This is a genomic window from Sphingobacterium haloxyli (assembly GCF_002980525.1).
Classification (GTDB): Bacteria; Bacteroidota; Bacteroidia; order Sphingobacteriales; family Sphingobacteriaceae; genus Sphingobacterium; species Sphingobacterium haloxyli.
On record NZ_PVBQ01000012.1, the window covers coordinates 1 to 115,343 of the forward strand.

Annotated in this window: 89 protein-coding genes, 2 tRNA genes and 1 rRNA gene (1 of these 92 running past the window's edge); 65 read left to right on the forward strand and 27 right to left on the reverse strand. The window is 41.8% G+C overall.

Annotation, left to right across the window (positions count from 1 at the left end; all coding sequences use genetic code 11):
• Both rrf and C5745_RS14340 read left to right on the forward strand, forming a co-directional pair.
• Nucleotides 1-107: ribosomal RNA gene (rrf, locus tag C5745_RS14335) — 5S ribosomal RNA — on the forward strand; the annotation flags it as partial.
• A gap of 89 nt (nucleotides 108-196) precedes the next feature.
• Complete coding sequence (locus tag C5745_RS14340) at nucleotides 197-1,156, forward strand: TIGR01212 family radical SAM protein (protein WP_105717703.1); 960 nt, start codon at nucleotides 197-199, stop codon at nucleotides 1,154-1,156.
• Between the two features lie 34 nt (nucleotides 1,157-1,190).
• Here the strand turns inward: C5745_RS14340 and C5745_RS14345 are convergent, their stop codons facing one another.
• Both C5745_RS14345 and C5745_RS14350 read right to left on the reverse strand, forming a co-directional pair.
• Complete coding sequence (locus tag C5745_RS14345) at nucleotides 1,191-1,658, reverse strand: pyrophosphohydrolase domain-containing protein (RefSeq protein ID WP_105717704.1); 468 nt, start codon at nucleotides 1,656-1,658, stop codon at nucleotides 1,191-1,193.
• Between the two features lie 47 nt (nucleotides 1,659-1,705).
• On the reverse strand, nucleotides 1,706-2,848 hold the full coding sequence (locus tag C5745_RS14350; RefSeq protein ID WP_105717705.1) for a pseudouridine synthase: 1,143 nt from the start codon (nucleotides 2,846-2,848) through the stop codon (nucleotides 1,706-1,708).
• A gap of 294 nt (nucleotides 2,849-3,142) precedes the next feature.
• Here C5745_RS14350 and C5745_RS14355 point away from each other — a divergent pair, with 294 nt between their 5' ends.
• The 7 genes from C5745_RS14355 to C5745_RS14385 all read left to right on the forward strand — a co-directional run bounded on the left by C5745_RS14355 (nucleotide 3,143) and on the right by C5745_RS14385 (nucleotide 9,849).
• On the forward strand, nucleotides 3,143-3,904 hold the full coding sequence (locus C5745_RS14355; protein WP_243403354.1) for a lytic transglycosylase domain-containing protein: 762 nt from the start codon (nucleotides 3,143-3,145) through the stop codon (nucleotides 3,902-3,904).
• A gap of 165 nt (nucleotides 3,905-4,069) precedes the next feature.
• Nucleotides 4,070-6,214 carry a cytochrome-c oxidase, cbb3-type subunit I gene (ccoN, locus tag C5745_RS14360; RefSeq protein ID WP_105717796.1) on the forward strand — a complete coding sequence of 715 codons (2,145 nt, stop codon included), beginning with the start codon at nucleotides 4,070-4,072 and terminating at the stop codon, nucleotides 6,212-6,214.
• Nucleotides 6,215-6,225: 11 nt separating this feature from the next.
• The gene (locus C5745_RS14365) at nucleotides 6,226-6,420 is read left to right on the forward strand and encodes a hypothetical protein (RefSeq protein ID WP_105717707.1); all 195 of its coding nucleotides are present in this window, start codon (nucleotides 6,226-6,228) and stop codon (nucleotides 6,418-6,420) included.
• A gap of 6 nt (nucleotides 6,421-6,426) precedes the next feature.
• Nucleotides 6,427-7,317: a cbb3-type cytochrome c oxidase N-terminal domain-containing protein gene (locus tag C5745_RS14370; RefSeq protein WP_243403355.1), complete on the forward strand. Its 891-nt coding sequence runs from the start codon at nucleotides 6,427-6,429 to the stop codon at nucleotides 7,315-7,317.
• 12 nt (nucleotides 7,318-7,329) lie between these two features.
• Nucleotides 7,330-8,730 (forward strand): cytochrome c oxidase accessory protein CcoG, encoded by a 1,401-nt coding sequence (gene ccoG, locus C5745_RS14375; RefSeq protein ID WP_105717709.1) that lies wholly within the window; start codon nucleotides 7,330-7,332, stop codon nucleotides 8,728-8,730.
• A gap of 2 nt (nucleotides 8,731-8,732) precedes the next feature.
• Nucleotides 8,733-9,155 carry a FixH family protein gene (locus tag C5745_RS14380; RefSeq protein WP_105717710.1) on the forward strand — a complete coding sequence of 141 codons (423 nt, stop codon included), beginning with the start codon at nucleotides 8,733-8,735 and terminating at the stop codon, nucleotides 9,153-9,155.
• A 1-nt stretch (nucleotide 9,156) separates the two neighbouring features.
• Nucleotides 9,157-9,849: a sulfite exporter TauE/SafE family protein gene (locus tag C5745_RS14385; protein ID WP_105717711.1), complete on the forward strand. Its 693-nt coding sequence runs from the start codon at nucleotides 9,157-9,159 to the stop codon at nucleotides 9,847-9,849.
• Between the two features lie 34 nt (nucleotides 9,850-9,883).
• On the opposite strand, the gene C5745_RS14390 is transcribed toward C5745_RS14385, so the two are convergent.
• From C5745_RS14390 to C5745_RS14400, 3 genes are read right to left on the reverse strand one after another with little or no spacing between them, the layout of a single operon-like run.
• Nucleotides 9,884-11,353: an efflux transporter outer membrane subunit gene (locus tag C5745_RS14390; protein ID WP_105717712.1), complete on the reverse strand. Its 1,470-nt coding sequence runs from the start codon at nucleotides 11,351-11,353 to the stop codon at nucleotides 9,884-9,886.
• 3 nt (nucleotides 11,354-11,356) lie between these two features.
• A complete protein-coding gene (locus tag C5745_RS14395; protein WP_105717713.1) occupies nucleotides 11,357-14,515 on the reverse strand; it encodes an efflux RND transporter permease subunit in 3,159 nt (1,052 codons plus the stop codon).
• 58 nt (nucleotides 14,516-14,573) lie between these two features.
• A complete protein-coding gene (locus tag C5745_RS14400) occupies nucleotides 14,574-15,728 on the reverse strand; it encodes an efflux RND transporter periplasmic adaptor subunit (protein WP_105717797.1) in 1,155 nt (384 codons plus the stop codon).
• 175 nt (nucleotides 15,729-15,903) lie between these two features.
• Between C5745_RS14400 and cls the strand changes: the two genes are divergently transcribed.
• Both cls and C5745_RS14410 read left to right on the forward strand, forming a co-directional pair.
• Nucleotides 15,904-17,382, forward strand: a complete 1,479-nt coding sequence (gene cls / locus C5745_RS14405) for a cardiolipin synthase (RefSeq protein WP_105717714.1) — start codon at nucleotides 15,904-15,906, stop codon at nucleotides 17,380-17,382.
• A 79-nt stretch (nucleotides 17,383-17,461) separates the two neighbouring features.
• A complete protein-coding gene (locus tag C5745_RS14410; RefSeq protein WP_105717715.1) occupies nucleotides 17,462-20,182 on the forward strand; it encodes a carboxypeptidase-like regulatory domain-containing protein in 2,721 nt (906 codons plus the stop codon).
• A gap of 56 nt (nucleotides 20,183-20,238) precedes the next feature.
• Here C5745_RS14410 and C5745_RS14415 read toward each other — a convergent pair whose 3' ends face one another.
• The gene (locus tag C5745_RS14415) at nucleotides 20,239-21,003 is read right to left on the reverse strand and encodes a DeoR/GlpR family DNA-binding transcription regulator (RefSeq protein WP_105717798.1); all 765 of its coding nucleotides are present in this window, start codon (nucleotides 21,001-21,003) and stop codon (nucleotides 20,239-20,241) included.
• Between the two features lie 215 nt (nucleotides 21,004-21,218).
• Between C5745_RS14415 and C5745_RS14420 the strand changes: the two genes are divergently transcribed.
• The 11 genes from C5745_RS14420 to C5745_RS14465 all read left to right on the forward strand — a co-directional run bounded on the left by C5745_RS14420 (nucleotide 21,219) and on the right by C5745_RS14465 (nucleotide 36,077).
• Nucleotides 21,219-22,469, forward strand: coding sequence for an MFS transporter (locus C5745_RS14420; RefSeq protein ID WP_105717716.1), 1,251 nt, complete (start codon nucleotides 21,219-21,221; stop codon nucleotides 22,467-22,469).
• 23 nt (nucleotides 22,470-22,492) lie between these two features.
• Nucleotides 22,493-23,506 carry a 2-hydroxyacid dehydrogenase gene (locus tag C5745_RS14425; protein ID WP_243403356.1) on the forward strand — a complete coding sequence of 338 codons (1,014 nt, stop codon included), beginning with the start codon at nucleotides 22,493-22,495 and terminating at the stop codon, nucleotides 23,504-23,506.
• 1 nt (nucleotide 23,507) lies between these two features.
• Complete coding sequence (locus C5745_RS14430) at nucleotides 23,508-24,956, forward strand: FGGY-family carbohydrate kinase (protein ID WP_105717717.1); 1,449 nt, start codon at nucleotides 23,508-23,510, stop codon at nucleotides 24,954-24,956.
• Nucleotides 24,956-26,389: an FGGY-family carbohydrate kinase gene (locus tag C5745_RS14435; protein ID WP_105717718.1), complete on the forward strand. Its 1,434-nt coding sequence runs from the start codon at nucleotides 24,956-24,958 to the stop codon at nucleotides 26,387-26,389. The genes C5745_RS14430 and C5745_RS14435 overlap by 1 nt, the downstream gene beginning before the upstream one ends.
• Nucleotides 26,390-26,986 carry a histidine phosphatase family protein gene (locus tag C5745_RS14440; protein ID WP_105717719.1) on the forward strand — a complete coding sequence of 199 codons (597 nt, stop codon included), beginning with the start codon at nucleotides 26,390-26,392 and terminating at the stop codon, nucleotides 26,984-26,986.
• Between the two features lie 33 nt (nucleotides 26,987-27,019).
• Entirely contained in the window at nucleotides 27,020-27,898 is an 879-nt protein-coding gene (locus C5745_RS14445; RefSeq protein WP_105717720.1) for a glycerophosphodiester phosphodiesterase family protein, read from the forward strand.
• 255 nt (nucleotides 27,899-28,153) lie between these two features.
• Nucleotides 28,154-30,652, forward strand: coding sequence for a SusC/RagA family TonB-linked outer membrane protein (locus tag C5745_RS14450; protein ID WP_207795812.1), 2,499 nt, complete (start codon nucleotides 28,154-28,156; stop codon nucleotides 30,650-30,652).
• A gap of 81 nt (nucleotides 30,653-30,733) precedes the next feature.
• Nucleotides 30,734-31,387, forward strand: a complete 654-nt coding sequence (locus C5745_RS20500) for a hypothetical protein (protein ID WP_207795813.1) — start codon at nucleotides 30,734-30,736, stop codon at nucleotides 31,385-31,387.
• Between the two features lie 10 nt (nucleotides 31,388-31,397).
• A complete protein-coding gene (locus C5745_RS14455) occupies nucleotides 31,398-33,212 on the forward strand; it encodes a RagB/SusD family nutrient uptake outer membrane protein (RefSeq protein WP_105717721.1) in 1,815 nt (604 codons plus the stop codon).
• Nucleotides 33,213-33,225: 13 nt separating this feature from the next.
• Nucleotides 33,226-34,497 (forward strand): BACON domain-containing protein, encoded by a 1,272-nt coding sequence (locus tag C5745_RS14460; RefSeq protein WP_105717722.1) that lies wholly within the window; start codon nucleotides 33,226-33,228, stop codon nucleotides 34,495-34,497.
• 2 nt (nucleotides 34,498-34,499) lie between these two features.
• Nucleotides 34,500-36,077, forward strand: a complete 1,578-nt coding sequence (locus tag C5745_RS14465) for a calcineurin-like phosphoesterase C-terminal domain-containing protein (RefSeq protein WP_105717723.1) — start codon at nucleotides 34,500-34,502, stop codon at nucleotides 36,075-36,077.
• A gap of 93 nt (nucleotides 36,078-36,170) precedes the next feature.
• Here C5745_RS14465 and C5745_RS14470 read toward each other — a convergent pair whose 3' ends face one another.
• A complete protein-coding gene (locus C5745_RS14470; protein ID WP_105717724.1) occupies nucleotides 36,171-37,133 on the reverse strand; it encodes a YihY/virulence factor BrkB family protein in 963 nt (320 codons plus the stop codon).
• 17 nt (nucleotides 37,134-37,150) lie between these two features.
• Nucleotides 37,151-38,905, reverse strand: a complete 1,755-nt coding sequence (locus C5745_RS14475) for an AMP-dependent synthetase/ligase (protein WP_105717725.1) — start codon at nucleotides 38,903-38,905, stop codon at nucleotides 37,151-37,153.
• A 175-nt stretch (nucleotides 38,906-39,080) separates the two neighbouring features.
• Here C5745_RS14475 and C5745_RS14480 point away from each other — a divergent pair, with 175 nt between their 5' ends.
• On the forward strand, nucleotides 39,081-39,608 hold the full coding sequence (locus tag C5745_RS14480; protein ID WP_105717726.1) for a hypothetical protein: 528 nt from the start codon (nucleotides 39,081-39,083) through the stop codon (nucleotides 39,606-39,608).
• A 53-nt stretch (nucleotides 39,609-39,661) separates the two neighbouring features.
• Here C5745_RS14480 and C5745_RS14485 read toward each other — a convergent pair whose 3' ends face one another.
• Nucleotides 39,662-41,281, reverse strand: coding sequence for a DUF6377 domain-containing protein (locus C5745_RS14485; protein ID WP_105717727.1), 1,620 nt, complete (start codon nucleotides 41,279-41,281; stop codon nucleotides 39,662-39,664).
• A 506-nt stretch (nucleotides 41,282-41,787) separates the two neighbouring features.
• On the opposite strand from C5745_RS14485, the gene C5745_RS14490 reads away from it, so the two are divergent.
• From C5745_RS14490 to C5745_RS14520, 7 genes are all read left to right on the forward strand, one after another.
• A complete protein-coding gene (locus C5745_RS14490) occupies nucleotides 41,788-43,206 on the forward strand; it encodes a glycoside hydrolase family 125 protein (RefSeq protein ID WP_105717728.1) in 1,419 nt (472 codons plus the stop codon).
• Nucleotides 43,207-43,233: 27 nt separating this feature from the next.
• A complete protein-coding gene (locus tag C5745_RS14495) occupies nucleotides 43,234-44,490 on the forward strand; it encodes a sugar MFS transporter (protein ID WP_105717729.1) in 1,257 nt (418 codons plus the stop codon).
• A gap of 40 nt (nucleotides 44,491-44,530) precedes the next feature.
• Nucleotides 44,531-47,650: a SusC/RagA family TonB-linked outer membrane protein gene (locus C5745_RS14500; protein ID WP_105717730.1), complete on the forward strand. Its 3,120-nt coding sequence runs from the start codon at nucleotides 44,531-44,533 to the stop codon at nucleotides 47,648-47,650.
• 10 nt (nucleotides 47,651-47,660) lie between these two features.
• The gene (locus C5745_RS14505) at nucleotides 47,661-49,316 is read left to right on the forward strand and encodes a RagB/SusD family nutrient uptake outer membrane protein (protein ID WP_207795814.1); all 1,656 of its coding nucleotides are present in this window, start codon (nucleotides 47,661-47,663) and stop codon (nucleotides 49,314-49,316) included.
• 40 nt (nucleotides 49,317-49,356) lie between these two features.
• On the forward strand, nucleotides 49,357-50,490 hold the full coding sequence (locus C5745_RS14510; RefSeq protein WP_105717732.1) for a SusE domain-containing protein: 1,134 nt from the start codon (nucleotides 49,357-49,359) through the stop codon (nucleotides 50,488-50,490).
• 130 nt (nucleotides 50,491-50,620) lie between these two features.
• A complete protein-coding gene (locus C5745_RS14515) occupies nucleotides 50,621-51,817 on the forward strand; it encodes a glycoside hydrolase family 76 protein (RefSeq protein ID WP_105717800.1) in 1,197 nt (398 codons plus the stop codon).
• A gap of 86 nt (nucleotides 51,818-51,903) precedes the next feature.
• On the forward strand, nucleotides 51,904-53,070 hold the full coding sequence (locus tag C5745_RS14520) for a glycoside hydrolase family 76 protein (RefSeq protein WP_207795815.1): 1,167 nt from the start codon (nucleotides 51,904-51,906) through the stop codon (nucleotides 53,068-53,070).
• Between the two features lie 30 nt (nucleotides 53,071-53,100).
• Here C5745_RS14520 and C5745_RS14525 read toward each other — a convergent pair whose 3' ends face one another.
• Entirely contained in the window at nucleotides 53,101-54,834 is a 1,734-nt protein-coding gene (locus C5745_RS14525) for a M61 family metallopeptidase (protein WP_105717733.1), read from the reverse strand.
• Nucleotides 54,835-54,945: 111 nt separating this feature from the next.
• On the opposite strand from C5745_RS14525, the gene C5745_RS14530 reads away from it, so the two are divergent.
• The gene (locus C5745_RS14530; RefSeq protein ID WP_105717734.1) at nucleotides 54,946-55,809 is read left to right on the forward strand and encodes an N-acetylglucosamine kinase; all 864 of its coding nucleotides are present in this window, start codon (nucleotides 54,946-54,948) and stop codon (nucleotides 55,807-55,809) included.
• A gap of 71 nt (nucleotides 55,810-55,880) precedes the next feature.
• Nucleotides 55,881-56,393 carry a glutathione peroxidase gene (locus C5745_RS14535; RefSeq protein ID WP_105717735.1) on the forward strand — a complete coding sequence of 171 codons (513 nt, stop codon included), beginning with the start codon at nucleotides 55,881-55,883 and terminating at the stop codon, nucleotides 56,391-56,393.
• 4 nt (nucleotides 56,394-56,397) lie between these two features.
• Here the strand turns inward: C5745_RS14535 and C5745_RS14540 are convergent, their stop codons facing one another.
• Nucleotides 56,398-56,982: a thymidine kinase gene (locus C5745_RS14540; RefSeq protein ID WP_105717736.1), complete on the reverse strand. Its 585-nt coding sequence runs from the start codon at nucleotides 56,980-56,982 to the stop codon at nucleotides 56,398-56,400.
• Nucleotides 56,983-57,103: 121 nt separating this feature from the next.
• Between C5745_RS14540 and C5745_RS14545 the strand changes: the two genes are divergently transcribed.
• Nucleotides 57,104-58,108 (forward strand): hypothetical protein, encoded by a 1,005-nt coding sequence (locus C5745_RS14545; RefSeq protein WP_105717737.1) that lies wholly within the window; start codon nucleotides 57,104-57,106, stop codon nucleotides 58,106-58,108.
• A gap of 27 nt (nucleotides 58,109-58,135) precedes the next feature.
• On the opposite strand, the gene C5745_RS14550 is transcribed toward C5745_RS14545, so the two are convergent.
• The gene (locus tag C5745_RS14550) at nucleotides 58,136-58,633 is read right to left on the reverse strand and encodes an ABC transporter substrate-binding protein (protein WP_105717738.1); all 498 of its coding nucleotides are present in this window, start codon (nucleotides 58,631-58,633) and stop codon (nucleotides 58,136-58,138) included.
• A gap of 169 nt (nucleotides 58,634-58,802) precedes the next feature.
• Between C5745_RS14550 and C5745_RS14555 the strand changes: the two genes are divergently transcribed.
• The 3 genes from C5745_RS14555 to C5745_RS20655 are packed head-to-tail and all read left to right on the forward strand — an operon-like array spanning nucleotide 58,803 to nucleotide 59,849.
• Nucleotides 58,803-59,126, forward strand: coding sequence for a YbaB/EbfC family nucleoid-associated protein (locus C5745_RS14555; protein WP_105717739.1), 324 nt, complete (start codon nucleotides 58,803-58,805; stop codon nucleotides 59,124-59,126).
• A 40-nt stretch (nucleotides 59,127-59,166) separates the two neighbouring features.
• Nucleotides 59,167-59,601, forward strand: a complete 435-nt coding sequence (locus tag C5745_RS20650; RefSeq protein WP_243403357.1) for an MBL fold metallo-hydrolase — start codon at nucleotides 59,167-59,169, stop codon at nucleotides 59,599-59,601.
• Nucleotides 59,602-59,609: 8 nt separating this feature from the next.
• Complete coding sequence (locus tag C5745_RS20655) at nucleotides 59,610-59,849, forward strand: MBL fold metallo-hydrolase (protein ID WP_243403358.1); 240 nt, start codon at nucleotides 59,610-59,612, stop codon at nucleotides 59,847-59,849.
• 39 nt (nucleotides 59,850-59,888) lie between these two features.
• On the opposite strand, the gene C5745_RS14565 is transcribed toward C5745_RS20655, so the two are convergent.
• Entirely contained in the window at nucleotides 59,889-60,749 is an 861-nt protein-coding gene (locus tag C5745_RS14565; RefSeq protein ID WP_105717740.1) for an N-acetylglucosamine kinase, read from the reverse strand.
• A gap of 589 nt (nucleotides 60,750-61,338) precedes the next feature.
• Here C5745_RS14565 and rho point away from each other — a divergent pair.
• Nucleotides 61,339-62,826, forward strand: coding sequence for a transcription termination factor Rho (rho, locus tag C5745_RS14570; RefSeq protein WP_105717741.1), 1,488 nt, complete (start codon nucleotides 61,339-61,341; stop codon nucleotides 62,824-62,826).
• 71 nt (nucleotides 62,827-62,897) lie between these two features.
• The gene (gene pssA / locus C5745_RS14575) at nucleotides 62,898-63,590 is read left to right on the forward strand and encodes a CDP-diacylglycerol--serine O-phosphatidyltransferase (protein ID WP_105717742.1); all 693 of its coding nucleotides are present in this window, start codon (nucleotides 62,898-62,900) and stop codon (nucleotides 63,588-63,590) included.
• A gap of 17 nt (nucleotides 63,591-63,607) precedes the next feature.
• Here the strand turns inward: pssA and C5745_RS14580 are convergent, their stop codons facing one another.
• Complete coding sequence (locus C5745_RS14580) at nucleotides 63,608-63,958, reverse strand: Hpt domain-containing protein (protein WP_105717743.1); 351 nt, start codon at nucleotides 63,956-63,958, stop codon at nucleotides 63,608-63,610.
• Complete coding sequence (gene folK / locus C5745_RS14585; protein ID WP_105717744.1) at nucleotides 63,939-64,451, reverse strand: 2-amino-4-hydroxy-6-hydroxymethyldihydropteridine diphosphokinase; 513 nt, start codon at nucleotides 64,449-64,451, stop codon at nucleotides 63,939-63,941. Before folK ends, C5745_RS14580 begins: the two co-directional genes overlap by 20 nt.
• An 84-nt stretch (nucleotides 64,452-64,535) precedes the next feature.
• Here folK and sppA point away from each other — a divergent pair, with 84 nt between their 5' ends.
• Together sppA and C5745_RS14595 are read left to right on the forward strand one after the other, a co-directional pair.
• Nucleotides 64,536-66,302, forward strand: coding sequence for a signal peptide peptidase SppA (gene sppA, locus C5745_RS14590; protein WP_105717745.1), 1,767 nt, complete (start codon nucleotides 64,536-64,538; stop codon nucleotides 66,300-66,302).
• A gap of 83 nt (nucleotides 66,303-66,385) precedes the next feature.
• Complete coding sequence (locus C5745_RS14595; RefSeq protein ID WP_105717746.1) at nucleotides 66,386-67,576, forward strand: phosphoglycerate kinase; 1,191 nt, start codon at nucleotides 66,386-66,388, stop codon at nucleotides 67,574-67,576.
• Nucleotides 67,577-67,772: 196 nt separating this feature from the next.
• Here C5745_RS14595 and C5745_RS14600 read toward each other — a convergent pair whose 3' ends face one another.
• Complete coding sequence (locus C5745_RS14600) at nucleotides 67,773-70,577, reverse strand: BamA/TamA family outer membrane protein (RefSeq protein WP_243403359.1); 2,805 nt, start codon at nucleotides 70,575-70,577, stop codon at nucleotides 67,773-67,775.
• Between the two features lie 628 nt (nucleotides 70,578-71,205).
• Between C5745_RS14600 and mgtE the strand changes: the two genes are divergently transcribed.
• The 4 genes from mgtE to C5745_RS14620 all read left to right on the forward strand — a co-directional run bounded on the left by mgtE (nucleotide 71,206) and on the right by C5745_RS14620 (nucleotide 74,090).
• Nucleotides 71,206-72,579: a magnesium transporter gene (mgtE, locus tag C5745_RS14605; protein ID WP_105717747.1), complete on the forward strand. Its 1,374-nt coding sequence runs from the start codon at nucleotides 71,206-71,208 to the stop codon at nucleotides 72,577-72,579.
• Nucleotides 72,580-72,744: 165 nt separating this feature from the next.
• Nucleotides 72,745-72,818 (forward strand) — tRNA-Asn (locus C5745_RS14610).
• A gap of 133 nt (nucleotides 72,819-72,951) precedes the next feature.
• A tRNA-Asn gene (locus C5745_RS14615) sits at nucleotides 72,952-73,025 on the forward strand.
• A 144-nt stretch (nucleotides 73,026-73,169) separates the two neighbouring features.
• Nucleotides 73,170-74,090 carry a PfkB family carbohydrate kinase gene (locus C5745_RS14620; RefSeq protein WP_105717803.1) on the forward strand — a complete coding sequence of 307 codons (921 nt, stop codon included), beginning with the start codon at nucleotides 73,170-73,172 and terminating at the stop codon, nucleotides 74,088-74,090.
• A gap of 46 nt (nucleotides 74,091-74,136) precedes the next feature.
• Here the strand turns inward: C5745_RS14620 and C5745_RS14625 are convergent, their stop codons facing one another.
• A complete protein-coding gene (locus C5745_RS14625; RefSeq protein WP_105717748.1) occupies nucleotides 74,137-74,649 on the reverse strand; it encodes an RNA polymerase sigma factor in 513 nt (170 codons plus the stop codon).
• A 273-nt stretch (nucleotides 74,650-74,922) separates the two neighbouring features.
• Nucleotides 74,923-75,939: a UDP-N-acetylmuramate dehydrogenase gene (gene murB / locus C5745_RS14630; RefSeq protein ID WP_105717749.1), complete on the reverse strand. Its 1,017-nt coding sequence runs from the start codon at nucleotides 75,937-75,939 to the stop codon at nucleotides 74,923-74,925.
• Between the two features lie 108 nt (nucleotides 75,940-76,047).
• On the opposite strand from murB, the gene C5745_RS14635 reads away from it, so the two are divergent.
• Nucleotides 76,048-76,662: a TetR/AcrR family transcriptional regulator gene (locus tag C5745_RS14635; protein ID WP_105717750.1), complete on the forward strand. Its 615-nt coding sequence runs from the start codon at nucleotides 76,048-76,050 to the stop codon at nucleotides 76,660-76,662.
• Here the strand turns inward: C5745_RS14635 and C5745_RS14640 are convergent.
• On the reverse strand, nucleotides 76,628-77,629 hold the full coding sequence (locus C5745_RS14640; protein ID WP_105717751.1) for a YpdA family putative bacillithiol disulfide reductase: 1,002 nt from the start codon (nucleotides 77,627-77,629) through the stop codon (nucleotides 76,628-76,630). The two genes, C5745_RS14635 and C5745_RS14640, sit on opposite strands and share 35 nt — an antisense overlap.
• Nucleotides 77,622-79,811: an FUSC family protein gene (locus C5745_RS14645; RefSeq protein WP_105717752.1), complete on the reverse strand. Its 2,190-nt coding sequence runs from the start codon at nucleotides 79,809-79,811 to the stop codon at nucleotides 77,622-77,624. Before C5745_RS14645 ends, C5745_RS14640 begins: the two co-directional genes overlap by 8 nt.
• A 314-nt stretch (nucleotides 79,812-80,125) precedes the next feature.
• Between C5745_RS14645 and C5745_RS14650 the strand changes: the two genes are divergently transcribed.
• The 3 genes from C5745_RS14650 to C5745_RS14660 all read left to right on the forward strand — a co-directional run bounded on the left by C5745_RS14650 (nucleotide 80,126) and on the right by C5745_RS14660 (nucleotide 84,522).
• A complete protein-coding gene (locus tag C5745_RS14650; RefSeq protein WP_105717753.1) occupies nucleotides 80,126-82,699 on the forward strand; it encodes a phosphoenolpyruvate carboxylase in 2,574 nt (857 codons plus the stop codon).
• Between the two features lie 95 nt (nucleotides 82,700-82,794).
• Nucleotides 82,795-83,421, forward strand: a complete 627-nt coding sequence (locus C5745_RS14655) for a hypothetical protein (protein WP_105717754.1) — start codon at nucleotides 82,795-82,797, stop codon at nucleotides 83,419-83,421.
• Nucleotides 83,422-83,844: 423 nt separating this feature from the next.
• Nucleotides 83,845-84,522 (forward strand): LytTR family DNA-binding domain-containing protein, encoded by a 678-nt coding sequence (locus C5745_RS14660; protein ID WP_105717755.1) that lies wholly within the window; start codon nucleotides 83,845-83,847, stop codon nucleotides 84,520-84,522.
• 155 nt (nucleotides 84,523-84,677) lie between these two features.
• Here the strand turns inward: C5745_RS14660 and pdeM are convergent, their stop codons facing one another.
• The 4 genes from pdeM to C5745_RS14680 are packed head-to-tail and all read right to left on the reverse strand — an operon-like array spanning nucleotide 84,678 to nucleotide 90,376.
• Nucleotides 84,678-85,328 (reverse strand): ligase-associated DNA damage response endonuclease PdeM, encoded by a 651-nt coding sequence (pdeM, locus tag C5745_RS14665; RefSeq protein ID WP_105717756.1) that lies wholly within the window; start codon nucleotides 85,326-85,328, stop codon nucleotides 84,678-84,680.
• Complete coding sequence (locus tag C5745_RS14670) at nucleotides 85,325-87,787, reverse strand: ligase-associated DNA damage response DEXH box helicase (RefSeq protein WP_243403360.1); 2,463 nt, start codon at nucleotides 87,785-87,787, stop codon at nucleotides 85,325-85,327. Before C5745_RS14670 ends, pdeM begins: the two co-directional genes overlap by 4 nt.
• A 1-nt stretch (nucleotide 87,788) precedes the next feature.
• On the reverse strand, nucleotides 87,789-89,369 hold the full coding sequence (locus tag C5745_RS14675; protein WP_105717757.1) for an ATP-dependent DNA ligase: 1,581 nt from the start codon (nucleotides 89,367-89,369) through the stop codon (nucleotides 87,789-87,791).
• Complete coding sequence (locus C5745_RS14680; protein ID WP_207795816.1) at nucleotides 89,366-90,376, reverse strand: ligase-associated DNA damage response exonuclease; 1,011 nt, start codon at nucleotides 90,374-90,376, stop codon at nucleotides 89,366-89,368. Before C5745_RS14680 ends, C5745_RS14675 begins: the two co-directional genes overlap by 4 nt.
• A 65-nt stretch (nucleotides 90,377-90,441) precedes the next feature.
• On the opposite strand from C5745_RS14680, the gene C5745_RS14685 reads away from it, so the two are divergent.
• Together C5745_RS14685 and C5745_RS14690 are read left to right on the forward strand one after the other, a co-directional pair.
• Complete coding sequence (locus tag C5745_RS14685; RefSeq protein ID WP_394342076.1) at nucleotides 90,442-91,698, forward strand: putative DNA modification/repair radical SAM protein; 1,257 nt, start codon at nucleotides 90,442-90,444, stop codon at nucleotides 91,696-91,698.
• 1 nt (nucleotide 91,699) lies between these two features.
• Nucleotides 91,700-92,461 carry a TIGR03915 family putative DNA repair protein gene (locus C5745_RS14690; RefSeq protein WP_105717760.1) on the forward strand — a complete coding sequence of 254 codons (762 nt, stop codon included), beginning with the start codon at nucleotides 91,700-91,702 and terminating at the stop codon, nucleotides 92,459-92,461.
• A gap of 23 nt (nucleotides 92,462-92,484) precedes the next feature.
• Here the strand turns inward: C5745_RS14690 and C5745_RS14695 are convergent, their stop codons facing one another.
• Together C5745_RS14695 and C5745_RS14700 are read right to left on the reverse strand one after the other, a co-directional pair.
• The gene (locus C5745_RS14695) at nucleotides 92,485-93,846 is read right to left on the reverse strand and encodes a glycoside hydrolase family 28 protein (RefSeq protein WP_243403361.1); all 1,362 of its coding nucleotides are present in this window, start codon (nucleotides 93,844-93,846) and stop codon (nucleotides 92,485-92,487) included.
• A gap of 76 nt (nucleotides 93,847-93,922) precedes the next feature.
• Nucleotides 93,923-94,132: a hypothetical protein gene (locus C5745_RS14700; RefSeq protein ID WP_105717761.1), complete on the reverse strand. Its 210-nt coding sequence runs from the start codon at nucleotides 94,130-94,132 to the stop codon at nucleotides 93,923-93,925.
• Between the two features lie 124 nt (nucleotides 94,133-94,256).
• On the opposite strand from C5745_RS14700, the gene C5745_RS14705 reads away from it, so the two are divergent.
• From C5745_RS14705 to rpmA, 5 genes are all read left to right on the forward strand, one after another.
• Nucleotides 94,257-95,234 carry a YihY/virulence factor BrkB family protein gene (locus C5745_RS14705; RefSeq protein ID WP_105717762.1) on the forward strand — a complete coding sequence of 326 codons (978 nt, stop codon included), beginning with the start codon at nucleotides 94,257-94,259 and terminating at the stop codon, nucleotides 95,232-95,234.
• Nucleotides 95,235-95,301: 67 nt separating this feature from the next.
• Entirely contained in the window at nucleotides 95,302-95,592 is a 291-nt protein-coding gene (locus C5745_RS14710; RefSeq protein ID WP_105717806.1) for a hypothetical protein, read from the forward strand.
• Between the two features lie 101 nt (nucleotides 95,593-95,693).
• Nucleotides 95,694-97,604, forward strand: a complete 1,911-nt coding sequence (locus tag C5745_RS14715) for an amidophosphoribosyltransferase (RefSeq protein WP_105717763.1) — start codon at nucleotides 95,694-95,696, stop codon at nucleotides 97,602-97,604.
• Between the two features lie 91 nt (nucleotides 97,605-97,695).
• Entirely contained in the window at nucleotides 97,696-98,007 is a 312-nt protein-coding gene (gene rplU / locus C5745_RS14720) for a 50S ribosomal protein L21 (RefSeq protein WP_105717764.1), read from the forward strand.
• A gap of 51 nt (nucleotides 98,008-98,058) precedes the next feature.
• Nucleotides 98,059-98,325 carry a 50S ribosomal protein L27 gene (gene rpmA, locus C5745_RS14725; RefSeq protein ID WP_105717765.1) on the forward strand — a complete coding sequence of 89 codons (267 nt, stop codon included), beginning with the start codon at nucleotides 98,059-98,061 and terminating at the stop codon, nucleotides 98,323-98,325.
• 157 nt (nucleotides 98,326-98,482) lie between these two features.
• On the opposite strand, the gene queA is transcribed toward rpmA, so the two are convergent.
• The gene (gene queA, locus C5745_RS14730) at nucleotides 98,483-99,532 is read right to left on the reverse strand and encodes a tRNA preQ1(34) S-adenosylmethionine ribosyltransferase-isomerase QueA (protein ID WP_105717766.1); all 1,050 of its coding nucleotides are present in this window, start codon (nucleotides 99,530-99,532) and stop codon (nucleotides 98,483-98,485) included.
• 211 nt (nucleotides 99,533-99,743) lie between these two features.
• Between queA and C5745_RS14735 the strand changes: the two genes are divergently transcribed.
• The 10 genes from C5745_RS14735 to C5745_RS14780 all read left to right on the forward strand — a co-directional run.
• The gene (locus C5745_RS14735) at nucleotides 99,744-100,991 is read left to right on the forward strand and encodes an ABC transporter permease (protein ID WP_105717767.1); all 1,248 of its coding nucleotides are present in this window, start codon (nucleotides 99,744-99,746) and stop codon (nucleotides 100,989-100,991) included.
• 127 nt (nucleotides 100,992-101,118) lie between these two features.
• Complete coding sequence (locus tag C5745_RS14740) at nucleotides 101,119-103,575, forward strand: glycoside hydrolase family 31 protein (RefSeq protein WP_105717768.1); 2,457 nt, start codon at nucleotides 101,119-101,121, stop codon at nucleotides 103,573-103,575.
• A gap of 18 nt (nucleotides 103,576-103,593) precedes the next feature.
• Entirely contained in the window at nucleotides 103,594-105,498 is a 1,905-nt protein-coding gene (gene glgB / locus C5745_RS14745; RefSeq protein ID WP_105717769.1) for a 1,4-alpha-glucan branching protein GlgB, read from the forward strand.
• Between the two features lies 1 nt (nucleotide 105,499).
• Entirely contained in the window at nucleotides 105,500-106,912 is a 1,413-nt protein-coding gene (locus tag C5745_RS14750; RefSeq protein WP_105717770.1) for a glycogen synthase, read from the forward strand.
• Nucleotides 106,913-106,922: 10 nt separating this feature from the next.
• On the forward strand, nucleotides 106,923-108,194 hold the full coding sequence (locus C5745_RS14755; RefSeq protein WP_105717771.1) for a glucose-1-phosphate adenylyltransferase: 1,272 nt from the start codon (nucleotides 106,923-106,925) through the stop codon (nucleotides 108,192-108,194).
• Nucleotides 108,195-108,372: 178 nt separating this feature from the next.
• Nucleotides 108,373-109,662 carry a chloride channel protein gene (locus C5745_RS14760; RefSeq protein ID WP_105717772.1) on the forward strand — a complete coding sequence of 430 codons (1,290 nt, stop codon included), beginning with the start codon at nucleotides 108,373-108,375 and terminating at the stop codon, nucleotides 109,660-109,662.
• Nucleotides 109,663-109,806: 144 nt separating this feature from the next.
• Nucleotides 109,807-110,391 carry an RNA polymerase sigma factor gene (locus C5745_RS14765; RefSeq protein ID WP_105717773.1) on the forward strand — a complete coding sequence of 195 codons (585 nt, stop codon included), beginning with the start codon at nucleotides 109,807-109,809 and terminating at the stop codon, nucleotides 110,389-110,391.
• Nucleotides 110,392-110,464: 73 nt separating this feature from the next.
• Nucleotides 110,465-111,622 carry a FecR family protein gene (locus C5745_RS14770; RefSeq protein WP_105717774.1) on the forward strand — a complete coding sequence of 386 codons (1,158 nt, stop codon included), beginning with the start codon at nucleotides 110,465-110,467 and terminating at the stop codon, nucleotides 111,620-111,622.
• Nucleotides 111,623-111,719: 97 nt separating this feature from the next.
• Nucleotides 111,720-115,289, forward strand: a complete 3,570-nt coding sequence (locus C5745_RS14775) for a SusC/RagA family TonB-linked outer membrane protein (protein ID WP_105717775.1) — start codon at nucleotides 111,720-111,722, stop codon at nucleotides 115,287-115,289.
• A 32-nt stretch (nucleotides 115,290-115,321) separates the two neighbouring features.
• Nucleotides 115,322-115,343, forward strand: the 5' end (the start) of a protein-coding gene (locus C5745_RS14780) for a RagB/SusD family nutrient uptake outer membrane protein (protein WP_105717776.1). 1,730 nt of this gene lie beyond the right edge of the window; the window shows 22 of its 1,752 coding nt (coding positions 1-22); its start codon is at nucleotides 115,322-115,324; its stop codon lies off the right edge, out of view.

The window sequence follows — 115,343 nt, forward strand, 5'->3', positions numbered from 1 at the left end:
TGCCTATATCGGCGGTGTCTACCTCTTCCCATTCCGAACAGAGCAGTCAAGCCCGCCAGAGCCGATGGTACTGCCGTAAAAGGTGGGAGAGTAGGTCGGTGCCGATTTTTATACAAAGCCCCTTCAGCAATCTGAAGGGGCTTTTTTGTTTCACATCACTCTTTACACTCAATACTTATTCTTACCTTTGCAAGAGATGGCTACTTTACTAGATAGCGGTGTAAAACCGTATAATCATTATGGCGCATACTTAAGAGACAAGTATGACGGGCAACGAGTATTTAAGGTTATTGTGGACGGAAATTTTACTTGCCCCAACCGAGATGGTAGTAAAGGCTACGGCGGCTGTACATATTGCAATGTGGACTCTTTCACACCAGATACTGCTCGTAAAATTCCCTCAATGCGAGAGCAGGTTGAAAACGGTATTGCAAGGGCGCGAAATTCGTACGGGGCGGAAAAGTTTATTATTTACTTTCAGCCGAATACTAACACTTATGCACCTACGCATCTGCTAAAGATGATGTATGACGAAGCTTTGAGCATAGACCCGGAAAATACACTGGGTCTGTCTGTTGGGACACGTCCAGATTGTTTGGATTCCGAAAAGATTGCACTACTGGAATCTTATACGGATCGTTTTGATGTTGATCTGGAAATGGGGATGGAGTCGATTTATAATGATACATTAGAGCAGATCAATAGAGGTTGCTCCCATGACGAATTTCTATCCACCATGGGGATGCTTCAGAACACAAAATTAGATTTATGTGTTCACACAATTTTTGGTTTCCCTTGGGAGACGGAAGAGATGATGCTTCGGTATGCGCATGAAATTAATAGGCATCCTCAAATAAAATTTGTCAAATTACACCATCTCCATATTGTAGAGGGCTCTATTATGGGGGTAAAATATAAACGAGAACCTTTTAAATTATTCTCTATTGAGGAGTATACAGACTTTTTAGCAAAATTTATTCCTTTGTTGCGTCCTGATATTATCATTCAACGAATTTTTGGCATTGCTGACAGAGAGTTGTTGATCGCACCTAACTGGGGGTACCCAAAGTCAAAAATACAAACTCATATTGATAAAGGTTTAGAAAGCCGAGGAGTAAAACAGGGGAGCCGGTATATCGAAACTTTCGAATTTTAAAAAGGGCTATAAATATTATAGCCCTGGTTGTTTTTTATTTTCCTAAAATACCTTTTAAATCTGCTGGAGAATAATTAACTGATTTCAGTGTCTTGTTGTCACCCTCTCTATATACGAGAAAGAGGCCGTCGACTTCTTTATAGTAGGAATCGACACCTTTTGAAAGATAGTGAGCTTGGGTTGCCTTTGCTTCTTCTTCTGATTTGCAAGCTTTACTCATATTCGAACGTTGTACTTCTTCAAAAAGTGCATTGAATTTGTCCTTTAAGCCAAATTCCAACACAGCGCCTGATAATACATATTGAATATCGCATAGTGCATCCGCGATTTCTACAATATCTTTATTTTCAATGGCTTCTTGTAGTTCCTTTAACTCTTCTGCGATTAAAGCAACCCGGAGGTTACACCGTGCTTCGGAGGGAATAGCTGGTGTATCCAAAATCGGATGTTGGAAAGTTTTGTGAAATTCTGCTACGGAAGTCAATGTTTTAGGATCTGTCATATTCTAAAGTCAAGTTTTAAATCCAAAATTATATATGTTCTTGAATTTTATTTAATGAAATGTTTTAATTGAATGAGTTCCTTCTCCTCTAGGTATCGCCATCTCCCACGTGGCAAATCTTTTTTTGTTAGATTGGCGTAAACTACTCGGTCCAATTTAACGACTTCATAACCCAACGATTCAAAAATACGTCTCACAACTCTATTTTTTCCTGAATGAATCTGGATGCCAATTTCGTTCCGGCTTCCGCCTTGTACGAAGCTTATATCGTCGGGCTTGATAAACCCGTCTTCTAATTCAAGGCCAAATTCTATTTTATTAAAATCACCCTGTGTTAGGTTCTTACTTAACTCAACATGATATATTTTACTAATGTTGTTTCTAGGGTGGGACAGCTTCTCTGCAAGTGAGCCGTCGTTTGTGAGTAATAAAAGGCCAGTGGTGTTTCTATCTAAGCGTCCTACCGGGTAGATTCGTTCTTTTGTCGCTTTTGCTACTAGTTGCATGACGGTTCTGCGTTCCTGCGGGTCGTCGGTGGTTGTGATAAAATCTTTAGGTTTGTTCAGGAGTACATAAACCATTTTCTCCCGTTTTAACCGCTCACCGTTATATCTTACTTCGTCTTTTGCAGGATCTACTTTAGTCCCTAATTCAGTGACTACTTCCCCGTTTACCGATACGACGCCTGATTCGATCAGTTCGTCCGCTTTACGACGAGAACATATACCTGCATTAGAGATATAACGATTTAAACGGATTAGTCCGTCGTCTTTCGGCTCCGTGACAGCGATTTTTTTTCTAGGGTATGAGGGTCTAAAGCTTTCTTTATTCTTGTACTTGTCTTTATTTTCGTCGTCAAATCGATTGAACGATTTTTTTCCAGTTTTTTCAAATTTCTTAGGACCAGCGTAGCCTCTTTCATCTTTTTGAAAAGGACGGTCTGTGTTCCGCTTGATCAGTTTATCAGACTTACTGAAAGAACGACCGGAATCATCCTTTTTGTTTTTCTTTTCAAACTTGCTAAAAGGATTCGATTTTTTGTTGTCTTCTTCTTCAAATTTAGTCTTTCTAAACTCATTTGTTGAAGATGACCGTTGTGAGCGACCATTTTTTGAGCGGAAGCTTTCGGAGTTACTTCTGCTTTTTTTGGAGTTGTCGTCGCGACTGTTCCGTTTGTTATTGAATGGCATATGTATAAAATTAAGCTACAAAGGTAAGGTTTTTTATTTAGTTCAGAGAAGAAAAATTACGGTTATAGAATCTGTACTGGTGATGCATAGGATGATTTTATGCATTCTGGAGGTTTAGCGCCAGTATGTCGGAGTTTGGAAGATCGGAAAATCCTTCGTATATTTGCAGGCTGAAATTGAACCAAGCTATTTTTGATCGTTTTTAAGTATTGATCTTAATTTCGTGGATAGGTAGCAGTAAGGGATTGAATGATAAAAAAAAGAGTACTGTGTTGTAGTGTAGTTTTGTCTGTAATGATTTTGTCAAAGCTGTATTCCACACCCAATTCAACATCCAAAAAGGATCCAATACGGAAGGTCTTATTGGAACAGGTTGAGAAAAAAAAGAAAGCGATAGCCTTATCGCCGGAGAAACAAAAAGAAGCGTACTACCGCTCTGTAAGGTTTGCGAACAAGCGAGTTCCTCTACATAGACCCGCAGTAGAGAGAAAATTTGAACGGTATCTGACAAATTTCTCTTTCCGCAAGCAACAAACGTACAGCTTGCATAAAAAAGCAGAACGACATTTACCCGAAATAGCAAAGATATTGGCCTCTTACGGGATTCCAGAAGATTTTAAATATGTCCCGCTTGTGGAAAGTGACATGAATCCTCAGATAACTTCTCATAAAGGGGCGGGTGGCTATTGGCAATTTATGCCGGCTACTGCACGTCTTTACGGCTTAAAAGTTAACGGCAGTGTCGATGAGCGCAAGGACTTAATTAAATCTACGCACGCTGCAGCTCGTTATCTAAAGAGTCTATATAAAGAATTTAATGATTGGACATTGGTAGCGGCGGCGTACAACGTTGGTGGTGGCAGCTTGAAGAGCTCAATACGCCGTCAAGGTACAAGCGATTACTACAATTTAAGGTTGAATAACGAAACTGGTTCCTATGTTTACAAATTGGTTTCTATGAAGCAGGTTATAGAAAATCCACACAAGCATGGGTACAAACGCTATGGAGAAACGGCTGATAAATATCAGCATATAAATGAGCAGAATTTGCTATAAGCTTTGTGCTATGAGTAATATGTAATAAGGACTTTCCACGGTGGAAAGTCCTTTTTTTTTGAGGCATTTATAAGTGATGAACATCATTTTTTTCTCAAAGATGTATCATTACAGTGTCATATGAAAACCGCTACTTTTATCGCCAAATCAACTATTAGAGAGAATATGCAGGTAGCGCAATTTAATTATGACAACAGGATTGTCCGCGACTTCGGTATAGCGACAATTATTTGGGGCTTAGTAGGGATGTCCATCGGTCTGCTCGTAGCCACCCAATTGATTTGGCCGGAGATGAACTTTTTAAACCAATACACGACATTCGGTCGGGTACGTCCGGTACACACGAACGCGGTTGTTTTTGCGTTTGTCGGCAACGCGATTTTTATGGGGGTCTATTATTCGATGCAACGTGTTCTTAAAGCACGGATGTTTAGCGACCTGTTGAGCAGGATTCATTTTTGGGGCTGGCAATTTACAATTGTGGCTTCGGCTATTACCTTGCTGTTGGGCTATACGTCCTCGCACGAATATGCGGAAATGGAATGGCCAATTGACATCGCTATTACGTTAATCTGGGTAGTGTTCGGAATAAATATGTTTGGCACAATCGTTCGCCGCCGTGAACGCCACATGTATGTAGCAGTGTGGTTTTATATAGCAACATTTGTGACGGTTGCTGTATTGCATATTGTGAATTCTATTCAACTTCCTGTCAGTTTTTGGAAAAGTTACTATGTGTATGCTGGGGTACAGGACGCTTTGGTTCAATGGTGGTATGGTCATAACGCAGTTGCTTTTTTTCTGACAACGCCCTATTTAGGCATGATGTATTATTTCTTGCCCAAGATGGCTAATCGCCCAGTTTACTCTTATAAGCTGAGTATTCTTCATTTTTGGTCGTTAATATTTATCTATATATGGGCAGGGCCTCACCACTTGCTATATACTTCATTGCCTTCATGGGTTCAATCGTTAGGGGTCGTGTTCTCCATCATGTTGATAGCTCCAAGCTGGGGCGGTATGATTAATGGACTGCTAACGTTGCGCGGCGCCTGGGATAAAGTGCGTACGGAGCCCATGTTGAAATTTATGGTTGTCGCATTGACAGCTTACGGTATGGCAACCTTTGAAGGTCCGTTGTTATCGTTGAAACAGGTTAATGCGATTGCGCACTTTACAGACTGGATTGTCGCCCATGTACACGTAGGTGCATTAGGTTGGAATGGCTTCTTGACGTTTGCTGTCCTGTATTTTATTATCCCGAAAATCTATAAAACATCACTGTATTCGAAGAAACTAGCGAATGTTCACTTTTGGATCGGTACATTGGGAATTTTGTTTTATGCTATACCTATGTATTGGGCTGCCGTTGTACAGGGCTTGATGTGGAAAGAGTTTACGCCGGAAGGTGTGTTGAAATATCCGAATTTTTTGGCTACCACTTTGGAGATCATTCCGATGCATATGATGCGTGCGTTAGGTGGTGCATTATACCTAACGGGCGTTATCATTATGACGTATAACTTAATTAAAACGATGAAGGCGGGACAATTGGTTGCCAACGAAGCTGCGGAAGCACCGGCTTTGGAACCTGTGGTGACAAGAGAACCTACTCAACACCGTCGTTTGGAACGTAAGCCTGTTTTATTCATGGTATTGGCGTTGGTTGCTATCCTTATTGGTGGTATTGTGGAAATGATTCCGACGTTTACGATTAGTAGTAATGTGCCTAAAATTGCTTCGGTTCAACCTTATACCGCACTTGAGCTTCAGGGGCGCGATTTATATATCCGGGAAGGCTGTGTCAACTGTCACTCGCAAACCGTAAGGCCTTTCCGTTCGGAAACTGCCCGTTATGGCGAGTACAGCAAGGCAGGAGAGTTCGTTTACGATATGCCGTTCCTATGGGGTTCCAAACGTACCGGCCCGGATTTACATCGTATTGGGGGGAAATATCCGAATAAATGGCATTTTGACCATTTGCTAGACCCCACGATTACTTCTCCGGGTAGTATTATGCCCGCTTATCCATGGCTAATAGAACAGAGATTGAACAATAATCTTTTGGATAAAAAGATGAATGCTATGCGTGTGTTAGGTGTACCTTATTCACAAGAGGAAATCCAAAATGCATTAACAGATTTGCAAAAGCAGGCAGATCAGATCACCGCAGATTTAGCGGCAAACCAGATGGAAGTTCGGTCTGATAGTGAGATTATTGCTATGATCGCTTATCTACAACGTTTAGGAAAAGATATTAAGGCTGAAGTACCGGAAACGGGTGATGAGATTGTATTATCAGATAATTAAAAGGAGGACTTATGTTTAAGCAAATAACAAATTTAAATGGAGATGAGATTTATCTAATCGCATCATTATGGGTCTTTCTATTATTTTTTGTACTCGTAGCCTGTATGCTATTTTGGATGACAAAAGATCATATCGACCACATGAAAGATATTCCTTTCGACGATGGAGAGTCGGAAAAGGGGAGTGACCAATCATTACAGAAGTAGAGATTTATGAATACACTATTATTAACAATTGAAACCATGACGGATGCATCCGATTGGAGCTTCGCGTCAGGAAATATTTACAACGATATACTTATTGTCGCCCTAATCATCGTCATGATAGCCCTCTTAGTGTCAGCATTGACAGTGGATAAGGCAATGAAATCTGTTATTAACTTGACGATGCCACATTTGGCAGCCGAGCAACGGGCGGAAAAGGCTAATAAGGTAGATTGGCAGGCTCTCTGGGCTAAGTTGTTGAGCTTGAGACCACTCGAAGAGGAGAAAGATTTGGAAATTGACCATGAGTATGATGGTATCAAGGAATTGGATAACCCTGTGCCGGCGTGGTTTAACGCTTTGTTCTATTCTACAATTACTTTTGGGATCGTTTATCTTCTTGTATATCATGTTTTCGGATGGGGACCTGATCAAGATCAAGAGTATCAACGAGAAATGGCATTGGCGGAAAAGGCGAAGCAAGAATTTTTAGCGCAATCAGCGAATCTAGTCGATGAAAGTACGATAGCGGTAGATACTACCGGTACTTTGGCAGCTTCGGGAAAGGGTATTTATGCGGCGAACTGCGCTGTTTGTCATGGAAACGCAGGTGAGGGAGGCATTGGTCCGAATCTGACGGATGATTACTGGCTACATGGAGCTGACATTAAAGATGTCTTCGCCGTCGTGAAATATGGCGTTCCAGAGAAAGGGATGGTGCCTTGGGAGCAAACACTGACGCCGGGACAAATAGCGGAAGTAAGTAATTATATTATCACATTGGCTGGCACGAACCCACCGAATCCAAAAGAACCGCAAGGAGAAAAGGTGTCATCGAAAACCAATGAAGTAACGTCTGAGATTTCTGCAGAGCAGGCGGCTGTGGAAAACGAGGCATAGTAAAAACCATTCATGGGAACACTAACAGATGAAAATAGCGACTTTACGAAAGTAAGGAAAGAAAAGCGCCAATGGATTTACGCGAAAAAACCTGCTGGTAAATTGTACAACTACCGACAATGGGTAGGCTATTCATTGCTACTGTTTCTTTTTGCCGCTCCATTTATTAAAGTTAATGGAAATCCGTTTTTAATCTTCAATATCATTGAACGGAAATTCTCGATTTTCGGCTCTGTATTCTACCCGCAAGATTTGCATATTTTCGTTTTCGGTATGCTGATTATGATGGTGGGCATCGTTCTTTTTACGGCGGTTTACGGTAGAGTCTGGTGTGGGTGGACGTGCCCACAGACTATTTTCATGGAATTGATATTCAGACGTATTGAGTATTTTATCGAAGGAGACTGGATACTACAACGGAAATTAAACGAGGGACCCGATTCAGATATTCGGGCTTGGAAAAAGATATTGAAACATGCGATTTTCTTTGCTATATCATTTTTCATATCGAATATCTTTTTAGCCTATATTATTGGTGTCGACGCGCTATATAAAATTATGGCGGACCCTGTGGATCAACATATCGTGGGCTTTGCGTCTATAATGGTATTTACCGTTGCTTTTTACGGCGTATTTGCTCATTTGCGTGAAATTGTCTGTACGACGTTGTGCCCTTATGGTAGGCTCCAAGGCGTATTGCTGGATGAGAAAAGTCTAACGGTGGCCTATGACGTGAATCGCGGCGAGCCGAGAGGAAAGTTAAAAAAACAGGTGACGGAACAGCAAGGTGATTGTGTCGATTGCAAGCTTTGTGTACACGTATGCCCGACAGGCATCGATATTCGTAATGGTACGCAATTGGAATGCGTGAATTGTACAGCTTGTATCGATGCGTGTGATGTTGTTATGGACAAAATTGGAAAACCCAAGCGTCTTATCGGCTTTTATTCGATGGACGATTTATCCGGGGAGGGAAAGGTAGTTGAGAAAAGCAACACGCGTGCTATAGCCTATTCTGCTATATTGGTTGTATTGACAATCTTGTTTGCCTTCCTGCTATTTAATCGTTCGAAGATAGATGCGCGTTTATTGCGTGCGACCGGAAGTTCCTATCAACTTCGGGAAGATGGACTGGTGAGCAACTTGTATACCCTAGAACTTCTGAACAAATCCGGAAGCGATATCCAGTTTAAGATTGAGTGTGCTGATGATAGAATCGGCGTGCAGATGGTCAATAATATTTATGACTTAAAAAAAGAAGGGAGTGCAACACTGAGCTTCTTTCTGTTGATAGACAAGAGCGACATAGGGCAATATAAACAGCATGTAAAGGTGAATATTGTTTCTAACGGGGAGATAGTGGAGACGCTAAAGACGACCTTTATAGCTCCTCCAACTAAAAAACAGAGATAAACATGAATTGGGGATTAAAGATTGTATTCGTATTAGGGACTTTCATCATATTTATTTTAGGTGTAGGAATATATATGGTGACCGAGAATACAGATACGCTGGAAGATGAAGACTACTATGAAAGGAGTTTGTTTTATGATGAGGTTTATCAACGTAAGCAGAATTTGCTAGCAGACAAAGCCCGTCCAACGGTGCGTGTTGAAAATGATACATTGCATCTTACCTTTAGTAAATCACCTAGTCGAGGTGTTCTTATCTTTAAACGACCATCCGATAGTAGGCTGGATACATCATTGCCATTCGTATCGAAAAACCCGTATTACAGATTGCCCGTGGACAGCTTTATCAAAGGAAGTTGGCGACTGGAAATTTCCTGGGAACAGGACGGAACGCCTTATACTTCTGATCATAATCTATACTTTTAATATGACTTATCACTATTTTGCGTTTTTTATGGGGCTTTTTAGTAGTGTTCATTGTGCCATTATGTGTGGTCCATTGTTGATCGCTATAAACGGCCGGACGAAGCTATCGTGGAACGTGGTTTTCAATCGGGTGCTTTATCAGTCTGGGCGGATACTGAGCTACGGTGTGATGGGGCTTTTTTTGGGGATACTGGGGAGTATGGCTGTTGTACAAGGATGGCAAAGAGGATGGAGTATAACCGTGGGAATTGTGCTGTTGGTAATCGGTATGTTTTACCTCTTTGGAAAAAATACCCAAGCGTTAACCCGTTTTCAAACAAAGGCTGTTCAGCCGTTTGCGAAGTATATGGGAAGATGGCTATGCAGACCTGGAGGTTCTCTTGTGGCGGGAATGTTAAATGGTATTTTGCCATGTGGCATAGTATATATAGCACTGGCGTCAGCTATGAATGCGGATTCTCTTAGGAACAGTTTTCTTTTTATGGTTCTTTTCGGCTTGGGAACATTGCCTTTGCTCTTTGTCTTCTCTTTTATAGGAAACTTTTCCAAACCCATTTTTAGACGTGGGTTTAATCGCGTATTGCCGTTTATTTATTTAGTTATGGGCATCTGGTTCCTGTTGAGAGGAGCGAACTTAGATATTCCTTACCTAAGTCCGCTATTGTATGTGGATGGCGCCGTCAATTGTATTTAATCAATATCGAGTTCCACGAGAGACGTCCCTTCGATCATTCCGCTGTCGTTTCCTGCCATCCGCCGCCAAGCGCTCTATATAAATCCACATAAGCTTCTAGCTGTCTCTGCCTGATGTCAACCAATGCAAGTTCACTGGAGAGGGCATTGCTTTGGGCGGTGATTACTTCGAGATAAGTTGCATAATCACTCATAAACAAAAGCGAAGCATTTCTAACGGCTAGTTCGGAATTTTCCACTCTTCTTCTTGCCAGTGCAATTTGCTCTTTCTGCTTTTCCACCGTAATGACGGCGTTGGATACTTCGTGCACAGCTTCCATGACCGTTTTTTGTAGTTCCAGTTCTGTCATTTCGCGTTCGATCTTTGCAACTTCCCAGGCGTTTTTTAATCGTCCGTTTCGAAAGACGGGTGCAGTTATTCCGCCAGCGATACCACCTAAGAGGGCTCCTGGAATGTTAAACCAGTTTTTTGGCAGCATCGCATTCACGCCAAATACGCCGCTGAGCGAAAGCTGAGGATAGCGCATAATCTGTTGTATATTCATTTCGGCGTTAGCAGCAACGAGTGCATATTCTGCCCGTTTAATGTCGGGCCGGTTCCTGACAATCTCCAGAGGGGCACCTAAGGTGATGCTGTTTTCAGTATTCATCAGGCTGTCTATTTTAAAACCGCGGCTTACGACATTTGGCATCTCGCCTATTAAGACATTTAGTGCGTTTTCTTGCAGCGCAATTTCTTTCTCCAACTCGGGAATCAGTGAAGCAGCGATCAGTCGCTGTGATTCTGTTTGTTGAATGGCTAATGCAGTTATCTCTCCAGCATCATATTGCAATCGGATCATGCGTAGCGTACTGTCGTTAAGTTGTAGGTTACGTTTGGCAACTTCAATTTGAGCGTCTAGCATGATAAGGTTAAAGTACCCTTTGGCAACGTCCGCAACCAGACGGGTTTGAATAGCATTTTTTGCCTCATAAGAATCCAAAAAATCTGATTTTAGAATGTCTTGCTGATGGGCGATTCTGCCCCATATATCGAGCTCCCAACTAAATTCTAATCCCGTTGCAAATTGCGATTGGTAGTTGAAAAAATTGTCCGGTGCTTCTTTATCGCCATACCATCTCGACGAGGGATTTCCGTAAAAATCCCTCGATCGATACTGTCTATTTACGGTAGCAATATTGCCATCAATGGAAGGAAGATATTCCAGTTTGTTCTGTTTTAGATTACGATTGGCGATTTCGATATTCTTCAACGCTGTTCGCATATCGTAGTTGTTTACGAGCGCTGTATCAATAAGGGCGATGAGTTGCGGATCATTGAAAAACGCGCGCCAAGAAACCTGTGCAAAGGCAATCGTATCCTGTTGATACGTGAGCGTATCTCCTCGAAAACTCTCGGGCAGATTTAGTTCGGGTTGGACATAACGCTTACCGACTTTGCATGCGGATACGCTGACCAATACTGCCGTAATATATACCAGTCGTTTCAGTGTCATAGTATTCATACGTTATTCGTCAGAAGATTTAAGTTTCTCCCTTACTTTTTCATCTAGTGTTTTAAAGACCATAAATAAGACAGGGATAATAAATATACCAAATATTACACCGGAGAGCATGCCTCCTGCAGCACTGAAGCTGATCGAGTGGTTTCCGATAGCGGAAGGGCCAACGGTCCACATTAAAGGGACTAATCCAGCGACAAAAGCAAGGGACGTCATCAAGATAGGACGTAGGCGTAATTTCGCGCCCATAACGGCTGCATCATAAATACTCATGCCTTTGTTGCGCTGTTGTATAGCAAACTCAACAATAAGAATCGCATTTTTTGCCAACAAACCAATCAACATAATTAGTCCTACCTGTACATAAATGTTGTTTTGCAACCCCACTATCCAGATGGTGGAGAATACACCAATTAATCCGACGGGAACGGAGAGTAAGACTGCCCATGGAAGAATATAGCTCTCGTATTGGGCCGCTAAAAGAAAGTATATAAAGATGAATGAAAGCCCAAAAATAAGGATGGTTTGTGAGCCTGCTTGACTTTCTTCATAGGCCATTCCTGTCCATTCATAACCATAGTTGGCGGGTAGTTCGGCAGCGGCAAGCTGCTCGATAGCTGCCATGGCATCGCCTGTACTGTATCCGGCACCGGGTGTAGCGTTCACGGTGATCGAGTTATACAGGTTGTAACGCGAAACAGATTCGGGGCCGATAACTTTATTTAGTGTCATCAGTGTTCCTACAGGTACCATTCCGCCGTCCTTGTTTCGGACGAAAATTGAGTTGAGTGATTCTGGGTCAGTTCGGAAATCAAAATCAGCTTGCATATATACACGATATGTTCTGCCGAAACGGTTAAAATCTCCACCGTTCACACGGGCGAAGTATAACCGGATGGTGGCCATCATTTCGCGAATGTCGACACCGAGACTTTTTGCTTTGACCACATCGATATCAGCTTCAAACTGCGGAAAATTAGATTTAAATGTTGTGTATGCGTTGCCCACTTCCGGAAGCTCGTTAATCTGCTGAATAAACGTATCTGCAACAAGATCGAAATCGCGGATATCGCCGCCCAAACGATCTTGTAGTACCAGTTCCAATCCTGCAAATTCTCCAAACCCTTGTACAGTTGGCCGTGGGAATACGGTGAATGTAGCTTCGTCGATTTCCGACAGGTCATGTCGAATAGTATCCATAAACGCATTTATGGATTTGATGTCTGTACGCTCCTTATGGGATTTGAGGTTAATATAACCAGCAGCAAATGCGGGACTTACTCCTCCGTCTAGGGCGTTGAAGCCCGATACAGTTGTCATCCCTGCGATATCTTCCCGCTTCTTTAAAATACTATCGGCCTTGCGCAATACGGCCGTAGTTCTGGATAACGAAGCCCCCGGTGGCATGGCCAATGAGTAGGTTACAAAACTATCGTCTTCTGTAGGTATAAAACTTCTTGGCGTATTCATCAGGAACACGGTGCCAATTAGTGTGATGATGGCTAGCCCTAAAAAGGCAACCTTCTTATGGTTCAATAAATACTTTACACCAGAAAGATACTTGGTGGTAAATCGATCAAAAGTAGTATTAAAAGCAGTGAAGAACCTGGTTTTATATTTCTGAAAAGTATTCAGTTTTCGCTCTTCCTCTATTTGTTGAGGATGCACGGGTTTGAGCAATAGTGCGCAAAGAGCAGGGGAGAGGGTTAAAGCATTCACCGCGGATATCAATATCGCTGTTGCGAGTGTATAGGCAAACTGTTGATAGAAAATACCGGCCGGCCCCTTCATAAAACCCACTGGAAGGAATACGGCGGCCATGACCATTGTAATGGATAGGATAGCGCTCGTAATCTCGGACATGGTCTGTATAGTGGCTTCTTTAGCTTTTAAACCTGTCTCATGCATTTTCTGATGTACAGCCTCAACGACAACAATGGCATCGTCGACCACGATCCCGATAGCGAGAACGAGTGCGAACATGGTGAGTACATTCAAAGAGAAGCCGAAAAGGCTTAGAAAGAAAAACGTACCCACAAGTGACACGGGGATAGCAATAGCGGGTATCAATGTGGAACGGAAATCTTGTAAGAAAATGAACACGATAATAAATACCAAAATAAAAGCCTCAAAAAGCGTATGCTTTACTTGGTTGATTGACTCGTCAATTTGATCCCGCACACTATAGGATATTTCATAATGCATCCCTTTTGGGAAGGCGACCGATATTTCCTCTAGTACTTTGCGTACCTCTTGATCGATGGCATGTGCATTGGAACCACTGGTTTGTGTTATGTTGAGGGTCAAGCCCGGATAGCCATTCACTTTGTTATCACTGTTTAAGTTTGTGGCCCCGAACTCTATACGTGCAATGTCCTTCAGGTATAAAACAGAACCATCGACATTGGTTTTTATAACCATATTCTCAAACTCTTCCGGTTGTGAAAAGCGTCCTTTATGCCGAATGACGGTTTCGAAAACTTCATCGGTAGCCTCTCCAAACTTACCAGGCGCCATCTCAAAATTCTGGTCACTTAAAGCTTTTGTGACATCTTGAGGTACTAAACTGTACAATGCAAGTTTTTCAGGATTCAGCCAGACACGCATCGAGTAATCTCGCGCACCGATCCTCGCCACTTGCGCTACGCCGTCTACCCGTAAAAGGGGACGAATCATATTGATTTGCGCATAGGCCTGCAAAAAAGTTTCATCGTAAATGGAATCTTTATGATCAGAGTAGAGATTTATTGTCATTATAGCACCACTCTGTCTCGGCTGCACAATTATTCCGTTTTCGTTGACCTCTGTAGGAATAGTGGAGATAGCTCTGGAAATACGGGTCTGTACGTTGACCGACGCAATGTCGGGATTCGTACCTGTTTTGAAGAATACTTGGATACTGCCCGAGCCCGAGTTGGTTGCCGTCGATCGGATGTATGTCATATCTTCGACCCCATTTATTGCTTCTTCAACGGGCAACAATACACTCTCTGCCACTGTTTCGGAGTTTGCTCCCGGGTAGCTTAGGGATACCACTACGCTGGGAGGGGCGATCTCAGGAAATCTACTGACAGGAAGTATCACCATTCCTACCAAGCCTAAAATCACCAAAATAAGAGACACTACGGTGGCTAACACCGGTCTATTTATGAATGTTTTTAACATTTGAACGTTACTTTAAAAATCAATCTGTTAAGGAGGTGGATGCTGAGAACATTCACAATTATTGTGAGATAGGTGTTACCACAGAGCCGTCCGTGATTTTATCGATTCCGGAAAGCAGTACCCGATCTCCAATGTTTAAACCAGAGACAATATAATTATCTTTACTGGTGCCCTCTACTTTAATTGAACGACGCTCCACTCGGTTGTTATCATCTAAGGTATACACAAATGTTCGATCCTGTAACGAACTAGTTGCGACTTGCGGAATTTGGATTACGCCTTTTTTAGTCTCTGAAATTTTTAGTGTACCTGTGCTACCGTTTCTTAAGATATTATCTTCGTTTGGAAAGGATGCTCTCAAAGAGATTGCTCCTGTTGTTCTATCGACTTGGCCGTCGATAGCGTCTACGATACCTTTTTCATCGTAGGTTTCACCATCTGCAAGTATTAAGGTGGCGTCAGGAAATACTAATCTATGCTTGCTGCTTTTGATACCTAAAATACTATCCTCCCGCGCCTTTAGTTTTGAAAAATATAAGAAGTCTGACTCATTCACCGAAAAGTAAACATATACTTCCTGCACATCGGACAACACGGTCATTGGCTCACTGTCACCTTTCGTTACAAGGTTTCCGATTCTCTTCGGAATCCGACCGATATAGCCACTAACAGGTGCTTTCAAAATAGTAAACTCTTTGCTGATTTCTGCATTTCGCACTTCGGCAGCTGCTTGGTCGAGCGACGCTTTCGCCACGTCGTAATCCGACATTACTTTCCGGAGCCTGACCTCCGATATGACATCGTTGTCTACCAACGGTTTCAGACGTTCTACCTCTAATTTCGCGTTTTCCAACCTTGCTTTGGCGACATTCTGATTGGCAACGGCGTTGTTGAGTCCTTCCTGATATACGGAAGCATCTATCTTAAACAAATTTTGTCCTTTCTCTACGTATTGCCCTTCGTCTACGTATATCTGTTGCAAAATACCTTCTACTTGTGGACGGATTTCTACGTTCACTTTGCCCTCAATTGTTCCAAGATAATTTTTCACGGTAACTGCACTACTAGTGTCCACCGTGTGTACAGGCAACGCGATCGGTTTATTTGTTGTTTCTTCCGATTTTCCGGTATTACAATTTGAAAAAAATGCTGTAGTAGCCACAGCCATCAACGTGTATGCGATTTGTTTTAACTTTGAATTTCTGTTGCTCATCTTTAACATTATATCTTACTATAACCTATGTATTGTTTGTAACGGTTTAGTTACAAGGTGTGCAATTATAACGCTTTTTATATTAAATAGTTGTTCGTTTAACAATTCTTAACGTAAACTAATTGTTCGTTTAATTCACATAAAAGCACTATTTTTATTGGACGTTGGTCAATATATGGAATTTACACAAGAATTGCTCCATTTTTTAAAACAATGGTATTGGATACCTATTGTTTTTTTGTATTTGGGCGTGCTCAGCACTATTTTAATTGAGAACAGAAATCCCACAAAAACTTTATCGTGGATTCTGGTCATTATTTTTTTACCCGTTATCGGCCTGTTAATTTATTATTTTTTCGGACAGAAATTTAATAAGGTTAGACGTATGAAACGCGTGAATGATGCACAAATGATGCGTTTGGAGAGGGAATGGGAACGTTTGGAACCTTATATGGAACGGAATATTGCCCGTATTAACGAGCGGATAGGTACGCTTTCCAGGGTGTTTACTTTTTTAAAAAACGAACGTGTTTCGTCACCGACAACAGGAAACAGTGTGAAATTGCTCATTAACGGCGAAGAGAAGTTTCCCGACTTTCTGAAAGCCTTACAGAGTGCACGTCATTCGATTCACTTAGAATACTATATTTTCGAAATGGGTACGATTGGGGGGGAGGTCCTGCATATTTTGGAGAAAAAGGCTAAAGAAGGTGTTTTCGTGCGTGTCCTTGTGGACAGTATCGGCTCGCCGGCTTTCATAAAATATCTGGCAAAGAGAAAGGACTGGGGGTTTGAATTTAGAGGTTTCCTGCCGGTGACTTTTACCTCATTGGGAAGTAGCAATTATCGTAACCACCGTAAGATAGCTATCATTGATGGGAAGATAGGATACATAGGAGGGATCAACATCTCGGATAGATATATCAATACTCCGGCAACTAATAATCCTATTTTTTGGCGTGATACATCTTTAAAGATAGAAGGGCCTGCCGTTAACATGCTCCAGATTGGCTTTTGGAATTCGTGGAATTTAGCGGACGGCACACCTTTTCAACTGAGTGAGGGATATCTGCTCCACCAGATGCCGGGCATGGAAAGAACAGGAAGAGCAGCAGTTTCCTTTGTTGAAAGTGATCCTGGATCGCTGGGCCCTTTTAATATGGAGGCTATTCTCGTGGGATTGGGAGAGGCAGACAAAAAAATTCAGCTTGTGACACCGTACTATGTCCCGAGTGATGAATTGTCAACCGCGTTAAAGGTGGCCGCGGCTTCGGGATTGGAAGTTGAATTGATGTTGCCAGAGAAATCAGACTCTTATATCGTGCAACACGCTAGCCTCTCATTTATTAAGCCGCTGTTGGAACGAGGCGTAAAGGTCTATTTTTATAAGAAAGGCTTTATCCACGCAAAGACAATCAATATCGACGGAAAGCTATCTTACATAGGTACAGTCAATTTAGATACACGTAGTTTTTATATCAATTACGAAATAGCAGCAGTGGTATCTGATGATACTGTTTGCAGGCAATTGGAAGAGCAGTTTGAACGCGATAAAGAAGATTGTGAACTGATGACCTTGGCCGAATGGAAAAAACGGAATGTATGGAAACGAGGCCTTGATTCTGTATGTCGCTTGCTTGCTCCGCTATTATAAGGTGTTAAACCTAGGTAGAAAATAAGCGATTTCACAAAAAAATGGATATATTTATCTCCGCGAAAAAACTGTATATTTAATGAAGAAGCTTTTTATTTTCTTATTTGTTATCTTTCTCACCTCCGGATCAAGAAGTGGTTTGGCTCAGGAATTACCCGCTATACCTATCAATACGGTGGTAGAACGGGTTCAAAAATATTTTGGAGTCTACCCGATCGAAAAGGTGCATTTACATTTTGACAAACCATACTATGCTGTAGGGGACACTTTGTGGTTCAAAACCTATCTGCAGCATAATTTATTTGAATATAGTCCCAGTAAGATTGTTTATGTAGAAATGTTAACGAGTAAGGACTCATTAATACAAACTTTGCGCATACCACTTGAGGACAATAGTGGAAAGGGACAGTTAGTACTGGATCCACAGTTCATCGATCAAGATAATTATCGGTTTCGGGCCTACACGAAATGGATGGCGAATTTTGACAATGCCTATTTCTATAATAAGATTGTGCCCGTTGGTGACGCTATTAATAAAAAGCTGGGAGCTGAAATTACGTATGTGCCTGATGGCGACAATAAGACAAAAGCCACGATACAGTTCAGGAATAGAGAAGGTAACTTGTTGGGTAGGCGAAAGCTCACGTGGGAGGCCATTGACGGTTGGGATCCGTTTAGCAAGGGCAAGGGTGAGACAGACGACATGGGACGTGTAACTATTAATCTTACTATAAAGGAAAAATCGTATCTAAAAAACGGAAGGCTTAATGTGAAGATTGAGGGGGACAAAGTGGCCCCTGATCTGATGGGTAGCTATTCTTTGCAAAACGCCCTGTGGGATGCGGATGTCCAATTTTTTCCGGAGGGTGGCGATCTCCTCGCTGGAATTCCTAAAAAATTAGCATTCAAAGCCGTTAGTTCTACAGGCAAGGGTTTAAAAATACAAGGTAAGATTCTCGATAGTAAGAAGAAAGAGGTCGCAACCTTCAATGACGTCATATTCGGTATGGGAGCGATTGACTTCACGCCTGTTGCGGGGGAAAATTATAAAGCGACAGTATCTTTCGAGAACGGAGAACAAAGGACTTTTGATCTTCCCGAAGTCAAAGCGGAAGGAATTAACGTCGTTTTGCACAGCGAAGATGATGCTTCACTGCAGATGGGGCTGGTTGCGAATGACGCCTTTTATGAAAAAAATGCAAATCAGCCGTTTTACGTATTAGGGCAATCGAACGGCCATTTGGTATACGCTGCACAGGCGACATTGAAAAACTCTTCAATCTTAATTAATATCCCGAAGGATAAACTTCCAAATGGTATTGTGCAACTGTCTATAATGCAGCCTGGCGGAAAATTGCTGAGTGAAAGGTTGGTGTTTAACCAATCTCAACCGTTATTGGACATCGGTGTCAAAACAGATAAAACGACGTACGCAAAGAAGGAAGGGGTAAAGCTAGCTCTTCGTGTTCCCATTACGGACTCACTGAAAAGCAATTATTCGGTCGCGGTGATTGATGAAGCGAAGGTGCCCCATAACGATGATCAAGAGTTAGGGATTCTGAGTAATTACTTGTTAACATCGGATCTTCAGGGGTATGTCGAGCAACCGAATTATTATTTTAATGAAAAAAATGAAAATAGAAAGGAAGCTCTAAATGCGTTGTTAATGACACAAGGATTCAGAAGATTTTCGTACGATGACTTAATCGCAGAAAAGCTACCCCAAGTTCAATTTATGCCTGAGCAGGGGATTACACTTTCGGGGATATTACGATTGAATACCGGACGTCCTCAACCTAACGGAGGACTTCTATTATCGATTCCGTCAAGAAGCATACGGAAGGATACTTACACAGATAATCAAGGGAGATTCGCTTTCGAAAATTTAGTATTCCCTGATTCGTCTAAAGTGACCATAAATGCTCGGGGCAATGATAATTTTAGAAACTTAGTTATCAATATGGACCAGACCTTTTTTCCGGGCATAGACCGAGGAAACCCTTATGCGAGTGACAACGTGCAAAATATTGATCAAGAAATGAAAGCTTACTTGAATAATAGTAAGAACGAATACCGAACCTCTATTTTGATAGATGAAGTCGAGGTCACGGGTGTCCAACGGAAGATGGTAACCAGTAAGGAGTTTTCATCCCTATCCGGACTTTCGATGCCAGAACATCGCGTCGAAGGGGAACGCCTTTCGGGTTGTAATGTGCTGACGATGTGCTTAACAACGATGTTAACTGGAATTACATATGATAACCAGACGTTGAAATATTATATTACTCGGAATTATAATCAGGGGAGCCGAATACCCGTTCAGTTCTTTATGGACGGTATGCCCATTGACGAACAAGCTCTAAATTCTATCATTCCGTCAGACATTGAAGCGATCGAAATTTTCTTACGGGATGAATTGGGAACTGTAAGCCGTACCTACCAGAACGACGGGGTTGTTTCAATTATGACGAAGAAAAAAGAGCAAAGTAAACAGCCGCGGATGTCGCTTTCAGAAATTGAAAGTATGTTGCCAAAAACAAACGTCATCGACATGATGCCACTTGGCTATGTCAAAGAAAGGCAGTTTTATTCGCCAAAATATGATACACCTGATAGTAAAAATACGAACGATTACCGGACGACTATTTATTGGAACCCGGACGTGGTTTTGGATAGCGAAGGTAATGCTACGCTAGATTTCTACAATGGTGATGGCAACGGCAGGTATAAAGTTGTTGTAGAAGGTCAAAATGAAGCTGGTACTGCGGGACGAACGGTCTATTATTACAATGTGAAATAATAGCTCGCTATCGATAATACGAAAACCTAACAGGCAACGGAGTATTCCGTTGCCTGTTATGCTATAATGACTTGTATTCCCGCTTCTTCTAATGCATTGACATATTCTTTCGGAACTTTATTATCTGTGATGACGTAATCCACGTCTTCGATATTGCAAATTTTTCCTATTCCGCGCTTTCCAAATTTTGTGCTGTCGGCCACAATGACTACAATCTGTGACGTATTGATCATTTTTTGATTAATATTTGCCTCTGTGAGGTTACTTATAGAAAAACCGAAATTCAGATCGATACCATCTACTCCGATGAAGATCAGCGCGCTTGATAATGACTCTAGTATATATTCTGCATAGGAACCCGCGACGGATGAGGAATTTTTACGGATGACACCGCCAAGTTGTAATACCTCGATATTAGGGCGATCACATAGCTCTAAACTAACCTTTATGGCTGGTGTTATAACGGTTAAAGGCGTTGTGGGGTGAAGATGTTGCGTTATGCTATAAGCTGTTGTTCCTGAGCCAATAATGATGGAGTCATTTGAGCCAATAAGTTTAACGGCAGCGCGCGCTATGTTGTTTTTCTGCTCTGCGTTGATCGTAGCTTTCTCTTGAATAGGTCTGTCACTTGAGTATGGATTGTGGACGGATGCACCACCCCTGGTAATATAAAGCAATCCCTTCTCTTCTAAGACTTTTAAATCTTTACGAATGGTTACTCCTGACACATCGGTGAGTTCCGTTAATTCATTAATGGTTGCACGACCGTGTGTATTAATATGATTTATGATAAAACCATGTCTGTCTGTAATATTTTTCATGTCCATCGTTGTACTCCTTTAAAAGTCGACCTTATCATCTGTGAGGCTTGTCAAGATCAAAAATAAGATTTTGTGTGTGAAATTAAATAAAATGTTAATTTTTTAATACTTTTAAGTTAAAAATCATTTTATTTTAATTTTATTTTGTTTAATAATGTTTTATTTAGTTATATTTGATTGTGTATTTACAGAATACCATTATAAATCTTCTTTTGATGACACAGAACCAAAATCTATTAAACAATGCAGGGCTGCCGAGACATTTGGCGTGGGGCTATTTAGGTGTTTTAATTTTCATGATGGGCGATGGCGTAGAGCAGGGTTGGCTAAGTCCTTATCTCATCGAACACGGAATGAATATCCAGCAATCCGCTTCTCTTTTTACGATATATGGTATTACTATTGCTATTTCATCCTGGTTTTCGGGGGTTTTGGCAGAGAGTTATGGGCCGCGTAAAGCGATGCTGATGGGCCTGCTCCTTTATATTATTGGAACTATCGGTTTTGTCGGTATCGGGATGGCAAAACTGGATTACGGAGCGATGTTATTTTTCTATGCTATTCGTGGCTTTGGTTATCCGCTATTTGCTTATTCGTTTATGGTGTGGGTTACGTATCGTACTCCCCAAAACATGTTGGGCAGAGCGGTTGGTTGGTTTTGGTTTGTCTTTACCGGCGGCTTGAATGTACTTGGGGCTTACTATTCCAGCTGGGCAATAGGGCGTTTGGGTTATGAAAACACATTATGGAGCTCTATATTTTGGGTTTTGATAGGTGCGTTCTTCGCCTTAGTTCTTAATAAGGATAGGTTCGAAACAAAAACTTCCAAAGAGTCGAAATGGAAAGAATTGGCTAGTGGATTTACGATTGTGAAAAGAGAACCTAAGGTGTTATTGGGTGGAATTGTGCGGGTAATCAATACAACAGCACAGTTTGCGTTTCCTGTATTTCTTCCTGTATATATGGCAGATCATGGCTTTACGACAAAGGAGTGGCTGCAAATATGGGGGACCATTTTTACAAGCAACATCATCTTTAATTTGATTTTTGGTTTCGTGGGTGACCGAATGGGCTGGCAAAACACGATTATGTGGTTTGGCGGGATTGGTTGTGCCATTACAACGGTCCTGTTCTACTACTCGCCGGTATGGTTTGATGGTAGCTACTGGGCAGTTATGGGAGCAGGCGTGGCTTGGGGAGCGTTATTGGCCGGTTATGTCCCTTTATCTGCTTTAGTGCCTTCCTTGGTCAAAGAGGATAAAGGAGCGGCGATGGCTATATTAAATTTAGGTGCTGGACTGCCTGTGTTTGTGGGGCCCGCTCTGGTTGGTGTTTTGATTGGTACGATAGGTAGTGCGGGGGTTATTTGGGTATTGGCGGGGCTTTATGTATTAAGCGCTATCCTGACTAAGTTCATCACCGTAGATAAAGTAGTGGAATGGAAAAAGGTAAAGGAAATAGTTTAAAAAGAATATAAGATTAGCAGATAATGATGAAAGTATTACTAACGGCGCCTTATGAGAACGAGAAAGCGTTGCGGGAATTAGAAGGGTTATTTGATGAAGTCATCTATAGGTCTTGGAAGCCTCATGGGCGGGCGTATAATCCAACAGAATTGAAAGCTTTATTGGATGAAACAGAAGCAAATGCGTTGATATCCGAACATGATGAAATTACAGCAGATGTGCTGCGTGCTAATCCTCATTTGAAATTTGTGGGTATCTGCCGGGGCACGCCCTCTAATATTGACCTGGCGGTTGCTACCGAGTTAGGGATTCCGGTATTTCATACACCTGCGAGAAATGCGCAGGCAGTTGCTGAAATGTTTATCGCTAATGTGATTGCCATCATGCGAAATACATTGCCCGCAATTGATTGGTTAAAAGGTAAGAACTGGGGTGAAGGGGCGCATACGTCTTATTTACAGTTTAAAGGAAATGAATTGGCCGGGAAAAAAGTGGGAATGGTTGGATTTGGAGCAGTAGGACAGTATATAGCGCGGATCTTATCGAGTTTTCCGGCAGAGATTCTTTATTACGATCCGTACTATGAGGATAATAATCCAGAATATAAGAAAGTAGCGTTGGAAGAATTGTTTTCGGTGTGTGATGTGGTGGGAATCCATCTACCCGTGACCACAGAGACCAAAGGTATGATTGATAAAAAATATCTTTCGCTATTGAAAAAAGATGCCATTTTCGTGAACACGGCTCGTGCTACGGTAGTAAATCGGGAAGACCTTTTGGATTTGTTAGAAACAGAACGAATTCGTGGTGCTGTTTTGGATGTATTCTATCAGGAGCCTCCAGATGAGTTAGATTATAAGATGATCCATCATAAAAATGTGTTGGCGACACCGCATATTGCAGGAGCGACCCACGAGGTGGAGGATCATCATGCTTTTATTATGAACAACAATCTACGGGAATTTTTTCACGAAGGTAATAAAACGATCAAACAGCTTGTGAATAAAACGGTTTTGGAAAAACAAACATCAAATTAATATGGCTCAAAAAGAAGCGTATTTAATCGTCGATATTGGCACAGGCAATGCCCGGGTGGGGGTGGCCACGCCAACAGGTGACATACTGGCTATAAAAAGGGAGAATGTACAATACTATTCTGATACCAAATATGAGGAATCTGTTTATTTTAAGCCAGAAGAATTGTGGCAACAGATACTAACATTGGCGGCAGAGGCTTTGGCAGACGCGGGAGAAGTCTACATTAAGGCAGTCACAGCTACGAGCCAGCGCGAAGGAATCGTTGTGATCGATAGCGAAGATCGCTCACTGCTCGGTATGCCCAACATTGATCATCGCGGCCGTAAATGGGAGAGGGAACTGACACAAAAGGACCGTGTATACGAGCTGGCAGGACGTTATCCGACATCCCTGTTTTCTGCCTTTAAGTTGATAGGCCTTCGCAATGTATATCCCGACCTGTTTGAAAAGATGACGTGTTTTATGAGTATTAGTGACTGGATACAGTTTAAGTTTTCAGGCATCACATGTTACGAGCATTCACAGGCATCCGAAACACTACTCTACGATGTTGAGCAGAAGCAGTGGTCTACGGAACTTGTAGCACTATTTGACATACCTAGTGCTGTTCTTCCTGTATTAAAGCAAGCTGGGACAGTATTAGGGAGCGTGCTTCCGAATGTATCAAAAGTATTGCAGATTTCAGCAGAAGCTGTTGTCGTAGTCGGGGGAGGAGATACCCAGTTGGCCATACGCAGTATGGCGCCTTCATCAAACGATGTAGTTATCGTGTCTGGAACGACCACGCCGATTATCAAAATGGTAAATCAATACGAAAAAGATGCGCATCAGCGTACATGGACCAGTCGGCATATTGATGAGTCACATTTCATATTAGAGGCGAATGCGGGCGTAACCGGCTTGAACTATCAGCGCTTAAAAGAGATTTTCTATCCCAATGAGGGGTATGATGTGATTGAACGGGAATTGGACGATACCGATTATTCGATGTGTGTTGCTTCTTTGGGTTCATTGATTGCCGATGAAGATCAGCCTTTAACCAACGGGGGCTTTATTTTTAAGACACCTGTTTCGCATCAGCTGTCACGGGGGAGTTTCGTGTTTTCGATTTTGTGGGATATTGCTTGTTCGATTTACGAAAACTATAAATTCCTATGTGACGTCTCTCGGCACGATGAAGGCTATATATGGGCGTGTGGCGGTGGTCTAGAGAGCAAGAAATTGAGGCAGTTTTTAGCAAATTTATTGGGTAAGAGCATACGGATCAGGGGTACGTACCGACAAGCTTCCGTTTTAGGGGGTGTTTTTGTTTGTAACGATGCCCTCGGCGTGAAAAATATAACACCTACGCTACTGGATGAGGTATTCCCACAGGATCATGAACGATTTGAACAACTGTATGTGGTATGGAAGAACGCACGTAAAACATTTAAACAAATCATTACCTGATGCAAGCTTGTTTTATAGGGATAGATATTGGAACACAGGGGGCTAGGGTGGTTCTCGTCGATCAGCTAGGAAGAATAATCGCTTCTGCTTCTCGGTCCTTTATACTGAATGACATGGCGCGAGAAGAACAATCGCCAATGATGTGGTGGGATACCTGTATAATGTTGATAGATGAGATGATGAATGGTTTGCCTCTTAACATGGATAAGTCGAGTATACAAGCGATTTCTGTCACCTCGACATCGGGAACGGTTATACCATTAGATTCGAATAATCAACCCATTCATGCCGCTCTTATGTATAGCGACGGGAGGTCTGCCGCACAAGGAAAGCGGATTCATAAAATAGCTTTAGAACATATAAAAAGCGGATATTCGGGTTTCAATGCTTCCAGTGGGATTAGTAAAATATGTTGGTTTATGGAGGCCTATCCTGACAAGAGCGACACGATAGCTTTATGGGTTCATGCGGCTGACTATATCGTGGGACAGCTGTCGGGGCAGTACCAAATAACCGATTATACCAATGTGTTGAAATCGGGCTATGATTTAGAACACCTGGAATGGCCTCCTTATTTGACAAATGAACTTGGCGTAAAAAAGGAATGGTTACAAAATGTTGTGCCATCAGGTACAGTTGTAGGGTCATTGAGGACGAATTTAGCCATGCATTGGGGGTTGAAAGATGTACGCGTAGTGGTCGGGATGACGGACGGTTGTGCCAGCCAAATTGCATCGGGAGCCGTGAAACCGGGTGATTGGAGCACCACTATCGGCACCACGTTGGTCATTAAAGGTGTAACGAAACATCAGGTAATCGATCCTTTAGGAAGGTTATACAGCCATCGACACCCGGAGGGCTATTGGATGCCAGGTGGGGCAAGCAACACAGGGGCAGATTGGATTACAATGAACTTCCCGTCGGATATCGCGAAATGGAATCAAGCGGCCGAGAAATTGATTCCGACCGGTAAAGTCGCCTGGCCATTGCTACAAGAAGGGGAGCGCTATCCAGTATCGGCATCGCATGCGAGAGCGATTATCCCCAAGGGGATATCAAAACAGGAATTATATGCTGCAAATCTAGAGGGCGTGGCGTGTATTGAACGGCTTGCTTACGAGATTATCGAAGAGCTCTCAGGAGAAAAAATAGATGCGGTTTATACGGCGGGCGGAGGGAGCAATAGTGATGTGTGGTTAAGGATAAGGGCGTCAGTACTGAATGTTCCTATCTATAAATGCAAAGCAGCAAGCGGCGCGTTGGGTGCGGCAATCATGGCTGCTTCCAATACGTATTACCGATCCGTCACGGAAGCCGCTTCGCAGATGACCGCGATGGAGAAAGAGGTTTATCCTGATGATCGACTGGTTGTTCAATACGAAAGACAATACCAACAGTTTAAACAGAAGCTTAAAGGATTAAATTATTTATAAATGGTTACAATTTGTTTGCTCAGACATGGCGAAACATCGTTTAACGCCGACGGAAATAGATACTGTGGACGAACGGATGTTGATTTAACAGAACGAGGTATTTCTCAGGCAAAGAGAATGTATGAATCGTTGGAAAGGTACCGCTTTGATGCTGTGTATTCTTCACCATTGCAAAGAGCTCGAAAGACGGCGGAAATCGTTTCTGGTCGTGCCAATAATTTATTTGTTGACGATCGTTTGATAGAGGTCGATTTCGGTGAGTGGGAGGGTTTGCGTCCAGAAGAATTTCAAACAAATGGCGCTAAATCCTGGGAGAACTGGTTGGCTGCTCCCGAGCGATTTGCGGCGGGTAGGACGGGAGAGACGGCTATGCAGGTGGTTTCCCGGCTACGGTCTTTTTATAATGAATTGGTAGCGAACTATAGCGGAAAAACCGTCTTGGTTGTCGGACATAACGGGGTGAACCGGTTGTTCTTAGCGAGCCAACTAGGGATGCCGCTGAAGAACTATCGACGCTTGGTTCAAGAAAATTCAGCGCTGACGCTACTCACTTTATCGCGACATCAAGGGTGTCAATTACTGAAATTAAACGCTTAGATAAATAGATTTATTCATTAACAAAATTATATTATGAAAAGAATTTTACGTCCAATCGTACTCTTCCTCTCCTTTATCTTGATGTTCTCTTCTGTAACTGCTCAAAAGCTTCATAAACTAAATTTTGGCAATGTAAAGGAGATGTATGCTTACTTTAGATATGAGCCTGGTAAAAAAATTATTAGCGGGCATCGCGGAACAATGGAGAGGGGGCTTCCTGAAAATTCTATCGCAGCGATGAAAGAAGTACTGAAACATACGCCGGCGATTTTTGAGATCGACCCGCGTTTATCCAAAGACGGTGTGGCGGTTATGGTTCACGACGCAACCTTAGACCGTACCACCACGGGAACTGGAAAAGTTGCTGACTATACCTGGAAAGAGCTCAAAAAAATGCGATTGAAGGATCGCGATGGCAACCCCACTAAATATCGTATCAACACGCTTGACGAAATGATTAAATGGGCAAAAGGAAAGACTGTACTCAACCTGGATAAAAAGGATCTGCCGCTGGAGGTAACAGCGGAGATAATCCGGAAACATAATGCCTATAAATGGGTGTGGGTGACGGTGCATAATATAGAACAAGCGAGATTTTACTTGGATAAAAATCCCAACCAATACCTATCTATGCATATAAAAGACAAAAAAGCGTTAGAAGAATTTAAAGCTTCTGGACTGCCTTATAATCGGATGATAGTGTATATCGGACCTGAAATAAAGGAAGATAACCAAGCGATGTATGATTTCTTCAAATCCAAGGGTGTGATGTGCATGATATCGACCGCGCCAACGTACGATAAACTACCAACCAAAGAGGGCCGCGCAAAGAAATATCGCGCTGTGTTTGCCGACGGTGCGACGGTATTGGAGTCTGATTTACCTATTGAGGTGAGTGAGGCGATAAAATAGTGGGTGTAAATACATTAAAAAAAGTTATATTTTATTTTATTATAAACCTAATAGTAGTTAAACAACCGTATTAACATATAGTTTTATGCATTATTTCACCGTTAATATATATCAATTTAATAGTATGTTAATATGGGTAGTGTATTTTTGAAACATTATTTAACAATATTAAATGTTATTAAACTTTGTGACGAAGTGATAAAGAGATAGCGTATGCCTTTCAACTATCAAATCATTTATTAAACATAAAAGAGTATGAAAAAGAAAACCGATTTACTCAGTATCCTAACGATGATCTTTATGTGCGCGTATGCGCAACAAAGTAGGATCGTGACGGGGGCTGTGGAGGGAGCAGACGGAGCACCACTACAGAGTGCCACAGTATCGGTTTCTACGGGAGTAACGACAACAACAAATCCAAATGGTGAGTTTTCAGTAAGCGTAAATAGAGGAGACGTGATTACCGTCAGCCTCATTGGCTACAAAGAAGAGATATTCCTTTACAAGGACGAAAAATCCTTGCGATTTGTTTTGGCTGCCGACGAGAAAAATTTGGACGAAGTAGTGGTCATCGGATATGGCACGACTAAGAGGAGAGATTTAGTGGGAGCGGTCGATCAGATCAGCGGCGATAAGTTACAGAACCGGGGAAACATGAATATTTCTCGTGCTTTGCAGGGCCAGATGCCAGGATTGAATATCAGTATGCGGGACGGGAAGCCATCCAGAGGTGCTACCTTGAATATCCGTGGTCAGGGGAGTATTGGAGCAGGAGGGTCTGCGCTAATTTTAATAGATGGTGTTGAGGGGGATATGACCACGGTAAATCCGGACGATGTAGAAAGTGTATCAGTTTTGAAGGATGCTTCTTCCGCGGCTATTTACGGTGCCAGGGGCGCGTTTGGGGTTGTACTTATTACCACCAAAAAAGCGAAGCAAGGTAAGCCGAGGGTGAGCTACAGTGGCGGATATACAGTCAATGATAGGATTGTGAAAATGGAAAATAATATCGTAGACAATGGATTAGAATGGACAGATGGCTGGTATAAAGCTTATATGGAAGGGATGGATTTGGGCACACCTCCTGCCGGCATTAATAATGTTTTTAAATATTCGACGGATTGGTACAATGAGCTAGTAAAGCGAAACGCAGACGATTCGTTTGAGAAGATGCGGGTGAATAGTCTTGGGGAGTATGAATATTTTGGGAATACGAATTGGTTTGATGTCATTTATAAAGATTATAATCTAAGCAGTGAGCACAACGTCTCTGTAACAGGAGGGGGTGACAATGCTAATTATTACGTTTCGGGCAGAGTCTACGATCAGGACGGAATATATAATGCAGGTAATGAAAACTATAGACAATACAATTTCCGTGCGAAAGGAGAGGTTAAAATTTTGCCTAATTTAGTATTAAATAACAATACCGATTTCATTCGTCGTAATATACACCAGCCGATGGTGATGTACGACAGGCAATTGTTACCGAGGATGTTGGAACACCAAGGATATCCCATGACTTTGGAGAAAAATCTCGATGGCACTTGGACAGAGGCTGCTGTATATATGGGGTGGGCAGGCTTTGTAGAGGGTACTTCTTATCAGAAGAACAATAAATTTGATTTGCGTAACACGACTACATTAACTTACGATATTATACCAAAGAGCTTAATTGCAAAAGCAGACTTTACCTATCTTTATAATCATTCGGATAGAACGCGGGTAGAAAATATGTATGATTTTTATACCGGGCCGGCTATTATGAAGTCCAGACAAACATTCAGCTCGCTGGAAGTTTGGAACTACACAAATCAATATATAGCATCCAATGCGACATTAAATTATATTCCCCAATTTAACAATGAGGATCATTCTTTGAATATACTTGCGGGATTTAATATCGAAGAGAAAATAACAAGAAACCAAATGGCTTACCGGCGAGGCTTGCTCTATCCAGATAAGCCAAGCTTTGCGTTGATGGACGGTGATTTTTATACCCTCAATCAAACAGGTGAGGAGTGGGCGTATGCTGGAGCTTTATTTAGGGTGAATTATAACTATAAAGGAAAATATTTAGCAGAATTCAGTGGACGCTACGACGGGTCGTCAAAATTCCCGATTAATCAACAATGGGGATTTTTCCCTTCGGCTTCTATAGCGTGGAGAGCATCGGACGAATCGTTCATCAAGGATAATGTCAATTGGATTTCGGATTTGAAATTTAGGGCTTCGGTAGGAAGTTTAGGCAACGGAAATGTGAACCCTTTTCTGTTCATTCCTACGATGAATATTGCTCGGACCTCTTTTATTATCAATGACGGATTGGCGCCCTACACGTATATGCCTGCCAACATCCCAGAATCCCTAACATGGGAACGCTCCACAACTTACGACGTGGGTGTAGATCTTAATGTCCTCAATAACCGGATGTCTATGGTATTCGATTATTACCATCGTTATACGACCGATATGTTTACGCTCGGACCCGAGTTGCCACATGTGTTTGGTGCAACGGTGCCGAGAGGTAACTATGCAGATCTAAAGACTAAAGGTTGGGAGGTCTCATTGGAATGGAGAGATCAGTTCTCTTTGGCAGGGAAACCTTTTAACTATGGTGTCAGAGGGATGCTGTGGGACAACAGAAGTTGGGTCACAAAGTTTAACAATAAAGAAAAGCTGTTGTCGATGACCTACTACGAAGGAATGGAGATCGGCGAGATATGGGGATATTCCGTTGGAGGTTTGTTCTAGGACCAAGATGATATAAACAATTACGGCGTGGACCAATCGCGGATTCCTGTGTCTGGTAGTAATATTTTAAAACCTGGTGATATGAAATTTCTAGATCTGAATGGAGACGGAGAGATCAATCAAGGCGCAAACACCGTGGACGATCCAGGGGATAGAAGGATTATTGGAAACTCGTCAATCAGAATGCAGTACGGGTTTCACGTGAACATGTCTTGGAATAATGTTGGGTTAAGTGCTTTTTTCCAAGGGATCGGTAGGAGAGACTGGTATCCAGCGAGGGAGTCTGCTTACTTCTGGGGGCAGTATAGCAGACCGTATGGCTATATGTTGAAAGAGCACGTGGGTGATAATGTGTGGACGGAGGAGAACCAAAATGAAAATGCGTACTGGCCGCGCTACAGGGGATACCTGGCTCAGAATGCGAACCGAGCCATGACCGTAACCAACGATAGATTTTTGCAGAATGCGGCCTATTTGAGATTGAAGAACTTTCAAATCGATTATACATTGAGGCAGTCATTCGCGTCCAAATATGGTTTTCAGCAAGTGAAAGTTTTCGTTTCGGGTGAAAATGTATTCACTTGGTCTCCCCTTTACAAACGAACGAAGAGTTTTGACCCGGAGGTTATCCATGCGGGAGACACGGACTTTAGGTCGACCTCAGGTACAGATGGGGATGGATACGGTTATCCAATGCTCAGAACGTTTTCATTGGGGTTAAATCTAACATTGTAAACAACGAGATATGAAGAAGATATTTTTTCTATATGGCATGCTGTTATTAGGGATGACAACATCATGCGAGAAATTTTTGACGAGGGAGCCGGAAAATGAAATAGGTTCCATAAATTTTATGACAAAAGAGGCCGATCTAGAGCTGTATGCCAATGGTTTTATCCAACGGCATATGCCCAGCGAAGAGGCCTTGGCATGGGGGGATCAATATAGTGATATTACAGCGACGAGAACTTCTACATCATTTTTGATACGAGATACTTGGACGGCAGATCTGCAAGGTGGATGGAGTGGGGGATCCAGTGGTACCTGGTCTGAACTTCGAAATGTAAATTATTTCTTAGACAACCTGCCTAAGGCTCGAGCTAACGTGTCAGATGAAGTCTATCGCCACTATGAGGGGGTCGGTCGATTTTGGAGGGCATATTTCTATTATGGAATGGTACAGACTTTTGGCGATGTGCCTTGGTATGAAAAAGCGTTAGAAGTGGATGAACAAGAGCTACTTATGAAACCGCGAGATAGTCGTGAATATGTTATGCAAAAAGTGCTGGAAGATTTGAATTTTGCTAGTGAAAATTGCTCCATAGATCCAAAATATGTGGCGAGTTCAACCGTAGTTAATAAATGGGTGGCTTTGGCATTCAAATCTAGAGTTTGCTTGTTTGAAGGAACATATCGTAAATACCACCCCAAAAATCCGTCCACTGGGAAAGACTGGGAAAATGGCGGTCAAAGCGTCGATTTGTTTTTGAGAGAAGCGGTGAATGCGGCACAGATCTTAATGGATGCGCAGGTTTATGGATTGGTAAACAACTCTTCCAATGTAAGTACACAATACAGGTCTTTGTTTACTTCGGAGGCACTAAATACCCGAGAAGTTATTTTGGGAATCAAGTTTCAGACAGATGTGCGTATGCACTCGATGACCTGGAAACTCTTCTCGGCTTCCTTTGGTAATAACTGGTCGTTGACCCAAGATTTCGTAAACCACTATCTTCATTTGGATGGCTCGCGTTTTACTGACGATCCAAATTATATGACGAAAAATTATCAGGAGAATTTTGTAAACCGCGACAATAGGTTAAAACAGACGGTTGTTGGCCCGGATTATGAACGACGAGTAGGCGGAGCAGTACGAGAAGATGCTCCGAATTTCGCGTTGACATCTACAGGCTATCAATTGATCAAATGGGCTATTGACGACGATGTGCATGTAGGTATCGCTACATCCAACAATTCCGTATCCATGTTCCGGTATGCCGAGGTGCTGCTAAACTATGCCGAAGCCAAAGCTGAACTTGGGGAATTTGGTATATCCGAATGGAATAACTCTATCCGGGTATTGCGGGAGCGTGCCGGAGTAGACGGCGCTCCACCAACCTCCGTTGATCCATATTTGGCTAATTATTACCACAATGTGTCAGATATGTGGTTATTGGAAATTAGAAGAGAAAGGACGGTAGAATTAGTACATGAAAATCTACGATATGATGACCTTATGCGATGGAGATTGGGAGAAAAAACTGCGCAGACCTGGAATGGAATTTATTTTGCTGCAAAAGATACACCTTATGATTTGAACAATGATGGAATTATGGATGTAGCCGTTGTAGATGCGGAACCTCCGGCAGCCTCTAGAGTGCCTGGTGTCGTGTATGTGGTATTAGGATCGACTTATAGGCTGACAAATGGCACATCGGGGAATTTACAGTTTGGATTTCAACAAAGCCGTGAATGGTCTGAAAGAAAATATCTCAGACCGATCCCTACAACTGCGCTACAAATGAATAATAATCTTGAACAAAACTACCACTGGAAGTAAAATATTGTTTGTTATGAAGAACCTTTTTTATAAAGTAATAGCTGGACTGTTATTCGTTTTCGTACTCTCTTGTTCGAAAGACGAAAACAACGCGCCATTTTTGAAGCGAGATACAGATCAGCTCAGTTTCCCTTATGGAGAATCCCGAGAAACATTTACGGTGAGGACAAGTGGTTCCTGGTCTATCGATCTTAGCGGGGCGAATTGGGTATCGGTAGATCCGATAGAGGGTGTAGGAAATGGTGAAGATATACAGGTCGTCACCGTAACAGCTTCAAGAAATATAGGAGATATGCGAAATGGTGCCATCAAGATCATCTCTAGCGATAAAGAGGCTTTAATTAATATTGATCAAGAGGAAGGTAAGGTGATGTTCGGTACACCATATTTCACTACCGGTCTTGTTTCTAATTTCCCGTTGGAAGAAAGTTATCTTGTAATACCTTATAATAAAGGAAAGTTGGAAGAGGCTGTCTCCGTACGCACCCAAATTAGCGGTGTCGGCTCTGCTGGTATCCAAATAGCTGATACCGATGTGGATATGTCTTCCGAGAGCGGTGAAGTAAAATTGCCTGTTACGGGAATGCCCACGACAGACGGGACAGTTACTTTTAATATACAGATCTTAGGCCAAACGTTAACGGTAAACACGGCGGTCAGAGAGCAGGGGAACAGTGATCCGGTAGGTACGATCTACTTATTGCAGAATTTTGATTTGTTGATTTTGGGCGGTGATCACGTTGGGGGAACGGCAGGTCTCCACTTAGAGGGGAGCTGGCCGACTGTGGATGGGAAGAGAGTACTACCCGAGAATCCTGTATATATTACAAGTGGTACACGAAATACGGACGGTACGGGTGATTTATTTAATACTATGCATCCATCTTTCGTTGCATCAAGAGGATTAGAGGGGTGGGCTGGTTTGCGAGTTTATGAAAGACCCGGTTATGTTAAGGTTAGTACCGCAGGAAGCAATGACGGTTATATCGCGACACCACCGCTGACAGCGATCACAGGCTGGGCTGATGTCAAAGTAAAATTCACAGCAGCTAGATGGAGCGAGAATACCAATGCGGATGCCGATGCGACGGTTACAGTGCGTGTATTAAATGCCGGTACCTCAGATGAAGCAGGTCAAGAAATCTTATTAACACCCGCATGGGCGGACAAGGAGATCATTGTAGAGGGCGCGACAGCGCAGACTGTAATCGAATTTAGAGCGAGGAATGCAAGCAACGGTCGATTTTTATTGGACAATATAGAAATTTCAAAAGTAATTAGATAGCTATGAAGAGCACATTCGAAAATGCGAAAGGTATACTGATTTTCTATTTATTTCTTGCTTTGTTGCTGATTGGCTGCTCGAAAAGCAGTGGAGGGACGGAAAACGGACCAGATAATGGAAAAGATGATGGGGCTGGTTTGCCTGATGTGGAGTTAGTTAATGGCAATAATGTGTATGGTTATATTTTGGATGAAGCCAACAATCCTATAACAAACGTGATTGTCACAGATGGATATACAGTAGTAAAAACAGATAACAAAGGCGTGTATCAGCTCAAAAAAAATGACAAGGCTAAATTTGTATATTACTCTACACCGGCTGAGTATGAAATCGCGGTTGAATCATCTAATAGAAAAGCGCCCCTGTTTTATAAAACGTTGAACGCATCTGAGAACCCTCAACAGCATAACTTTACATTAAGCAAAAGAGCTTCAGTAGAGAATAACTTCATTTTATTTGGTCTGGGCGATCCGCAGGTTGCCAATCAAGCGGAGGTCGGCAGGTTTCTGGATGAAACGCTAGCGGATGTGACGGCAGAATTGGCTACGATTTCGCAACCGGCGATTGGAATATCCTTGGGTGACGTGGTGGCAGATAACGCTAGTCTATTGAATACGATGAAAATAAGATTGGGCTCGACATCGATGCCTGTCTTTACGACAATCGGTAATCACGATAAATTTTCCAGTGGCACTGTGAAGACAAATGCTGTATTTGAAAATGTGTTTGGACCTACGAATTATTCATTTAATATTGGGGATGTACACTTCATCTGTTTGGACAATGTAGTTTTTTCGAATACCTCAAATTATAGTTTGGGAATAAGTCAAGAGCAGATTGAATGGATGAAGCAGGATCTAAGTCATGTCTCTAAAGACAAAATGCTGATCGTGTATTATCATATGCCATTGAGAGGAACTAATTTCGCTACCAGAACGCCATTTTTTGATTTGATTAAAGAATTTGAGACTGTGCATTTATTGAGTGGTCACACCCATTATGCAGAAAACTATATTCATAATGTTTCCGGCAAGGAAATATATGAACATGTACATGCAGCAACTTGTGGGGCTTGGTGGAAATCGACCATTAATGGTGATGGTACGCCGAATGGTTATATGATTTTTCAAATTGAAGGTTCGACTATTAAGGATTGGATTTACAAACCCACAAAACTGCCACGTGATTTTCAATTTAGACTCCACTGGGGAGATATGTCGTTTGGAGGTCAATATGGTTATTTTACGTATGGGCAGCCAGGACATACATTGATCGCTAATGTATGGAATGCAGATCCAGCTTGGAAAGTTGAAGTCTATATGGACGGTACCAAGCTCGGTGATATGGCTTTGAGAACCGGTAGTCCGTTGAATCAAGATGCATGGTCCAAGGGTTATCATTTAGGTGTACTAGATAGAAATCCAAATAACTACAGCACGACAACAAAACATCTGTACACCTATACGGTTGACAATCCCAATAGTACCTTGAAAGTCATTGTCACGGATCGGTTTGGTAGAACCTACGAACAAACGCATGCCGATATCGTTACCGATTTGAGCTCGGCAGCGAGCTACTAACTTTTTTAAGAGATCGTACCTTCCCCGTATGACGTATAGGGAAGGTACTATTGTGCAGACGCCAACGATATTATCCCGATGAACCGATACCGATTAGAGGGGATTTAATGTCTTTTCTTCCACCTCTTTCAGTTCGATGCGGACGGCATATGAACTGGGCCGTACGCCTCGTCCATATCGCGTGGCATAGTGTTTAGTAAACTCCGCGCCGAAATACAGGATTGCCGCAGAATAATACACAAAACTAAGCAAAATTATAATGGAGCCAGCTGCGCCGAACGAGCTAGCAGTAACATTTGAAGATAAATACCAAGAAATAAGAGATTTTCCTAATAGAAAGAGTAGAGCGGTGAAAATAGCACCCCATAGCACGTCGCGAAATCGGGTCCTTGCGTCTGGAAGGAAGGCGAAAATACAGGCAAACAAGGTTACGATAATCAAAAACGACACGCCGGTATTAATCAAGTTGATCAGCTGTAGGTCGATATTTGGAATATATTCGCTCAAAAATTCACCCAATTTACCCATCAACAGTCCGATTACGCTACTGAGGATAAGTGAGGCTATCAAGAGAAACCCTAAACCCAAAATCATTGAGAAAGAAAGAAGACGGTCGATAATGATTTTTAACCAACCTTTTTTTGGTTTAACTTTAATGTGCCAGATTTCGTTGATGGAGTTTTGTATATCTACGAAAATAGTGGTGGAAGAAAAAACAAGTACACCAATACCTATATAAAGACCGATGCTGTTTTTACTTTCTAGCGATATTCTTTTTATAGCATTATCCAGCATATTAGAAATATCTGGTCCAAACAGTTGATTAAGCTCCATCATAATCTCATCGCGCGGACCTGTTGGGGAATCCATCTGGCTCCCGTAAAAGAATCCGAGCGACCAAATTAAGATTAAAATTACAGGACCAATTGAAAATACCGTGTAATAAGCTAAAGAAGCACTTTTTTTGAGACATTTATCGTTAAGAAAACTATTGACAGTGTCCAGTAGTAATCGTCCAAACCCTTTTATTTTGTGCCAAAGTGTTTCTCTTTCCATATGTACAGTTCTCTTCGTTATTGTTCGTATAATCGATTAAGTATCTCTTCCGTGTTTTTGAGAATGACTTTTCGTTTCAAACTCAATTTCGGTGTTAATTCGCCATTATTAATGGTCCATTCATTGGGTAGAAGCTCAAACTTTTTTATTTTTTCCCATTGCCCAAAGCCCGTATTTAGGCGGTCAATCTCCCGCTGGTATTTTTCGATCACCTGTGGATCTTTAACGGTCTCGTCCCTTGAGACAAAAGATATGCCTTTACGTTTGTACCATTTTTCCAATTCCTCAAAAGCAGGTACAATCAGCGCTGCAGGGAAACGTTGATTTTCGCCTACGACCATAACCTGTGCAATCAGGGTAGACTCCATCAGTTTGTTTTCTAGTACTTGCGGCGCCACATACTTTCCGCCCGCAGTCTTAAACATTTCTTTTTTTCGGTCGGTAATTTTAAGGAATCCATCAGGTGTGATTTCGCCTATATCGCCGGTGTGGAAATACCCTTGTTGATCGATCACCTCACGCGTGGCCTCTTCATTTTTATAGTATCCGGGGCTAATGCTCGGCCCCTTGACGAGGATTTCTCCATCATCGGCAATTTTTACCTCTAAATTCTTCAATACCCGCCCTACTGTCCCAAATTTCACATCGGTATCAACATGGGAGTTGACTGCTATAACGGGCGACGTTTCCGTTAGGCCGTATCCTTCTAGTACTTTAATGTCCGCCGCCCAAAAGATGCGGCCCAATCGCTCTTGAAGAGCAGCACCGCCCGATATAATCAATTTGATGTTACCACCGAGCGCTTCTTTCCATTTGGAAAAGATAAGTTTGCGCGCAATACGAAGTTTAAACGAATAGAAAGTACCGTTTGCAGCTGGCTCTTGATAGCGGTGTCCCAAATTTACGGCCCAGAAAAACAAAGCTCTTTTGATGCCGGTTAATGCCTTCCCTTTTTCGATGATTTTATCGTATACTTTTTCAAGGACACGTGGAACTGTCGTGAAAATTTGTGGCTTTACATCGTTGATGTCCGCGACAATATTATCGAGGTTCTCTGCATAGTAAATTTGTATGCCTTTGGAAAGATAAAGATAAACAACCATCCGCTCAAAAATATGGCATAAGGGCAAGAAACTTAACGCCTTAGTGGTATCTTTGGGGACAAGATGCTGACAAGCTTCTACGTTGCTAAGGATGTTTTCATGTGTTAGGAGCACGCCTTTCGGTTTTCCAGTCGTGCCGGAAGTGTAGATCAGCGTGAGTAAATCATCGCTTTGGACCGCGTCCCTGTATGGTTGCAAGTCAACCTCTCGTGACGCGCCGATATCGATTAGTTTTTGGTAGCTCGGTTTATCCACCACATCTTCAAACGTATAGACGTCTATGGACAATTGCTGTCCTCGTATCGCCTGATCCACTTTATGTGCCAATTCAGCATTGCTTGCGAAGAGCAATTTCACTTCGGCATCATTCAGGATATGAGAAAGGTCCTGCGGAGATAACGTTGGATATAATGGAACGATAGCGACTCCGAGCTGGTTACAAGCGAAGTCTACAATGTTCCATTCGGGGCGGTTTCCTGACATTAGCGCTACTTTATCACCTTTTTTCAAACCTTCCGAAAGAAGGGCTTTGCTTAAGTTGTCCGTAAGTGCCTTAAAGCGCTCACTAGTGTAAAGTTGCCACTGTCCATTTCTTTTGCCTGCAACCATACAGGTGTCTGTAGAGGTATAGTCACCTAAGATATCAAATAATCTATTTAGCTTACTCATATGTCGCTCCTGTTATGAGGTTTACAATCTGTTTTCCTACACTAAGATAACGTTTTATCAATAAAAAGTGCTAACACGACGAAAAATAAAGGAAAGAATGATAACAGAATTTAACTTTTGAACGTTTAAATAAAGTATTACTTTTGGCTTACGTAAAAAACTTAGTATTATATTCATGAAGAAAACAAATTGGCTGTTATTGACATTAGGGATTATTTTATTTTCATTTGATACATCGTGGGCGCAATTGGACAGCCAACATGCTGTTGGGGGACGCTTTGGAAGTGCCACTGGTTTTAGTTACCGTTATACGTTGGCTGATGATCGAGCTGTAGAGGGGATTCTCAGTATACAGAGCAATTCTAAATCAAGACGCTTCCGGCTGGTCGGACTTTATCAGTATCATAGACCTTTGGCGGAAAATTTTACTTGGTTCTATGGGTTTGGCGGTAGTGTAGGAAGTTTTCGATACAAATCTGAGGTCATTCAGACAACAAATTCGGATGGTTCCGTCACAACGAGACGTACAGACCCGAAATCGGAACTGGCGTTGAGTATAGATGGTATTGTGGGGGTTGAATACAATATTCCGACGACACCACTTTCCGTTTCGCTGGACGTTAAACCTTATTTCGACTTTTTGCAGGAGAGTTCTATCAGGCTCATAGATCCGTTTGGCCTGACTATTCGATATAAATTTTAGTAGAAGAGCTGAAGGTATGCGTATTGGATTTCGCGGTACGCATGCTATTATTACTATATTAGATTTTTATCAATACCTATTTTCATGACCAAACCCTCAAACTCATCTCTGTTCCCAGCGGCTTTATTCCTCATTTTTGTTCTGTAATTATAGATAGTTGAGACCGAGTAGCGGAGGAAATAAGCAATTTTTATACTGTCGGTAATGCCCAGACGGATTAGAGCAAAAATACGAAGGTCGGGCGTTAGGTTATGGTTGGTTTTGAAACTGATTCTTTCTTCTTCTAATAATAACTTGTTTATTTCTTCAACAAAATTTGGAAATAAGCGTAATATTGTCTCGTCAAAATTTTTATAGAATTCCTCAAGATTATCTTTTGGGTCTAACGATAAATCGATGAATTTCAACAGCGCTTGCTCCCCCTGTGTTTTAGCTATCTTTTGAGCTTTCAACCTGAATTGCTCTATTTTTGAAAGATAATCGGAAAAATGTCCGATATATAAACCGATATATTCTTCCTTAAGAATATTCGAATCCGAAAGACTCTGATTGCTTTCCATTAACAGTTTGTTGGACCTTGATAATTCATCCTTGGTTATTGATAATCTTCTCTTTTGTTTATACACATATATTAACGTGAAGAAGATGAACGCTAACAATACCATTATAATTACAAGGATAGTTAACAATAATATTTGGCGTTGGTCTTCCTTTTTCTGATAGGCTTTATCAATAAAATCGAACATTTCGGAAGATTCAAGCGTCCGAAGTCTGGCGTTATAGAATATCGCATCCTGCATCGAACATTTCATATAACTATATGCACGGTTTACATCCCCATATTCAAACAGTACAGCTGCTAGTCTTCGGAGCGACATATATTCTTTTACCCCACTTTTGATATCAGCAATTGCCGATCTTGCAAGATACTCGATAGCTTTGTCCGTGTCCCCCTTCTCTTCATATACTTTAGCTATAGAATAGGCTAATATGGCAGCTTCCCGCTCTTCAGGATCGAGATCAGCATATGCATCGCGGAGATCCCTTAAGGCTTGATCATATTGCTTTTCTTGTTGTATAAGGCGTTCTGTATTTACGTATATATAGTCCAATGGTGATAGGGCTTCCCCTGAGACTAATCTGTTTCTTAATGAGGCTGTTATTGTTTGATATCTCTTTTTTTCCTCGTTGTTTTCAGACGTTTTTATTAATAAACTATAAACGGACATTTTTGTATATAAATAAAATGTTTTTAGATCGTCAGAGATTCTTAATGTATCTACGGTATTCAATATATCAACAGATTCTTTGAGTAATCCCATTGTTTTTAATATACGGACACGGAAAAGCTCAGAATCAATGTATTCTTCATAATCGTTGGTCTGCAGCGCATACTTTTCTAATTTTCGGGTGTACAAAAGTGCTGAATCAGTCATAAATACAATATAGTGAAGACAGATTTCTTTCGTAATAGCAATCTGGTCTTTCACATTGGAGGATACGTGTAGTCTCGTCTTTAAACTATCGATAGAGCCTTCTTTTTTTGCTGCATATGTAGCCTTATCCTGAATAGCCTTATCTAATACATGCAGTAATGAATCAAGTTGTTTATGGTATGCATTAGTTGTAGAGACTGAAGATATCAGGAATATAATTAATAATAAACTTTTCATACTTGGTATAATATAATAAGGAGCGAATTAAATACAATAGAGGCTTCGGTAAAAATAATCGGATAAATACGCTTCTTCAAAACTACAAAATAATATTATTTTATAAACATTGCTATATGAAGATATGGCTTTTTAGTATACTTTTTTTATTAAAAGGGAGTGTAAAATTCCGAAATGAAGAAATTAAGCGCGTTTATTCACTACATTATGTGTATGTTGATGTTTTTATAAATTGTTGTATGTTAGTTGTTTGCGTGTAATTTAACCTATATTCTTACTACATTGAGGGGGATTGGTATAAACGAACGTTTTAAAATCTGATAACTTTGATTTCTCAAAACTAAATTATAAATCTTTGCACATGGTAAACTTGCTAATTAACAATGCTGACATCCGATATCAAAGCGTAGTGGTTATTTCGCGTATCCTCGATGATGCAAAAGCGACAACCTAGGAGATACATGCATCTCCAATTCAATTAATTTATCACTTAATAACGCAAATCTGTGAAACGAAGAGCTTTTATTAAAAATTCGGCTATACTTGGAGCAGGTATATTGGCCCAAAATTTTTCTTATGCCAACCCAAATTTGGCATTTCCCCTAGTGAGGACTAAGGAACCAGACAGGCATTTCAAAAGTGATGTCATTGAGGGGCTTATCAAAGAATTTCAGTCCAACGTAGCAGACGAGGAACTCGGTTGGCTGTTCAATAATTGTTTGCCGAACACCTTAGACACTACTATATATGATGAGTCAACCTCAGATAAAAAGCTGACTTATGTCATTACTGGAGATATTGATGCGATGTGGCTGCGGGATAGTAGCGCGCAGGTATGGCCGTATCTACCTTTTATGCGAAAAGACAAGAACCTCCAGAGCCTAATCCTCGGATTGATCAACAAACAGTCTAAGTGTGTCAATATCGATCCGTACGCCAATGCGTTCTATAACGATCCGGCCAAAAAGGGCGAATGGTTTTCGGATCATACCGATATGAAGCCTGGGATCCATGAGCGTAAATGGGAAATTGACTCACTCTGTTACCCAATACGTCTCGCCTACGCCTATTGGAAGGAAACAAAAGATACAACCCCTTTTGACAACGAGTGGGTGCAAGCGCAAGAAAATATTTATAAGACGTTTGTTGAGCAGCAACGCAAGGAAAACTTGGGACCTTATAAATTCGAACGTACGACGTCGCGTGGAACAGACACTTTGCAGGTTGACGGATATGGTTATCCTGTTAATCCAGTGGGTTTGATCTGTTCAAGTTTTCGCCCGTCCGACGACTGTAGTATATTCTTATTCTTGATCCCATCCAACCTGTTTGCCGTAGTTAGCCTGCGACAGTCAGCTCAGATCTTGCGTAAAGTCAAAAACAACACTGAATTAGCGACTAAAATGGAAGCATTGGCCAATGAAGTCGAGGATGCGGTTAACAAGTATGGTATCATCGACCATCCAGTACATGGACGTGTCTATGCTTACGAAGTAGACGGATTTGGCAGTTATATGATGATGGACGATGCCAATGTGCCCAGCCTGTTGTCGTTACCTTATCTTGGTGCGGTGGACATTAATGATGAGGTCTACCAACGCACCCGACGTTTTGTGCTGTCGGAAAACAATCCTTTCTATTTCAAAGGAAAAGTAGCTGCTGGCATCGGCGGGCCACATATTGGTCGCGATATGATATGGCCTATGGCACTGATTATTCAAGCGCTGACCTCCATAAACGATGAGGAAATACGTCAATGTATCAAGACGTTGAAAAATACCCATGGTGGCACCGGATTTATGCACGAATCGTTTCACAAGGATGATCCGAAAAAGTTTACCCGGCACTGGTTTGCCTGGACAAACACATTATTCGGTGAATTACTATGGAAGGTTTATAAAGAGAAACCGAATTTGTTAGTATAAACCATATAAAAACTACCATATAATACAATGAAAGAAAACGTAACTTTTACAGAAAAAAAATATCTGATAACACTTACTTTTGTCACCTCGCTATTCATGTTTTGGGGGATTGCCATTACCATGGGAGATGTGCTTAACAAGCATTTCCAAACGGTATTGAATGTCTCTAAAGCCGATTCGGGTTTAGTTCAATTTTCAATCTTTGGGGCATATTTTATTATGAGTATTCCCGCCGGATTGTTTATGAAGAAATTTGGATATAAGAACGGTGTTTTGTTAGGCTTGGTTCTTTTCGCTCTGGGATCATTGCTGTTTGTCCCTGCGGCTAACGCAGTCTCTTTTGGTTTTTTCAGAGTAGCACTTTTTATTCTTGGTTGTGGCCTAGCCACGTTAGAGACCGTTGCGCATCCTTTTATGGCGTCATTGGGAGATCAGCGCAGCAGCGAGCGTAGGGTAAATTTTGCGCAGGCATTCAATGCAGTCGGTACGATGATCGGCCCGGCGATAGGTACCTATTTTCTGCTTCGAGGTACAGGTATCTTACCAGATGAAGGGTTGGATTCGGTAAAAAACCTGTATACTGTTATGGGTATTGTTATACTGCTTATTGCAGTATGTTTTTCTTTTGTGAAGATACCCTCACTGGGAAATCCGCATGCCCGTGTCGACAACATCGATGCAGCAGCGGTCAATGTAAACCTGACCCCCGGGAAAAACCTGTTCCAGCATAGACATTTTGTGTGGGCCGTAGTTGCACAGTTCTTTAATGTTGCCGCACAAGGAGGCACATGGGCCTTTTTTATCAATTACGGACACGACGTTATGGGGTTTTCCAGTGAAAAAGCGGGAAGCTATCTGGTGTTATTTATGGGAATGATGTTGTTAGGGCGGTTTGTGGGTACATTCTTGATGAAGTTTGTGGCGAGTAATAAACTCTTGTCGGTGTATGCCTTACTTAATATTCTGATGTGTGTTGTGGTAGCTCAAGGATGGGGATGGGTCTCGTTTATAGCACTGCTATGTATCAACTTTTTCTTCAGTATCATGTTCCCTACAATTTTTAGTTTAGGGTTGAAAAATCTCGGAGAGCATACGCAGCAGGCTTCTTCTTTCATTTCTATGGGAGTTGTTGGAGGTGCAGTATTTCCTTTTTTAATGGGATTGGTTGCCGATACAGATATTGCTGCAGCCTTTTATTTACCGATAGTATGTTATATCATTATATTTTTATTCGGTGCTAAACTCTATAAAGTGCAGCACACCTTACCGCCTAATCACCGGTAAACTAATTATTGTTACTATAAACCATATAAACTATTATTTTATGAGAGAAACATGTATAATAATCTCATTGTTTATTTATCTTTTTGGGTTTAGTGTCCATAGTTATGCTATTGCTGCAAGGCCAATCAAGGAGAAGGCCGCTGGCTTAAACCAAACTACGTATACTGGGGTAGTAAGAGATGAATTAGGAGTCGCTATTTCCGGAGCTAGTGTAGCGGTGAAAGGTAGGACAGCTAGTACATCGACAGATAATAACGGACATTTTTCAATAAGTGCATCCTTGGGGGAAATTATTGAGATCTCGTTCTTGGGCTACGATCAGACTACGGTAACTTTGACGCAACAAACTAACCTAAATGTTGTGCTGAAGAAGTCTGCTAATACGGAACTGGATGAAGTGATTGTTGTCGGTTATGGAACCACGACTCGCAAGAGGATTACCGGAGCCGTAGACCAGATAGCCGCAGACCAGATAGAGAATCGACCGGTAGGTAATCTTACCCAAGCCTTACAAGGTGCTGCGCCTAGTTTGCTCATCCAGCAAAAAAGCATGAATCCCAACGATAACGCCATGAATGTTAACATTCGTGGCGTCAACACCGTTACGAGTGCTTCGCCCTTGGTTGTTATCGATGGAATGATATCCGATATCAATAACATGAATAAGCTGAACCCGAACGATGTCGATAATATTTCTGTATTGAAAGATGCTGGAACGGCGGCGATTTACGGGTCGCGGTCGGCGAGTGGTGTCATTCTTATCACCACGAAGCAAGGGCGGAAGAACTCCGGACCTCATATACGCGTCGGAGCTTCGTACGGTGTGCAGACGCCGGATATCCTATACCGCCCAGTTGACGGTTGGCAGAATGCAACATTGATGAACGTTGCGTTGGCAAATGGGGGGCAAGATCCAACCTATACCCCAGAACAAATACAGGATCTAAAGGAGCATGGAGATGCGGAGTGGGCGATGGATTATATCTTCAAGAGCGCGCATCAGCAGAACTATGATTTGAATATATCTGGCGGTTCGGCAAATAGTACGTATATGATATCGGGTGGATATTACGATCAAGGCAGTAATTTTATCGGTCCGGGATATGGCGTAAAACGATACAATCTTCGCACAAAGCTAAGTACAGAGTACAAGCGGCTTAAAATTGATCTCATCCTCGGTTATGCGCGTAACGACGCAAAAGGAGATGAGGCTAACGCTGGCTTTAAAATAGCTGATGCCAGCCGGACGCCCAAATATTACTATAATACCCCCATGACAGCAGACGGAAGATATCTTGTTAGTTCGGTGGGTACAAGCCCTGGCGCAGCGCTCCAATTGGGTGGATATAACAAGCACAATAACGACTGGGTCAACGTAGGTACAGCGCTGGAGTTTAAGATTTCGAACGACCTAAAAGCGAGGGCAATATTTGGACTGGACAATACATCCAACTGGCGATTTATAAGAAGGTTGCAATATCCTGTTTATAATAGTGCAGAAAGCACGACCCCTATCTTACAGGGTGTAAATAGGGAAACGGAGAACCACGCTTTTAAGGGCATATTCATCAATTCGCAGGCACTTTTGGATTATAGCAAAGCTTTCGGTAAGCATACGATAACAGCCTTAGGAGGTGTATCTCAAGAAATTGTAAATAATAAAGGAATAGATGTTAAAACCAGAAATACCGATGCAGATCTTGGTATTCCGATCAATAACGGCGAAGATGACAAAACCATTTTTGAAGACAGCCGCACCGAAGTTAACAATACGCTACGCCGGGTAATCCAATCTGTTTTTGCCCGTGCCAATTACAATTACGACGACCGCTATTCGGCCGATTTTACTATCCGTACGGATGGATCTAGTCGTTTCCCCGAGAAAAACAGATGGGGAACCTTTCCGTCTATTTCCTTCGGTTGGTCATTGTCAGAAGAACATTTCATGGACGGCTATAAGTCAAATATCGGTGATGTCAAATTTCGTGGATCGTGGGGGATTTTGGGTAATCAAGAGATTGACGACTTCCAATATTTCACCACATATACTGTCTATAACAATATCGCGGGCTTTAACAATAATCCTGTCTCAGGTACCGGCTTTCAGGAAGCCAGCCCAGACCTAAGATGGGAAAAGGTAAACAGTAAAAATATTGGGGTCGATTTAACCTTTTTAAACAGAGCGCTGTCTGTAAGTTTCGATGCGTTCGCGAATAAAACGACGGACATCCTACTGCAACCCGTAACACCCGGTGTATTTGGAACAGCTCTCGGAGATGTCAACATTGGTGCTATGGAAAACAAAGGTTGGGAGCTAAATGTTAATTATAATTTCGTTACCGGCGCTGTGAAACATGGGGCGACGTTCAATGTCGGAAACACCACAAACATCGCTGTAGATCTTGGTAATCCGCAGATCAATACGGTGGATAACATCGGGTTTATCCGGCGCAATGGACTGCCTCTAGGTGCGTATTACGGCTTGAAAACTGACGGGCTTTTCCAAAGCTATAGCGAGATTGAGAATGCTGCGGTTCCTGTTGGAGCATCTCCTCAACCGGGCGACGTAAAATATATAGATCGCAATGAGGACGGTGTCATCAACGACGATGACCGCTATTACCTCGGTGATGGACTTCCTCATTACAATTTTGGTCTAAATTATAACATGAATTACAAAGGCTTTGATTTTTCAATTCTCGTACAAGGTGTGGGAAAACGACTACAATCGCTACGGGGGGATATTTACACACCTTTTCACAATGGCGGTTGGTATCCTGTGATTTTCCAACACCAGCTTGATACCTGGACCGAAACCAATACCGATGCGAGGTATCCGCGGTTAATTACCAACAGCGGCAACTCTTTTGCCAACAATTGGGGGCCGGCCTCAGACATGTATATCCTCGATGCGAAATACATCCGTGTTAAAAATATACAGGTAGGATACACCTTGCCAGATCAACTGGTCCAAAAGCTGGGCGTGGGTAAAATACGTGTGTATGCGAATGCGCAGAACCCTTTCACTTTTAGCAAAAACTCTTTTATTGATCCTGAATCGACAGAGTTTAGCAATACGCTAGGTGCGGGCGGAGGCAATAGCGGAAGAAACTATCCTGCCCTTCAATTCTTTGGAGGAGGTATTAACGTGGATTTTTAAAAGTATGAAAATGAAAAAAATAGTATATATTATTCTTGCGCCGATAGCCCTATTGCTTTTCCATTCTTGTCAGGACATGGATATAGCGCCTATCGACAGGTTTACAGATGCTAACTACTGGGAGAGTGCCGAAAAAGCACAACTGGTGCTTAATATGGCGTATAACCAAATGTATGGTGCAGACCGTATGTGGAGAGATGAATTCTTGAGCGATAATTTAGTACATACCTATGGTACAAACGATCCTTACGTGATCCGAAAAGGACAGGCGACCTCAGCGCTTAATCTGTTCAATACGGAGTGGGATGATGCTTATGGTGGCATCAAGACATGTCTGGTGTTTCTAGAAAATGTAGATCGGGTACCGAACATGTCTGAGAGTGTTAAAAATAGGATGATCGACGAAATCCGTTTTATCCGTGCGTATATTTATTTCAGATTGGTAAATTACTATGGTGATGTGCCATTCTTTCTAACGCAGGTATCGCTTGATGATGCCTACACTGTCAGCCGCACGCCCCGTGCCCAAGTCCTATCTTTTGTCCATCAAGAGCTGGACGAGATCATTCAAAACGGTAATCTGCCAACGAAAGATGACTTGGCGACAGCCGAAAGAGGACGCATTACAACGGGAGCTGCCGTAGCCTTTCAAGCACGTGCGTATCTATACGAAAGCAACTTTCCGAAAGTGAGGGAGTATGCCGGCCTTCTGATCAATGATCAAGCAAAATACGGTACATACCAATTGTTCCAGCGCCCTACACAAAACGAAAGCTATTTTTACCTTTTCACTCCAGAGAACGAGTATAATGACGAAGTTATATTGGATATCACGTATGACGGTATATCAAAAGTTTGGACGAACATGAGTGCTATGGCTCCCATCACAAAATATGCGGAAATATCTGCGGACAATCCGACTCAAAGCCTAGTGGATTCGTATATGACATTGAATGGGTTACCCGTTACTGGACCAGACCGAGATCCCGCATATAACGTAAACGATCCCTACATCAATCGGGATCCCCGTCTAAGCGCGTCTATCGTGTATGACAATTATCGTTGGTTAAATAATGACGGCAGTGTAGACGTTATACGGACAGCGGTAGGCACGAATACCGACGACTCTTACAAAGGGCCTGTCGAACGTCAGACTAAAACCGGTTATTATTTGCGTAAGTATTACGATTGGAACATGACGAGAAATAACAGATCTGGGTTGAACATTATCATGTTTCGTTATGCGGATATCCTGTTGATGTACGCGGAGGCGTGCAACGAGATCGGAAAAATATCCCAAAACGAGTGGGATATGACCATTAAACCTATACGTGCGCGTGCTGGATTTCAAGCGGCCGCTGCCTTAAACTATCCCGCGACAAAATCACAGGAAGAGATACGTACTATTATCCGCAACGAACGACGTGTTGAATTGGCGTTTGAAGGATTGCGTTGGTATGACATCAAGCGCTGGAGAATAGGCCAGCAAGTTTTAAACGGTCCTGTATACGGTTTTAGATTCGCGGGTAGCGATCCAAGTGTAAATGGGGGGCATGTGCTGGTAGAGCAATACCAGTTTAATGACAACCGCGATTATCTATGGTCGGTACCACTGGACGAAATGGACTTAAATGCTAATCTTAAGCCAAACAATCCCGGTTATTAAGAACAAATTAAATAGGTAAATACGTAATACTAAAAAAAATATGAAAGCTAAATTAACCAACAGTTTTATCGTACTTTTCCTGATACTTTTTGTAACAGGTTGTAGTAAAAATGAGATGGAGTATAAAGACCCCGCAGTTAGTGCTGTCGAGGCATTATATGCTCCGGCAGAGAACCAGCAGATTATTTTGCGCTCGGATCAGGGCGCGACCGCACTGTTTCAGTGGGCTTCAAGCCATTCTCAGGACGGACAACTTGTTTCGTATGAAGTAGTTTTCTACAACGAAACCGACCTGGAAAACCCAGTTTACCGCATTGTTTCTGAAAAGGGGGGTAAGGAGCTTTACGCTTCTATTTCACACCTCGATATCAACCGGGCTGCTGCAGCAGCAGGGATACCGACAGGTGAGGCAGGAATAATCTATTGGTCTGTAGCTTCCTGGAGAGGTTTGAGTTCTGCGGTATCGGCCCAAAAAAATAAATTGACTGTTAAACGTCTGGAAGGCTTTGAGGTGATACCGGATGCAGTGTTCATTACCGGAGAGGCGACAGAAACGGGTGACGATATTTCGCAAGCATTGTCGTTGACAAAAACAGAAGAAGGTAAATTTGAAATCTATACGCAGTTGAAAAACGAAGGGGGATATCGATTTGTAGACCGTACGACCGGAGAGGCGGTTAGCTATTATATTGACGCTAATGCTAAACTTTCAGAATCTGACGGCGAGCAACTTTCCACTGTAGATGAAACTGCAGTTTATCGACTCGCACTAGACTTCACCAATAAAGGGGTGAGCACGATGAAAATTACCAGTATGGGAGTATTCTTCAGCCCAGAAAACAAAGTGATACTTGATCTTCCCTATCAAGGTGCAGGTGTATGGTCAGGAACGGGCGTTATCAATTTCAGGCAGGAAAGCTGGGGGAAAGATGAACGTTATAAATTCCAGTTACAAACATCATTAGGGATCAAGCAATTGGGTACTGTGAACGGAACGGATAGTCAGCCAACCGCAGCTAGTCCGGCATCTTACTACTATGTTAAATTACTTGATCAGAACACGCAGTGGGATGACAAATGGAAATTTTCTTCGGCAGTAGATGGTGCGAATACTACGGTTACCGTAACAATGAATGCGAGTGGGCCATACACCCATTCGGTGAAGGTTAATTAAGGTCTGCAGCTTTTCTGAAGCGCATAGCTTTGGAAAAGCTGCTACAAGTAAATGTAAGCATAGTGCTGAAGACTATTTACGATACTGTCGGATATCCTCGGCCCGCTTTATGTTAATAATGAAGAAATATATGAAAAGGAATGCAATAATACTCTGCCTTGCGGTTATGGTTATCGCGTCATGTACTAAATACGACGACACGTACACGCCATCGCCATCTGCAAAGGACAATTTTTACGTAGTCGACTGGACCGCAGCAGCGGATAGCAGTACTAACTCTTCTTTTGATAGATATTGGAATACCACATCGCATGTTTTCAATAATACCTATGACGGGCAAGTGGCTTGGAACGATTACTGGCCGGAAGCGCACGGTCTAGATGTGCTGGTAGACGCCTATTTAAGAACGAACGACGATAAGTTCAAGCAGGCAATTTTTGATTTTTATGAAGGAGTTCGGATTAAAAACTGGTATAGCAATACTTGGGAAAATGAATACTATGATGATATGGGTTGGCACGGCTTAGCGCACATGAGAGCGTTGGAAGCCACAAATGACCAGCGATATGCAGAGTCCTCAAAAAACTTGTGGCGCTGGATTACGGAAGGCTGGACGGACTACGAAGGTGGTGGGATCAAGTGGCGCAAACAGTCGGATGTCCTCGGCGAAGCAAAGGGTATCCCGGCAAATGGACCTGCGGCAATCATTGCTGCAAGGCGATATACAAAATATCCCGAAGAAAGCCACGGCGGATTTAACAATCTCGAATGGGCTAAAAGAATCTATGACTGGATGAAATACAACCGCACTATCCTTTCATCAGGAAGGGTATTTGAATATTTAAACAACACCAATAATGATTTTTCCTATAACGTGGGGACATATATAGGAGCAGCGTTGGAATTGTATGATATTACTGGAGATAAAATCTATTTAGACGATGCTATAAAAGTTACGAACTATCACATTACCTACAATGTAGACAAAAGCTATGGCGTACTGACCGATTACGGTGAGCAGCCTGGCGGAGGCAGCGGCCACGACGTCAACCTGTTCAAAGGCATATTTATCCGTTACTTTACCTTGTTGATTCAGCATCCTGATCTCCCTGCTGCCGACAGAGATCGCTACACCAAATTTATCACGAATAATGCCGAATATCTGTGGATGGCAGGGACACAAAAGTCGCCCAGTATCAAGTTCAGCTACACCTGGTGGAAAAATCCGGCTGATGCCGAGACTTGGGGAGACTTACGGTCTGCTCTTAGTGGTACCATGCTAATGGAAGCAATGGCAACATTAAAGGGTGAAGGGCTAGTAGATTAAGATTAGCTGAGCCGATTTAGTAACTATAAAATAACCGCAAAGGCGCAAGGCGTAAAAGTTAGCGCAAGACTTATAAGGGAAAAAACATGTTAAAATATTGTACCATAGTAATTTTATCTTTTTGGGCAAGTGGAGCGCTTTCTCAATCGTTCAAAGGGAAATCTACCTCGATAGATATGTTGGAAGCCGCAGATCGCTCCTTGGAAGTGATTCTAGAAAAATATGGGAGCAAAAAGACCTTTTTACTTCGGGAGAATTTCCCCGTAGATGAGCGTTACAAAGCAGACTATCTAGGCGATGGTGCCAGCGGAAAGCAGGAATATGCTTACCTCTGGCCCTATTCAGGAGGTTTGTCTGCTACGGTTGCGCTCTATGAGCAAACCAAAAACAAAAAATATAAATCCATCATCGATAAACGATTAGTCCCTGGGTTAGAAGAATATTATGACGATGAAAGAAAACCAGCCGGATACGCTTCTTATATCTCTTCTGCACCAGTATCTGATCGTTTTTATGATGATAATATTTGGATCGGGATTGACTTTACCAATCTTTATCTGTTAACAGGTGAAACGAAATACCTGGAAAAAGCAAAGATAGTTTGGGATTTCGTATATAGCGGTCATGATGATTTATTGGGTGGAGGTATTTATTGGTGCGAGCAAAAAAAGACGTCTAAAAATACATGTTCCAATGCGCCGGCAGCCGTCTTCGCCTTGAAACTGTATGAAGCTACCGGCAAGAAAGAGTATTTGGAAATGGGTAAATCGTTATATGAATGGACGAAGGTCAATCTTCAGGATGCCGACGGCGTGTATATGGACAACGTTCGTCTAGACGGTAGCATAGACCGGACAAAATATCCATATAACTCTGGACAAATGATCGAAGCCGCTAGCTTACTTTATAAAATCACCAAAGAACCAGACTATCTTGATGAAGCGCAAAAGGTCGCGAATGCGTCTTTTCTTCATTTTTTTGAGACAGATGGCTCACAACGATTAAAAAGTAGTAATAATTGGTTTATCGCCGTAATGATGCGTGGATTTGTCCAACTCTATAAATTGGATAATAATCCAGCGTACTTGCGAGCATTTCGTAAAAACCTGGATTTTGCTTGGACTACCAATCGAGATGAAAATGGTCTATTTTACAAGGATTGGAGAGGAGTGAAGAGGGACGAAAGAAAATGGTTGCTAGATCAATTTGCTATTGTAGAAATGTTTGCGAATATTGTGGACTTAAAATTATAGAGACGTCGCTACGACGTCTCTATATATGATTTACATGGAAAGCCAGATCTCGCCGATTCGCTTTTCTGTAGGTGTTGGATCTGGTTTTTCGCGAATACACCACTGCTGTTTAGTTGAACGCCGGAGCGGGGCGTGGATGGTACGTATCAATCCATCTCTGGAAATCAAGACGTCAACAATTTCATCGATTTGACCATTTTGCAATATAAATTCCAATTCCTTGCCGGCGGTATCAAGTCTATTACCATTGATAGCAATAAGTTCGTCGTCTACATTTAACCCTGCGTCCCACGCACTGGAATCTCGTTCTACATTTTTAATGAGTACACGCCCGTCTTGGTTTGTAGTTTTGATTCCTAACGATAACTCTTGCTTGTCGCGGTTCAGATCGATCAATTCGTATCCTGCAACATTGAAATACGTATTGTAGTCAAGTTCCTCCGTGCTGTGAGCAGCATCAAAAATTGTTGAAAGATTAACACCCGTTATAGCCTCTGCTAAAGCTTGAAAGGCGTTCTCTTCAAAGCCGCTATTTTCTTTTTTGTAAAAAGAGTGATAGGCGGCCCGAAGTACATCATCTAGGCGCTTTTGACCTCGTGTTTCTGCTAGAATATAAAGGTCCAGCGCAACGGCTAACATCGCGCCTTTATTATAATAGGATATACTTGTATTTGCGGAATTTTCATCGGGTCTATAATGTTTTATCCAAGCGTCAAAACTGGCTGAGGCCGCGGATTGGATGCGGTAACCTGGTCGGTTGTACACTTGGTTGAAATCGTTGGCGAGCATATCGAGGTACTCCTTGACGGAGAAGAAACCACATCGTCGGATAACGAGATTGTCATAATACGATGTAAATCCTTCCATTATCCATAGCCCTGTTGTATAATTCTCTGTTTCGTAGTTGAAAGGCCCTAGTTCTTTCGGGCGAAGCCTTTTTACATTCCACAAGTGAAAATACTCATGTGCCACGAGGCAGAGGAAGTTTTTATAAGCGCTAGGTGTTTGATACGCATTTCGACTGGCACCCAAAACGGTAGAATTGAGGTGCTCTAATCCCCCGCCGCCTGCTTGATAGTTGTGGGTAATAAAAACGTAATTTGTATTTGGATTCTCTCCCCATATGGCGGTTTCTTCTTCAACGATTTTTGTGATATCAGCAGTTAACTGTTCCTTGTTATAATTTCCACCTCCTACCATAGCAAACTCGTGTTGGACACCTGACGCGTCGAAATACCATATATCTTGGTTCCCGATTTCGATAGGAGAGTCATACAGTACATCAAAGTTTTCGGCATAGAAAGTTTGGCTGTCGTTCTTCGATTTTGGCAGACCGGTTGAAATATGGCGCCACTTTTCTGGTCGTACAATCTGTACAGTACAGGGGAGGTAGATCTGGTTCTTGATATGCATGAAGGTAGCTGCGGGACTAAGAAATGCGTGATCTTCATCGATTATATTTGTCCTGACCGATATTTCGAAACCGTAGACTCTATACCGTATTTTAGTATGACGGGGTGGATTATGTATCCGCCATGTATTTTTAGAAATCTTTATGCACGCAATACGGTCTTCTCCTGTAACCGCTTCGACAAGCTCTATGTGACGCTCATACTCGCGAATCAAATAGGAGCCTGGCGTCCATACAGGCATGCTGATATCCAACGTCGTTTCGGCGAAATCTGTGATCTCCATCTCGACTTCTACATAGTGTGCTTGAGGCTCGGTAAAAGAAAGGGTAAAGTGTATACGCGTATCTGACATGATTTGTAGCTTTTATCGCAAAGCTACATAGATTGAAGCAAGCTTCAAAAGTATTTTATACACGAAAAATTGTTATCTTTGGAATGCACAACATAAATTTAAATAGCATATATGATATTAGTTGCAGATAGTGGTTCTTCCAGTTCTGATTGGATGCTTAATTTACCAGATAGTGCACCTTTATCCTTTCGTACAAAAGGATTGAATCCCTTTTTTGTAAACGAAAAAGAAATCGCCCGTGTGATGCAGGAGGTACCAGAAATCATACCTTATGCCAGCGAGATTCATGAAGTTTATTTTTTTGGCGCAGGATGCGTTACACCGGATAGACGAGAGATTGTTTCCAATGCGCTTACGGAAATCTTTCCGACGGCATTCGTTTCCGTCGAAAGTGATATGCTTGGATGTGCCTATGCTACCTGTGGACGTAGTAAAGGTTATGTTTGTACAATAGGCACGGGATCGGATATAGGCTATTTTGACGGTGAAGAGCTACATCAAAGTGTGCATGGCGTAGGATACGTCTTGGGGGACGAAGGATCTGGCGCGTGGTTTGGCAAGCGGCTTATTGTCGATTTTCTTTACGAGAAGATGCCAAAAGATCTTTACAAAAAATTTGCAGAGAAATACCGTGTCAATAAAGATATCGTCATTCGAAACCTTTACCAAAAAGACCGCCCGAATGCATTCTTAGCATCCTTTGCTGAATTTATGGCCGAAAATCGGTTGCATCCGTATATTGATACGTTGTTAAAAAACGGATTTGACGAATTTATTCGTACCCATGTTATTACATATCCGGATTTTTGGGAGTATAAAGTCAACTTCGTCGGCGGCATTGCTTATCACTTTGATTTGCAGTTACGCGAAGTATGTGAGGTGTTAGGGGTTCGTGTCGGATCGATTTTAAGTAATCCAATAGAACAATTATTTCATTTTGTTGTTGAAAGAGAAACGAAATTGATCATTAAGTGATCAATCAATAGTAATGCAAAATATCTTGAAAATGGTCAAATGTACGTATCGGGCATAAATAAAAAAGAATAATGAATATTATAACAAGCATTGTTTTATGGGCTTCGATAATGTCGCCGGCAACCTCGATCTATGATTTCAATTTCACATCAATCGACGGAAAAGAAGTGAAGATGTCGGATTTTAGAGGTAAAAACATACTAATAGTCAATACAGCTTCAAAATGTGGCTTCACCAAGCAGTACAAAGATTTACAGGCTTTACACGAACAGGATGTTGACTTGGTTGTCATCGGTTTTCCTTCTGATAATTTCGGTGGACAAGAACTCGATAGTAATACGGAAATTCAAGATTTCTGTGAAAGAAATTATGGTGTCACTTTTTTGTTGTCTGAAAAAATTGACGTGAAAGGGAAAAATATCAATCCCTTGTTTGCATTTTTGATTGCGCAAGAAAATCCGGATTTTACTGGAGATATCGAATGGAATTTTGAAAAGTTTTTGATCAATAAAGAGGGTAAATTGATCCATCGTTATCGTTCTCGTACTAATCCGTTGGATAAAGCAATCGTCAGCAAATTATAGGTGTCTATGTATCCGACAGCCTAAAATAGCAGGCGCGACAGCGAGGTTCGTAACTGTTCTTTTCTCCTAAAAGAATACGATCCTGACTTGCATCTATTCGATAGGAATAAGCGGCAGGTGCACCACATTGTACACAAACAGCATGTACTTTGGTGACATGTTCTGCCATAGCCATAAGGGAGGGGATCGGTCCAAAAGGAAGTCCCTTGTAATCCATATCCAATCCAGCGACGATAACACGAACGCCTTTGTTGGCTAGCTGTACACAAACATTGGGAAGTTCATCATCAAAAAATTGAGCCTCATCAATACCGACTACTTTAGTTTCTGCACTCAATAGCAGAATTGCTGAGGAATGTACGATTGATGTGGAGGGTATACTGTTGCTATCGTGCGACACAACGGTGTGATCGTCATAGCGAATATCCATTGCCGGTTTAAAAATCTCAATCGGCAATTTAGCGAACTGTGCTCTTTTCATCCGCCGGATGAGCTCTTCGGTTTTGCCGGAAAACATGGAGCCACAAATGACTTCGATACTACCAGCGTAGCTATTCTTTTGGATAAAATTATGTTCGGAAAACAGCATGGGATCCTTTGAATTATTCTTCACTATAAGCTGTGCTAATATCGAAATTATATCTTAAATTTGAAGGTAAGAAGTTTGTTCTTTAGCAAAACGAGGTATCTATCAGATAAATAAATAAAAAATGGCATATACAAAAGAATCTATATTTTCAAAAATAGGAGAGTTGTTGGTGGAGATTAACGATGATTATACAGCCCTATCAGACAAAAATATTCGAGAATCAGATGAGGCCTTGTTATTATTGGAAGCAAAGGCTAGATTTCTAACGAGCCATGTCGAAGTATTACGAAAAGTTGCAGTAGGGGGAGAACCTGCACCCGCTACCGCTCTAGAAGAAGAAACGGACGAGCAGTCGGTTTACAACGAGGTTCAAGAAGTGCCACGATCAGAAGAGCTGTACCACGAAGAAGCTGCTGCGGCAGCCGTTCGGGATAATCAGCGAAGCACTACTGAAGAAACTGTATCGACGGTTGATGAACCGCGGGTCGTTGAGCAAGAACAACAGGAGGCACCTCCACTAGTAGAAAATCCGGCGCATATCGCCGCAGACGAAGAAGAGCCGCTAGCACCACAAATACAATCGACACCCATTGAGAAAGGGGAACAGCCGGATCAAATCGTAGAGGAGGAGAAAAACGCTGTGGAAGAAGAAGCTAAGTTTCCGGATGCGTCGGAGCAGGATTCGGAGACGACGGTTGTTGTTAACGAAGTGGTGGAAGATGCCAAGGACGTTGTGTTGTCGGAAAATCAGGATATACCGCCAGTTGAGGAAGAGAAACCAGCGCGTCCTTTGACATTGAATGAGATTTTGCAACAGCAACGTAAGGCAGGAGTGCACAATACACCTGCATCGTTATTCTCGACCACTGCGGGAGCAGAAAAGGGCAAAATAGCGGATCTCAAATCTTCCATCAGTCTGAATGATAAACTCTTGTTCATCAAAGATTTGTTTAATGGCTATTCCTTGGCGTACAGTGAAGCAATTGAACTTCTAAATCGATATACTACTTTTGCGGAAGCGGATGCTTTTCTTCAGACAAACTACGCGTTGAAAAATAATTGGGCGGAAAAACCGCAAACGGTGGAGAAACTATACGCGATTCTGCGGAAAAAGTTTATGCTATAAAAGGAATGCAAGATCTTCCGTTCCTTTTTATGCTATATCAAAGGGTACCCAGTCCGTTCCTTTACGTCCGTAGATAAAATATTTCGGTTGTACAATTTCCGCACATATTTCTATATCGTGTAGAAAATCGGTACGCTCCATTCCAAAATTTCGTTTTTGAATGATATAAACGTTATTTGATTGTATAGCGCCTGTTCTACATAATATTTCATCTTGAAGAAGGCCGGGAAGATCTGTATAGAGCTTCTCGTTATCTTGAATAATGAATAGGTGTGACGGATTATCGTATTTCTCTACAAGCAGTTTTCCTCCTGCAATAGCGATGCTGTCCGCAAGCTGTTCGTTAAACAGTGGTTTAAAACCAGATTGTTGTGTTAATATAAGTGTCGAGGGACGTTGCTCTTCAGGGATAAACCTGAGTTTATGTATAAGTATATTGACTTCTTCCTCCAGATGTTCAGCCAGATTTGGCTCGGTTTGTTGCGTGTGTTGGAGTAATGTGATATAGAAATTAAGATCTCGCATGTACGTTCCGTTTCATTAAGCTGCTGCAAAGTTAATTCTTTGTTTTTACTTTTGACCGCAAAAGTTGAGAAAACCGAGCTAGGGAGTAAAGATCTGAATGTGGGGTCCAAATAAATTGTGCCTGTGCCATGGATTTTGTAAATTGCGTCATAAATTTGAGGAATAGCTTATGTTTGATAAATTATTTGCGGCGCAGCAAAAAGCTGAAGAGGTGAAAAAGCGTTTAGATAGCATTTCTGTTTTTGGAGAAACAGAAGGAGGTAAAGTGAGGGTTGTCGCTTCGGCTAGTAAAGAAATACGAGAAGTTACTATTGACGACGAATTTCTGAAGCAGCTCGATGACAAAGAGGAGCTAGAGGAATTGTTAGTCGTTGCATTGAACAAAGCTCTGCAGCAGGCAGAAAACGTTAGCCAAGCGGAGATGCAAGTGGTATCGCAAGATTTACTAGGTGGTCTCGGGGGCTTAGGCAACTTATTCGGTGGTAATAAATAGAATCACGTAAGGTTCGCAGTCTGACACAAAATGAAGAAATATGGAAGTTACTTATTATGGACAATCATGTGTAGCGTTTGATTTTAAGGGCAGCAAGGTGTTATTGGACCCTTTTATTACTTATAATTCCTTGGCTAAAGATATCGATATCAATATCCTTAAACCTGATTATATTTTCTTAACGCATTGCCATCAGGATCATGTCGCAGATTTAAAAAATATACAGTCGAATAGCGGTGCCACCGTCGTGGCCATCGTCGAGACGGCGGCATGGGTAAGGAAGCAGGGGGTGCCGGACGACAAGGTCATTGAATATAATTTTGGCGGAACGCTTTCTTTACCTTTTGGGAGGGTCAAAATGGTTTATGCTTTGCATACGAATAGTACACCTGAAGGAGATTACGCCGGTATGCCTGCGGGTTATGTATTTTTCGTCGACGATACAAAAATTTATTTTCAGGGGACACGGCTTTGACGTTGGAGATGAAGCTGCTGGAGGACTTAGGGCTAGATTGGGCTTTTTTTCCAATCGGAGGGTATTATACAATGGACGTTGATGACGCTATTAAGGCTGCTCAATTTGTGAATTGCAGGAATATCATTGGGATCCATTACAATACTTTTCCGCCTATTCGTGTTGATACGGAAGAAGCGACGCAACGTTTTGAAGCAAATGGGCTGCATTTATATTTGCCGAAAATTGGTGAATCAATGACACTCTAACTGTAGAGACGCATATTGCGTCTCTACAAGATTGCTTGCCTACCGACTCTTCGCCGTTCTATCGATATGGTAACTTACTAAGTCATCTATAGGCGAACGTATTATTTTACCCACTTCCATGTCATAACGCGTAGCTGTCTCTTCTAAAACATTACGGAAATTATAGGCTACAGAGCCAATACAGTTAAAAGTATACTTTTGATAATCGGGGTATTTACTCACTAAATTCTTAAAGAATGTGTCGAAAGCCTCTTCCACTATGCTGCGGGTATACTCCATATTGACATTGTTGTCGTACACAAATTTACTAAAACTGGCACAGAACCGGTTGGCTAGGGGTTTTGTATAGACGTTGTCCATAATTTCATCAGGCGTAAGTTTATATGTTTCAAAAAACAGCGTCTCCACCGCTTTCGGCATCAACCCACGAATAAAGTCCGTTAATAATTTCTTTCCTATATAACTTCCACTTCCTTCATCTCCGAGTATATATGCAGCAGAGTCAATGTTATACGTGATTTTCTCCCCATCATAAATACAAGTATTTGTACCCGTTCCCAAAATTGCGGCAAAACCGGCCTGGTCTGCCAATAACGCACGTGCAGCTGCAAGCAAGTCGTGACCAACCTCTACCTTGGCGTTTGGGAATACTTTCTGCATTGCCACTTCTACGATTTTAGTCTTCTCTTCGTTATGTACGCCTGCTCCGTAATAGTTTACTTCGGTAACCTTTTCGAAAGGTAAATCACTGGGTAGTCCTTTTTTTAACGAATTAACAATATATTCACTGTCGACAAAATAGGGATTGTAGCCCTCTGTGTTGAAGTATATCTTTTTGTTTGAGTCATCTAACAAACACCAGTTTGTTTTTGTCGATCCTCCGTCCGCAATGATTATCATTATAGATTTGGTTTTATTGTGTTATGTTTTTGTTGCTAATTTATTTTTGTGTTTTTTACTAATGCTTGCCCGAAAATACGTGTTTATGTTTAAAAACAAGAATTTTAGATTTAAAAAAATGAAACGATACGATAAAATGACTGCATTTTTTTTGTAAAAAACCACTTTATAGCGTCGTTAACGCGGTTTTTTTATGGTTTATTTTTTTTAGCAGCTTAGTGTATTTTGTACAATATGTTCTCTGGTGATTAGAAAAATCTCTTTTTCGTTTAGTCGGTTAAAACAATTTTGGATTATGGGCGTTATAATAGTGGTCGTTGCGGGATTTAACGTCTCAGCTCGTTAAGAATGGACATTCTAAAAAAAATATTTTACAAATTTTCTTTGAATATACAAATGTTATGTTATTTTTGTGCCAATTCTCAGATTTATCCTAGAGAGGGGGCGAATAGCTTACATTAATTAATAGAGTTATGTACCCCTATCATGTTTTTAGCACATCTAAAAAATAATAAAATAGCATTTGCTAGAAATGGAATTTGGATGAATTCAACAAAATAAAAATCCTATATCTCATAGTAAAAAGTTAATGGATATTAATGCACTAAACACCAAACTCGTGTCAGAGTTACGCGAGATTGCAAAAGTATTGGGCATCACTGATGCTGATAAATTGCGAAAACAGGAATTGATTGACCGTATTACTGTTATAGCGAAGCAATCTGCCGAAGATGACGATCAAGAAGAAAAATCGGTCGAGGCCCCTGCCGCGGAAAGAGCGAGAAAGCGAGTCAGGACGTTAAAAACGGAGCCTGTGGCAATAGCCAAGCGGACATCTGATTCTACAAAAGCAGATGACGTCTCGTCAGCGGAACTGCAGTCTGAAACCAGCGGAACAAGTGAACAAGAATCAGTCGCCACCTCTAGAGTGGAAAGCTCGTCTCCGGTACTGCCAACAGATTTTGACAATGTTATCGTTAATGAAGGCGTATTGGAAATTATGCCGGACGGCTACGGTTTTCTGCGCTCATCAGATTACAATTACTTAACATCTCCGGATGATATCTATGTTTCCCAATCTCAGATTAAGTTATTTGGGTTGAAAACTGGGGATAATGTACGTGGTTCTATCCGCCCGCCAAAAGAAGGGGAGAAATATTTTCCATTGGTTCGAGTAGAATCGATCAATGGTCAAAACCCAGCAGAGATTCGAGATCGGGTACCGTTCGATTATCTGACGCCATTGTTCCCAGATGAAAAGCTCAACCTTGACTTGGGAGCAGGCAACCATTCAACTCGCATTATGGATCTCTTTACCCCTATTGGTAAAGGTCAGCGTGGATTGATCGTGGCTCAACCCAAAACAGGTAAGACAAATCTATTAAAAGAAGTCGCGAACGCGATTGCCAAGAATCATCCTGAAGTTTATTTGATTATTTTGTTGATTGATGAACGCCCGGAAGAGGTAACTGATATGGCGAGAAGCGTACGTGCCGAAGTGATTTCGTCAACCTTCGATGAGCCTGCGGATCGTCACGTTAAGATTGCAAATATCGTGTTGGAGAAGGCGAAACGTATGGTAGAATGTGGACATGATGTTGTTATCTTATTAGATTCCATCACGCGTTTGGCTCGTGCTTATAACACCGTCGCCCCTGCTTCGGGGAAAATCCTATCAGGTGGAGTAGATGCAAATGCTTTACACAGACCAAAACGTTTCTTTGGAGCAGCGCGTAACATCGAGAGGGGCGGGTCGCTGACAATCTTGGCGACTGCATTGACAGATACTGGCTCAAAAATGGACGATGTGATTTTTGAAGAATTTAAAGGTACGGGTAACATGGAGCTTCAGCTTGACCGTAAGTTGGCAAATAAGCGAATTTTCCCAGCTATCGATTTGACAGCTTCGAGTACGCGCCGTGATGACCTGCTCGTAGATCGCGACACATTGCAACGCATGTGGGTGCTACGTAACCATTTAGCAGACATGAACTCTACGGAGTCGATGGAATTCTTGTTAACGCAAATGCGAGGAACGAGATCAAATGAGGAATTTTTAATTAGCATGAATAGCTAATTCCTTTGATATTTTTTATTTTTAAGCCATCTTCTGCGTTCAGGGGATGGCTTAAATTTTTTGTAATTCTAATGAGAAAACATATACCCAATACGTTAACTTGTCTCAATCTTTTCAGTGGTTGTATAGGTATCCTATTTGTATTAAAGGGAGAATTTCTATTCGCATTCTACTGTGTTGTTGCATCAGGGATATTTGATTTTCTTGATGGAATGGTGGCCCGGCTGCTTGGTGTTAAATCAACTATAGGGAAAGAGTTAGATTCTTTGGCCGATGTGATAAGCTTTGGTTTTTTGCCGGGGGCAGTATTGTATAAATTGTTAGAGGTGTCTACGGGTCATATTTACCTGCCGTATTTAGGATTTGTGATCACCGCATTTTCTGCACTGCGATTAGCCAAGTTTAATGTTGATGAACGACAAACGTCCGAATTTATAGGGCTTAACACCCCCATGAATACTTTCTTTATTATGTCCTTACCTTTTATTGGTGAGGTGCACCCGGCTTGGATATATCAGCCGTGGGTATTGCTTGTTATCGTGGCAATCGTCAGTTTCCTATTGATATCCGAAATCCGTTTATTTAGTATGAAGTTATCCTCACTGATGTGGAGTGAAAATAAGTTTAGATATATTTTCCTGTTTATCAGTATCGTTCTTCTATTCGCTCTCCAATTTTTGGCTTTGCCACTTATTTTGCTTTCCTATTTTATTTTCTCTCAATTGCATTTTAAGGTACAAAGACAGCAAGATAAATACAGGTGATGTGTTGCTCTGGGTGGTTACAACCTATTCCGGTAGTCGGCGATTTCCTGCAGTAGTGTTGCTATCTCCTTTTCGATATCGGAGAACAAAACATGGATATATGAATTCTCAGCGCCATTTTTTCCGGCATGCTCCAGCTGTTGTAGTTTTTCTCGCAAGGTTTGAGCCCCAATATATTCCATTGTCGGTTTTATATGATGAGCTTTGTTCGCTACTTCAACGGGTAGCGCCGATGTAACAGCTTCCTTTAATGCTTGTAAATCAATCGGTATCTGTTCTTGGTATAGATCAAGAAATTGTTTGATCAACGCTTCGTCGTTCATTAGATTTTCTTGGATAAGCGAAGGGTTAATCAGCTTGTATCGCATTGTTGTCGTTTGGATTATAAGGATGTACAGTTAAGTTATCTTCGCATTGCGCTAACAGGTCATTTGTTGTTATCCCTAATTTCGGATGCTTAAAAAAGGGAGCAACTTCCGCAAGTGGAACTAACACAAATCGCCGATCAGGCATATATGGATGAGGAACAATTAAACGTTCGTGTTGAATGCAGTCGTGGTTAAAATACAAAATGTCAATGTCGATTACCCTGGCTCCCCATTTCGATATGCGTATGCGCCCTAGATCATTTTCGATGGCTTGCACCTTGTCCAGGACATCCAAGGGCGAAAGTGAAGTCGATATTAATGCCACTTGATTAAGGAACTTAGGCTGATCTGTCACCCCCCATGCTTCCGATTCGTATAGCGACGAACAAGCCTCTATCTTTCCTACTTGGCTTTCAATCTTTTCAAGAGCCTTTGCTAATTGCATAGTGGGGTTGCCCAAGTTTGCACCTAATAACAAAAAAACCTTGTTCATAACTTAAAGATAAAGCTAATCTATTTAAATTTCGAATTCTTCAAAAGAAACCTCTAAATTAGAGACGTAAAACAAAGAATAATTATGAAATCTTTTTTTAAATACGTCTTAGCGACTATCACAGGAACGATCATCGTTTTTGCTATTTTATTTATGGTGATGATTGGATTTATCACAGCTACGTTCAGTAATATGGGATCGAAAGAGGAGGTCTATGTTCCGTCAAGCGCGGTACTCTACGTTTCGTTAGATCACGATATTCCTGAACGTACATCACCAAATCCCTGGGAGAGTATGAGCCTGCCCGGATATGGCGAGATGAAATCGCTCGGATTAAACGATATTATTTCCCGTATCGCGGCAGCAAAAGAAGACGATCGTATAAAAGGGATATATCTCAATCCTACGTATGTTAATACTGGTATGGCGAGTTTGAAAGAAATTCGGGATGCGTTAGTTGATTTTAAATCCTCCGGTAAGTTTATTGTGGCGCATAGTGATCTCTATACACAAAAAGCATATTATATAGCATCGGTAGCCGACGAACTCTATATGAATCCTGAAGGTTCCCTGGAGTTTAAAGGACTTTCTGCCTCGGTCATGTTTATGAAAGAAGCGTTGGATAAATTGGGCGTGGAGATGCAGGTGGTTAAGGTAGGTACCTATAAATCGGCTGTTGAACCTTTTATTCTGAATGAGATGAGTAGTGCCAATAGGGAACAGATGACAGCCTATTTGGGGAGCATGTATAGTGCGTTCCTGGAAAACGTGTCGGAAGGAAGGCAGATTTCGATCGATACCCTTAAAAATATTGCGAATAACTTTTTGATAAGAAATGCTGATGATGCTGTACAATATAAATTTATCGATGGTAAATGTTATAAAGACGAAGTGCTCTCCAAGTTAAAAGAGCGTTTGGAGGTAGATGAAAAAAAGGACGTTCCTGCGGTTTCCTTGTTAGATTATAATAAAGACGGAAAAACGGAAACAAAAGGTGATCGTGTAGCCGTGCTGTATGCGTATGGAGATATCGTTGACGGTGAAGGTACGGAGGGCAGAATAGGCGGTGATAAGCTTTCTCGGGAACTTCGGAAACTACGTCGTGACGATCGCGTGAAAGCCGTGGTGTTACGGGTGAATTCTCCCGGTGGTTCTGCACTGGCGTCGGACATTATTGCCCGCGAGGTGGAGTTAACGAAGAAAGTAAAGCCTATCATGGTTTCCATGGGTGACTACGCTGCTTCCGGAGGATATTATATTTCTGCCTTGGCCGATTCCATTTTTGCAGAGAAGGAAACACTTACCGGTTCCATAGGTGTATTTGGTTTGATCCCTAATCTGCAAGGACTGTTCAATAATAAACTGGGGATTCATATGGATGAAGTCAAAACAGGCAAATTTTCGGATATGCTGACTTCGTTTGACCGCCCGTTAACGGAAGAAGAGACAGTCGTTATGCAGGCTGAAGTAGATCGAGTTTATAATACATTTACAGGCAAAGTGGCAACAGGCCGAAACATGGACGTATCCGCTGTGGATAGTATTGGACAAGGTAGAGTGTGGACGGGAAGCCAGGCGTTGGAACATGGATTGGTAGATGGTATCGGGAACCTCAATCGGGCTATACAGGCTGCGGCAGCAAAAGCGAAATTGAAAGATTACAGTGTTCGGTATTATCCAACACAGAAAGATCCCTTCGCGGAATTATTTAGTACATCCAAAGAGCGGATAAAGATGTGGATGTTGGACGACGAGTTGGGTGAATACAGACAGCATATTGAGCAACTTCGTATAGTATTGAAATCGTCTGGCATACAGGCTCGTATTCCGTATAGGGTTGAAATTAGATAAATAGGTGTAAGTATTCTTACTTTTTTCTATATTTAGCCGACGGTTTAAACCGCGCACTATAAAACATAAATAAAAAGACATATATGAAGACTATTGATGATTTAAATTTCTCTGGTAAAAAGGCATTGGTTCGAGTAGATTTTAATGTGCCTTTGGATGAGAATTTTAATATAACAGATGATAACCGTATACAAGGGGCAGCTCCTACCATCAAAAAGATTTTAGCTGATGGAGGTGCTGTTGTATTGATGTCTCATTTGGGACGCCCAAAAGAAGGGCCTACGGACAAGTATTCATTAAAGCACATTGTTGGACATTTATCAAACGTATTAGGTGTTGATGTACAGTTTGCTAATGACTGTGTAGGAGAGGAGGCTATTCAAAAAAGTGCGGTGCTAAAGGGAGGGGAAGTGCTCCTTTTGGAGAACTTACGCTTTTATAAAGAAGAAGAAAAGGGAGACGTTGGGTTTGCTGAAAAGCTGGCAAAACTGGGTGATGTGTATGTGAACGATGCTTTTGGTACCGCACATCGTGCGCATGCGTCTACAGCGATTATTGCACAATTTTTCCTTAATAACAAATATGCGGGATATTTAATGGCGGCGGAGATAAGTAATGCGGAGAAAGTCATGAACAAGCCGGAGCGCCCCTTCACAGCTATTATGGGGGGAGCGAAGGTATCAGATAAAATCCAGTTGATTGAGTCTCTTTTAGACAAAGTAGATAATTTGATTATTGGCGGAGGAATGGCATATACGTTCGTAAAAGCCCGAGGAGGAGAGATTGGAAAATCCCTAGTCGAGTTGGATAAATTGGATCTAGCCAACGAATTGGTGAAGAAGGCAGATGAAAAAGGGGTGAATTTGGTACTTCCTACGGACGCACAGATTGCTGATAGATTCGCAAATGACGCGGAAACCTACAATGGACCGAATGATGAAATCCCGGCTGATAGGGAAGGACTGGATATCGGATCGGAATCTTCTGCGCATTTTGCGGAGGTTATCAGCGCTTCCAATACCCTGTTGTGGAACGGGCCTATGGGTGTTTTTGAGTTCGATACATTTGCCAAGGGAACGAAAGCGGTTGCTGACGCTGTAGTAAAAGCTACAGAGCGCGGCGCTTTTTCGCTTATCGGTGGTGGTGATTCGGCTGCTGCGGTGTCTAAGTTTGGCATGACCGAGCATGTCAGTTATGTCAGTACAGGTGGAGGTGCTTTACTAGAATATATGGAGGGTAAGGTATTACCGGGAGTGAAAGCTTTGGAAGACTAACAATAACATATATCATAATGAAAATAGGGCAGGCTTATTAGTCTGCCCTATTTGTTTAAAGCAGGCAAAGCGGATTGATCTCCTTTATTACAAACCTAATAGATCGGTTACAAAACCAAATATAATTCTCTGGCAACCATTTGCAGAAATGTTATAAAGACATTATTCTTTATATTGAATCAAGGGAGCGCGATTTTTAATATCTGTAGCTAAATCCGAAGGTGGGGACTATTTTGTTAGATGCTGTGTTGTCATTGATGTATGTAAGTCTCGTTGATACATTGATGTCAGGTAGTACGTATCGGAATATGTTTAAGTCGGCCGATAGCCCTATGCCGAAACTTTTGGGAGCGAAACTCTCGTCTACATTTTGGAAATCCGAAAATAACAATCCTTGGAAACGTTTAATGTATGCGAGAGAACCTATGCTCCAATCGGGATAGAAGAGGGGGAGCCTGTAACTTGCCATAGCCGTATTATTGACCATAGGTGAACTAAAGTGCCCCCACCCGGAAACCATCGGGATATCATATGTTCCTATATATATACCGTTGTTCTTTTGTGCTGCAAGCCGCAATTGTAAGCTATGATTCGGCCACAAGCCCGGAAAATAAAAGTTGGTCCGTAACGATAGCACCTCTCCAGATGAACCTGTGGTAAATGGGCGATGGCGAAAGGTAATGCTGATGTTTTGTCCCCAGCGTGGCGCCAGATCCATCTTGCTTCGCATGCTATTTCTATTGATATATACTTGATAATTCAATGGGAATGCAATAACATCCTGGAAGTTTTGTAGCTGTAAACTGGTATTGTAACGTTTTGTGTAGGATGTACCAAAATTAACACCGTAACTGTATACGATATTGCGCCTGTATATGGAGAGAGGAATCGACATTTCAAAGGTTGCGTGGTGGTCGCGGTAATCAAACATCATGATGTTATTGGGGGCACTTCCGGCTACGGCATTACCGACCATCCCTCTATTCACGTATCGCGCCGTAAATGTGGGGAAATAACGTTTATAGGAGACCTCTGCAGAATAATGACTTTTCGAGATGTTCGGGTCAAATTCATAGCCAAGTTTCACCTGCGTAGTATTTAGTATATCGTTTGATAGCCAAAATATACCGGGAATATAATTGTCAAAATTTTCAAAATTAGTGCCGCTAATAGATAAACTATGGAAATTAATCAAATGCGCGCTAGGGTTGTAGTTTCGAACAATTACAGGAGGAGCGGATTCGTCCGATAAACTGTCTCGTTGGGCACTATTCAGCGTAGGCGAAATATACGGGAGACGAGCCTGGTCAGGCTGCCCCGACAGAATGATTTCTTTTTGAGCAAGTTTATATCCGTTATATTGATAATCATTGTATAGCAGCAATCCATTCGCGGCGATAGAGGGATTGAATGCACCGAAAGCCGCGTTTGTTAATTTATGTTGTCCTGTAGTTTTATTAAGTAGGTAGATATTATCAATACCGTCGACGTGTGCTTTAAAGATAATATCATCATCATAATAAAAAGGACGTTCTAATTGCTGATTTCCCCATGGAAGAAGGAAATCATGTTCTTTCGTTCTTAGGTTAAATTCAACTAAATTTGTGCCCTGTTCCGCAACTGCGATTGCTACAATTTTTTCACCGGAGGCATGATATTTTGGTTGCTGTACATGCATTCCGTGGGGCATGACAACGCTATCCAGTATACTGCCGGTTTTTGAATCTAGCATAATCAATCTGCTTATATTTGCTGGATTTACTTCAATTGCGAGTATTTCATCCCGTTCGGGATGAAATGCAGGAGAGTAATAGCGGGTTGCTTTCGTAAGCGTCTTGGTTCGTCCGGTTTTTGTATTATATATATTGATTACATTGTATGTCTCTTTACCAAACCGAGCGTGTTTACGATATTCGTCCCAAACGATTTCATCGTTTCGAAGATGAAAATAAGGCGTTATTTGTATGCCCGTTTTGACGATACCGGTCTCATTCCCCAAACTATCCAAACGTTTGATTTCATTAACGGCGGTTGGAGACGATTTAAGTACATATATGTCTTGGCTTCCATTCATTTGCGGTAATAAATAATCGCTGGGATATCGGCTATTTTTCGTGGGCAAATTGGGGTCATCTGGTGAAATTGGCGATTCTTGTTCCCATTTTTCCGCCAGCTCCCTAATGGTATTGTTGAAGATACCCGTCGGTTTCTCGCCCGATATGTGTTTGACTGCTCGACGAAAGTTGAAGGGACGGAGTAATTTTCCGCATACATCTGTCATTATTTTCTCGTGACTGGCGATGCCATGATGATTGGTTAAATAACTGCTCATGAAAAAACCAATGGTGTAATACGATGGCACATTATCCTTAATGGAGCCCAATACGTACTTATTGAAATCATACGATTTTCCGGAAAGTATATTGGCGCGGATGGGCATTTCCCATGAAGGTAACCGTCCTCTTCCGCCGTTGCTATATATGGTTTCCGTCTGCACAGCGTCCCCTTCAAAATACCAAGCAGGCACGTTCAAACCGTAGAGAGCGAAGGCGAGCTGTTCGAAAAAAGGAGCTTTTAACTTTCCTGCCACTTTGTCAAACTGGGCTACGTGTCGAAGCTCGTGAAGTGCTAGATTTGGAAGCCATTCCTGGTTGTCAGCGGAGGAGGAGGGGACGGGAAATAATTCGGATTTTCGAGGAGCAAGTTGCACAAAACCGTTTTGGGCGAGATGGTTCCCTTGTAAAACGAGGGTTATTTTTGGGGGATAAACCTTTAGGTTTTCACGACTTTCACGCTGCATTTTTGAAAGTTGATCAGCAAGTCTTCTTGCTGCAGTTTCAAACGCTTTTGGGAAGATCAGCCGAAAATTTTCTGTATCAATCTGTTGCCATTTAATAGCAGAATGTGCTTGGTCATTGTCGATAATTTGACCATTTAATATATATGAACTGTTTAATAATATGAATAATGATAATATGCTGATAAATAAATGTTTGTTCATATTTTTATACTGGACTATGGGTTGATGCTAATATTGTTAGTTTGTTTTTGTGGCTACGTATGTACCATTTGTTTTTATAGAGGTATTTAACATGTTGATATATATTGTTATATGATCTGTATTAGCAATAAGTGTTTATTGATATAAAGTGTGTTTTCTCGGCGGTCATTAGTGGCCGAGATATCAACAGAAATATATTACTTTTTGATACTGTAGTTCTTTCTCTCCGCAAGATAGGATAAAATTTTAAATTAATTACGGTTGATGGTGCTGTTCTGTCAGCCACAAAAAACTATAAAGTATCGTGAAAAAAAAGATGCTAGTAGAAACCGTCATAGTTAAAGCTGCGATGGACTGAATTTTGCATAGGTGCTCTCAATCCCGTAATAGCAATGTGTTACTGTCCACCGCACATTTTGGGGAAAGAAGAATATCTAATGAAGAGAGTAAAAACAATAATTTGTTGATGACATATTGTCATTTTCGGTTGTCACCTAAATGGGTTTGCTAGCGGTTAAGAATAAACATTTCAGATAAAAAAGTATTAGTTATTTCCAATTAAAAAGGCGACTTTTGCTCCGACAAAATTAATTGAATACCAATGTAGGATATATTAAAATAGGAGCTTATGGAAGAATTAGAATTGCAGATAGAGCTTATTGAAAAGTGGATTGACTCCGGTGATATCTCCCAACTGCAAGATTTTCTAAACGAGCAGAACATCTCAGATGTCGAAGAATTAATCGACGGACTTCCAGAGCATGCAGCCCTATTTATAGAGACTCTCAATATAAACCGAGCTGTCCGCGTTTTTGGTATATTGGATTTTCCGACCCAAGAGCGGATATTCAAAAAGTTGTCAGCCAGTAAGGCTCGTGAGCTAATCAACGAGATGCCTCCAGATGACCGTACGTCTTTCTTTAGCGAGTTAAAGGGCGATGTGGTAAAGCAACTGATTATTCTGCTATCTCCAGATGAGCGAAAAGAAGCCTTGTCCCTGCTCGGATATCCGGAAGATAGTGTGGGCCGATTGATGACACCGGATTATATCACGGTAAAACCCCATTGGAATATTACTCGAGTGTTGGAGCACGTGCGGCGTTATGGTAACGCGTCTGAGACGATTGATGTGCTATATGTTATTGATGGTGAAGGGCGTTTGATGGATGACATCCGTATTCGGGATATTCTTATTTCAGATCTGGAGACAAAAGTCGAGGATCTAATCGATAATCGCTTAATATCACTGCATGCTGACGATCCACAGGAGGAAGCAGTCAATGTGTTCCGGATGAATAACAGAGTTGCTCTTCCTGTCGTGGATGAGCAGGATATTATGCTGGGAATTGTAACGATAGATGACATCCTCTGGGTAGCCAACGAAGAATATACGGAGGATATGCAACGTATCGGGGGTACCGAAGCATTAGATGAACCTTATTTGGATGTGTCAATATTCCATCTCGTCAAGAAACGGGGAGGATGGTTGATCGTACTCTTTCTTGGACAGCTCCTAACTTTTAATGTGCTGGAGCATTATGAAGATCGGCTCTCCACCATTCTGGTCTTGTTAATGCCCGTTATCATGTCAAGTGGGGGGAATAGTGGTTCTCAAGCGTCTACATTGATTATCCAAGCAATGGCGATGGGGGAGGTCACTTTAAGAGATTGGTGGCGCGTCATGCGTCGGGAAATTTTTTCTGGACTCTTTTTGGGACTTATTTTGGGTACACTCGGTTTTGCCCGGATTTCTGTCCACCAAGCTTTCAGCGGTGCTTACGGTGATATCTGGGTATTATATGCTTTAGCAATAGCGTTTTCCTTGGTTGGTGTTGTGATGTGGGGATCATTAATTGGCGCGATGCTGCCATTTGTGTTAAGGCGGTTCGGTGCCGATCCTGCAAGTTCATCAGCGCCATTTGTATCGACATTAGTGGATGTTACGGGGTTAATCATTTATTTCACGATTGCTACTGTTATACTCGGCGACGTTATCTTTTAAAAAATCTTCTTGGATGTGAGTGAGTTGTGTTTTTATCGCTTAAAATATTTGCAGAGTTCAGCGAAACTTCCGATAATTGCACCACAGACGGGAACGATGCTACTTTAAAGCTGATTTTAGCGGATGGAGATCGCGGAGTATCCTGTACATTAAAAGACTAATAATTCCTCAGTAGCTCAGCAGGTTAGAGCATCTGACTGTTAATCAGAGGGTCGCTGGTTCGAGCCCAGCCTGAGGAGCAAAGCCACGGATACCGTGGCTTTTTTATTTGAGTCAAATAATTTTTTTTATTTTTTTTGAATATTAGAAACGAAGGTGTATCTTTGTGTCACTTTAGAAAAGCGGGTAGAACTGCACGCTAAAGTGGGAAATTCCTGAATAGCTCAGCAGGTTAGAGCATCTGACTGTTAATCAGAGGGTCGCTGGTTCGAGCCCAGCTTCAGGAGCAAAATAGAAGCCATTTTTCGATAAGAAAAATGGCTTTTTCGTTTTAAGTATAGCATGTGCTGGATAATAAGACGGGTTGTTATTTCTAATGCATTCTTATACCTTTGTATCGTTATTGCGGACCTATTAGTAAAAAAATGAATATGAGTTTAGTAATCGTAGGTACGGTGGCTTTTGATGCCATTGAAACACCTTTCGGAAAAACCGATAAAATTGTGGGGGGTGCGGCTACGTTCGCGGGGCTAGCGGCATCCTACCTATACAATAAAGTGAAATTAGTTTCTGTCATCGGAGAAGATTTTGGGTGCGAAAATTTGGATATCCTCAAATCGAAAGGTATCGATATAGACGGCGTGGAGATAGTGGAAGGAGGCAAATCTTTTTTTTGGTCCGGGAAGTATCACAACGATATGAATAGCAGGGACACATTGACGACCGAGTTGAACGTTTTGGCGGATTTCGACCCCAAACTCCCTGATTCTTATCAAGACTGCGACTACTTGTTGTTGGGCAATTTAACCCCCCAGGTACAGATGACCGTCTTAAACCGTTTGCAAAAAAAACCGAAATTGGTCGTGTTGGATACGATGAACTTTTGGATGGACGTAGCGTTGGAAGACCTGAAAGCGGTGCTGAAAAAAATTGACGTTTTGACTATCAACGATGCTGAAGCGCGTCAACTTTCTGGCGAATACTCATTGGTAAAAGCGGCTCGGATTATTATGGAAATGGGGCCCAAATACCTCATTATTAAAAAAGGAGAACATGGGGCTTTGTTGTTCGGTGAAGAGCAAACATTTTCTGCTCCCGCGTTGCCGCTATCCGACGTCTTTGACCCGACGGGGGCAGGTGATGCGTTTGCTGGTGGTTTTATAGGGTATATGGCAAAAGTGAAATCGATTAATTTCACCAATATGAAAAATGCGGTTATTTACGGCTCGGCGTTAGCTTCTTTCTGTGTAGAAAAGTTCGGTACCGAACAATTACAACAATTGTCGACAAATGATATTCGTGATCGAATCCAGCGGTTTATTACACTGTCTAGATTTGAATTGATTAACTGAAGATAATATCTATGAAAAATGCCCAACCGGGCATTTTTCATAGATATTAATAACTGAATTTATAGGTATTCAGTGTTTTTTTCATAACCTTGCGCGCCACGTGGATACGTGTTTTTACTGTCCCTATTGGTATATTTAGATGATCGGATATTTCGTGATACTTATAGCCTTCAAAATACATAGAGAAGGGAATGTAGTAATCCTCTGACAAGCTAGACAGTGCATGATTGATATCTTCCATAACGAATTTATTTTCGCCTCTATTCTTTGTTGCGGAAACAACGAGGTTTGCGCTAGTGATTTCCTCCTCTTTCGTAATAAAAGAATTTGTTTTTACAACGCGCCGGTAATTATTAATAAATGTGTTTTTCATGATGGTGTACAACCAGCCTTTTAGATTGGTGCCTTCTTTGAAATTCTTAAAATAAGTAACGGCCTTCAAAAGAGTATCTTGCACTAAATCATTGGCATCATCCTGGTCCCTAGTGAAATTTCTTGCGTACGCTTTTAGTGATTCTGATTGTCGAATGACCAAAGTGTTGAATTCTATTCTGTTCATATTAGACTGGATTAAAAAGTTTACACTACACTAAATGAACATACTTTCGTTCAATTAGCTATTTAAGGTGTATTTCATTTGCATGAACTACGGTTGCATTCCAGATTATGCAAAGGGCGTGCTAAACTTTTTGCTTGTCGTTAAGTCTAAATGAATCTTGTATTAAATTTAATCGCAAAGAAATAGTTTTCTAAAAAATAACTCTTTAAGAGCCAATTGAATAAGGGGGTGTCTTTGTTTTTCACAATGTGAATCCACAATTGTTGAAAACTATTACAAAATATTTACTTCTCGTTCTAGCTTAAGTCCAAATCTTTTATACACATCGTTCATTATTTTAGACGATATCGTGTAGATTTCTGAACCACTCGCATTACCTAAATTGGTGATTACCAATGCTTGATTTTTCCAGACGGCTACATTTCCCTCTATTTTTCCTTTCCAACCACAGGCTTCTATCAGCCAGCCTGCGGCGAGTTTGACGTGATCTTCGTCGACCGTATAAAAAATAATATCAGGGTATTTTTTTTGCAGTTCTTTAAGTGTTATAATGGGAATAACTGGGTTTTTAAAGAAACTGCCCGCATTACCAATAGTAGACGGGTCCGGTAGTTTTTCCACCCGAATGTGCGACACCACGTCGGCGATATCTTTTATAGTAGGGGAAGATATACCTTTTTTCTGTAATTCCATGGTGATGGCACCATAGGAGCTGTTGATTTTATGGTGTAAGTACAGTTTGTAAGTAACCGAGGTGATGATGAAGCGTCCCTTGTATCTTGATTTAAATATACTGTCGCGGTACGTGAATTGACAATCTTTGTTATGGAAAGTGATAAATTCCCCGGAAGTGGTGTCAAAGGCTCGGCAGGAATAAAATACGTTCATGAGTTCTGCCCCGTAAGCGCCAATATTTTGAATAGGAGATGCTCCAACAGTTCCTGGTATGAGGGCCATGTTTTCCACGCCTCCGAAGTCGTGTTCGACGCAGTATTGGACGAAATCGTCCCAGACCTCGCCTCCTTTCGCGGTTATATAAATAAAATTACCCTCAATAAAGTGTGTGATGCCTTTGTTTTCAATATGTAGGATCAGGCCATTGTAGTCTTTGGTGAATAACACATTGCTGCCGCCACCCAGTACGAAGAAGTCGCTAGAAAAGACGCCCTCTTTAAATAAAATAGGTAGTTGGTCTTCATGCGCTATATTTAAAAAAGCTTTACAGAAAGCCTCAACGCCAAATGTATTATATGTCTTTAGTGATATATGATGTTGGATAGAATTTGTCATTTTTATCGTAAACGTCTTAACTTGACTAATTCTTTTAAAAAATCAAAAAAAGAATTAACTTTATATGTTGCTGTAAAGATAACATAGTATTTAAATAATTAAAATGGTATGTCCAAGAATGTTGATGTAAAGAGAGCGAAAATACTTGATGTTGCAAAGCGGCGTTTCGCACACTTCGGAATGGCAAAGACCACCATGGCGGAAATAGCCAAGGATCTTTCCTTTTCTAAAGCTCTGTTGTATTATTATTTTCCGGATAAGCATAGTCTTTATACCGCGGTCTTAGAACACGTGGTAAATGAAATGCTTAACAGGGTAGAGGTTTATATGAGGAAGGCTTTGGGCGTGGAGGACATTCTATTATATGCTGTCGAGAGTCGAATGACGATTATGCGTGAAAATTATAATCTATTTGAATATTCTTCCTCCCAATTTATTCAAAACCCAGGGGAAATGGGAAAAAATATCGGCCCTTTTTTTGAACGTATCCGCGATCAGTATAGTCGGATTTTGAAAAAAGGTGTCGAAAATAAGGAGATCGAAGTAGACGATTTTAATGAGACTGCTGAACTTTTGCTCTTTTCTTTGATGGGTATGCGCGTTGGGATCCTAAGTAAAGACTTAAATGACTGTTTGTTTCCTACACCCGATGAATTCGATCTTATTTTGACTAAACAACAGAAAATGGTTAAGATTTTCCTTCGAGGTTTGCGTAGCATCTAGACATCCTTTTTAAAATATGTTGTATAATAATGTCAGCATGAACTCTAGAATTTTCTATAAACCAAAGGTGTGTGTTAAGACCGCCGCACACGACGCCGGCTAGGTAGATTCCGGTTACGTTGGTTTCCATAGTTTGAGGATTATGGGTTGGAATCATAGGGGCGGTATGCGGTACATCAATGCCAATTTTTCGCAAGAAATCGAAATTTGGACGGTAACCTGTAAGGGCTAAGACAAAATCGTTTTCGAATTCAATAGTTCCGTTAGGCGTCGATATAATGATGGATTTCTCTTTTATTTCGGTAACCTGACTTAGGTAGTATATATCAATTTCGCCTAGCGCAATTCTGTTTTCTATATCGGGACGTACCCAATATTTTACACGAGGGCCTATCTCTGGCCCCCGAACCACCATGGTTACTTTTGCACCTTTTCTATAGGTTTCTAATGCAGCATCCACGGAAGAGTTGCTTGCTCCTACAACAACAACGTGCTGATTAACAAAGAAATGAGGGTCTCTGTAGTAGTGAGAAACTTTTGGAAGATCCTCTCCAGGAACATTCAGCGACATGGGTATATCATAGAAACCTGTGGCAACCACGACAAATTGAGCTATATACTGCCTTTTAGTCGTGATGACAATAGACAACTCACCATCTTTTTGTATCTCCAATACTTCTTCGAAGAGACGCGTATTCAAATCGAATTTTCCATTGATACGTCGGTAATACTCCAATGCTTCTGCTCGCTTTGGCTTGGGTAATGTCGTCACAAAAGGTGTATCTCCGATTTCCAGTCGCTCCGAGGATGAAAAAAAGGTCATATTCAGCGGATAGTTATATAGCGAGTTTACCAAGCAACCCTTTTCTAGGACGATATATGATAAACCTGCTTTCTGAGCGGCGATACCGCAAGCCAATCCAATAGGGCCAGCACCTATTACTAGTACGTCAAAATAATTATCCATTCGTTAAGTCTACTCTTTCGTCAGGCTCGAGTTCTGCTACGCGATTTACAAGCTCCTGTGTGATTTTGTGTAAATCTCCTGAAATTTTGCTTAAAAACTGTAATTGCTCTGTAATTAATTTACTTTCCTCACTTTCCTGCGTCACGCTGTTGAGATTCGGGAATTCTCCTTTAGGCTCAAATGCTTCTTCGTCGTCATTGGGGGGAATTAGTAGAATAGCTTTATTGAGTTCGGAAAGTGCCTTCTTGAGCAGTTTAACATGTTCCGCATGGTAAGAGCTTATATCTGCCTGGTTCACTTGCGTCAGCAGGTTCGCTGAATGTGACGAAAGGACGTGATCAAGGATGACAAACCTATTGACCTCTTTTGTATATTTTTGTCGCCATTTGGGTTCTGTTAACATGCGCTGGAAAGTGGAGCCCATATTGGCAGACGCGATGTACACTTCCTTTCGGGCAAGTTTGTAATCCGTGACCGTCAGCTCGTTGCCTGATAAGATCTGAACCGCTTGCGAGAGGTATCTATAGTTCGCAATCAGTAAACCGCGTACATTGTCGCGGAATTGTGCGTTTTCCCAATTGGGAAAGATGATATAACTTGACAAAAATGCTATTGCTCCTCCTAAAAAGGTGTCAATGACGCGTTCCGCTACCATTTCTAACGTGTTCGTGCCATGAAAACTTAGCATAATTAACACATAAGGTGTGATGAACATTACAGCAACAATATAGTTAATACGGAACATGCTATACCCCGCAAGGAAAAAGCATATTAATAATACAAAACGGGTATTTACATCTGCAATGAAAAAAATGACCGCAGCTCCGATAATTCCACCCACCAATGTTCCAATAAGACGTTGCAAGTTTCTTTCTTGTGTAAGTCCAAAGCCGGGTTTCAGAATCACCATAATTGTCAGCAGGGTCCAATAGATACCATTCGCGCTGAAATCAACTAAATTTAACACAAGATAGGTTCCTGAGAGCACAATAGCCAAACGTAATGCATGGCGAAACATAGACGATGCTAAACTAAGGTTACTTCTGAACTTCTTCCAGTCGATTTGATCTCGCGTTACGAATTGCGACGCGGAATCAATCTCTTCTTTCGGAATACCTGATCCAAAATTGGAGGAACTGTAGCTGTATATATTTTCTAAGTATGTGATGATGCTGCGGATATTAATAACTACTTTCTTAAGTGGGATTGTATTGACGCCTTTTTTATCGAGTTCCTCTATGGCGTCACGTAAACGATTAATATCGTTTTCAAAAGTATAGGTGGGTTTAGGCATCTTGTTGGCATTGATAGCGTAGGCTATATTGTCCAACTCACTGGTCACTTTCAATATTACATGTTTGAAACGTATAAGTACGCCGTACTGACCATAAGTCGATTTAATGATGTTGTAGTCGTACTGTGTCGTCATGCTCTGCTCGAAAAGATCGACTATATCCGCAAAGACAAGCGTGAGATAACGACCGATTTTGGTTGTATCCTTAATAGAACGTTTGCTTTGGAAAAGAATATCCCGAACAGATTCCTGATGTTTGTTTACTTCAACTTGTTTGTCAATCAATTTGAGGTAGGTACTGTCTATATCAACATTAGGGTCGTAAAAATTTGCTTTCAGCCGGATATAGTCAGCCACATAACGTATGGACTCAGAAAGTTCTTGTTGCGCGATGCGATACGGGCGTATCTGTACGAGCGACATGCTAATGAACATATACCATAGCCCCCCAATAACGATCAGAAATAAATGAAGCCAATTATTTTCTGCCGTTAACTCATGCTGTACATTAAAAAGCATTAAGAGTGTGCACATAGCACCCACAGTTGCGGCACGAGCGTTGAAAACAGCAAACATAGCGAAAAAGAAGCTCAACACCGCGATCACGACAGTAGTCAAGGCTACCGAAAAATTGACATGGACGATAGTCAGATAAGTCAACATGCCTATACCCACCGTAGACAGCATGCCTAAACGACGATGAGAGGGAGCTCCAGGAGTATCGGAAAGTCCAACCAGTAAAGCACCAAATGAGATTAACGTACCTTCATGAAGGTAACCCAAGTAAATACATACCAATAACGGAATGATACATCCGAGTGTGAATTTCAGTCCTTCCGCAAAATACTGGCTGTAGAAGAAATGACTAATTTCCTTCGTCCTTTCCATAAGAAAAATGTGTAAACAAAGATAGCAAAACCTTTATGAATCCTCGACTCTAGCAGTGTTTATGAAAATATCTTACAAGAGTCTTGACGCAATAAGCTGTTTGCAGCTGGCGTACTTAGCTTATTTTAAAGAAAGGTAAATAAAATAAACATATTCGAGAAAAATAAAAGACAAAAATTTATATTTTTTGTAATGAAAATGTAGTTTTAATGTTTGAATCGTATCTATAAGTTGGTTTTGTTGTTAAAAAATTATATTTTAGTGCAATTCGAATTTATTGTTTTCGAAATCTATGTTATTCCTTAATTTTAAGCATGAAGATAAGTCAAAAAAAATCTGTCTTTCACAATGAAGTTTTAACACGCTTTGATTTGTATAAAAGCTTGTTTCTAACATTACCTTTTCAAAGTGTAAAGCACACGGGTACCATCCTACCTTTTTTTTCTACGCATTGTGAAAAAGGCGTAAATGAGCGATTAGCGCCGGAAGAAATTATAGATAGTTTCTTTGGTCAAGATGAACAATATGTGCAAGAAGAGGACAGGATCGATTTTCTCTTTAGGATTGTACAGTATATTGAACGACAGGTAGTCCTTTTCGACGCGGTGGAGGATTCGGCTTTCCACGCAGTAGGTAAAACAGACGAGCTGGGAATCTTGCAATCGTTGTTTCGACGTGCGCAAGAAAATCCCGAACTAAAAAAGAAGATAGTCGATAAACTAAATAATTTCTCGGTGAGACTTGTTTTAACAGCACATCCTACACAGTTCTATCCTGGGCCAGTGTTGGCAATTATTACCGATCTAATAGACGCGCTGAAAAGAAATGATGTCCATAATATTCAACTTTTACTGCAGCAGCTGGGTAAAACACCTTTTATAAATAAAGAAAAACCCACACCGGTGGACGAAGCGGCTAGTTTAGCCTGGTTCTTGGAAAATGTTTTCTATAAAGTAGCGTCTGAAATACATTCAAATATCGACAGTGAACTGGAGTTGCCTATCGATGACGTAAAGCAACTTATAGAACTCGGGTTTTGGCCAGGGGGAGATAGAGATGGCAATCCGAATGTGACAGCGGAGAGTACAAAAAAGGTAGCAAATATGTTACGTACTATTCTGTTTCGCTGCTACTATCGGGATTTTCGTTTGTTAAGGAGGCGGATTACTTTCCGCGGAACACAAAAGTACTTAGACCTGCTACAGGACCTGTTCTATGAAAATAGTTTCCATCCGGCGGAAAAACCGACAGATGATACACGCAAAATATTGGAAAACTTAGAAGGGGTAAAAGAAGTGCTGAATACCATGCACGACGGTCTTTTTGTCGAGTTGGTAGAAGATTTGATTCGTAAGGTTAATACTTTCGGATGTTACTTTACGACATTGGATATTCGTCAGGACAGTAGCATCCTGCGGAACACGTTTAATTATTTAGTTGAACGTCATCCTGAGACAGCGCTAGACCTCAAAGCAGTAACATCCTCGGAAGCCGATAAAGAAAAGCATATTCCGTTTTCGGAACTAAGACTTGGGTTTGACGAAGATGCAGATAAACTTGTTATCGATACACTGGAAGTTATCGAATTATTGAAAGAAATTCAGAAATCTGGAAGCGAGCGAGCCGCACAGCGTTTTATTATAAGTAATTGCCAGCAAGCGTCTGATATTTTGGGCTTAATGCAGCTATTTCTTTGGTCTGGATGGAAAAAAGAAAGCTTAACTATTGATTTTGTGCCATTATTTGAAACAGTAGATGACCTTTCTCGAGCGGCTGATGTGATGCGGAGCTTATACACAAATAAGGAATATTCGAAACATATTAAACGCCGTGGGAACAAGCAAACTATCATGCTAGGATTTTCTGACAGTACGAAGGATGGTGGATACCTGATGGCCAACTGGTCTATCTATAAAGCAAAAATAGAGTTAACTGCCATTGCTCGGGAGTATGACGTTGACTTAGTCTTTTTTGACGGCCGGGGAGGCCCTCCGGCTCGTGGAGGCGGAAAAACACAGCGTTTTTATGCTTCGATGGGTAAAGAGATTGCTAATGAGCATATCCAGTTGACGATTCAGGGACAAACTATCAGTAGCCAATACGGCTCGTTGGAAACTGCAAAGTACAATATTGAGCAATTGTTGCAAGCGGGAATTATATCTGAACTTCAACAAAAAGACGGCGATACATTGACAAAAAAGCAGAAAGAGGTAATAGACCAGATGGCGCACGAGAGCCATGATAAATTTATGTCACTCCGAAAACATCCGTTATTTTTAAAGTATCTGGAGACAGTAAGTCCATTAAAGCAATTGTCGGAAGTGAACATCAGTAGTCGTCCAGTAAAGCGAAACTCAGGTAAAGAGTTACGATTGGAGGACTTGCGGGCGATAAGTTTTGTAACTTCCTGGAGCCAATTAAAGCAGAATATCCCTGGGTTTTACGGTGTTGGCACGGCATTGCGGTGGGCAGAAGAAAACAACCTATGGTCTTATGTTAAAAACCTCTATGAAAGTTCGGGTATGTTCAAAACTATTATCGACAACTGTATGATGTCTATGACCAAATCAAACTTTGATATTACTGCCTATATGCAGTACGATGAAACATTTGGTGACTTCTGGAAAATGCTTCGGGATGAATTTGAACTCACAAAGAAATATGTGCTTAAGTTGAGTAACTCGTCTGTATTGATGGAAGATTACCCGATTGAGCGAGCATCTGTCTTAGCGCGTGAGAAAATTGTGCTGCCATTGCTGACGATACAACACTATGCGATCTGCTCTTTAAGAAATAAAAAAATGTCGCCAGAACAAGAGGCTATTTATAGAAAACTTATTGCGCGTACCATCTACGGTGTCGTAAATGCAGGTCGAAATGTTGCGTAGCGTGCCGGACTTATTATTTTACACAGGAAGTAGATTATTTTTTTATTTTTGTAGGATAAAATAGAAAAGGGACAAACAAAAAATAGAAAATACAGATGAAATTAAGTACTTTATTCGTTGCTGGCGTGTGTGCAGGCACCCTGTTTGCATCTTGTGATCCTTACGTGGCAAACGAAAGACAGCTAAGCTTGACGCATACAACGTTGATTGATGGCGACGCCTATCAGTTCTTTCAGCTTGTGGGCTCAAAGGCGGTATACGAAAATGATTATGCTGCTTACGCAGGGAGTATAGCACGCTCTTCGCAAGCAAAACAACTGGCTGCAAAAGTTCAGGAAGTATATGGCTCTTTGGTTCCTAAGTTGGACAGCTTAGCTAGATTAAAGCAGGTGGATTTCCCGATCAAAGGAGCTGCAAAATATGAGACGACCGGCGAAGTAGAAACGGCGGTTGAGCGAGAAAAAATTGCGGGGAACCGTGTCGATTCGGCCCAGTTGGACGATGACGATTTGGGGACCGAGCGGGTGCCTTCTCTATCGTATTCGGATGACACATATATTCATCATGTGCAACATGAAACAGCTGTCGTGAAAGATCAACTCCAGCGGATGACCCGTAATACGGACAAAGAAGTACGGACATTTGCTGAGGCAAGCCTAAAGAAAGTAACAGAATTGTTTACTCTTGCGGGCGGCAAGGAAGATGCTAATGCACATCATTAAAAGGCTTATTTAGCTTAGCATATTAATAAAATAATGAAAGGAATGTAGGAAACTGCATTCCTTTTCTTATTAAAAAATTCCTTTTTTTTGCAAGAGTCTGTTGGCTTTCGTATATTAGCAATACTAAATCTAAATGTTAATTAAACTTACCATCTTGTGAAACCAGTATTTTCAAGACTTTCTTTTTCTTTTGCGTCACATCGGTGGCAGTGGTTAAAATTCGGTTTTTACCTCTTTTATTTTTTCCTTATCCAAATAATTAATAGTCCAGAATCATTTACACATTTTGCCGCTATCACATCGGTTTATATCGTTGTTGTTGGTATAATAGAGGTAAATCAATATTGCCTCCACCTGTGCTTTCGCAGGGAACGCTATTTAATAGCAAGTTTGACACTAGTATCCAGTTATAGTTTGTTGGCTATGATCACGTTTTACGTTTTGCATAGAAGCGATAACTTTATTGCTACAGAAATATGGGACCGTCAATTCGAAGCTTCATGGGGTACTTTTATGCCAACCTTTAGCAAGCTTTACTGGACATTTTTTAAATATGCTGTAATTCTTTTCTTGGCAAAGCAAGTATTGCTCATATTCAGATTGCTCCCATTTTCTGATGCCGCTAAGCTAATAACCGTTCCGGAAACAAAGGCGGCGTTATCCGACCAATCAGATAAAGAATTAACAGCCCAGCGTGACAGGGAAGTAGAAAACGCTTTACCGCCGTTGGAGAAAGTGGATCGATCCAATGAACGCTGGGACAGTTCCGGTCTGCTACCAGTAAGAGTAGGACGAGTGACCTATATACTTGATGTCTTTAACATTGTATATTTGGAGGTGCATGACGATACCACAACCGTATACCAAAAAGATGGCTCTGATATAGCGGTTAAGTATCCGCTATCTAAATTTTATAACCGGCTACCCAAAGGTAGATTCGTTAGGGTAAACGAGAGTAGAGTCGTTGCTCTGCCCTATGTCTGGAAAGACAACGATGGTCACATTTACATGCGTACTTACGAAGATAAGGGGCTAAAACTCGGGAGGCAGGATAAATTTCCAGAATATAAAGAGTGGAAAGACCGTAATAAATTAAAATAGACTGGTGCAGCACGCTTCTTATAATCACCTACAATAAAAAAGGTTTTCAAACGGGGAGAATGAAAACCTTTAGCTAACCAATTATAAACCTAAATTATGATGGCGCAAATATAGTGTGTTTTGTACACAATATCAAATTTTTTTTAAAAATAGTACTAAGGGATGCAAAACATATCTTTTTCATGAAACGCGTAATAAACCGCTTCAACAGGGATCGATTTGGTATCGAAACCGGCAAACGTAGTGAAAGCGGGTAAGATAAGTTGTTGCGCCGAGACGACAAAGCAAGGAAAAGTGACGGTTCTTTTTGTAGGCATTCGAACGCTTATGCCAGGATGCACGTGTCCGCTAATGGTGTAGGCGTCGGTTGCAGAAGAAGCATGGTGTATAAAGTATATGTTGTCTAAATACCAATCTTGATGGATTTCATGAATACCAATTTTTTTCCATTCCTCATCTGTGAAACGATCATGGTTCCCTTTGATCAGAACAAATTTGGTAAGTGGAAACTTGGCAATGAGCAGTTGTAGTAAACTCACCTCCGTATTGGCGCCTGCATGAATTAAATCGCCCACAATAATGACCTGCTCGACGTGGAAATGCTGGATCAATTGTTCCAGCCGTTGCAAATCCTGTAACGTCACCTGCATGGGAAGGGCAATACCATTCTTTCTAAAATGCGCCGCTTTCCCTAGGTGTAAATCGGAAAGAATAAGCGCGCTATGTTTTTTCCATACCAGTACGCGTTGGTTTGTCAACGTCAATAATGTGCTGGAAAAGGATATGTCTTGTGTAATAATATTCATCGCTTTTTTCTGGGAGATTTCCAATTGTTTTGCTGCAGTCTTCGAATGCGGGCGGCTAAGTCTTCGCTCGATAAGGATTGCCGCAGACTGTCCACCTTGATAGGGAAACTCAACGGTGTGAATCCAGTTGCAAACTTGTAAATGATCTTACAGTGATGTATCCTTTGGAATGCTGCGATCAATCGAGGCTCTTCGAGTTGTTGGTTGAATACTTCCGTGTACGCTTGGCGTAATAACAGATTGCTTGGATCGTGATCTTCCAGAACTTGAAAAATAATTCCGGAAGAAGCTTGCAAAGACTTATTGTTTTGCTGCTTTCCGTATAGATTTTGCACAACCATACCCGAAATGACTGCGATGTCTCGAAACTTCCGCTTTGCCATTTCCGTAGCATTTATGCTGCTAACGACATCTTCCATCAAGTGTTCTGGGCTGAGGATCTTTTTGAGTTGCGCCTCATCCACTGCAATTTCTGAATCAGAAAATAATTCGAATCCGTAATCGTTCATTGCCATAGAAAAACTTATCGGAATAAAACGGCTGATGCGGTAAGCAATTAATGCTGCCATCACTTCGTGTACTAACCTTCCCTCAAAAGGATACATAAAGAGATGGTATCCTTCTTTGGTATGGATAGACTCCACCAGGAACTCGTCTTCTGCCGGAATATGCGAATGTTCATTTTGTCGTGCAATCAATGGATGTAAGAATTGCAGTTCTTTTTCACGGCTATCGGGGTGTCTGGCACGTGCTAGTTTTTGACGCAAGAACTGACTCAAATTGGAACTTAATGGTAGACGACCACCTAGCCAGCTTGGCGTAAAGGCTTTGCCAGAAGAGCTTCGGACATAAGCGGTCATTTCTTTCAAGCGAATAAATTCTAATACTCGACCAGCCAAAACAAATTTATCTCCACTATGCAGTCGCGAAATAAAATATTCCTCTACCATGCCGATGTAGCCTCCGGAAAGAAATTTGACCCGCGTCATTGCGTCGCTTACGATAACGCCCATATTCATCCGATGTAGCATTGCAGTACGCCTTTTCTCAACAACCAACAGTCCATCTTCTTTTTTCGCAACTTTATGAAACTCTTCATAATTTTTCCCTATCGCGCCACCTTGCGTGATGAACAAAATGCACCAATTCCATTCTTCGGAAGTTATCTCTTGAAACGCGAAGGTGTTCTTGACCACTGGGTATATATCTTCCGCTTTGAATCCCCCCCCTAATGCCAGGGTAACCAGAAACTGAACCAATACGTCAAACGTAAGTACCATCGGATCCCGGTTTTCGATGGTTTGTGTTTTGACGGCCTCCTTTAAGGCGGCCACTTCAATCAATTCCAACGAATGTGTGGGAGCAAAATAGATTTTGGATAGTTCGTGGGGGGAATGCCCGCTACGCCCCGCACGCTGCATAAAGCGGGCGACGCCTTTACTGGAGCCAACCTGTACAACGGTATCCACTGGTTTAAAATCTACACCCAAATCTAGAGAGGAAGTGGCTACGACAGCTTTTAGTCTACCTTCACTCAAGGCTTCCTCTATCCATTGCCGGATATGGCTGTCAATAGAGCTGTGATGTAACGCAATTTGTCCAGCGAAATCGGGGTATGCTTCCAACAACAGTTGATACCACATTTCACTTTGGCTTCTCGTATTGGTGAAAACCAATGTTGATTTACTTTCCAAAATGATCGGCACGACTTCTTCCGCTAGTTTGCCCCCTAAATGTCCTGCCCAAGGCAATACCTCTATTTCCTTTGGGAATACAGGGATAATGGCAATGTTCTTTTTTTCACGGGCAACGATTTTCACTCTTTTTTTTACATCGGGTACGAGTACCTCCACGGCTTCGTCCAGATTGCCAATCGTGGCGGTGATGCCCCATATTCGCAGCTTGGGATATTGATGCTTTAAATATCCTAATGCCAGTTCGATCATGACACCACGCTTTGTTCCGAGTAGTTCGTGCCATTCGTCTACCGCTATACATCGCAAAGCATGGAAGAAATGTTGGCGACCTTTTTGCGCGAGCAATAAGTGCAGACTTTCGGGTGTTACCAATAATACATCAGGCATTTGTCGGCTTTGCCGTTTCTTTATCCTGATGTCTGTATCACCATTCCGTACCTCAACCTCCCAGTCGAGGCCAATTTCATCAATGGCTTCCTGCATGGCACGGGCTAAATCCTTCGCCAACGAACGCAAAGGAGTGATCCACAATAATTTTAACCCTTTTTTGTAATGCGAAGGGTCATTCATGAAATCAATCAATACCGCAAGAAAAACGGAGAAGGTTTTTCCAAATCCAGTGGGGGCTACGATCATACCGCTATACCCGTTGCCATATTTATGCCAAGCTTTTTCCTGGAAGCTAAAAGGTACGTAGCCTTTTTGTTGCATCCAGTTAATGATAATGGAATACCCCTCTGTATGTTGCTTTTTGTTTTTCAAATCAAAGAATCATTTGTTTGATTTCTTCTATATTATCAATATCTGCGACTGTCTTGTCTGTCCGCCAACGTGCTATTCGTGGAAATCGTAATGCTACGCCTGATTTATGCCGGTTGCTAAAAGCAATGCCCTCGAAAGCTATTTCAAACACCAGTTCGGGTCTAACGGTTCGTACAGGGCCAAACTTTTCGGTAGCGTTTTTGTTGACAAAACGACTGACCTCTTTAATCTCCTTGTCTGTTAGCCCAGAATAGGCCTTCGCAATGGGGACTAAATTCGTGCCGTCTTTGACAGCGAATGTGTAATCCGTGTAATAGGCACTCCGCCGCCCACTTCCCTTTTGAGCGTAGATTAAAACCGCGTCAATCGTCAACGGATCAATTTTCCATTTCCACCAATCGCCTTTCTTGCGTCCGGTATGATAGGGTGATGCCTTGTGCTTTAGCATGATGCCTTCACTATTGATGGCACGGGCGTTTTCCCGGATTGGCGTTAACGCGTCCCAATGATCAATAGTAATAACAGTGGACAGCTGTAAATGGGGCGATGGATTAAGAAAGAATAATTCTGTTAACTTTTGTCTTCTTTCCAACATGCCTTTGTGTCGCCAGTCTTCACCTTCCCATTCAACGAGATCATAGGCATATACTTGAATGGGATATTCTTCCAATAACTTTTTACTGACGGTTTTCCGGTTTAATCGCTTTTGTAATGCCGAAAAATTCATTACTGTCTGTTCTTTGACGACTAGGATTTCGCCATCGATGACAAAATTTCCGTGCCACTGTTGCAAACTATCTCTTATTTCCGGAAACTGATCGGTAACTAGTTCCTCACCACGTGACCATATGAACACTTCCTCGTTTCGTTTGATAAACTGTCCGCGGATACCATCCCACTTATATTCGATTTGCCAATCTTTTACATTACCAAGTTCATTCAATTCTTTCTCCAAGGGGTAGGCCAGACAAAAAGGGTAGGGTTTAGAAAGTTGTGTATCCGTATAATGGCCCTTTATGAGATCATCGAAGGCCACCTCGCCCATTTTCCAGTCGCCCATGACGCTGTGTGCTACCGCACTCGCGTCCATTTGATAATGTTTTGCTAAAGCATTGATAAGCGTTTTGGAGGAAACTCCAAGTCGGAAACTGCCGCCTAATAGTTTGTTGAAAATAAAACGCTCGGTGGTGGGAAGGTTATTCCAAGCTTGCAGAACATATTCTTTTTTCTCAGCTTCGGTACCGTCCTTCAGCGCAATAATCATAGTCATCCATTCCGTTAACGATCGATCTATATACTGGACTGATGGTGGTAAAACCAAGGCGATTGTTTCGCCTAAATCGCCTACAGACGCATAGGATTCTTGGAATAACCATTCAGGAATTCCAGCAGCTTCGATGGCCCATTGTTTCATCAATACGGTGTTGATACTGCGCTTCGGACGTTTTCCCGTAAAGAGGGCAAGAAACCATAGTTTATCGTCGTTGTCGGCTTCGTGAAGAAAACGGTCTATCGCTTCCAATTTTAAATTGGTTTTGTTGGTGCTATCCAAGGCATTAATTAAAGTGGCAAAGGCTCTCATAATTTTCGTGCTTCTGTTTCTTCAACTTCTTCCTCCTCATTTCCAAACGCTGTTTTAACCTCTTCTGCTAATATCCCGATCTCATTTAGATACTTGGTAAATACGGCTGTTTGTCCATGTGTTATATACACCTTTTCGGCTTCTGTCGTCTTTATAGCGTCCAAAAGCCCTTGCCAATCTGCATGATCGCTTATGGCAAAACCTGCATCGGCACTTCGCCAACGACGGGATCCTCGTACTTGCATCCATCCGGAGCAAATAGCATTTGCCATATGGGGTATTTTATTGATCACCTTAGAATCGGCTAAGGCGGGTGGAACGATAACGATATTCTTATCTGCATGTTTTATATCTTCCTGAAGATTGACAATATTGTAGGTAGGTAATTCAACACCAACACTTTCGTAGGCTTCATTGAGTTTGCCGATGGAATAGTGTACGTATAAAGGAGAGACTCCTGCGAGGGCTTTCATAATACGTTGGGCTTTGCCTAACGAATAGCCAATAAAAACAGATGTTTTGCCGTTTGCTTGGTTCTGTAATACCCAATCTTGCATTTGTTGATTTTGTTGATCCACCGATAACCAATTATAGATCGGGAGTCCGAAAGTGCTTTCGGATACAAATTCATGGCATTTAATGGGCTCGAAAGGAGTGGATAAACCATCGTTTTGAATTTTGTAGTCTCCCGAAACAACACATACTTTTCCTTTATATTCCATTCTGATTTGAGCGGATCCTACTATATGCCCTGCGGGATGCAACGATACTTTGACACCATTGATAAAAATCGGTTCGGTATACGAAACGCCCTGTACAGCAATATCATTCCCGATACGACTTTTCAATATGGGGACCGTGAAGTGGTGGCATAGGTACTTTCTCATACCCCAGCGCGCGTGATCCGCATGACCGTGCGTCACCACCGCAAAATCCACCGGCAGCCATGGGTCGATGTAAAAATTGCCCGGTACACAATAAATGCCCGCCTGTCTGAATTGTAGCATATTAATAAATAACCATTTTCTTCTCGTTATGTTTTAGCTAAAAAAATTAGTATTTTTGTTTCATTATGCTGCGGATTGAAGAAAAACTAAAGATATTGGCGGATGCTGCCAAATATGACGTGAGTTGTAGTTCTAGTGGGAGTACCAGGAAGAATAACGGGGGAATCGGCGATGCTTCGGCATCAGGCATCTGTCATACCTATACTGAAGACGGCCGATGTGTTTCATTGCTCAAGATTCTATTGACTAATCATTGTATCTATGATTGCGCTTTCTGTGTGAGCCGAAAAAGCAATGATGTGAAACGGGCTGCGTTTACTGTGGAGGAAGTCGTAGATCTCACGATGAATTTTTATAGACGAAATTATATTGAAGGGCTTTTTTTAAGTTCTGGTATCTTCAAAGATGCGGACTTTACCATGGAGCGCATGTTGCGTATTGTGAAAAAGCTCCGACAGGAAGAGCGATACAACGGTTATATTCATTTCAAAACGATCCCCGGTGCAAGTGAAGAGCTGGTGAAGGAAGCAGGGTTATATGTGGATCGGATGAGTATCAACCTGGAATTACCAACCGAAGCAGGGCTTAAATTAGTAGCCCCTGAGAAAGATCATGAGTCGGTAAGGAAACCGTTGGCGTACGTAAATGACCAGATCGAATCTTATAAGGGAGAGAAAAAACTTATAAAGCATACGCCGACTTTCGTACCTGCTGGCCAAAGTACACAAATGGTAATCGGCGCAACGCCTGAAAACGACTTTGAAATCATGCAAGTCGCCGATGACTTCTATAGGAACTATAAGCTGAAGCGGGTGTATTACAGTGGTTATATCCCTATAAATAATGGAAATTCTTTGTTACCTCAAATTGGCTCGATACCACCTTTGGTTCGCGAGAACCGTCTGTACCAAACGGACTGGTTATTGCGGTTTTATGGCTTTCGGCTCAATGAAATCTTAAACCCCCAACACACGCATCTAGATCTGGATATAGACCCTAAGTTAAGTTGGGCATTACGTAATCCTGAATTCTTCCCGGTTGACATAAACACAGCTAACTTTAACGCTATTATTCGCATACCGGGAATCGGTAAGCAATCGGCGCTAAAGATTGTACAGGCGCGGAAGTTTGGCAGATTGCATGCCTATCAGCTTCAAAAAATGGGTATCGCTTATAATCGGGCAAAGTACTTTTTGCATTGTGCAGATTCTCCTTTTATCTTGGGACATCCCAGTATGGAGTATGTTCGAGCGGCCATTTTAAATGAGGGAAACAGGAAGAGTCGACAACAGGATTCTGCCGGACAATTAGCGTTATTTTGATATGTATTATTTGTTTGATGGAACGTATCTAGGTTTTTTGTCCTGTGTATTTGAAAGCTTTGAGAGAAAGGAATTTAATGTTATTCCGCTAATGCAGAAAGATTATCGAATAGCTCTATTTGCGGAGACGAGGACAATTGTGACAGATAGCCGGAAAGCGTTACGAGTTCAGAATGGGTTACAGGAGCGTGTTGGAAAAGCAGGAACGATGGATTTTTATAGAGCATTTCTTTCGGAAGATAGGAAAGCTTGGCTGGCTTCTTTTTTTATTCTACGCCAAACCTTTGGCGGTCGGACAGATGTACGGCAAGATTATGGCAACGCCCATGTGCTGTACTTTTCGCAGACCTTAAAGAAGGTAAGTCGCGAACGACATCGAATGAAAGCATTTATCCGTTTTAGCAAAAGCTCCGACGGGTTGTTCTTTGCTTTGGTAGAGCCGGATTTTAATGTATTGCCCTTAATTTCTGATTTTTTCCGTGAGCGGTATGCTGATATGCCTTGGCTTATTTATGACGTAAAGCGAAAATATGGTCTACTGTTCGATATGCGACAAGTGGGCGAGGTACAGCTTAGTCTGGAAGAAACAAAAAATACGACGATACCAACAGTTGTTACCACGATGGACGAACGTGATGAACTTTTCCAGCACCTCTGGAAACAATATTATACCAGCACCAATATCGAAGCACGTAAAAATATGAAGTTACATCTACAACATGTGCCAAGAAGATACTGGAAATACCTTGTAGAGAAGAAATAGCAGCTGGCCTATACTCGGGAATACTATTGCGCATGAGAGGGTACTTTGACTTCATCTCCGATGATGAGGTTGTTAAATACGATGTTTTCGGCGTTGGTGAAGCTGATAGCGGTTTTAGCTGTGTCAATCTGGATATTGGAGAAATGTATGTCGCTTACTTTTTTCGTTGGGTAGCCTTGAATTACTAAAGCTGCATTGCGGACTTTATTACAGCGTAGGCTGTCGACAAAGATATTCCGTATATCCGTTTCATACCCCGATCCCTCGCCGTGGTAATAGGATGTAATAAAAAAACCATCCTCTACCTCATCGAATTCCACGTTATTTACATAGATGTCTCGGATAAAACCGCCCCGATCAGGATTTGATTTTAGATAGATGCCACGTTTGCAATAGCCTCCGAAGGTACAATTTTCTACAAAGACATTTTGTACCCCGGCCGACATCTCACTTCCAATAACGACACCGTGTAGACCTTTAAACCGACAATTACGGATGATAATGTTTTCCGAAGTAATTCCAGTTTTTCTACCTTCATGATCTCGGCCGGCTTTAATAGCAACGTTGTCGTCCGCATTATTAAAATCAATGTCTTCGATTAAGATATTCTTCGAATACTCTGGGTCGAATCCATCGTTGTTTTTATTAAAAGCATCAAACTTTACCCTTCTGGCTGTAACATTTTCCGACTTTAGTATGTGAACACACCAAAATGGAGAGTTGGACAAGGTAACATCTTCTATCAAGATATTTTTACACTCGAAAAACTGCACTAAATGAGGTCGTAAATAGTGCCCCTCTCCAAATACGCGTTCTTCTATTGGTGTATCTTCGTGATTCATTTTTCGACTTCGTGTCTGACTTGGCTTTTGTTTTGCGTGCCAAGTACTGAACGTGTCTTTAGAGTTTCCATCAATTACACCTTCACCGATAATCGCGACATTATCAGCTTGGTAGGCGTAAATAAAGGGACTGTAGTTATACAGAAATGTTCCTTCCCAGCTAGTCAATACGGCGGGTAAATAGTGCTCTGGATTTGAACCAAAAACTAATTTAGCTCCTTTTTGTAGGTCGAGTGTGACATTGCTGATTAAGTGGATAGGGCCATTTATCAAATATATACCGGGCGGAACGATAATTCTTCCTCCACCTAGCGCTTTGCATTTTTCCAGCGCTTTATCAAAAGCAGGTTTATTATCCGTCAATGAATCGCCTAAAGCTCCAAAATGTTGTAAATCAATCAAATTGGCGGACAAAGAAGGAGGGGTGATGAGGCTTAGAATTTGATCCCGCTTTTGTATCCTTGATGGGTTTTCTGTTGCGTTGTTACTACAGGAAGAAAAAATCAATAAGATTATTGCGAGATAAGAGAGATTTTTGAACATCGACATTTTATTTAATTGAAACTGCAAGGCCAAAAATAACATTTTGTTTGGTTTTATAGACAAACGGTATAAGGAGTTAAAATTTGTGTCGTTGATTGTACATCGTATTGATGAAAAATATTACCCCTCCTAAAAATAGGATTGCACCGGTAATAACGATAACCGGGCCAACTGGATCATTAAGAAAAATCCACGCCAATCGCATGCACATACCACCGATAAGGATAGCGGCGCCGGCTAAGATCAGTTTTTTATTTCTTTTTATAGGATGTCCGTGTCGTTTCATGTTATAATAGAACAATGTAGACGTTAAAATGTTGCGAGATTAACGTTCAGCACAGATGCGGTTCATGAAGGTTTTTTAAACTTTTAGGAAGTCAGGTCGTTTATTACGTGTAGACATTTAGCTTATGATAAGGAATAAAGAAAATGTGTTTAAATCCCACTTTACGATTTTGAAAAATACGGTGTTGGGGTTTACAGGAGAAGATAGTTTAAAGTACAGTGCTTCATTAGCTTATTATACCGTTTTTTCACTAGGACCTATCTTGGTATTAATGATTTCGCTTGCCGGAATTTTCTTAGGCGAAGAAGCTATACAGGGAAAAGTTTTTGAAGAGCTACGCGGGTTTGTGGGAACAAGTGCAGCTAGCCAAATTCAAGAAGTTATTAGGAATCTGTCTCTTTCCGGGAAATCCAATGTAGCTTTGACTATTAGTGCGGTAACGTTGTTAGTGGGCGCAACAACGGTCTTTGGTGATATCCAGAACTCCATTAACAAAATTTGGCATGTACGTCCGAAGGTAAAAAAGGGGTGGCTAAAATTACTTAAAGATAGATTACTATCTTCTTCATTAGTTATTGGGCTTGGCTTTTTGCTGGTAGTAACGTTAATAATCAATGGCGCTATTTTAGCTTTCACGGATCATTTGAAGCAGTATTTTCCCGATGTCACTGTTTTCTTGTTTAATGCTATCAATTTTTTTCTATCTTTTTGTGTCATCTTTATTTTGTTCGCCGTGATTTTTAAGGTTTTACCTGATGTCAATATACAATGGCGTACGGTAAGATCGGGAGCACTTTTTACGGCGCTTCTTTTTGTGGTCGGGCGTTTCTTGATTGGTATTTATATCGAAAGTTCGGACACGGAATCGACGTATGGTGCAGCCAGTTCAATCGTATTGATCTTATTATGGGTCTATTATACGGCAGCCATCTTATATCTAGGCGCGATCTATACGCGGGAGTATGCTACTTACAAAGGAGTGCCGATAGAACCCTCCGAATTTGCAGTACATATAGAGGTGAAAGAAATGGAGCGGGAGGTGAAAGAGATTCCGCCGGCGCCATTAACCGCAGAGGAAAAGACTATAGAAGTAAAGAAGTAATCAAGGGCTATTAAAAAACCAATCGCGGCGTCGGTTGTTTGTTATGTATAGAAAAAATCATATTGTTATGCAAGACCCAAGAAAAGATCAATCTGAAAAGGACGAGGATAAAAATCTACCGGGATATCCACATTATCCAGAAAATGAAGACATCTTTGAACAAGAAGAGCGCATTTTGAGTGACAGGGTAGAGCAAGAGGAGAGGGGACGTGAACCCTTGCTCGATGAAGGATTGGATGTGCCCGGGTCTGAATTAGATGACGCGCAAGAAGAAGTAGGTTCAGAAGATGAGGAAAACAACTATTATAGCCTGGGTGGGGATAATCACGAAGATCTAGACCGGAGCGAAGATTTTTAAATATCTTTAATTTGTCATTTGTTTAGTTTGTTTCGATGCGAAGTCCAAGAAGCGGACATTTTTTATAAAAAATTTTTACCTTTGCAGCATCAATTCAAGCTATGAGTGACGCAATAAAACATGAGTGCGGGATAGCACTCGTTCGATTACTAAAACCCCTGTCTTATTATCAAGAAAAATATGGTACGCCCTATTATGGCATCAACAAAATGTATCTTCTCATGGAGAAGCAACATAATCGAGGTCAAGATGGAGCGGGCATCGCCACTATTAAATTTGATGTGCAGCCAGGCCATCGTTATATTTCCCGGTATCGCGCGATGGGTTCATCTGCCGTGGCGGATATTTTTGAATACATACAAAAGAAATTCGCGGCAGTGAATAAGGCGTATCCAGCAGAGTCTAAAGATACGAACTGGCTTAAACAACATGTGAGTTTTACGGGAGAAGTGCTTTTAGGGCATTTGCGTTATGGGACCCATGGTAAGAATAGTATCGAAAGTTGTCACCCTTTCCTTCGACAGAATAATTGGATGAGCCGTAATTTGGTGGTTGCCGGAAACTTCAATATGACGAATGTTGATGAACTGCTGCAGCAGCTATATGAGTTGGGCCAGCATCCGAAAGAACAAGCAGACACCGTTACGGTATTGGAAAAGATCGGACACTTTTTAGATGATGAAAATCAGGAATTGTTTGATAAATTTAAAGAAGACGGATATTCCAATATTGAAATAAGTGCGTTAATCGCCAAAAATATTGACGTTGCTAAAATATTAACACGTTCCGCGAAGACGTGGGATGGTGGGTATACTATTGCTGGAATTTTTGGTCATGGTGATGCTTTCGTGATGCGTGATCCGGCAGGGATACGCCCCGCTTTCTATTATCAGGACGACGAGGTTCTCGTAGTCGCTTCAGAACGTCCAGTCATCCAGACGGCTTTCAATGTACCATTGGAAGCGGTTAAAGAAATTAAGCCAGGGTACGCCTTGATTGCTAAAAAGGATGGAACAATTACGGAAGAGATGTTTCGCCAGCCAGCAGTACAAAAATCTTGTTCTTTTGAGCGTATTTACTTCTCGCGAGGTTCGGATGCCGATATTTACAAGGAACGTAAGGAATTAGGTCGTTTATTGTGCCCCCAAGTCTTGGAAGCTGTAAACAATGACATCAAGAATACGGTGTTTTCGTTTATTCCAAATACAGCGGAAGTATCGTATTATGGCGTAATGGAAGGTATAAATACGTACGTACGTGACTACCAGAAAGATGTGCTGTTGAATCGTGCTGATAAGATTTCAGATCAGGAGCTTGAAGAGATGATTAACATTACGCCGCGTTTCGAGAAGCTGAATGTTAAAGATGCCAAGCTGCGAACGTTTATTACACAGGACGCTGATCGTACGGATATGGTACAACACGTTTATGATACGACCTATGGTATCGTTAAGGACGATGTTGATACGATAGTCGCTATAGATGATTCTATTGTGCGTGGAACCACGCTTAAACAAAGTATCCTGACGATATTGGACCGATTGCATCCGAAGAAAATCGTTATTGTTTCCTCTGCACCACAAATTCGTTATCCGGATTGCTATGGGATAGATATGTCGAGGATGGGTGAGTTTGTGGCATTTGAGGCGGCGATTAATTTGTTGAAAAGTGGAGGAATGGCACATGTGGTGGATGAAGTGTATCAAAAATGCCTCGCTTCTTTAATGATGCCGAAAGATCAAGTAGAGAACTATGTTAAAGCTATTTATGAGCCTTTCACAGATGATGAGATCTCTGCGGAAATTGCGCGTATTATCCGTCCACATCATTTAAAAGCAGAATTGGAAGTTGTCTATCAGACATTAGATAATCTACATAGCGCCTGTCCAAATCATTTAGGCGACTGGTACTTTTCAGGTAATTACCCGACACCAGGGGGGAATAAAGTAGTTAACAGAGCTTTTATGAATTGGGTCGAAGGTAAAAATGTAAGGGCTTATTTTAGCAGCTAGTGCTTATTTATTTGCTTTTTTATTTTTTAAGCTTTACTTTATTTTATATCTTTGCAACTCATTAAAATATTAACAAATTATATTAATAACAATGTACGCAATAGTAAATATAGCAGGACAGCAATTTAAGGTTGCAAAAGACCAGTATCTTTTTGTGCACCGCTTACAAGGAGATGAAGGCGCTAGTATTGAATTTGACAATGTATTGTTAGCAGAAGATGCTGGTAAATTCACGGTAGGTGCGCCTACTATCGAAGGAGCAAAAGTTTCAGCTACGATTTTGTCTCATTTAAAAGGTGATAAAGTGGTCGTTTTCAAAAAGAAACGTCGTAAAGGCTACAAAAAGAAAAATGGTCATCGTCAACAATTTACCAAAATCCAGATCACAGGAATTAGCCTGTAAAGCGAAATAAGAATTTTTAATCTGACTTTACGTCATAAATTAAGATAAAACATGGCACACAAAAAAGGTGCGGGTAGTTCCAAGAACGGCCGTGAGTCACACAGTAAGAGATTAGGCGTTAAAATTTTTGGTGGACAACAAGCTATCGCAGGTAACATCATCGTTCGTCAGCGTGGAACGAAACATAACCCTGATAAAAATGTAGGAATGGGTAAAGATCATACATTGCATGCATTGATTGATGGGACTGTTGTTTTCCGCAAAAAAGCAGACAATAAATCTTATGTATCCGTAGTTCCTGCGGAACAAGCAAACTAAGTTTTGTTAGTTATACTAGAGGAATTCGAAAGCCGTTGAGTATAGACTCGGCGGCTTTTTTCGTTTTTTAATTTTTTCCCTAAAGGACTAAAAAAATAGAGGCGCAATGTTCATTGTGCCTCTATTTTTATGTAAAAAAGTAAAAATTATCGTGTGATTAGATAATCAACATCGCGTCACCGTACGAATAAAATCTGTATTTTTCTTTCACGGCCACTTCATATGCATTCATGACGTTCTCATATCCTCCAAAAGCCGCGATCATTACCAAAAGTGTTGACTCCGGCGTATGAAAGTTTGTAATCATCGAGTTGGCTATGCTAAAATCGTAAGGTGGGTAGATAAATTTACTTGTCCAGTCGTTTGCCGGTTTCAGATGTTTATCTGCAGATACCGAAGATTCAATCGCCCGCATGGAGGTTGTTCCAACGGAGCAGATACGTCTCTTGTCGTCGATACCTTTGTTTACGGTACGAGCAGCTTCTTCACTAATAATAAACTGCTCCGAGTCCATTTTGTGTTTAGTGAGGTCTTCCACTTCCACCGTACGAAAAGTTCCCAGTCCGACGTGCAGCGTCACCTCCGCAAATTCGACGCCTTTTAATTCCAGTCGCTTCATCAACTCGCGCGAGAAATGGAGTCCAGCCGTCGGTGCTGCGACTGCTCCCTCATTTTTAGCATATATCGTTTGATAACGGAATTTGTCCTCTGGTGTCGCTTTGCGTTTTATGTATTTTGGCAGAGGTGTTTCTCCTAAAATTTCGATATTACGACGAAACTCCTCATCAGTACCCTCAAAAAGAAAACGGATTGTCCGACCGCGGGAAGTGGTGTTGTCTACGACTTCTGCCACCAATAGATCTTCTTCTCCAAAATATAGCTTGTTACCAACGCGGATTTTACGCGCTGGATCCACCAGCACATCCCACAAGCGTAGTTCTTTGTTTAATTCCCTTAGTAAAAATACTTCAATAGTTGCGCCGGTTTTTTCTTTATTCCCATACATACGAGCAGGAAATACCTTGGTATTGTTCAAAATCATGACGTCCTTGTCATCAAAATAATCCAGTACGTCTTTGAAAATTTTGTGTTCTATTTTTCCTGAATCACGATGCAAAACCATTAGGCGTGATTCGTCACGCTGTTCCGACGGTTCACTTGCCAACAATGATTCTGGTAAATTGAATTTAAATTGTGATAATTTCATCTAACTATTTTTTTCATCTGTTTATGAGAACGCAATTACACCTCGGCGCATTATTTTTGCTTCGATATATTTCGTTCTATTGAAACCTTAGCCATTCAGCACGACGTAGGCTTCAAAAATGCTTACAAAGTTAAGCATAATTAAGTGAAAAAAAGCATTTTCGCCAGCTATAACTTTTTAACAAAAAAAATTTTTACTTTTATCATCATATATGTTTTTGGTCGTCACTCTTATCAAAGAAAGCTTTCTGTTCGCGCTATCTGCATTGCGTGATAACCGGACACGTACACTCCTATCTTTATTGGGAGTTACGATTGGGATTATGACAATTATCGGTGTATTTTCTGCGGTCGATACCTTGCGAAATAACCTAGAGGAATCTGTTCGCAAAATGGGGAGCCGTACTTTATATGTAGAAAAGTGGCCATGGGGAGGTGGCGGAGAATACCCTTGGTGGAAATATGTTAATCGTCCAGAACCGAAATATGCCGACTTTGAATCGGTCAAAAACAGGATGACTACGGCAGAAGAAGTCGCGTATTCTATTAATATCTCTAATTCTACGGCTAAATACGGGAATAACTCCGCCTCTAGTATCAATGTAACTGCTGTCACGCATGAAATGTATTCGATCAGAAACCTTGAGGTCGTGGATGGACGCTATTTTACAGAGCAAGAGTCGCGCGCTGGGAGCCACAGCGTTATCTTAGGGGCTACTATAGCGGAAGGACTGTTCCCAAACACAACTCCGATTGGTAAGTATATTACTTTGCTAGGTCGAAAAATGCAGGTAATCGGTGTCTTAAAAAGAGAGGGATCGGGTGTGCTTATAAATGTATCTAATGATGAGGTGGCGTATATACCATTCACCTTGGCTCGTAATTTAGTGAACTACGAACATTATGGCCCCAGTATCGCCATTGAGGTAAAGCGGCAATACGCTTTAGAGGAAGCTGAAAGTGAGCTAATTGGAATTATGCGATCTGCACGTCGCTTACCACCTCAGCGTGAAGATAATTTTTCGGTTAATCAAACAACCCTTATTACAGCACAGCTTGATCAGATGTTTGGTATTATTAACCTTGCCGGTCTTTTCATTGGCATTTTTTCTATCCTTGTCGGGGGCTTCGGGATCGCAAATATCATGTTTGTAAGCGTAAAAGAGCGTACCAATCTTATTGGTATACAGAAAGCGCTGGGCGCGAAACAATTTTTTATTCTATCTCAATTTTTGATCGAGAGCATTTTACTGTGCCTAATAGGCGGAGGAATTGGACTGTTAATTGTCTATGGCCTTGCGGCGCTGGTCGGTGCACTGGCCGGCGTTACCATCGTGGTTAGCGTGAAGATGGTTGTTCTGACCACTGTATTGTCCACACTTATTGGTTTGATCGCAGGTATCGTGCCAGCTATTCAGGCTGCAAAGCTGGATCCCGTAGAAGCCATTCGCAGTAAATAGTCCAACATAGAAAAGAAAATCCTCGTCATGTCTCGACGGGGATTTTTTTGTTTCTTTTTTTTCTAAAAATTATTGTACTTTAATAGCAATGTAAATCAAATATAAAATTTAACGAATAGACAAGACTATGGCTGAGTCCCAAAAAAAAGGAGATATTGTTACGGACATTTTAGAAGGCGAAACCTTAGATAATATCCATCATGTCAACAATCCCGTGCTTGATGTGCCTACAGTAGAAAAAAAATACCTAAACAAGGTTCTTTCGTATATTAAGCAGGGAAACGCACTAATCTTTACAGATGGGAAAGCCAGTGTAGAGGTAAGGGTTTTTTCTGATGAAATCATCAGAGTACGTTTGGCGCCGAGAAGCTCGTTTCTTGATGACTTCTCTTATGCTATTAAGCAAGGCCTCGATATTCACCCCACTTCTTTCTCGATTTTGGAGATAGACGATGCTTTCCTCGTACGAACCAACGCCGTGGTTTGTCGAATACAAAAAGAGAATTTTCTTGTGTCGTTCGAAGATCTTAACGGGAAAATATTGAACGCCGATCAGAAACCCATGCATTGGGAAGAGAACCCGGACTTTGGAGGATACTATGTGTATTGTACGAAACTCGCTTCCCATGACGAAGCGTTTTTTGGTTTAGGCGATAAATCGGCGAATTTGAACTTACGAGGAAAAAGGTTTCAGAACTGGAATTCCGACACCTATGGTTTCGGTTTTAATCAAGACCCATTATATAAAACTATTCCATTTTACATAGGTGTAACAGGTGGTGACGCTTATGGTATTTTTTTCGACAATACATTTAGAACGTATTTCGACTTTGCTGCCGAACAAAGCGACCAAACAAGTTACTGGTCAGAGGGGGGAGAATTGCAATACTACTACATCCATGGCCCGCAGATGATGGATGTGGTTAAACGCTATCACGAACTGACAGGTACACACTATATGCCACCGCTGTGGGCAATCGGGTACCATCAATGCCGATGGAGTTATTATCCTGAAGCCAACGTGCGGGACGTAGCCAGCCAATTCCGTGAACGACAGATACCATGTGATGCCATTTATCTAGATATCGATTATATGGATGGTTATCGTTGTTTTACCTGGAATAAACGTTATTTTCCAGACCCACGGAAAATGATTTCAGATTTAGCTGCTGACGGATTTAAAACCGTGGTGATGATCGACCCCGGTATTAAGGTAGATGAAGATTACTGGGTATTTAATCAAGGGAAGGAAAATAAATATTTTTGTCGTCGTGGAGATGATTATTTTATGGAAGGGTATGTGTGGCCAGGCCGCTGTCAGTTTCCAGATTACACTAATCCCAAAGTAAGAGAGTGGTGGGGCACATTGTATCGTGACTTGGTAGAAGATGGTGTTGCGGGTGTTTGGAACGACATGAATGAACCCGCTGTTTTTGGTCGTGGAACATTTCCTGACGACGTACGGCATTATTATGAAGGCTTTAGGGGGTCTCACCGTAAGGCGCATAATATATATGGGATGCAGATGGTACGCTCCACTTATGATGGCCTAAAAAAACTTCAAAAAAATAGGCGTCCATTTACGATCACACGTGCCGCTTATGCTGGAACACAACGCTATTCGTCTGTATGGACAGGAGACAATGTAGCAACTTGGGAACATCTAAAGATTGGCGTCCTTCAGTTGCAACGCTTATCCGTGTCGGGTCTTTCGTTTTGTGGTACTGATATTGGTGGGTTTACCGGAGAGCCGGATGGTGAACTTTATACCCGTTGGATGCAATTCGGTGTTTTTTCTCCGTTTATGCGCGTCCATTCAGCCGGAGATACACGCGATCGGGAGCCCTGGAGCTTTGGTCCAGAATGGGAAGCCATCTGTAAAAAGTTCATTGAGCTTCGTTACAGATTGTTGCCTTATATCTATACAGTCTTCTGGAGACAGCATAAGTATAGGGAGCCGATTTTGCGACCTATTTCATTACTGGAACAGCACAAACCGGAAAATCTGCAACGGGAAGAGGAGTTTGCTTTTGGACATAATATCCTTGTTTCGCCTGTCATTCAACCGGGGCAACGATCGAAGGAGGTATACTTACCAGAAGGTAGCTGGTATTATTACTTCGACAATACTGTGCGGGAGGGTGGACAAGTATATAACGTTGAAACGCCATTGGACGAAATGCCCATCTTTATTCGTGGAGGAAGCGTAATTCCTGAATTTCCAGTGATGCAATACACGATGGAAAAGAACATCGACGCGCTGAAACTGAATATCTACTGGGGGCAAGGACGGCATGAATCCCATGTTTATACTGACCATGGGGAAACCTTTGCCTACGAACAAAATGTGTACAACGAAAAATATTTTATTGTTGAAGGAGAACAAAATAGCTTTACTATTGTACAACATTTAGAGGGATTGTATCACGAACGTTTCGATAGTTATAAGATTTACGTTGTCGGGCTTCCGTTTGATGTGCACCATATCGAAGTAGATGGGGATGTGTTGAATATGTTGGTAGATGAAGAAGGCAAACACTACATCTCGGTTGAAAAAGAATTTAGACGGTTAACGATTTCATAAAAATAAACAACTTGGATTATGGGGCAGGCAGTAGAGGTATATTCGTTATTCACGGACTTCGACATTAGTTTATTCTGTGCAGGCAAGCATTTTAGGCTGTATGAAAAATTAGGGTCACATACGGTGACGCATAATGGCAAAGAGGGCGTCCACTTTGCCGTCTGGGCCCCTAACGCGGCATCAGTTTCCATCATAGGTAATTTTAATGGATGGAACCCACATAGTCATCGATTGTTTGTACGATGGGATAGTAGCGGTATTTGGGAGGGTTTCGTTGAAGGACTACGATTAGGAGAGGTGTATAAGTATCACATCCATTCGAACACAGGGGAACATTTGGAGAAAGCAGATCCATTCGCATTGGCGAGCGAACAGCCACCTCACACCGCTTCTGTCGTAGGAACAACCTGGTATCAGTGGAACGACCAAACATGGATGCGGCAAAGGCAAATGTATAATGCGCTTGACAAGCCCTTTGCCGTATATGAAATGCATATAGGGTCCTGGTTACGCGACCTGTCCGATCCCGGGCGTTTTTTGACCTACCGCGAGGTAGCGGGTAAATTGGTTCCTTATCTTAGGGAAATGGGATTTACGCACGTGGAATTTATGCCTGTAATGGAACATCCTTTTTATCCTTCCTGGGGATACCAAATTACAGGTTATTTTGCAGCTTCGTCCCGTTATGGTAGTCCGCAAGATTTGATGTACCTTATCGAAAGCCTACATAAAAATAATATCGGTGTTATCCTGGATTGGGTACCATCCCATTTCCCGGGAGATGCCCATGGCTTGTACAAGTTTGATGGCTCTCACCTCTTCGAACATGAGGATCCGCGCAAGGGCTTCCATCCCGACTGGAAATCGTATATCTTTAATTATGGAAGAAATGAAGTCCGTTCTTTCTTAATTTCGAATGCTTTCTTCTGGTTGGATAGATACCATATAGATGGTTTGCGGGTAGATGCCGTAGCGTCCATGCTCTACTTGGACTATTCCCGCGATGAGGGGGAATGGATACCGAACGAACATGGCGGACGTGAAAACTTGGAATCTGTACATTTTTTAAAAGAATTAAATGAGGCAGTATACGCTCAGTTTCCTGATGTCCAAACCATCGCAGAGGAATCCACATCGTGGTCAGGCGTGAGCAGGCCTACATTTGACGGAGGTTTGGGGTTCGGTATGAAATGGATGATGGGCTGGATGCACGATACGTTAAACTACTTCAAGGAAGACCCGATTAATCGTGGATATCACCATGATAAGATAACCTTCGGGACGGTATATAGCTTCCATGAAAATTTTATGCTGCCTTTATCGCACGATGAGGTGGTACACGGCAAGAAGTCTCTTATTTATAAGATGCCGGGCGATGAGTGGCAGAAGTTTGCCAACTTGCGCACGCTGTATCTCTATATGTATACTTTCGTGGGGACGAAACTGTTGTTTATGGGGGGAGAATTCGGCCAAACCTCTGAATGGAACGTCAATCAATCTCTCGACTGGCACCTTACGCAATTTGAACCGCATCGCGGTATACAAGAATTTGTAAAAGACCTCAACATATTATACCGGACGCAGCCCGCTTTATATGAACGAGCGTTTATTCCCGACGGTTTTCAATGGATAGAACTTGGTGACCATGAAAATAGTGTATTTGTCTTTATACGCCGTGGGGGGACACCGTCCGATGATTTGCTAGTTGTACTTAATCTAACACCTATGGTGAGGGATTATCGCGTTGGTGTCCCTACAGCAGGCTTGTGGGAAGTGATTCTCAATTCGGATGATGTGTCTTATTATGGAAGTGGGATACCTCAGGGGGCGGCTCTTTCGGAGGAAATGGAGTGGATGGGCTGCGCAGATTCCATAACACTTAAATTACCTCCGCTTGGCGGATTAATCCTTAAACAAGTTTAGTATGCAAGTAATACATTTAAGTGTCGAGTGTTTTCCGTTGGCAAAAGTAGGCGGGTTGGCAGATGTGGTAGGCGCATTGCCACGATATCAGCGTAAACTCGGTATCGATGCGTGGGTGGTATGTCCATATTACGATAGGCCCTATACACGTAACAACGACTTTTTATCAATTGCCAAAGGTTCTTTTTTTCAGGGATCGGAAGAGCTGCATTATGAGGTAATGAAGGAAGCCGAGGACAGTTTAGGCTTCCCTCTTTACCTAATTCGTATCGCCGGTAAATTGGATAGACCGGAAGTATATTGCTATCCTGACGAGGCGGAGCAATGGATAGCTTTTCAACATGCATGTTTAGATTGGTTCAAACAGGGTGGGATTAAACCCGATGTTATTAACTGCCACGATCATCATGTAGGGTTAATCCCTTTCTTGACAAAGTATGCCGATGATTTTAAGCAATTTGGAAGCGTGAAGACTGTATTCACCGTGCATAACGGGCAATACCAGGGCTGGATGAACTGGAGCAATAGCATCCTATTACCCGCATTTGATACGTGGAAATGGGGACTATTAGATTGGGACGGGCTTATCAATCCATTGGCGGCAGCTATAAAATGTTGTGATGCTTTTACGACCGTTAGTGAGGGGTACCTCCAAGAATTGTACACGCAAGCAAATGGATTGGAAGGCTTATTCTTTTCTGAAGCAGCAAAAGGTTATGGTATTGTCAATGGTATCGATGACGTTTATTGGAATCCAGTAGCGGATAAACTGATACCATTTAACTACGATATTGAGTCCAACAAAAAAGGGAAGGCAAAAAATAAGAAAGCGTTTTGTGAAAAATTTGACCTGGATGAAGCGTTGCCTTTACTGGCGTATATCGGACGTTTTGCCGTCGAGAAAGGAGCAGATTTATTGCCGGAAATTGTCGTAAATATTTTTTCGCATACTGAAAATAAAATAAGTATATTTATACTAGGTTCAGGCGATACCCAGATTCAAGCTAGTTTACAAGCTTTATTGGCGGCACATCCGGGGCGTTTTGCGACGTTCTTTGGCTATAATGAAACACTAGCACATGAGGTATATGCTGCCGCAGACATGATTTTGATGCCGTCGCGTATAGAGCCTTGTGGACTAAACCAATTGTACGCGATGAAATATGGTACTATTCCGATTGTTCGGGGAATAGGAGGACTAAAGGACACTGTGAGAGATGTAAGTGAGAAGAATGGTTATGGTTTTGTGTTCCCGGACGCTACTTCTGAAGAAGCTGTTTCCGCCGTTGGACGCGCCTTAGATTATATCGGGCAGCGAGGGAAAATGCAAAGAGTCCGAAGAAAAGAGATGGAGTTGGATTTTTCCTGGGATAAGTCCGCTCAACAGTATATCAGTTTGTATAACCAGTTATAAATTTAATGGTATGGCACATAAAGTAGTATCGATTGTATTGGGGGGGGGACGCGGAACACGCCTTTTCCCATTGACAGAACAGCGCTCCAAGCCAGCAGTTCCGATTGCGGGCAAATATCGTTTGGTCGACATTCCTATTTCCAACTGCCTGAATTCGGGATATAACAAGATTTTCGTCTTGACACAGTACAATTCTGCCTCGTTGAATCAACACATCAAGAATTCTTACAATTTCAGTATCTTTAGTAAGGGCTTTGTGGACATACTTGCAGCCGAACAGACATTGGAGGGAGACCGATGGTTTGAAGGTACAGCGGACGCCGTCCGACGCACACAGAAAAATTTGGTCAATGTGGATTATGATTATGTACTAATTTTGTCTGGAGACCAACTTTACCAAATGGATTATTCGTCGTTGATTGATTTTCACGTGGAGAACGGTGGTGATGTCACCATAGCCACTATTCCCGTGAATGGTAGAGATGCAACAGGCTTTGGTATCTTAAAGGCAAACGAAATCAACGAGATTACGTCTTTTACAGAAAAGCCGGATAGCGAAGAGGTATTAAACTGGGGATCTGAAGTTTCGGAAGAGATGCAACATCAAGGTCGACTGTATTTAGCGTCGATGGGAATTTACGTATTCTCTAAGGGTGTGTTGCGGAAGATGCTCACTGAAAACCCGGGAATGGATTTTGGGAAAGAGCTTATTCCTGATGCCATCGAGAGCCAAAAGGTGTTGAGTTATCAGTTTGACGGATATTGGACAGATATTGGAACAATTCGTTCGTTTTTCGATGCGAATATTGGTTTGACCGATGACGTCCCGGATTTCAACCTCTTTAATGAGACCGTTTTTACGCGCGCCCGTATGCTGCCACCCTCTAAAATTTCGGGTACGACGTTGAACAATACGATCGTAGCCGACGGTTGTATCTTAAATGGAGATAAATTGGAACGCTCCGTCATCGGTGTCCGCTCACGAATTGGAAAAGGAACAGTCATCAAATCAACCTATATGATGGGAGGAGATCATTATGAAAATCTTGAAGAAGTCATTACGCTGAGCAATACACAGCAACCGCCCCCGATAGGTGTAGGCGAGCGATGTTATATAGAAAATGCAATCCTCGATAAAAACTGCCGAATCGGAAATGACGTCCGCATAAAAGGTGGGATACATCTACCTGATGGTGATTTTTCAACGCATACAATACGTGACGGCATCGTAGTTATTAAACGAGATGCGGTAATTCCAAACGGAGCAACAATCGGCTGTTAAATCCTTACAATCTCAATTCACATTTGAAGAGCTTTCCAAATACTTGGAGAGCTTTTTTCAGATAGATGTAGTAGTATTCTATATTTATTCCGTCCTTTGTCGAAAAAATGGCAATTGTTTATCGGTAATGATATACGTTATGCTGTTTCGGAATCAATAATTTAGAAGACGGAGATCAGTGGACAGAAATAAGATTATCAAACAACATTATTGGAAGCTTTCGATTGTTTCAATTGGAATAGCGCTGGTTTGTAGTTTATTGGCATACACGTTGAAACATAGTACTGAATGGTTAGAAGTATCGGTGTTTGAATGGATTTCTGATACAAACACATGGTTTTTTCTGTTATTTCCGAGTGTCGGTATTACAGCTATCTATTTTTTACGGAAATGGTTGTTCCACAACCGTAAGAATAAGGGGCTAACGGAAATTTTCAAGACGCTGGACGATAGAAAAGATCATCTTCCATTATTTAAGATTCCCTCTCACTATATCAATGGCTTCTTGACGGTTGTTTTTGGTGGCTCAACCGGCGTGGAAGTATCTACGGTGGTAGCTACTGCATCTATTGGTAATGCGGTTTATGAAAAAGGAGGCGTCGCCAAGATGTACAAACGTGAACTGATTTGTGCAGGGGTAACGGCAGGCGTCGCGGTGTTATTCGGCAATCCACTTGCCGGTTGGCTCTTTGCTATGGAAGTCGTCGCTAGAAAATTCAATAAGACACTTTTTTTGGCATCTACCGCCGCCGCAATTACCTCGGGTATATTTGTTTATTTTTTTGATAATCGTCCATTTTTTAGCTATGCCGTGCAGGATTGGTATACTAGTGCATTACCTTTTTTTATTCTTTTGAGTTTGTTGTGTGGGCTGCTGTCCATTTATTTCACGTTGTTGGTTACGCGTATTAAACTATTTTTCTCGCAGATCAATAACAATTTTATACGCGTTAATCTCGGCGCACTGATTGTTGGAGGGCTAATTTTTTGTTTCCCGTTGTTGTATGGCGATAGCTATCACGGACTGAAAGGGGTTGTCGATACCGCGATAACAGGAGGACAACTGTCTTTAGGCATACTTTTTTTAGTTGTTATTCTGAAGCCTTTGGCAGCTTCTTTGACTCTAGGGGCAGGCGGAGACGGGGGAGTTTTTGCACCGAGTATCGTCGCAGGTGCATTATTGGGGCTGGGGTTTGCGGTATGTTGCAATACGTTCTTTGATACTAACCTTATTCTTATCAATTTTATATTAGCAGGCGCGGCAGCGACATTGTCGGCTTCTATCTATGCTCCCTTTACGGCTCTCTTTTTGGCCTGTGGGTTGGCCGCTAATGGGTTTGAATTGTTTTTACCTATCTTGATTGCTTGTTTCGTGGCAAAGTATACGGCACAGAAGATATTGCCCTATAACGCCTATACATATGATGGTTTTTTAGCCAAACGGAGGGTGACGGAGATGGCTGACTGATTCATACTCGTTTTTGGGCTTATATTTTATATTAATATAAGATTATCTTAATACCTTGTTCATATAAAAATATTTCCTTCGTATCGAAAAAAGATATATTTTTGGTCACAGATAAGCCGACCATTTTCAAACTGATATGTTATAATGTACAGGTCTCTTGAGGATAAACTTTTGTTGTCTTTCGTTCAAAGAGGTGAAGCGGAAGCCTTCCGAGAGCTTTATGGACGCTATTGGGAAAATCTGTACGTGCAAGCCAAGGCTATGACTTCTTGCGATGATACTGCGAAGGATATCGTACAAGAAATATTTGTGGAGCTTTGGGACAAAAGAGAAAATTTAAATATTCAACTGTCTTTAAAAGCGTATTTATACAAGGTGATACGGAATAAGGTGTTAAACACCTATGTGCATAATAAAGTTCACGATAAATATATCCTTTCTCTTGCTCAGTATTTTGAAGCGGGTGAAAATCAAACTGATTATTTATTGCGGGAGAATTTGGTCCGCGAACGGATTACCGAAGAAATAGCTGCTTTACCGGGTAAGATGCGGCAAATTTTTGAGATGAGCCGAAATGAGCATAAAACCTATAAAGAAATTGCTGAGGAACTTAATATCTCCGACAAAACGGTGAAGAAGCAGGTCAGCAACGCGTTGAAAATACTCAAGTCTAAGCTGGAGGTTGTCTTCTATTATGTTCTTTTCGTTGCATTAACTTTCTTCTTTTAAACTATTTTCATTTTTTTTCTACTACACAGACGGGGGGAATCTTGTCTATTAGTCGTAAAGGATATAAATCCGTATGACAGAGAAAGAAATTCACGCATTACTAGAGAAGTATATTACCGGCGAATGTTCGCAGGAAGAAATGGATTTTTTGGAGCGTTGGTACGCTAATGAGCTACAAAAGAGAATTTCTGAAAGCAATCAAGAAGACCTTCGCACGGTAAAAGACGATCTATGGAAACGGATTGTTGATGAAAGACCCCAAATTGCAAAACGTAGAATTGCATGGCGTATCTGGGCGAGCGCGGCTGCGGTTCTGCTGATCGGCTTTTTTGTGATATACCAAAGTCGACAGACACCGTTTAGCGGTGAAGTTTCAGAAGAAAAAATTGTGAATCGTACACAAAATGTTTTGCCCGGCGGAAATAAAGCTATATTAACCACGGGAGACGGAAAGCAAATTGTCTTGACTGACGAGGCCGACGGTGTAATCGAAGAAGGAGAGGGCTTTATCATCCGAAAACAGGAAGATGGTTTGGTATCTTTTGAAATAACAGATCATAAAAGCAACGCGACGCTGATTAATAATACGATCGAAACACCAAAAGGAGGGATTTACCAAGTCGTGCTGCCCGACGGTTCGAAAGCTTGGTTAAATAGCGCCTCATCTATATCGTTTCCTGTCAATTTCTCCGCAGTAGAACGAAAGGTGTCTATAAAAGGAGAAGTTTATTTTGAAATACAGCACGACCCAACAAGACCGTTCCGCGTCGACGCGCCACAACAGCAGGTCGAAGTATTGGGGACAAAATTCAATATCAATGCGTATGAAGACGAACGATATGTACGGACCTCCCTTGTCGAGGGGAGTGTAAAAGTGAAAGGTGCGACGCAAGAATACTTGTTGAAACCAGGTTTTGAACTAAGTACTACCAAAAGTGGTCGCGATAAGATAGGAAAAGCGGATATAAAAGCTATTATGGCATGGAAAGAGGGTGTTTTTCGATTCGATAGAGTGGAACTGGAGGTGCTGATGCGTCAATTGGCAAGGTGGTATGATGTGGATGTCGTTTATCAAGGAGCGTACGCGAAGGACGAATTTGTAGGAGAAATAAAGCGGAACGAAGATATTCGGAAGGTGCTGAGTGTACTGCGATACGGGAATATCGATCTATCGCTTGAGGGTAGAAAATTAATGGTTGGACAAAAAACTAAAATTATGGGAGATAAATAAATAGAAAAACGGTAGTGCTGCTACACTACCGCCGTTAATCAAATAGTTAGATTGAAAAATCGAATACATCAATTCACTACTTAATTATTTCAAAAATATGAATTTAAACGATTTATGGAAAATTCCTTTCCGTAAAGTTTATCCGTCACAGCGTTTTAAAGTTATGCGACTTACGGTATTATTTATGATACTTGGCACGTGCTTTTTAAGCGCTAAGAGTTATTCGCAACAGGTGAGCTATGAAGCGAGCGATGTTTTGTTAGAAGATGTTTTGAAAGAGTTTAGTCGCCAGACAGGATACTACCTTTTCTATAAACATAACGAAGTCAGCGGTTTTAAGGTAGATAACATCAAGGCCGATAAGACCAATCTTGAACAGGCCATGCAAATACTGCTGCATGGATTACCGTTTGATTTTAATCTGGATGAAAATACGATTATTGTTAACCGGACGCGACCAGTGGAACGCGGACAGACGTTTCCCCATTCGCCCGCCCAACAACAGCGGGTCTCCGGCGTAGTGCGTGACGAAGAAGGCGAGGCTTTAGCCGGAGCGACCATTGGAGTCAAGGGTACTTCTATCGGCACGATGACGGACATTGACGGAGCATTTGAAATCGCAGCTGAAGTAGGACAAACGCTCGTTGTGTCTCTGATCGGATATCGAACACAAGAAATAACGATTGAAAACATCAAAGCATTGACAATAGAACTTGTGGAAGAAGTTGCGGATTTGGACGAGGTGGTCGTGGTAGGATACGGTACCCAGAAGAAGGTAAACTTGACGGGGGCCGTGAGCCAAATTTCTGGTGAAGACTTCGAACAGCGTCCGATAACGCAGCTTACCCAAGCATTACAGGGAACTATACCAAATGTTAATGTAACTTTTGGATCCGGAAGGCCGGGTACAAGTGGGAGCGTCAACGTTCGGGGCACAACCTCGATTAATGGAGGTGGCCCGTTGATACTGATTGACGGTATTTTAGGGACATTAGATCGTGTCAACGTGAATGATGTGGAATCCGTCACGGTACTGAAGGATGCCTCCGCGGCAGCTGTGTATGGAGCACGTGGAGCATTTGGGGTTATCTTGGTAACGACTAAAAGTGCCAAAGAAGGCAAAACAAATATTTCCTATACGACAAATGTGGGCTATACGGGGCATGCCGTAAATACCGACTTTATTACCTCGGGATATTGGAATGCGAAAATCAATGACGAAGCGATGTATAATGCGTTAGGGTACGGAACAACTCGCTATTCTGATGAAGACTATGATGAACTTTGGGCGCGGGTTAACGACAAGACGGAGCATCCTGATCGCCCTTGGGTGGTGATAAAACAGAATGCTAGCGGACAGGATATGTATCGCTACTACGGAAACTTTGATTGGTTCAATTATTTTTATAGCGATAACCGGCCTAAGCAAGAACATAATGTTACTATATCTGGCGGAAGTGATAAAACGCGCTATTCGTTAACCGGTGCCACTTCAAAAGAACAGGGGATTTTCAATGTCAGGCCCGACCAGTATAGACGACATAATCTACGCGCAAAAGTAGAGAGCGATGTGAAAGAATGGCTGACGGTAAGCAACAATACCCATTTCTTTAAATCCAAGTACGATTGGCATGGATTGGGTACCAATTTCAATACCGTAGAAAACGGCGTGAGTAATGACCCGATTTATCAATACCACCCTGCGTATGTGCCCAGAAATCCAGATGGTACGCTGACCGGCTATTCGGGAATCAACAGCTATCCTATTGGTTACGGTATGCACAATGCCTTGGAAAGTGGTACGATGAAAGGATACAACAATGGAACGGAGATGACCAATACCACGGAAGCGCGGTTTAAGCTGATGGATGGGTTGACACTTACGGCTAATTACTCGTACCGGGAGTATCGTTCGGAATATTCATATCGTCATACACCACAGTATTATTCTAAATTTCCAGGTGTCCTGGAGCGCAGTAATTTAGGCGCACTCACACTTGACCGCCTGAATGAAACCATGAGTAAGTTTCACTGGAATATCATCAATGTTTTTGGCAATTACGAAAAGACGTTTGGTGAGCACTACCTTGGTGCTACTCTAGGATTTAACCAGGAAGACCGCACATACAAACGTGTTGGTGGTATCGGCGACGATCTGCTTTCTGAATCGCTGAACGACTTGGATTTGGTTGTGGGAAACAGGCGATTCAGTGGGGGTGCAGACGAATGGGCCGTTCGTGGAGGTTTTTATCGATTTAATTACAATTTCGCAGGAAAATATCTCTTTGAAGCGAGTGGCCGTTACGACGGGACATCACGCTTCCCGCAGCATAGCCGGTTTGGTTTTTTTCCATCTTTTTCTGCGGGATGGCGTCTTAGTGAAGAACCTTTTTTTGACAACATACGTCCGACGATCAATAATTTGAAAATTAGGGCATCTTACGGTTCTCTCGGGAATCAAGAAGTGGGCACGTATGAATATATCGCGTCGATGGGAACAGGGCAGCTTGATTATCTGGTTGGTGGACAACGACTCAACACAACTAATCCGCCAGCACCAGTAGCCAATACGCTGACATGGGAAAGCATTACGACGAGTAATCTAGGGTTGGATGTGAATATGTTACAAAACCGGTTATCTGTAGAAGCAGACTTCTATATCCGCGATACGCGGGATATGTTGAGCGTGGGCCAGCAGCTGCCGGGAGTGTTTGGTGCCGGCGAGCCCCGTATAAATGCAGCGGATCTGCGCACAAGAGGGTTCGACCTGTCCATCGGGTGGAATGATCGCTTTCAATTGGCCGGAAAGCCATTTTCCTATAATATCCGTGGTGTTTTGTCCGATTACGTAGCGCATATTACCAAGTTCGATAATCCCGATGGGCACCTCGGTTCCCATTATGTGGGGAAACGTTGGGGCGAAATCTGGGGATATACGTATGATGGGTTCTTCAGCACAACAGAAGAAGCACAGGCTTGGGCTTCTATCGTGAATCAAGATCAAATTAACCGACGTCGGGTACAGGCACCTACTACTGAACTTCGCATGTTGCAGGCCGGGGATATCAAGATCATGGATCTCAACGGTGACGGTATCATTAATACGGGAGCCAATACCTTAGATGATCCTGGTGACCGACGGATTATCGGAAATAGTTTGCCACGCTATTCCTATGGACTGACCTTAGGCGGTGATTGGAATGGTATTGATTTAACAGTATTTCTGCAGGGTGTTGGACGTCGACACTGGTATCCAGATCCAAATAGTCAGGCATTCTGGTCGGTTTACTCGCGGCCGTATGACTCGTTTATCCCAGTTGATTTCCCTAGCAAGGTCTGGTCTCCCGAGAACCCTAACGCTTACTTCCCGTTCTTACGTGGGTATACAGCTCAGAACGCCGAACTGTCGGTTGCTAATGATATGTATTTGCAAGACCTCGCATATCTAAAACTGCGCAACTTGACCATTGGTTATACGTTGCCTCAACCATGGATGGATCGCATCAAAGTAAATCGACTGCGGGTATACGTAGGAGGAGAAAATCTCCATACATGGACGAAATTGAAAACGGACTATCTCGATCCGGAAGATGTAATGTCTGACCCGACCGGTCGAAACTATCCTATGGGGAGAGTTTATTCGTTTGGCGCACAATTAACTTTTTAGTCAAGGTAACAGCATTAAAAATTGAATAGAAGATGAAGAAGATATTTCATTATA

Excerpts from the sequence above, each read along its gene's own strand:
- C5745_RS14765 (WP_105717773.1), top strand. The coding sequence starts at position 109,807 with ATGTACAGGTCTCTTGAGGATAAACTTTTGTTGTCTTTCGTTCAAAGA.
- C5745_RS14525 (WP_105717733.1), bottom strand. The coding sequence starts at position 54,834 with ATGTCAGATACGCGTATACACTTTACCCTTTCTTTTACCGAGCCTCAA.
- C5745_RS14545 (WP_105717737.1), top strand. The coding sequence starts at position 57,104 with ATGGCATATACAAAAGAATCTATATTTTCAAAAATAGGAGAGTTGTTG.
- C5745_RS14555 (WP_105717739.1), top strand. The coding sequence starts at position 58,803 with ATGTTTGATAAATTATTTGCGGCGCAGCAAAAAGCTGAAGAGGTGAAA.
- C5745_RS14410 (WP_105717715.1), top strand. The coding sequence starts at position 17,462 with ATGAAGAAGCTTTTTATTTTCTTATTTGTTATCTTTCTCACCTCCGGA.
- C5745_RS14400 (WP_105717797.1), bottom strand. The coding sequence starts at position 15,728 with ATGAGCAACAGAAATTCAAAGTTAAAACAAATCGCATACACGTTGATG.
- rplU (WP_105717764.1), top strand. The coding sequence starts at position 97,696 with ATGTACGCAATAGTAAATATAGCAGGACAGCAATTTAAGGTTGCAAAA.
- C5745_RS14435 (WP_105717718.1), top strand. The coding sequence starts at position 24,956 with ATGCAAGCTTGTTTTATAGGGATAGATATTGGAACACAGGGGGCTAGG.
- C5745_RS14390 (WP_105717712.1), bottom strand. The coding sequence starts at position 11,353 with ATGAATACTATGACACTGAAACGACTGGTATATATTACGGCAGTATTG.
- C5745_RS14700 (WP_105717761.1), bottom strand. The coding sequence starts at position 94,132 with ATGAAACGACACGGACATCCTATAAAAAGAAATAAAAAACTGATCTTA.
- C5745_RS14345 (WP_105717704.1), bottom strand. The coding sequence starts at position 1,658 with ATGACAGATCCTAAAACATTGACTTCCGTAGCAGAATTTCACAAAACT.
- C5745_RS14595 (WP_105717746.1), top strand. The coding sequence starts at position 66,386 with ATGAAGACTATTGATGATTTAAATTTCTCTGGTAAAAAGGCATTGGTT.
- C5745_RS14675 (WP_105717757.1), bottom strand. The coding sequence starts at position 89,369 with ATGAGAGCCTTTGCCACTTTAATTAATGCCTTGGATAGCACCAACAAA.
- C5745_RS14650 (WP_105717753.1), top strand. The coding sequence starts at position 80,126 with ATGAAGATAAGTCAAAAAAAATCTGTCTTTCACAATGAAGTTTTAACA.
- C5745_RS14455 (WP_105717721.1), top strand. The coding sequence starts at position 31,398 with ATGAAGAAGATATTTTTTCTATATGGCATGCTGTTATTAGGGATGACA.
- C5745_RS14580 (WP_105717743.1), bottom strand. The coding sequence starts at position 63,958 with ATGCGATACAAGCTGATTAACCCTTCGCTTATCCAAGAAAATCTAATG.
- folK (WP_105717744.1), bottom strand. The coding sequence starts at position 64,451 with ATGAACAAGGTTTTTTTGTTATTAGGTGCAAACTTGGGCAACCCCACT.
- C5745_RS20500 (WP_207795813.1), top strand. The coding sequence starts at position 30,734 with ATGAAATTTCTAGATCTGAATGGAGACGGAGAGATCAATCAAGGCGCA.
- C5745_RS14450 (WP_207795812.1), top strand. The coding sequence starts at position 28,154 with ATGAAAAAGAAAACCGATTTACTCAGTATCCTAACGATGATCTTTATG.
- rpmA (WP_105717765.1), top strand. The coding sequence starts at position 98,059 with ATGGCACACAAAAAAGGTGCGGGTAGTTCCAAGAACGGCCGTGAGTCA.
- C5745_RS14355 (WP_243403354.1), top strand. The coding sequence starts at position 3,143 with ATGATTTTGTCAAAGCTGTATTCCACACCCAATTCAACATCCAAAAAG.
- C5745_RS14465 (WP_105717723.1), top strand. The coding sequence starts at position 34,500 with ATGAAGAGCACATTCGAAAATGCGAAAGGTATACTGATTTTCTATTTA.
- C5745_RS14750 (WP_105717770.1), top strand. The coding sequence starts at position 105,500 with ATGCAAGTAATACATTTAAGTGTCGAGTGTTTTCCGTTGGCAAAAGTA.
- C5745_RS14430 (WP_105717717.1), top strand. The coding sequence starts at position 23,508 with ATGGCTCAAAAAGAAGCGTATTTAATCGTCGATATTGGCACAGGCAAT.
- C5745_RS14655 (WP_105717754.1), top strand. The coding sequence starts at position 82,795 with ATGAAATTAAGTACTTTATTCGTTGCTGGCGTGTGTGCAGGCACCCTG.
- C5745_RS14680 (WP_207795816.1), bottom strand. The coding sequence starts at position 90,376 with ATGCTACAATTCAGACAGGCGGGCATTTATTGTGTACCGGGCAATTTT.
- C5745_RS14340 (WP_105717703.1), top strand. The coding sequence starts at position 197 with ATGGCTACTTTACTAGATAGCGGTGTAAAACCGTATAATCATTATGGC.
- C5745_RS14385 (WP_105717711.1), top strand. The coding sequence starts at position 9,157 with ATGACTTATCACTATTTTGCGTTTTTTATGGGGCTTTTTAGTAGTGTT.
- rho (WP_105717741.1), top strand. The coding sequence starts at position 61,339 with ATGGATATTAATGCACTAAACACCAAACTCGTGTCAGAGTTACGCGAG.
- C5745_RS14565 (WP_105717740.1), bottom strand. The coding sequence starts at position 60,749 with ATGATAATCATTGCGGACGGAGGATCGACAAAAACAAACTGGTGTTTG.
- C5745_RS14440 (WP_105717719.1), top strand. The coding sequence starts at position 26,390 with ATGGTTACAATTTGTTTGCTCAGACATGGCGAAACATCGTTTAACGCC.
- ccoN (WP_105717796.1), top strand. The coding sequence starts at position 4,070 with ATGCAGGTAGCGCAATTTAATTATGACAACAGGATTGTCCGCGACTTC.
- cls (WP_105717714.1), top strand. The coding sequence starts at position 15,904 with ATGGAATTTACACAAGAATTGCTCCATTTTTTAAAACAATGGTATTGG.
- C5745_RS14480 (WP_105717726.1), top strand. The coding sequence starts at position 39,081 with ATGAAGAAAACAAATTGGCTGTTATTGACATTAGGGATTATTTTATTT.
- C5745_RS14740 (WP_105717768.1), top strand. The coding sequence starts at position 101,119 with ATGGCTGAGTCCCAAAAAAAAGGAGATATTGTTACGGACATTTTAGAA.
- C5745_RS14515 (WP_105717800.1), top strand. The coding sequence starts at position 50,621 with ATGAAAAGGAATGCAATAATACTCTGCCTTGCGGTTATGGTTATCGCG.
- C5745_RS14395 (WP_105717713.1), bottom strand. The coding sequence starts at position 14,515 with ATGTTAAAAACATTCATAAATAGACCGGTGTTAGCCACCGTAGTGTCT.
- sppA (WP_105717745.1), top strand. The coding sequence starts at position 64,536 with ATGAAATCTTTTTTTAAATACGTCTTAGCGACTATCACAGGAACGATC.
- C5745_RS14530 (WP_105717734.1), top strand. The coding sequence starts at position 54,946 with ATGATATTAGTTGCAGATAGTGGTTCTTCCAGTTCTGATTGGATGCTT.
- C5745_RS14510 (WP_105717732.1), top strand. The coding sequence starts at position 49,357 with ATGAAAGCTAAATTAACCAACAGTTTTATCGTACTTTTCCTGATACTT.
- C5745_RS14475 (WP_105717725.1), bottom strand. The coding sequence starts at position 38,905 with ATGAGTAAGCTAAATAGATTATTTGATATCTTAGGTGACTATACCTCT.
- C5745_RS14775 (WP_105717775.1), top strand. The coding sequence starts at position 111,720 with ATGAATTTAAACGATTTATGGAAAATTCCTTTCCGTAAAGTTTATCCG.
- murB (WP_105717749.1), bottom strand. The coding sequence starts at position 75,939 with ATGACAAATTCTATCCAACATCATATATCACTAAAGACATATAATACA.
- C5745_RS14380 (WP_105717710.1), top strand. The coding sequence starts at position 8,733 with ATGAATTGGGGATTAAAGATTGTATTCGTATTAGGGACTTTCATCATA.
- C5745_RS14660 (WP_105717755.1), top strand. The coding sequence starts at position 83,845 with ATGATCACGTTTTACGTTTTGCATAGAAGCGATAACTTTATTGCTACA.
- C5745_RS14550 (WP_105717738.1), bottom strand. The coding sequence starts at position 58,633 with ATGCGAGATCTTAATTTCTATATCACATTACTCCAACACACGCAACAA.
- C5745_RS14420 (WP_105717716.1), top strand. The coding sequence starts at position 21,219 with ATGACACAGAACCAAAATCTATTAAACAATGCAGGGCTGCCGAGACAT.
- C5745_RS14470 (WP_105717724.1), bottom strand. The coding sequence starts at position 37,133 with ATGGAAAGAGAAACACTTTGGCACAAAATAAAAGGGTTTGGACGATTA.
- C5745_RS14755 (WP_105717771.1), top strand. The coding sequence starts at position 106,923 with ATGGCACATAAAGTAGTATCGATTGTATTGGGGGGGGGACGCGGAACA.
- C5745_RS14535 (WP_105717735.1), top strand. The coding sequence starts at position 55,881 with ATGAATATTATAACAAGCATTGTTTTATGGGCTTCGATAATGTCGCCG.
- glgB (WP_105717769.1), top strand. The coding sequence starts at position 103,594 with ATGGGGCAGGCAGTAGAGGTATATTCGTTATTCACGGACTTCGACATT.
- mgtE (WP_105717747.1), top strand. The coding sequence starts at position 71,206 with ATGGAAGAATTAGAATTGCAGATAGAGCTTATTGAAAAGTGGATTGAC.
- C5745_RS14620 (WP_105717803.1), top strand. The coding sequence starts at position 73,170 with ATGAGTTTAGTAATCGTAGGTACGGTGGCTTTTGATGCCATTGAAACA.
- C5745_RS14635 (WP_105717750.1), top strand. The coding sequence starts at position 76,048 with ATGTCCAAGAATGTTGATGTAAAGAGAGCGAAAATACTTGATGTTGCA.
- C5745_RS14640 (WP_105717751.1), bottom strand. The coding sequence starts at position 77,629 with ATGGATAATTATTTTGACGTACTAGTAATAGGTGCTGGCCCTATTGGA.
- ccoG (WP_105717709.1), top strand. The coding sequence starts at position 7,330 with ATGGGAACACTAACAGATGAAAATAGCGACTTTACGAAAGTAAGGAAA.
- C5745_RS14495 (WP_105717729.1), top strand. The coding sequence starts at position 43,234 with ATGAAAGAAAACGTAACTTTTACAGAAAAAAAATATCTGATAACACTT.
- C5745_RS14710 (WP_105717806.1), top strand. The coding sequence starts at position 95,302 with ATGCAAGACCCAAGAAAAGATCAATCTGAAAAGGACGAGGATAAAAAT.
- C5745_RS14645 (WP_105717752.1), bottom strand. The coding sequence starts at position 79,811 with ATGGAAAGGACGAAGGAAATTAGTCATTTCTTCTACAGCCAGTATTTT.
- C5745_RS14445 (WP_105717720.1), top strand. The coding sequence starts at position 27,020 with ATGAAAAGAATTTTACGTCCAATCGTACTCTTCCTCTCCTTTATCTTG.
- C5745_RS14770 (WP_105717774.1), top strand. The coding sequence starts at position 110,465 with ATGACAGAGAAAGAAATTCACGCATTACTAGAGAAGTATATTACCGGC.
- C5745_RS14520 (WP_207795815.1), top strand. The coding sequence starts at position 51,904 with ATGTTAAAATATTGTACCATAGTAATTTTATCTTTTTGGGCAAGTGGA.
- C5745_RS14705 (WP_105717762.1), top strand. The coding sequence starts at position 94,257 with ATGATAAGGAATAAAGAAAATGTGTTTAAATCCCACTTTACGATTTTG.
- C5745_RS14505 (WP_207795814.1), top strand. The coding sequence starts at position 47,661 with ATGAAAAAAATAGTATATATTATTCTTGCGCCGATAGCCCTATTGCTT.
- C5745_RS14685 (WP_394342076.1), top strand. The coding sequence starts at position 90,442 with ATGCTGCGGATTGAAGAAAAACTAAAGATATTGGCGGATGCTGCCAAA.
- C5745_RS14695 (WP_243403361.1), bottom strand. The coding sequence starts at position 93,846 with ATGTTCAAAAATCTCTCTTATCTCGCAATAATCTTATTGATTTTTTCT.
- C5745_RS14735 (WP_105717767.1), top strand. The coding sequence starts at position 99,744 with ATGTTTTTGGTCGTCACTCTTATCAAAGAAAGCTTTCTGTTCGCGCTA.
- C5745_RS14540 (WP_105717736.1), bottom strand. The coding sequence starts at position 56,982 with ATGCTGTTTTCCGAACATAATTTTATCCAAAAGAATAGCTACGCTGGT.
- pdeM (WP_105717756.1), bottom strand. The coding sequence starts at position 85,328 with ATGAATATTATTACACAAGACATATCCTTTTCCAGCACATTATTGACG.
- C5745_RS14715 (WP_105717763.1), top strand. The coding sequence starts at position 95,694 with ATGAGTGACGCAATAAAACATGAGTGCGGGATAGCACTCGTTCGATTA.
- C5745_RS14370 (WP_243403355.1), top strand. The coding sequence starts at position 6,427 with ATGAATACACTATTATTAACAATTGAAACCATGACGGATGCATCCGAT.
- pssA (WP_105717742.1), top strand. The coding sequence starts at position 62,898 with ATGAGAAAACATATACCCAATACGTTAACTTGTCTCAATCTTTTCAGT.
- C5745_RS14600 (WP_243403359.1), bottom strand. The coding sequence starts at position 70,577 with ATGAACAAACATTTATTTATCAGCATATTATCATTATTCATATTATTA.
- C5745_RS14485 (WP_105717727.1), bottom strand. The coding sequence starts at position 41,281 with ATGAAAAGTTTATTATTAATTATATTCCTGATATCTTCAGTCTCTACA.
- C5745_RS14415 (WP_105717798.1), bottom strand. The coding sequence starts at position 21,003 with ATGAAAAATATTACAGACAGACATGGTTTTATCATAAATCATATTAAT.
- C5745_RS20650 (WP_243403357.1), top strand. The coding sequence starts at position 59,167 with ATGGAAGTTACTTATTATGGACAATCATGTGTAGCGTTTGATTTTAAG.
- C5745_RS14365 (WP_105717707.1), top strand. The coding sequence starts at position 6,226 with ATGTTTAAGCAAATAACAAATTTAAATGGAGATGAGATTTATCTAATC.
- C5745_RS14425 (WP_243403356.1), top strand. The coding sequence starts at position 22,493 with ATGATGAAAGTATTACTAACGGCGCCTTATGAGAACGAGAAAGCGTTG.
- C5745_RS14500 (WP_105717730.1), top strand. The coding sequence starts at position 44,531 with ATGAGAGAAACATGTATAATAATCTCATTGTTTATTTATCTTTTTGGG.
- C5745_RS20655 (WP_243403358.1), top strand. The coding sequence starts at position 59,610 with ATGAAGCTGCTGGAGGACTTAGGGCTAGATTGGGCTTTTTTTCCAATC.
- C5745_RS14460 (WP_105717722.1), top strand. The coding sequence starts at position 33,226 with ATGAAGAACCTTTTTTATAAAGTAATAGCTGGACTGTTATTCGTTTTC.
- C5745_RS14625 (WP_105717748.1), bottom strand. The coding sequence starts at position 74,649 with ATGAACAGAATAGAATTCAACACTTTGGTCATTCGACAATCAGAATCA.
- queA (WP_105717766.1), bottom strand. The coding sequence starts at position 99,532 with ATGAAATTATCACAATTTAAATTCAATTTACCAGAATCATTGTTGGCA.
- C5745_RS14350 (WP_105717705.1), bottom strand. The coding sequence starts at position 2,848 with ATGCCATTCAATAACAAACGGAACAGTCGCGACGACAACTCCAAAAAA.
- C5745_RS14690 (WP_105717760.1), top strand. The coding sequence starts at position 91,700 with ATGTATTATTTGTTTGATGGAACGTATCTAGGTTTTTTGTCCTGTGTA.